Genomic DNA, 115343 nt, shown 5'->3' on the forward strand with positions numbered 1-115343 from the left:
CAAAGAAAAAACAAAAGGGACTATCATAATCCTTTGTTCCCACTATTTGATTATAGTTTTATTTAAGAATACCTTGCCGCATATTTTTTACTCCTTTTTTGGAATGATGCTATTATATCACATTAGTTTTAGGAAAGCAAGTACCTAAAAGAAATTTTTCTTCCCCTTATATGTAACAATCATACCGACTTTCTGGCGTTCAGAATGGTTTCTGCTGTCTGCTGTGGTGTTTGGTTGGAATTGTCCAGCCAAAAGCCGATCCGTGGTGTTGTCTGCATAAATGTATCGTATAAGGTTTCAACCGTAAAGCCGGAATAGCCTGTTTTCTCCCTGTATCGTTCCCTTCCTTTTATTGTTTCCACATCTGGACAAAGAACGACAACCTCAACAGGGTATTTATGCGGCACAAAAAATATGTACATGTAACTAATTCAACACATTTATAATTTGAATAGGGACATTATAGCATTTACTAAATACAAATTCAATGTATACGGAAATAAAGATATAAGGAGTGGGAAGGATTCCGCCGTAGTCGGCATTGTAGGAAAATCCAAAAGTTTAGATTTTCCCACAATGCTTATCTTTTGGTCTTTGGTTCGGAATAGTGTAGTGCTGGCGGTCTATCTCTTGTTTTCGGTTGCTTGCTTCCTTACCGTACATGAGCATTTGCCCCGGGATTATCGTTTCCATATCCTTCGAGAAGATTGATAACTCCCCACACGCCTACACCTGCTCCGATTGCGGTTACTACTGTTTTAAGTCCTGTTACTGATGTTGTAAAAAATCCCATTTGTTTGTCTCCTTTTTCTTGAAAAATGAAATAAAAAAGGGAGATGTTCTGATTTGTGATTTTTCAGAAAAACTCCCATAACAATAGTTCCAATATTTAGTTGTAAAGTCACTTCTGGACATTGTGACCAGAAGTGACTCAGCAATTTCTCCGACATCGCATACCTCATCGACCACATCATTCTGCTTGAACCGCAGCTTGTTAAGGTTTTTAACGTATTTTTCAATGTCAAATTCATTCTTTTTGTCATAATCGGATAACAGCGGGTACTGCTTATGCTTCGTTATATCAAACTTATCTGAGAAAAATGGTCTCACACCTCTAAGCTGCATGATACATTTGCTGCCATCCATGACCGCAATCTCGTCCTGACTTATTAACTCCTTTCCGGTCTTTTGATAATTCAGACCATAGGACTGGCTCGTACCTCTCGTATCTGAGATATTGTAAAGGTCAATCGTTTCTTTTCCAAGGATTTCTGCCAGATCTTTCAGAGTATCTTTCTCTTTTCCTCCCAGAAACAGGGTAGTGTCGCAGTTTCCTTCAATCGTGGAAGCGTTGTCCCGGTACAGAGCCTTGAGCTGTGACTTTGACTGTAAAATAATAGAAGCTGATATTTCCCTGCTACGGATAGTAGCAATCAGCTTCTCAAACTGTGGAATCTGCCCGATGTTCGCAAACTCGTCCAAAAGGCACCGGACGTGAATCGGCAGCCTCCCGTTATATACATCATCTGCCTTGTCACAGAGCAGATTGAATAACTGCGAATACATGATACTTACAATGAAATTGAATGTCGCATCGGTATCTGAGATAATGACAAACAATGCTGTCTTTTTCTCTCCCAGAGTATCAAGCTCCAGTTCATCATAAGAAGTCAGGTCACGCAGCTCCTTAATATCAAATGGTGCCAACCTCGCACCACAGCTAATCAGAATTGATTTTGCTGTCTTTCCCGCCGCCAGCTTGTATTTTTTATACTGTCTGACCGCAAAGTGGTTCGGGTTCTCCTTTTCCAGCTCCTCAAACAGCAAGTCAACCGCATTTTTGAAATTCTCATTATCTTCCCTTGCTTCACTGGCATCCACCAGATCAATCAGCATGGAAAAATTCTGTTCCTCCTCCGGTGCTTCGTACCAGATATATGCGATCAGGGCTGTATAATAGAGCTTTTCCGCTTTCACCCAGAAATCCTCAGAGGCTTGCTGTCCTTCCCCTTTGGTATTTACAATGATTGTGTTTACGAGTTTCAGAATATCCTTTTCGCTACGGATATAAGCGAAAGGATTGTAATGCATTGATTTTGCAAAGTTAATGGTATTCAGCACCTTGATCCGGTAATCATTCTTGGACAGCATTTTGCCACATTCCACGAGGACTGTGCCTTTGGGATCAGTCACAACGTAGGAACTGTGCATCTGCATAAGGTTCGGCTTCACAAAAAATCTGGTCTTGCCGGAACCGGAACCACCGATTACAAGAATATTTTTATTTCTCGCATACTTCGGCTGTTTTGGTCTGCCCGACATCATAAGTCTCTCCGTTGCAGTTAATAGCACGTTGTTCTCAAATACTGGATCAACATACGATTCAATATCTTTGGCAGTTCCCCACCTTGCCGAATCGTACTCCACTCCCTGCCGAAATTTCTTTGCATTTTTCGCTTTATAATAAACTACCATACGAAATCCTATTCCGCATCCCACTCCTACCAGTAAATCCCTCGGCAGAAAACTTGGTAGCGGATTATGGAACGCACCTCCAATCCCATTGATTGTGTCCAACACCTTCTGTAAGGTGTTATCATCTGCCTGCTGTCCATACAGCCATGAAACCTTATTCAGAACATACCCGAAGATCACATAGGGAGCGCATTTCAGGGCAAGCTGCTTTTTATTTACCCCTTTTGTTTTTTCTTTGAGAGTTTTCGGAATTGACTGCAAATCTTTCACAATCCCGTCAATGACCTTGCTTATAAGCTCTGTCCCCTGTCCTTATTTTTCTCTCTGCTGCGCTCCTTATTTTTATTCTGTGCAACAATCTTCTGAAGTCCTTTCAGTTTCTGTCTGAGTGACGGACGCTGCTGTTTTTTCTCATTAACTTTTACAAATTCCTTGAATGCCTGTGCAATCACATCAGCATCTTTGCCCTTGAAAAATACAAGATACCTGGGTGGTTCCGTGGTCTTATCCCTTTTTACTGCGAAATCGACATTGTATTTCCTTGCGACACGCTCAAAGGATTTTATATTGCTATCCGTAACCTCAATGGACTTTGCACCCTCTCCCTGACCGACCAGCTTCTTTACTGGAATCTTTCCATGCGAAGGCTGCTTATGCCTCTGATGCTCCAGATACATCTTCATTGCCTTCTGTAAAACGCTTGCGGTCAGCTTGGAAGTCTTGATTGCAAGAGCAATGGTTTTCTGTGTTGTTTCCTCCTGCACGGTGTACCTCCTTCCTTATCTGCACCGGTCGGATTCAGGGTGGAACAAACAGCCTGTGGAGCTGTGTTTTCATTGCCATACTTACTGCTCCACCCCCTCCTCAAGGTCTTTATCCCACCAGTTCATTTCTTCCTCATAGAAATCATCGAGTGTATCAGCAGGGATATTTTCTTTCTGCTTTTTTGCATTTTTAATGTCTCGTACCACCTTTTCCACAATTAACACAGCAATAGCAGCAAACAGTAATTTCTTCATATTTTTTCTGTTCATTTCTTTTCCTTTCCACTTCTGGACGCTGTGACCAGAAGTTATAAAACAAGCAGATACAAAACTTTTCATTTCATACCTGCTCCTGTTCAGCAAGGAATTCTCTTTCCTGCAAGTTCCATTATGATATTGATTACTTCTCGTATGATTGCAATGATTTTCATTATAAGGACAATCACTCCGATCATGCCGCCTATGACTGCGTCAAGTGCCAACACTCCAATACTCCCTGCAATTCCAAAATTACGAGGTATCAGCAATACAAGCATCTTTTGTATGCCGAAAGGAAAGCCACCCATAATCCAAAACTGAAACCAGTTCATGCCGTTTTCTCCCATACATATCCAGTAACACATATCCAACCAGATCACTATAAATGCCATTGACAAAATCACCTTAAACAATACCCTTTTCATGCCATCCTCCTCCATACATGTCATGCTGCACTTCCTGCTGATAGAAATGATTTATCGTAGACGGTGCATTATAAAGTGCCGTAATCATATACGACTTGATATTGGTTATCTTCGTTGTTGTCTCTTTCATGCAGCCAATCACATACTCAAGATGACTGCTATTCAGTTTCAAAAATCTGGATTTTACGAGTTCATACGGATAGTCCTCCCCTGCAACCCGGATAGATTTTCTCTTTACACATGCCACTTCACAGATTATCCCGAACAATTCGTCATAAAGTTCTTTTTCCCCATAACCATCATACTTCATGTGATGATCATAATTGATATTCTCTCTAATCAGCTCTATGTACCCCTGTGCATCATCCATCGCATCAATCACATCATCTTGTAACTTTTCTGTCACAGATTGATTGATGCGATTGTTATAACTCTCCTCAGTCTGGTTATAATTAGTCTGATTCATATAAGTCTGATTATAGTTAGTATAATTAGGGGCAAATTCTTTTACCTCTTGAGGTTCAATTTTTTTACTTCCAGAGGTAAAATTCTTTTCCTTCTTGAAGTAAAGATTTTTTACTTCTGTGGATTTATCTGCATTTTTGGGCATTTTTTCTTCTTGTGTTTCTGCTATTGTCGAAAAATTTTTCACATAAATTATATCCGGCTTTCCTAATCCTCTGCGTACTTTCTCAATCAGACCAATTCCAGAATCCGAATCCAGTTCCTTTATGATTTTTATGCATGTAGGCTTGGAACAACCCAAGTCATCCATGATATTGTCTATCGTATAAATAATGTATGCCCTGTTCTTATCATCCAGCCAGCCATTCTTCATAGAAAGAGACATTCTATCAAGCATTAAGCCATAGAGGAGCTTAGCATCACTGCTAAGTCCCCTATAACGCTCGTCCTTTATCAGCAGGCGTGGAACACGATAGAATGAGAACTGTTCCGCTTCTATTCCGTAATAATAATCTAGCTGCAAAATTTCTCCCATTCTCGTTTCCTCCTTCCTACTGCGTATTCTTCCAGTTATCCAATAGCTGAAATATTATTTTTTCTATATCTTCTGTGCTATATGTATCCGGAAAATAACTGTTAATGCGGTCATTTTTTATGACAACCTTACGCTCCACAGGCTTTTCTTTCTCTAGAAGCATACGCACCATTGGGAAAGTCAGTTCTCCCCTTTTATCACTTTCCTTTAACATGGCACTCTGCTGTTTGCTTATGACAGCATTGGTGTCCTGTATGGCAACCAATACCCATTGCTGTGCATCCTGGGATAAAAATGAGATGTCCACAGCCTGCATAATACCTATCTTTCCCAAATCCACCATATCAAGCAACGGTTCTGATAATCGTGAAATCCATATATACCTTTGGACAGTCTTTGCACTTTCCCCTACGGTTTCTCCTAGTTCTTCAAGTGTAAGTCCGCCTGTCCTTCTTCCCTGATGCTTCATAGCATCATATTTCATGCGGTATGCCTTTGCTTTTTCGCTTGGAAGAATATCTTCTCTTTGGATATTGCTGTCCACCATAATAATCGTGGCTTCATCATCCGTATAATTACGGATAAACATCGGCATCGTTTCAAGTCCTACCAGTTCACACGCATGTCTCCTGCGATGTCCTGCAATAATTTCATAGCCGCCCTCAGCTCTTGGTCTTGCAATGCCCGGCATCAACACACCATGCTCTCTGACACTCTCCAAAGTTTCCTGCATCTTTTCATCGTCCAGTACCTTAAATGGGTGACCTTTGAACTCATGCAGTTCTGATAATGCAATTTCCTGTACCTGCTCTATTCCTGCCTGTGGCTGTCCATCTCCGAATAAATCATCGAAGCTGTTCAGTTTTACCTTTGCGGCACTTCCTGTTTTATTCATCTGCAAGCACCTCATCTGTCAATGACTGATAGGCACTCGCTACTTTTCCATTTGGATCATGCTCATAAATGCTGACACCTTCAGCAGAAATCTCCGCAGCTCTTACCGACATCGGAATACTGTTTATATTCCTACCTTGCTACCATAATTCTCCACAACCAATGCAATGATGTCTTTTGCATAATTCGTTCTGTTATCAACCATAGTAAGCAGAATACCTTCAATCTCCAATTTTGGATTGATCTGCCTTTTTACCTTTCCTATGGTCTTTATAAGCTGTTCCAGACCTTTTACTGGCAGATATGCTGCCTGCACCGGAATAAGGATGCTGTCGGCACTTGCAAAAGCATTTATGGTAATCATGCCAAGGGAAGGCATACAATCAATCAGAATGTAATCATACCTTTCTTTCTGCTGTTCTATATAAGTCCGAAGCACAAGCTCCCTGCTCATGACATTTACCAGTGATACTTCCAATCCCGACAACTCTATATTGCCGGGCATAAGGTCTACACCCTCGTCGTGCTTTAGGATGCCATAATCCGGCTCCATATCTTCTTCATTGATGATATTCGCCATAATGGTTGCAAGAGATACATCCAGTTTATCCGGCTCCTGAAAGCCTAAACTTGCTGTCAGGCTCCCCTGTGCATCTGCATCAATCAGAAGTACCTTTTTTCCCTTTTTTGCAAGTCCAATACCTAAATTGCTCGTTGTGGTGGTCTTTCCAACTCCACCTTTCTGGTTTCCGATTACTATAACTTTACACATGATGAAATTCCTCCAAATTCTACTATTATTCTTTTACATTGCTCTTTTTTACTTCTACATATGATCTGTAATATTTATCTGTCCCCTTGTTCGGATAGAGGTCTGACATTTCCACAACCTCTACCTTTGGGTGTCTCTGCATGATTTTCTTAAACCATGTAATATCATTCCTTGTTCCCATCAATCGAATCTTTAACATCAATCATTTCCTCCAAACATCGCATACAAGTTTTTATTGTATGTTGCATACTCCGGATACCGAATCTGTATTGCTTGCCAGAAATATGGTGCATAGCAACAGCAAAACAAATCCTCTACTGAATATCTCCGACACTCATCCATCTGCTCCTCTGCATCCTGTTCATCATCCACGCTCGGTGTACCATTGCAATACAGATTAAATGCCATTCTGACAACCTTTGCACTTCCACTGGTCTGCCAGCCCTCATGCAGGCACTCCGTTTTTACACAACCAGTCTTAAAGTTATAAATTTTATCCACATTTCTTCGTGTATCCTCGTTCATTCCAAGGCAATAGCAAAGTGCCTTGTGATATACATCTGCTTCTGTGACTTTCTGAAGTTTTTCATAGTAGAATTTCTCATGTGCTTCACTGATAAAGTTAATGTTTTCTTTTTTTGCTCCTAATGCTGTACTGTTCATGTTTGAATCCTCCTTGTATTAAACTCTGCTTTTTTGCATAACCATAACAACAGAAAAAGGACACTTTCCTTAATTTTGGAAAATGTCCTTTAATAGCATTTAACTATTTAGTTTTGAAAGGTTCAAATCGCTAGAACGTACCTTTTTAGTCCATATTAGTCCACCAAACAATAATAATTTGATGTCAAATTGATGTCATTTTTTGTTTTCAACACCGCAAACCCTTGATTTTACTGGTCTTTTTTATCCAACGACTTCATTGTCGGGAACAATATTACATCACGTATAGAGTAAGAATTCGTAAGAAACATTACAACTCTATCTATTCCTATACCAAGCCCACCTGTAGGAGGCATTCCGTACTCTAATGCGTACATAAAGTCCTCATCAATAGTATAAGCCTCATCGTCTCCAAGCTCTCTGTCCATTTCTTGTTTCAAAAATCTACTTCTTTGAACTATAGGATCGTTTAACTCAGAATAAGCATTACATATTTCACGCCCATATACAAACCCTTCAAACCTCTCTGTAAATTCCTCATTTCCTCTTTTCACCTTAGTCAAAGGAGATATATCTGCCGGATAATCTAAAATAAAGGTAGGCTGGATTAATTTATCTTCAACATATTTTTCAAACATAGCATTTAAAATTTCTCCTTTTGTACAATCCTTTAATTGCTTCTTAAATTCGAGAGCGTGATTGCGAGAAATATTAAATGCATCATCTAAACTCAAATTTCCAAAATCTATTTCCGTATATTCCTTAACAGCATCAATCATAGTTATCCTTTTCCATGGGGGAGTAAAATCAATTTCTGTACCCTGATAATCGATTTTCATACTTCCACACACAACTTTACAAACCTGAGAGATCATATTTTCAGTTAACACCATCATATCATTGTAATCTGAATACGCCTCATAAAGTTCTATCATTGTAAACTCAGGATTATGCTTTATATCAATTCCTTCATTCCTAAAGTTTTTACCAATTTCATAGACTTTATCAAACCCTGCGACAATCAATCTCTTCAAATGTAACTCCGTAGCTATCCTTAAATACATACTTACATCAAGAGTATTATGATGGGTAATGAAAGGCCTAGCGGCAGCACCACCGGCTATAGAGGAAAGTATAGGGGTCTCTACTTCTAAATAATTTCTCTCATCTAAAAATTTTCTTATTTCGGATATTATCCTACTCCTCTTCAGAAAAACATCCCTTACATGTCTATTCATTATGATATCTATTTCCCTATGCCTATATCTTAAGTCAATATCTGTTACACCATGAAACTTCTCCGGCAAGACTCTCAAAGACTTAGAAATAAGATCTATACTTAAAACGCGTACAGTAACTTCGCCAACTTTCGTTTTAAATACCTCACCTTCAATACAAACTATATCTCCAATATCATATGAAAAAACAATCTCTAGCTTTTCTTTACCCAATATATCAACTTTAACAAAAATTTGTATCTGCCCTTTACAGTCTTGAATAGTTAAAAAACCCGCTTTACCTTGACCTCTTTTTGCCATAATCCGACCTGATAATTTTACTTTCTTACCTTCAAACTTTTCAAAATTCTCTATTATGTCCCTAGAATAATCTGTTACACAAACTTTATATATATCAAACGGACTATTCCCTTGGGCTTGAAGATCCTGTAATTTTTTTCTACGAACTAACTCTTGCTCACTAAACCGCCTACAACTTTCATTAAATTCCATAAATAATCTCCTTAAAGTTATCCTTATTTCCTTTGTATATCTACAATTCTATATCTACAATTTCCATCTGGGGTATTGACTGTAAACTCATCATCAACTTTTTTACCTATGAGACCTGCACCAACTGGTGACTCATTTGATATTTTATTTTCAAATGAATCGGCTTCCGTAGAACCAACTATAGTGTATGTAACATTTTCATCGAATTCGAAATCATAAAGTGTAACCGTAGATCCAATTGACACAACATCTGTAGAGATTTCATTTTCATCTATAAGCTCAATATTCTTCAACTTATTTTCAATCTCTGCTATACGTCCTTCTAAAAAAGCTTGCTCATTCTTAGCCTCATCATACTCTGAATTTTCGCTTAAATCACCATATCCCCTAGCTATTTTTATTTTTTCTGTAACTTCTCTTCTTTTAACAGTTTTTAAATACTCAAGCTCTTCTTCCAATTTACGCAAACCATCATTGGTAACCAAGTATTTTTTTTCTCCCATAAAATATTCTTTCTCCTTTAAACATAGAAAATTACTAATAAAAAACTATTTGATAATTATAGAATACACTCAAGTTGTATGTCAATGTAATCTATAAATTTTTATAATCCTCAAGTAAATCTAAGACTTCATCAGGATTAAGCATTGTATATAACCTTCTCTTAATATCGGAAGATCTCTCTAGTCCTCTTATATACCATCCTATATGCTTTCTCATTTCTAAAACACATCTCTGCTCATCATACTCTAAAAATTTTCTATAGTGTTCAATTAAATTATCAACAATAAACCTATGTCCTCTAACTTTTGGTACATAATCTAAGTTTTTTATTTTACATTCTAAGTAAGAATTTAAATCCTCAAATATCCACGGTCTTCCTTGTGCTCCTCTAGCAACAGCTCCAAATTCACATCCAGTATTATCCAAAATATTAAACCCATCATCGAAATTAAATATATCTCCATTTGCAACTATAGGTATAGAGAAACGTTCATTAGCTTCCTTTATTACTTCCCAGTTCGCATTACCCTTATACATTTGCTTTGCAAACCTACCATGTATTGTAACAAAATCAATACCATTATTTTCTAAAATTTCTATAACATCAAAACAATTTATAACATTTTCATAATATCCTATTCTAATTTTTACGGATAGAGGTTTTCTTACAACCTTTCTCATTTCATATGTAATCTTATCAACTTTATTTAAATCGAGAGTTAATGCAGAACCTTCTCTATTTTTTATTATCTTAGAAGCAGGGCATCCCATATTTATATCTAGAACATGTACATATTCTAAATCTGAAATAACTTCTGCAGCATAAACCATATGTTCTACATTATTTCCAAAAATTTGTACTCCAACTTTATCCTCGTATTTACCTTTTTTAAAAATATCTTCTGTTTTAGTACTTTTAAAAAATAATGCTGTTGAACTGACCATTTCAGAAAAATTAATACCATCATGAAATTTTGAACACATTTCACGAAATGCAATATTATTAATACCAGCCATAGGTGATAAAACAAATCTACTTTTAAATTTACGATATAACATATTTATCTCCTAAATTCAATTTAAAATATTAAGAGAGTTTTAGATATTAAAATCTAAAACTCTCTACATCAAGAATTTTTAAATAACTCTTCAAACTCTTCCGAATCAAGCTTTTCCTTTTCCAAAAGAGCACTTGCAACCGCATGAAGCTTTGGCATATTATCAGACAACAATTTTTGAGTAATATTATACGCCTTATCAACTATTCTCTTCACTTCTTTATCAATCCTAGAACCTAACTCCTCTGAAAAATTTCTACTTTTGGTAAAGTCTCTTCCTAAAAATACCTCATTGTCTCCACCAAAAGAAATAGTTCCTATTTCTTCGCTCATTCCATATTCCATAACCATTTTCCTCGCAATACTGCTAACCCTATCTATATCATTTTTTGCTCCCGTACTAATATCTCCTAAAACTAACTTCTCAGCAACTCTGCCACCTAGAAGAGTAACCATATCATTCTCTAAATCAGACTTAGAAATATAATCCTTATCCTCATCTGGCAAATGCATTGTATACCCTCCAGCCATACCTCTAGGTATTATACTAATCTCATGTACTTTATCGTATTTATCAAGTAATCTAGACACCACAGCATGACCTGCCTCATGGTAAGCAGTCAATCTATTAGTTTTTTCCGTCCTCATCTTACTTCTCTTTTCAGGACCAGCTATAACCCTAGTTATAGCCTCTTCCATTTCACCCATAGAAATAAATTTTTTATCTCTCCTAACAGCCAAAAGCGATGCTTCATTAGTCAAATTCTCCAAGTCTGCTCCAGTAAATCCTGGCGTTCTCTTAGCAAGTACATCAAGCTTAACTTCCTCAGACAGTGGCTTATTTTTAACATGTATCTTCAAAATTTCTTCCCTGCCTTTAACATCTGGAGCACCCACTATTATCTCTCTATCAAATCTTCCAGGTCTCAATAATGCTGGATCTAATATATCTGGTCTATTTGTAGCTGCTATTATTATTATACCCTCATTTACTCCAAAACCATCCATTTCAACCAGCAATTGATTAAGTGTTTGCTCTCTCTCATCATGTCCTCCGCCAAGTCCAGCTCCCCTATGCCTTCCTACAGCATCTATCTCATCTATAAAGATAATACATGGAGAATTTTTCTTAGCCTGATCAAACAAATCTCTTACTCTAGAAGCACCCACTCCCACAAACATCTCGACAAAATCTGAACCAGATATACTAAAAAAAGGAACACCCGCTTCACCAGCTACAGCTTTAGCCAACAGAGTTTTACCTGTTCCAGGAGGTCCAAACAGTAGTACACCCTTAGGAATCCTAGCCCCCATTTCTATATATTTCCTTGGATGTCTTAGAAAATCCACAATCTCCTCTAATTCCTCTTTCTCTTCTTTAGCTCCAGCCACATCCTTAAAAGTTACTTTTTTAGTATCCTGAGTAGCCATCCTAGCTCTACTCTTACCAAAACTCATAACCCCTCTTCCGTTTCCTCCACCTTGGGATTGTTGCATAAACAGAAACCATAACCCTAAAGACATAACTATAATTATTAAAGATGGTACAAATTGCAACCAAGCAAAAACATTACTTTGCTCCTTATAAGTCTCAATAACATCCCCATTTTTGGGATACTTATCAAACAATATATTTAATCTATTTTGAGGAACAACCGTTACGAATTGCTCTCTATTTTTTAAAGTTCCTTCTATAGCTAAACTTCCCTCACTTATTGTAACACTTTGTACTTCATTATTTATCCAATACTGTTCGAAACTACTATACGGTATTGTCCTTTCTGTTCTAGTAGACTCAAAGTAGAAAAGTGCGACTATAAAAATCATAACTATGATAACTATCCAAGCTGTTATGTTTGAAAAACTTCTCTTCATTAATATAACCCCCCTCCCTTTACTTAAATAAGTACCATAAGATTTTATCATATCAATTTTTATTAAACAAGCAACTTAACATCATTATTTAATTTTATTTATTCTCAATTAAATTCACTATAAAATATTACCATTTTTAATACTGTCTATACACGCTTTCATTCAAAATACCTATATAAGGTAAATTTCTATATTTTTCTGCATAATCCAATCCATATCCAATTACAAATTCATTTCCTACTTCAAATCCCACATATTTAGCTTCTAGTTCTAATTTTCTCCCTGAAGGTTTATCCAATAAAGTAACAATTTCAATACTTTTAGCATTCTTTCCTCTCAAATAATTACATAAGTAGTTTAACGTTATTCCTGTATCAATTATATCTTCAACAATTAATATATCTCTTCCATCTACAGACATATCTAAATCTTTAAGTATTCTTATACTCCCACTACTAACTACTGAATTTCCATAGGATGAAATACTCATAAACTCAATATCAGACTTTACGTTCACGTACTTCATTAAGTCACCCATGAACATAACTGAGCCTTTTAATATGCATAATAACAATAACTCTCTACCTTTATAATCCAAATTTATTCTACTTGCAAGCTCCTTAACCTTATTTTGTATCTCATCTTCATTTATCAAAATTTTCTTAATATCTATATTCATAATCGAAACCTTTCCTATAAAGAATGCAACTCTATTTTAACTATGAGTTTACTATCTTCCAAGACCCTATAGTCGTCACTATTTCTAAACCCAACTACCCAAGCTATATTATTATCAAAACAAATCAAAGGTATTTCATTCTTATTTCTTGCTTTATTATTTATCAAAAAATCTTTTAACTTCTTATTGTTCTTCATCCCAAACGGTTTAAAAACATCTCCATACCTTCTATTTCTAATACAAACACTATTTTCCACATTATCTAAACTAAAATACTTACTATTAGTTTCTTTATATTTATCTTTGATAAAACCATTTTCAGTAACAATAATTATCTTTAATTTCTTATTTAAAAAATTTATCTCCTTCACAAACTTATCTTGTATCCGATTTTTCAAATCATAAATATCCTTTTCATTCAATAATTCCTGAAAGCAAAACTTAATAATAGTTGCTTCTTGTTCCAAATTCTTCGAAAACAATAAATAATCCTGTTTGTTTATACAAAATAAATCTTTCCTAATTTGTATCCTCTTACCCTGCTTCTTATTTGAAATGCTGCAGATATATTTTATACTTTTTAATCCAATAACATTTGTTCCCCTAATAAGTGGTTGTATAGCTTTTTTAATTACTCTGTAGAGAAGTGCTTCGTGCAAATCAAAGCACTTTTTACAAACAAAAACCTTATCTTCAAAAATTTCAACATATTCTAGAACATATTTGTTAACTAGTCCTTCAAAAAAATCATTATCGTACTTGCACATTTCTTTCAATGATAATACACTACCTACAACATCCATCGAAAACTTTTGATTCATATAAGGCAACACAGATAATCTTACTTTATTTCTTAAATGATAATCATTAAGATTTGACTCATCCAACATAAAGTTTATATTATTACTCTTTAGAAATGGCTCGATTTCTAAAGTTTTCCTCAAAAATAGAATAGGCCTTATGTAAAAATTATCCCTTATCTCCTTAATACCCTCCATTCCCTTTAATCCAGTACCTTTAAAAATTCTCATAATAATAGTCTCTACATCGTCATCTGCATGGTGACCCAAGGAACATTTTGTTATAACTTTATCTTCTTTCAATTTCTTAAAAATTTCATACCTTATCTCTCGACCGGCCATTTCTAAAGAAATTTTATTATCTTTGCTATATTGATTTACATCTTTTCTATAAACCCTGCAATCAATATTAATATTTTTACAAAAGTCTACCACAAAGTTTTCATCTTCATATGATCTCTTACCTCTTAACATATGGTTAACGTGAATTCCAATTATTTTAAAATTCATGTTCTTAGATATTTCATTTAATACAACTGTCATAAAAATTGAATCAGAACCCCCAGATATAGCACAACCAACAATATCGTTTTCTAAAATCAAGTTACCCTGAATTATAAACTTCCTAACTCTATTAAAAATATCATTCATTACAATTCTCCAAAAATATTAATCTAAACTTGATTATCAATTATAATACATTTTGTTAAAATGAAAAAGGTCCTTTTGAAATTAATCAAAAGAACCTTAACTAAGCGAAATTTTTATATACCTTAGAAACAATAACAGTAACATCATCCTGATAACAGCCATTAGTTAAAATTTTAAACTCCTGTATAATATCTTCACATAACTTATCTGGCGATAAAGAATCTATTCTTTTTAAAAAATTATAAAGCCATGCTTTATTAGATAAGTCCCTGAAATGTATAAGACCATCTGTTAAATGCACTATAATATCTCCATATTCTAACTCGAATTCTCCAATTACAAAATCATTATCATCAATACTATCAAATACATACTTTTCATTTTCAAGAATGAAAACATCCTTTCCTCTTTTCACGTATGTAACAACTGAGGAGAATTTTAAATACCTCATCTTCCCTGAATATAGGTTTATACTAGAAAAATCTATGGTAGAAACAGATTCATCTTTAAAAAATTTGAGAGATATGATAGATATTATTTCTCGTATACACGAAGATAAATCCAAACTAGTGTGCATAAATTTATATATTAGATCTACTGTAAATTTACTTTTGTCATGAGCATTAACCCCAGATCCAATGCCATCACTTAAAATTATTACGTAACTATCATTACTATTTTGTATAATCATATAATTATCACCATTTTTATCACTTTTTGATAACTGCAAACAATGGGACACTAGTTTATAATCATACCTTTCAACATAATCTAGAACCATCTCGTTATTAGAATTCATATACTTAGAGTTACCCTCTTGAAACATAACCCCAGTTGGTAGAGAAATGTTTATAATTTCTAATATATCCAACCTGCATTCATCATAAACCTTAATTGGTATTATAACTTTAAGCTTTACTCTACCATTTTCATCGTAACACAAAAAATCAGTATATCTAATTTTAAATTTATTAAAACTACTTATTATACTTTTCTCATAATCGACTTTAACTACTATATCCTTTCTTACTTCTTTTATACCTTGGTCAATCACACTATAAATATTACTGAGTTCGTTAGACAAAATATCTTGAGTATCACGTATTTTTTCTTCATAAACCTCCTGCATATTATGGAATTTAGCTATCTTAGTGAGTTCACTATTTATACCTTCCTTATTTACACACACCTCATCTACATACTCTGTGATTTTCTTATTTCCTTGTATAAAGTTTTCAAGACTCACAAATAATTCATCACTAATTAACTTAAAATTATCTCTCCAACATGTACCTACCCTCTTACAATTTCTGCAAATACTTTCAGCCAAGATTTCAATATATATTTTTTTATCCATTATCTTATATCTAAAGTCAATGTTTGAAACCATCATATCTGACAATTGTTTTATTAAGTCATTAAGATCATTTATCTTCTGTATACGCATATCCAAAGTATTAAATAACCTTTTACGAGTATAAAATTCTCGCTTATAATCCTCATTAAAGCAAATCAAAAACCTATCTAATATTTTTTTGGGCAATATCAAAAACACAACTACAGATGTAAAAAATTCCATCAAAAATCTATTCTCACCAAATGAATTAAAAGTAATCATCGAAAAATTCAACATAAAAATACACACAGAACAGAAAATAGCAATAATAAATCTAGATGATAAATAAAAAAGTGAAGAAATGCAAGAAACAATACTATATATAGCTACGTACTGAGTAAATTCACTATACATCACTCCGATAACACTTCCTGAAAAAACAGCTGCAACAGCTCCTATAGATATGCCATTTATATAAGATATTATAAATACAAAGACTAAGAGTAAAATATTAACTAAATCCAAATTGTATACTTTAATACCATTAAATCCCATTATTGCTAAACAAATCGTTACGATAGAACAAATCACTTCCTCACGTGTGAATATACGATTATTATTAAACAAGTCCATAATTCTTATGAATGTACTAAACACCAAATATAATGCAAATATGATACTAAGCTCGACAAAAAAATAAAATAGAGATGAATAGACGGAAAACTTAACAATAAAGTACTTATAGAAATAAACGCATAAGCCAACTAAAATAAAACTCACAATTTTTCCATTTTTTTTAACACTAAGTAGAGAAAATAAAACTAATATCAAATCTATTATAACGTACAAATCGTACATAATAAACGCGTGCCCTATTGTAAAGTACCCTAATATGCTACAAATACCAACTAATACACTCAGTACTCTATCATTTTTGGAAATAACTGTTATAAAAAACGTAACACCTACAGGAGCCATATATAAAAATAAGTTTACTCGACTAAATAAAAATCCTAACAAACAATAGTATATACACATCTTCATACTCAGGGCTGGAACAATTCTACTACTCTCTATAAAATCATTCCCTATCATTTTACTATTGTAAATCACACGCTCACCTCTATAATAACTTACATTTTTTGTAAGTTATTATAGCACCTATTACATATTTTTTTCTATATTTAACAATAAATTAATATTTTTTTGCAAAAAAAATATAGCCTACAGCTATACAAAATTAAAACACAACAATGGTAGCGGAAATAGGACTCGAACCTACGACACACCGGGTATGAACCGATTGCTCTAGCCAACTGAGCTATTCCGCCAGAAATGGTTGCGGGAGCAGGACTCGAACCTACGACCTTCGGGTTATGAGCCCGACGAGCTGCCAACTGCTCCATCCCGCGACAAATGGTGCTGAAGACCGGAATCGAACCGGTACGGTATTTTAGAGTACCGCAGGATTTTAAGTCCTGTGCGTCTGCCAGTTTCGCCACTTCAGCTCACTTGCTTAGTATAAACTACGTAACCTACCTTGTCAATACATTTTTTAATATTACCCAAACTTTCTCTTACCATTCCTACATCTAAAATCTTGATTCTTTTTAAAATCTTGCATCCTTTCTTCACTATCTTTTAAGTACTTACTTAATATATCTTCAAAATTCAACTCATTCCCTCTAACACCATTACTCAAAGAAACATCTTCTGCCTGTTTAATCGATAAACCAACCCTTCCCCCAGGATCTATAGACAATACTTTAACCTTTACAGTCTTTCTATTTCCTAAATATTCCTTTATATCCTTTACATACTCATTTGAAATCTCTGATATATGAACTAATCCAGTAATACTATTATTTATTTCGACAAATACTCCAAAATTTGTTACATTTACTATTTTCCCTTCATAAACATTTCCTATGATTAAAACCATTCTAATTTTGTTCCTCCTCAAGGTAACTTAGTTATATTTTATAGTATTTATTACAGATTTTTCTCCACCAATCACATATCCTAACTTTTCTCTTACCAAAACCTCCAAATACTCTTTTGTATTTGACAAACTCAATTCATCGCTCAATATCTGAATTTCATGATTTACATCATTCAATCTGTCCTGAAACTTCATAAACTCAATTTCAACATTATATCTATCAAAATCATTTTTTAATAATGTCACCAAACTATAAATTAATATAATTAGAATTACGATATTCCTAACAAAAAAAATCTTTCTTCTACGAATTATCAAAAATAACTCCTCAATTCACTATAAATTCTAAACTCATAGATATTTTAATATATATTTAGTTTTTTTCAATATGTTTATTAAGTTTTTTTACCAATATTTTTGAAAAAATATAATAAATATTCCTGAACATCACCCTTGTATAAACTATTGCAAACTGTACTAATGCACTCAATATATTAAAGTTAATTTTTGAAATTAATCTCAAGTAAAATACAGTCCCAGCAAATATATAAAAATATGTATAAAAAGATAGCACTGCATGCTGCGTACTCAACAAGAAATAAAATATAGCTCCACCAGTAAAAATCCAAAATGTAAGTATAAGCGTAAACTTAATAAATTTTTTATTAATCACTATGAGTAATACCTTGTATATATCAAAACAAAATCCCAAAATGATTCCAGATAGAAGACTATAAATTAAAATTAAAACTTGCTCTCTTAAATCTATCATTACTTCTTACCTAAAAAACTCTTAAGTAACCCTACTTTATCTTTTTTGTTTTTAATACTTCCTAAATACTTACATCCATATATATCTCCCGAAATACTTATTTCTCCATTTTTAAGATCAAGCTTACAAATTTTAAGATTGTCTCCAAGGATTTCAAGCCTTTTTAAAATAGTATCTAGAGAAATTACTTCTTCATTAAATGAAATCACTTCCAAAACTCCAGTAATATTTGCTTTTTTACCATTTTCTAGAAATATGTCACTCTTTTTAGTTAATTCATCATTTCTATAATCCATAATATTCCTCCAATAAACGTGTATATTAGAATAATATGAATATTTAATAAAAAGTATTACATACGCATTATATAATCTTATACATACTCTCTGCATCCTCTTTCTTAATATGTTCTTTTATATTTAAAATTTCAACCTTAAAACTTGAATTTCCAAAATTCATTTCTAAAATATCTCCAACATTAACCTTAGAAGATGGCTTAGATAATTTACCATTTATAAAAACTTTACTCGAATCACAAGCATGCTTTGCAATAGATCTCCTTTTTATAATCCTAGATACCTTTAAGAATTTATCTAATCTCATAACTTCCTCCAAAACTAAAAATAAAGATCCGAAAAAATCTCGGATCTTTACTTATTAACTCTTTCTTTAAACTCTTTCCCCGCCTTGAAAACAGGAACCTTGGCTGCAGGAATCTTTATAGGTTCATTATTCTGTGGATTTCTTCCCTCTCTCTCAGCCCTCTCTCTAATCTCAAAAGTCCCAAAGCCTACTAACTGAACTTTATCTCCATTCTCCAGAGCTTCAAATACACTTTTTATAAATGAATTCAAAGCAAGTTCTGTATCTTTTTTACTAAGTTCACTTTTTTGCGACATACTCGCAACCAATTCAGCTTTATTCAACCTTGTATCCTCCTTAAAATTAATTTATTCAACTGTTCCAAAACCTAAGACATACAGTCAAATAAAACCAAGATTAATCACTAAATTTAATCGACTTAACTAATGTTATCATAAGTAAAAATAATATTCAATAATATTATTTAACAAGTCTAAAATTTATATATAATCTATACTTACATTTATTAAAAATATTATTCACTATTTTTACTTTATAGATAAAAATATGTTACTTATATCCTGTTTTTTTAATATAACTATACTCAATATATACACTGCTATTCCTATAAATAAACACACTCCTAAGCTAAACGTAATACCTCCGAGTATTTTATAAATATAATCAAAACTCATTAACACTACTATTATCATGGAAAGTGAACAAAACAATGGTGTTAATACAACCTCTAATATGCTAACATTCACATTTAATTTGTTTTTTATGTCTCTTAAATTCAAATAACTTGTTAGTATATACGAAAATATAGTAGCTAAAACAGCACCATATATATTAAACCTAGGTGTACCTGTTAAAAATAATGTAATAGATATTTTCAAAATACATCCTATTAAAATGTTAATTACAGGCTTTATGTAATTATTTGTACTTTGTAAAATTGATGTTGATACTTGGGAAAAAACTATAAATGGTATACTAACAGACGCATACCTTAAAATATCAAATCCCTCAGAATTATTTGGAAATACAACATTCATTATAGGTCCTGATAAAAAATACAGTCCTATGAAACATGGAAATGCAATATAGCTTGATAACTTGAAAGATATTAATATTTTATCCTTTAACTCCTGTTTCTTATTCAATATGAATAACTTTGATAAAACGGGTACAATGGATGTACTGAGTGCAACAGATAATGTAAGGGGTATATTTGTAAGTACTGAAACTTTACCCGTTAACTGACCATACAAAATAGTAGATTGCTTATAGCTGTATCCGGCGTTTAAAAGTAGCTGTGGTACCAAAATAGAATCTATTAAAACCATTATTGTAGAAACCGTAGCTCCCAAAGATAAAGGTACAGAAATTTTTAATATTTTACCAAAATATTTATTTTTAATTTCTCTAATATTCACTCCCGCAAAATATCTTTTTTTAAAATTTATATATACTATTATCATGAATATAGACGCTATGAATCCACCAATGGAAGCACCAATTGATGCTCCTCCCGCCGCATACTCAATTCCCTTGGGAAAAAGTAAAAACGCTAGGTAAACACCAAATAATACCCTTGTAATTTGCTCAATTATTTGAGAAATTCCCGTTGGAAACATATTTTCCATACCCTGAAATAATCCTCTAAATACACCAAGCATACAAACACTAATAGGTGCAATAGATACTCCAATTAACGACCAATACACCTTAAAATCCCATTTTAAAAACTCTATTATGTAACTAGATAGAGAAAACAAAGCAATACTTGTTCCTACTCCCAATAAAATCATAATTTTAAATGCAGAATTAACTATAGATAAAACTGATTCTTTATCATTATAGGCTATCCTTTCTGATACAAGCTTAGATACAGTAATAGGCATTCCAGAGACTATTCCTACGAAAAACATGTATAGCGGATAGGTCATTTGATAGTAACCAATTCCCTCATCACCTATTAGCATGACTAACGGCCACCTGAAAAATACTCCTAAAAATTTAGCAAATATACTGCTTAGACTAAGCACAATAGTACATTTTATAATTTTATTCCCCATAGCTCCCCCCAATACAAAACATAATCATATGCTTAAATTCTATTTTTCAATATAAAAAAATATTCTGGATAAAAATAAAAAAAGCTATGAGTTCATAGCTTTATATGTATAGATATCTATTCCATTTGCTTTCCTAAAAACGATGCTGCTGTTTCCGAAAGTTTTTGTTCTACAATTCCAAGCTTTTCTTCCCCTTTTCTAGATAAAATTATTACAGCACCAATAGCATCACCCTCTGCAATAATCGGAGAAATTATCTGCGATGAATACCTATTTTGCAAGTTCTCATCAACACACAAAGGCAATATATCATTTTCTTCAGTTATACAAACTGTTTTTCTATTCTCAAGTATATCTTCTAATTCATGACTTATTTTTCTTTCTAAATATTCCTTTTTAGATATTCCACAAACAGAAATAAACTCGTCTTTATCAGCAATAAGAACTATATTACCTATAGCCTGCTGAAGAGATTCTGCGTACTCCTTAGAAAAATCACTTAATTCTTCTATAGGAGAATATTTTTTGAGAATAACTCCACCATCTCTGTCAGTAAATATTTCAAGAGGATCCCCCTCCCTTATTCTGAGAGTTTTTCTAATTTCTTTAGGTATAACAACTCTACCTAAATCATCTATCCTTCTAACTATACCTGTAGCTTTCATTATTTTTTCCTCCTTAATCCTACACATAACACACTTAACAGTAATATTATCTATCCTTTTTACTATTTTATACATTAATTACAAAAAAAGAGGATTAGTCAACAAAATCAACTGAACTAACCCAAACTATTACAAACTTACTCTTTTTTATCTAAAATATTATCCTTATAAACTTTTACATTGTACTTTTCTCTTGCCTTTTCAATCAAAGAATCTATGACTTTGCTTATTTTCTCTGCCTTTAGTGTTTCCTCTATATTTTTGGAAACTCTATCTAAATCTTCAGTCCATTCTTTAGTGTTTACATTTTCAACTCGTATTATATGATATCCAAACTGAGTTTTTACTGGTCCTCTAACTTCTCCTTCTTTCATATCCTTTACTTCACTCATAAATTCATCAACAAGTTGAGAACTTTCAAATTCTTGATATCCTAGATACCCTCCGACACTTGAGCTTCCATCCTGGCTATAAGTAAGAGCAAGATCAGAAAACTTAGCACCATTATCCAACTCATCTAAAACACTTAATGCTGTCTTCTCATCACTTAAAAATATGTGATAAACATCGGCTCCAGGACCTTTGACAAATTTGTCCGAATTATCATTATAATAAGATTTTATATCAGCATCAGAAATCTTCAAATTTTCAGTTTCCTTAGATATTAACTCTTCTATTATCAATGAAATTTTAAGCTTACTTTTATAATCTTCTTCATCCTTAAACCTACTATTTACAATAGCCGTAACAAAAGCTTCTTCACTTTCAAATACAGATCTCATATTTTCAAACTCTTCATCAACTTTTTTCTGTATATTCGTTTCGTCAAAAACTCCACTATCTTTCGCCAATTGGACTAAACTTTTCTGCTCAACATACTGATTAACAAGATCTAAATAAAGCTGTTTAAAATCGCTAGATTCTTTATAATTTTCACCATACTGTGTTATAAACCCATTTTTAAGACCATCGTAATATTCGTCTACTTCTTCCCTTTTTATAAGTTCCTTTTCAATTTTTGCAACAACTTCAGGATCCTTATGTGAACTCCCTTCTTTAAAACAAGAATATAAAAAAAATACTGTTATTATTGGCAAAACTAATGTAACAATCCTTTTAAGCTTCATTTTATACTTCCTCCATTACCATTTAAAATCCTAAAACTTAGTTTATCTTAAGATTTTTCTCCTTAAATAAGTTATCAGAAAATTCTGATACCAATTTTTGCTTTTTCTCATTTAAAATGGTCTGCTCTATATTAGATTTAACCGAATCAAAATCATCATAAACTGACTCTTCCTTAATATCAGTAACCTTTATTACATGATATCCAAACTGAGTCTTTATAGGATCAGATATCTCTCCCTCTTTAAGATTCCTAGCACCAGCTAAAAAATCTGGATCGTAATTTGTATTATCGTATTCAACAAACCCAAGACTCCCTCCAGTTTGACTAGTAGAATCCGAATTAAGTTCAGCGGCTAAATCTTCATACTTTTCACCTGACTGTATTCTTTCCTTAACTTTTAAAGCTTCCTCCTCCGTACTAACCAAAATATGGTACATTACAGCTCCAGATTTTGTAACATACTTACTATCTTTATTTTCTTCATAATAGTCCTTTATTTCTTCCTCATTAACAGAAACGTCTTTTATTACATCATTAACGAGTTTATCTATTTTCAACCTATCTATCTGCTTCGCTCTATAATCTTCAATATCAGTATAATATGCAGCTTTTAACTCTTTATTTAATTTTTCCTCATTTATCTTATGTCCATGCCCATCATCTAAAGTTCCATTTTCATCATCAATAAATAAATGCTTAGTTTCAGAAATAATATTATCAACTTCTTTATTGATCTCTTCTTCAGTAGCAATTTCTCTATTACTAAATTCTTCTATAAATATAGCATTCTGAGCATAATTTTCGGCAAAAGCCTTAAGTTGCTGATTTATGTACTCTTTATTACTTTTATAGTCCTCACCATACCTTTCCTTAAGTGCGTCTTCGAAACCTTTGTAATAATCTTCTACCTCCCCACGAGTGATTTTTCTTTCACTATAGGTTGCCAAAACTTCTCCTCTTATTGCATCCTCAGTCTTCTGTACTATACTACAAGAGTTCAGCACAAAAATCATCAACAACGTCGTAGAGATACTACCTAATATTCTGTTAAACTTCATATAAAAATATCCTCCAATTTTCTAACATTTATTAAATTTTAAAATACTATTACATTTTATTAAATTTTCTAACAAATTTATAAATTTATCAAGAAGATTTCCCTTTTCTTCATTAAGAATATCATAAGAAAACGAAGGCTTATCTAATGTATTAAATATCACACATTCCGAATAATTATTCAAAATATATTCAAAATTCTTTTTATCAACATATTCTTCACTTTCGTATTCAAACAACACTTTGTTACCAATTTCTTTTATTTGAGAAAAACCCAACTTTTTACCAAGAGACCTTAAATAAGATATTTTCATAAGATATTCGACCTCTTTAGGTACATCTGAAAACCTATCTATAAGTTCTTCTTTTATTGACTTTATATCTTTTTTATCTTCAATACAAGAAATTTTCTTGTAAATTTCAATTTTCTGCATTTCGTCTTCTACATATTCAGATTTTATATACGCATCTACTTTTATATCAACAACCGTATTTACTTCTTCCTTAACCATATCTCCTTTTAATATCTTTATAGAATCTTCCAACATCTTACAATATAAGTCATAACCTATTACACTCATTTGTCCATGTTGAGCCTCTCCAATAAGATTCCCAGAACCTCTTATTTCTAGATCTTTCATAGCTACCTTAAATCCAGATCCCAATTCCGTAAAATCTTTAAGCGTTTTCAGTCTTCTTTCTGCTAATTCAGTAAGTACCCTATCCCTTTTATAAGTCAAATATGCATAAGCAACTTTATTACTCCTTCCAACTCTTCCTCTTAACTGGTAAAGCTGAGATAATCCAAACTTATCTGAATTATAAATAATTATAGTATTAGCATTTTCTATATCAATACCTGTTTCAATTATAGTAGTACATACTAAAAAATCTATTTCTCTATTTATAAATCTTAGTATAATATCCTCGACTTCTCTTTCACTCATTTGTCCATGAACAACTGAAAACCTACATTCAGGTACAATATTTTTTAAATAAATGCTCATTTGTCCGATAGTTTCAATACTATTATAGACAAAAAATCCTTGACCAAGTCTAGATATTTCTTTCATAATTGCATCTCTTATTAACTGGTCGCTATATTCAACAACGTATGTCTGAACTGGATATCTTTCCTCAGGAGGAGTATCTATTATACTTATATCTCTAACTCCAACCATAGACATATGAAGAGTCCTAGGTATTGGCGTAGCACTTAAACTAAGAACATCTATATTTTTTCTCAATTCTTTAATTTTTTCTTTATGCTTTACCCCAAAACGTTGCTCTTCATCTATAACAAGCAATCCTAAATCCTTAAATTCAACATCTTTTGATAAAAGTCTGTGTGTTCCCACAATTATATCAATAACTCCATTTTTCAGTCTCGATAATGTTTCTTTTTGCTGCTTAGATGTTCTAAACCTACTTAAAACATCTATACTAAATGAAAAATCTATAAACCTTCTTTTCATATTATTATAATGTTGATCTGCAAGTATAGTTGTTGGAACTAAAAACACTACCTGCTTTTTATCCATAACTGCCTTAAATACAGCTCTAAGTGCAACTTCTGTTTTACCATAACCGACATCTCCACATAATAGTCTATCCATAGGTTTAGTTGATTCCATATCTTTCTTTATTTCATCTATAGCTAAAATTTGATCTGGGGTTTCATTATATGGAAACTCATCTTCAAATTGACGTTGCCACTGAGTATCTTTTGAAAAGGCATATCCATTTAAAATATTCCTCTCTGCATATAATTTAATTAAGTTCTCAGCAACTTCATTAACAGCTTTCTTTGTTTTTATTTTTGCCTTAGCCCATTCACTTCCACCTAATTTATTTATCTTTGGATCTTTCTCACCAATACCTACATATTTTTGAACTAAATCCAACTGCTCTATCGGAACATATAATTTATCATTTTTTTCATATTCTATATCCAAATAATCCCTATTTATGCCTTGTACAGATATTTGTTTAATTCCTTTATAAATACCTATACCATGATTTACATGAACTATATAATCTCCTGGTTTGAGATCTAAAAAACTCTTTATCTTTGTAAATCCTTTTTTCTTCGATATAAATGAAGATTTAGATTTTTTATTACTAGCATCTCCAAAAACCTCCTTATCAGATATAACATACAATCTTAAATCTTCAAAATCATATCCATCATTTAAAATTCCTTTACTTATCAAAACTTTTCCAAAACTCAAATCTTCAAGACTCTCACTATATGTAGCATTTATACCGTATTCATTTAATAAATCCTTGAGCTTTTCACCTCTTATTTTAGTAGAAGAAAGAATAATAACAGAATACATTTCATGTATTTTGCTCTTTATTTCGTTCAAAATTACTTCTATTTTGCCACTCATTTTTACTGTATTTCTAGTTCTAAAATCCACTGACTTATTATCATTTATAAATTCAAATAAATCAAATATAACATTATATGAACTATATATTTTTTCTAATAAGATCTCCTTATCTAATATCAATTTAACTTGTTTTGGTAAAACCTCACCCCTAAGTAACAATCTCTGAAAATTTTCATCAAATCTTTCATATATAATATCTATAGCTTCAATACAACGTTTAAACTCATCAAATATGACCACACAATTACTCATAAATGTAAAAAAATCTACTAAATAATCTTTAAGATATGGAAGTATAACATTGTACTCATCAAAGAATTTTGTTTCTCTTACCTTTTCTAAAATAAATTCAAATTTCTCTCTAATCTTACTCTTAATTTCTTCCTTTTCAATACATCTTATGTGAGTTAAAAAATCCTCTTTTAAATTATTATATAAAATTTCTTTTTCTTCGTTGGTCAAAATAAATTCTTTACACTGTATGATAGTTATATATTCAAGTTTATTAATGCTTATCTGAGTTGAACTATTGAAATTTTTTATAGTTTCAATATCATCATCAAAAAATTCTATTCTATACGGGTATTTAGAATTTATCGGAAAAATATCTACAATTCCACCTCTAACTGAATATTCTCCCTTTTGTTCAACTTTATAAACTTTTTCATATCCTAAATTATGAATATCTACTAATAACTTATTAAATCCATAACTTTGATTAATATGTAGATTTATCTCTAAATATTTCGTAACTTCCTCACGCATATAAAATGATACTAAGCTCTCTACTGACAAACAAACAATTTTTTTAGAATCCTTACATATCTCATTGAAAGCATTAATTCTATCCCACTTTAAGTCGAGTGAAAAAGCTTCCATATTATAAAAAATATTTTCTTTCCCTTGAAAGTAAATGCAATCATCCGTGTAAAATTTTAAATCTTCATGTAGCCTTTTAGATTCATAATTACTACTACTAATTATAAAGATACTTTTCCTTAAATTTTTATATAATCCATATACAATACTAGGTTTAGCAGAATCCACTAAACCATGAATATTAATTTTTTTATTCTGGTTCAAATTATACAAAACACTTTGAAATTTCTCAGACTCGAATAATCTTTGATTAATTCCCCTTAATTTCATTGAAACACCGCCTAATTAAAGATATTCATTGCTTCCAATATCTTTTCATTTATAATCATCTCTATACACTTAAAAATATCCTCATATTTATTACCTAATTTTCTCAATTCATCTAGTGTAAAATTAGATAATACATAGTTTGATAAACTGATATCTTTATTTTCTCCAATTCCAACTCTAATCCTCTTAAATTTTGATGTGTTTATTTTATCTATAATATCTCTTATACCATTGTGTCCACCATGGGATCCTTTTTCCCGAATACGTATTTTTAAAAAATCTAAACTTATATCATCATAAATAACTAAAATATTATCGATATTTATTTTAAAATATTTTATAGCATCCACCAAAGCATCTCCACTTAAATTCATATAAGTTGTTGGCTTGATAAAAACAACCTGTCTATTTGAAATTTCACTAATACCATAAAAATATTTGCTACGAGTTTTATTCAATGTTATATTAAATTTCTCACAAAATTTATCAAGTATCATAAATCCCACATTATGACGTGTAATCTCGTACTTGATTCCAATATTACCAAGCCCTAAAACCAAAAACATACCAAACATACCTTTCCAATTTTTATATTCTAAAAAATAAAAGTACAACAAAGCCCATTAGACACTAAGTTGCACTCATAATAATCTCATCTACTAATTTCAATATATCCTGAGACGAAATTAAAATAGATAGCCCATCGTCAAAAATGTTGAATCTATCATTAACATTGACGCTATTTATTCCTATAATATCACCATTAATATCAGAAATAGGTCCACCTGTATTAGAGGAATTGATTTTTATATCACTTTTTATTACTTTAATGTTGTCACCCACAATACCAAATCCACTTACGATACCGTGATAAATAGAACATGAATTTAAATTACCAGCTACATTACCTATAGATATCAACTTTAAACCATGAGTAATTCCCGAAATATTCTCTTTAAAGTTTCCTTTTACATATCCACTACCATCTATTTTAAGCAAACATATATCATAATCTTGACTGTAACCGATAATTCTTGCCTCTTTCACAACATTAAGAGTTGTTGGTATTCTAGCATAAACTTTTTCAGCATTATCTAACTCAAAAAAATTCGTGACTATATATCCATCTTCTGAATATAAAACCCCAATCATACTTTTTTGTACTAAATCGTTATCTTTATCCTTTATGTACGCACTCACTTCAACAACAGACTGACTAAGTTTATTCATAACACTTGTCACTCCATAATCATATCCAAGATTAACTCTAGATGCATCTTTTAAATATGAATTACCTTTAGAATATATCCTAACAAAAACACTCGATCCAACGAATCCAAAAATAATAGAAATCAAAATATTAAATAGTATTGTGAAAACCTGACGCTTAAAAATTTTTATATTTTTCTGTCTAAACCTTATATAACCATTATTATTACTAAATTTCAATATGTTATCACCTAAAATCAATAATATAGAACTCCGTTAATTTGCAAGTTGAAGAGTAAAAGTAAAACTCACTCCTTCTTCCTTAATCTTATTCTCAACCCATATCTCCTCCCTGAATTGAGAAATTATATTTCTAACTATAGATAATCCAAGACCTGTACTACCTTTAGCAGTTCTCGATTTATCATTTTTATAAAAACGTGTCCATATATTCTTAAGCTCATCTTCAGTTAAAAACCTAGCCGTATTAAATATACACACTATAGCTTTATTATTTTTTATTCTCGCAGATATATTTATACGTTTTTTATTATCGCAATACTTAATAGCATTCGCTATCAGATTATTAAGAACCTGCACTAATCTATCCTCATCAGCTATAACATTTAATCTATCATGCTCAAAAAAAACATCCATACTTATGTTACTCTCCTTCACCTCTTGTTCAAAATTAGTAACTGTATACCTTATAAGAGAATTGAGTTCCATAACTTTAAACCTTAAGGTAAATTTACCTGATTCCATTGTCGTTAAATCTAATAAATCATTGACAAGCCTTGATAGACGCTTAACCTCATCATAAACAACTTTAAGTTTTTCCATATGATTCTCTTTTGGTATTATTCCATCTAAAATACCACTTAAAAATCCTATAACAGTGGTAAGTGGAGTTCTTAATTCATGTGAAACATTTGATAAAAACTCCCTCCTATTAGCATCAATTTTTTCCAATGATTCTGCCATGTAATTGAAAGAACTAGACAATTCTCCTATTTCATCTTTTGATTTTATCTCTATGCGTCTATAAACATCTCCTAAAGCAAACCCCTTAGCTACATTATTTATGGTAGTAATAGGAGTCACCAATATCTTCTTAGATAAAAAATATAAGACCAACGCTATAGTAACAATACTAAAAATTACAACCAAAATCACATATATATTAAACATAACTGTACTGTTTAATATAGTTCTCCTGTTAAACAACATAGTAATAGAACCCTTATAAATACCAGATTCATATAAAGGTTTCACAAACTCATAAATCTTATCGCCAGAATTATTAAAAGTATTTAATTTATAAATATCTTTATTTACATCTTCACTATCTTCAAAATTTATACCACTATCCTTTTTACCAAGTAAATCCATGTGTGTATCATTAGATACCAAGTACACATATCCAAGGGCATCGCTCAAAATTATATCAACTCTTAGTGAATCACTAACCATCTCAATATAATCAGATAAGTACTTCCCGTACTCTGTTTTAGGAGTGCCTACATATTCAATTATATAACTCGAAATTATATGAGCATGCTCCATTAAACTATTAACTTTTGTATTTACTAAACTGTTTTCATACCAAAAACATATAGAAAAAGCGATCAGTGTAAAAATACAAGTAACTACAGATAAAAAACTTATCAAAATCTTACTTATAATGCTATTTTTTATCACTACTTCACCTCGAACTTATACCCCACACCCCAAACCGTCTCTATTTGCCAATTCATTCCACCATTTAACTTCTCTCTGAGTCTCTTAATATGTACATCTACTGTTCTTGAATCTCCTGGATAATCATAACCCCAAACCTCACACAAAAGGTTCTCTCTTGTAAAAACTTTATTCTTATTTGAAGCCAAATAATGAAGAAGCTCAAACTCCTTTGGTGGCATTTTTATATCATTCCCTTTAAATATCACAGTATAAGAATTTATATCTATAGTTAAATCTGCAAAAACTAAGCTTTCCTTAACTTGGCTATCTGTATTAAACCGTCTCATTACAGCTTTTATTCTAGCCAAAAGTTCCTTAGGCTCAAACGGCTTAACTATATAATCGTCTGCTCCAAGCTCAAGGGCAAGGCATTTATCAAAAAGTTCACCTCTAGCAGTAAGCATTATAACAGGGACACTCGAATCTCTTCTTATCCACTTCAAAACCTCAGTACCATCCAAAATGGGCATCATAATATCTAGTATGACTATATTAGGTTTATAATCAGGAAAAATCTCTTGGACCTCTCTGCCATCACTACACGACCTTATATCATAACCCGAATTACCTAAGTACATTTTTAAAACTTCTAATATATTAACATCGTCATCTACTACCAAAACCCTAACTGCACTTCCGTCCATCTTAACACTCCCTTATTTCATGAACTTGAATTTTATCCAACCAAAACACGTATAATTAACCATATAATACAAGAAACTTTTAATAATGTAAAATTTTTTTTTAATTATTAACTATACGTAAAATTTACCTTCACTCTTATATTTTCCCAAGGTTTAGAAAAAATATACTAGAATACATTTAAAATTTGCCAAATAAAGGACTTAAACTCTTACTATGATGAATTCTTTTTATGGCCTCACCAAATATAGGAGCTACCGATAACATTTTAAATTTAGAGTGCTCTTTCGGCAAATCCACCTTGGATATAGTATTTAAAAATACCAGTTCCTTTATCGGAGATTCGTTTACTTTATGTACCGAAGTGCTTGAAAAAACTCCATGAGTGCAACATGCATATATATCTTTAGTTCCTAACTCCTTTAATTTAATAGCTGCATTCACAATCGTACCTGCAGTATCTATCATATCATCCACCAAGATAGCAGTTTTACCCTTAACCTCACCTATAACAGATAAAACTTCAGATATATTCTGAGCTGGTCTTCTCTTATCAATAATAGCTATCGGAACCTCCATATTTAACTTATCTGCAAATGACCTGGCCCTTTTAACACTTCCAACATCAGGGGATACAACAACAACATCATCATTAATAATCTTTTCATTGTAATAATTTACAAGAACAGGTAATCCAAACAAGTGATCTACCGGAATATCAAAGTAACCTTGAATCTGAGGAGCATGTAAATCCATCGTAAGAACTCTATTAGCTCCTGCAACTGTCACAATATCCGCAACCAATTTAGATGTTATAGGATCTCTAGACTTGGCTTTCCTATCCTGACGTGCATAACCATAATATGGAATGACAGCAGTTATCCTTCCTGCTGAAGCCCTTTTTAAAGCATCTATTATTATTAAAAGCTCCATCAAACTATCATTCACACTAAGATTGTCTGTTTTACATACAGATTGTATAACAAATACATCTTCACCCCTTATGGTTTCGCTTATGTCAACATTTATTTCTCCATCACTAAAATTAGTAACATTGGATTTAACAAGTGATGTATTTAAATTCTTCGCAACACCTTCAGACAATTCAAGATTAGAATTTCCTGCAATTATTTTTATATTGTTTATTTGTTCTAACATCTAATTATATCCCCCACAAAACAATCACTTAAATTTATTAATAACCCAGTTCTCTATATTCTTCTGATAACACCGTCCTATAGCTAAACTGTTCGAGTTCACTCTTTCTGTAACTGTAGTTCCTGCCGCAACATAAGCCCTATCTTCAACAACAACAGGTGCAATTAGATTAGAATTACAACCAATAAAACAATCATCACCTACGAAACTCTCATTTTTTTCCTTACCATCATAATTAACCGTAATGATACCACATCCTAAATTACATCTTTTTCCAATATGTGAATCTCCAACGTAGGATAAATGAGAAATTTTTGTGCAATCGCCAATATCAGAATTTTTAATTTCAACAAAATCTCCTATTTTAACTTTATTCCCAATGACTGAACCAGGTCTTAAATACGCAAATGGTCCAATAGAAGTGCTTTCACCTATAGTTGATTGATAAATTATAGATGACTCAACTTTTGTATTCTTTCCAATCACTGACTCAACTACCTTAGTATTAGAAAAGATTTCACAATCCTCCTCTATTAAGCTTTTTCCAAATACGCATACATTTGGATGAATAACAACATCTCTTCCTATTTTAACATCAATATCAATATAAGTTGAACTCGGATCTAATATAGTGACACCGTTATTCATATGATAATTATTTATTTGATCTCTCATTAACTTGTTTGCGTAAGAAAGTTGTACACGTGAATCAACCCCCACAACTTGATCCTTATCTACAGTAACAGATCCAACTCTTTTATTACGTTGAGTAAATATCTCGACCATATCAGTTAAATAAAATTCATTTTGAACATTGTCATTTCCTATATTTTCTATTTCATCTAACAAGGACTCTATGTCGAAGCAATATACACTGGAATTAACTTCATTTATGAGTAGCTCATCTTGAGTACAATCCTTAGCCTCTCTTATACAACAAATCTTTCCATCTTTCCTTACAATCCTGCCATAACTAAGCCCACTCTCAACAAAAGAAGTAACTACAGTCACAGAATTACAATCCTTAATATGAACATGCATTAAATTTTTGATATTATCTTTACTTAAAAGTGGTGTATCACAAGGAAATATCAACAAATTTCCTTTTCTGCCCCTAAGAAAGTCCATAGAACTCATAACAGCATGACCCGTGCCTAATTGATCTTCTTGCAAAGAATAGCTAACACCTTTACACTTGGTAACATCTATGATGTTATCCCTATGTTCTCCAACAACTAAATTGATATCATTAACTCCACATTCCACAAGTTTATCGATTATAATATTTACCATTTCTTTACCACAAATCTTATGAGTCCCTTTGTGATATTTTGATTGCATTCTCGTTCCTTTGCCTGCAGCCAAAACTACGGCACAAATGTTCATAAAATACACCTCTTATAATTAAATCTAATCTTATTATAATTTAATATAATGAAAGTTTGCAATAAATAAAAAAAGACAGTTAAATCAACTGCCTTTCTTAAAATTCTGCTGACTGAGGTGTTCTATAAAACGGAATCACATCTCTTATATTAGACATACCAGTCATGTACATAATGAGTCTCTCAAGTCCAAGGCCGAATCCTGAATGAACGGTCTCCCCATATTTTCTAAGTTCCAAATACCACCAATAATCATCGAGGGATAGTCCACATTCCTGCATCCTATTTTTCAAAATCGACAATCGCTCTTCTCTTTGGCTCCCACCTACAATTTCACCAACCCCAGGTACTAAGCAATCAAAAGAAGCAACTGTCTTATTATCTTCATTTAATCGCATGTAAAATGCTTTTATATCTTTAGGATAATTATAAATAAATATTGGTTTTTTGAAATAAACCTCTGTTAAATAACGTTCATGTTCAGATTGTAAATCGATTCCCCACTTAACTCTAAATTCAAATTTCTTATCCGAATTTAGAAGTATGTCTATAGCCTGTGTATAGTCTACTCTCTCAAAGTCATTCTCTACAACAATTTTAAGCTTATCAATCAAATTATTGTCAACAAAATTATTTAAAAAGTTTATTTCATCACTACACTCATACAAAACAACATCTATTACATATTTAAGCATTCTTTCAGATAAACTCATAGCATCGAACATATCCAAAAAAGCTGCTTCAGGCTCAATCATCCAAAACTCAGCTGCATGTCTTGAAGTATTAGATTTCTCAGCTCTAAACGTAGGTCCAAATGTATAAACCCTTCCGAGAGCAAGAGCCATAATTTCAGCCTCTAATTGACCACTTACCGTTAAATTAGCAATCTTACCAAAAAAATCCTTAGAAAAATCTATATTCCCATCTTCATCTTTCTCCAAACTGTTAAGATCTAGTGAAGTTACCTTAAACATTTCGCCAGCACCTTCACAGTCACTAGTTGTTAAAATAGGTGAATGTATATACTCATACCCCTCGCCTTTTAAAAAATTATGTATAGCATGAGAAGTAACGCTCCTTATTCTAAATACTGAAAGGAAAGTGTTTGTTCTCGGCCTTAAATGTCCAATAGTCCTCAGATACTCAAAAGTATGCCTTTTTTTTTGAAGTGGGTAATCTTTGGCTGAGCTTCCCTCTAACGAGATATAGGTAGAGAGTATTTCAAAAGACTGCTTATTGTTTGGTGTCAAAACAACCTTTCCCTTAACACAAATAGCTGAAGATATACCGTAAGAACATATTTCCGAGTAATTCTCCATACTACTTTCAAATACTACTTGTATATTTTTAAGCAAACTTCCATCGTTCAACTCAATGAATCCTATATTAGTGTTACTTCTTATGTTCTTAATCCATCCATAAATACATACTTCCTGATTCTTATACTCACCAAACCTCTCGTATAAATTTTTACAAGTAACCCTCATGCAAATGCCTCCTATTTACATAAATCAAATATCATATGAATTTATAAGTATTTCTGGAAATTTCATCATCTTCATATCTTTTTGAATTTTATGGAAAGGATATGAAACATTCATAATTTTAAAATTACAAAATTTATCAGAAATATCTAAAACACCAAAGGTCAGATTACCAGTGGTTCCATTTGGTCTACCTACACTTCCAGGATTTAATACATATTTATCTTTAGAAACTTTACTCTCACTAGCTAGGTGGGTACATCCACACACCAAAACCCCCTCATCCATACATTCATTTCCATTATATGGATTTCTATGTACAAACCTTAATATAAGACTTCCAAACTCAATTTTAAATTCTAAAGGTAATCCAGATAAATAATATAAATTATTTTTTGTAAGCTCGTCTCTAGTAAATTTCAATGAAAAATTATTTATAGTATTTTCACCTATAAAACTAAAATCATTCTCTACAACGGCTAAATCATACATTCCTGCCAAAGATATTATCTTCTTTCTTTTTATGAAGCTTATGACTTCATTTGGATGAGGTCCGTATCCTACAATGTCTCCAATACAGATAACAGTATCCACTTCTTCTCTTTCAAGCTCAGAGTAAGCCCCCATAAGAGAATATAAATTTGAGTGAACATCGCTTATAACTCCTATTTTCATATTTTCACTACCTTCTATAGTTAAAATTAAAAGAGGTTTATTAAAAACCTCTTAAAACCCATTATGGTTTTATAAACATATCACAAAGATATCCAACATTTCCTGCACCTATAGTTAAAAACAAATCTCCATCTTTTATTTTAGTCTTAACATAAGATATAGCATCATCAAAATCTTTAGCATTGTAGCATTTCTTCCCATACGATCTTATTCTATCACCAAGTTTTTTTGAATTAATATTTCCAGGATCCTTTTCTCGTGCTGCATAAATATCGAGAAGTATCAGCTCATCCACACCATCAAAACATTTTGAAAATTCATCAAACAATGCCAGCGTCCTGCTGTAAGTATGCGGCTGAAAAAAACAAAATATATCATTCTTGGTAATAGATCTAGCTGTATTTATAGTAGCCCTTATTTCTGTAGGATGATGTGCATAATCCTCTACGAGCATTATATTATCTTTCTTTCCTTTTATCTCAAATCTCCTTTTAGGTAATTCAAAATTCTTTAGAGCTTCTCTTGTTTTTTCAAAATCTAAATTCATCAAAATGGTAAACGCTATCGCAGAGAGTGCATTCAATATATTATGGTCACCAAGAACGTTTATTTCAACATCTCTATATATTTTATTTCCACACAAGACATCAAAAAACGTGCTACCTAAAGAATCTCTTCTTATATTCAATGCCTTAACATCACCTTGCATCATACCATAGGACAAAACTTTACATTTAGCACAGCTTAAAACGTCACCAATATTTTCATCATCCGCACATACGATCAAAGCACCATCTTCAGGTATATTCTTCACATATTTTCTAAAAGTATTTTTTATGTGCTCTAAATCCCTGTAATAATCCAAATGATCCCTATCTATGTTGAGTATAACACCTATGTTTGTTGAAAATTTTAAAAACGACTCCCTGTACTCACAAGCCTCCATTAACAAATAGTCACTTTGACCTATTCTGAAATTCCCATTTATAATGTGCGATTCTCCTCCTAACAAAATAGTAGGATCAAGTTCATTATAAATCATAACGTAGCTAAATATGGAAGTAGTCGTAGTTTTTCCATGGGTACCAGAAACAGTAACACATTTACTATATTTCCTAGTTAAAATACCCAGAAACTCAGCTCTATTTATAATAGGTATATTTTTACTATTACCCTTTTTTATTTCTTCATTATCCAATTTAACAGCAGCCGTATATACAATAAGTCCTATATCATCACTTATATTTTCACTGTTATGACCTATATTTATTTTGCAACCAAACTCCCTAAGCTTTAGTGTTAAGCTGTTCTCACATGCGTCACTTCCTGAAACTTTGAACCCTTTATCCAAAAGTATTGATGCAATACCACTCATACTAATTCCACCAATACCTATTAAATATATACTTTTACTTTTAATTTTAATATCGTCTATAAGATGATCTTGCAAGAAAAACACTCCTTAATTGCATAGGACTTTTTATAATTATATACATTTTTTAGCAAAAAAAATACATGTTTATTAAATAATAATATATTTTTTTAAAACTTATTATTTTCACGAATATATTTTTTACTTTTTTGCATAGAATAAACCTTATACTATTGAAAAACTTATAGAGGTGAATCTAATGCAAGTTACAGATGTTAAAATCAGAAAAATTACTAATGAGGGCAAAATGAAAGCAATCGTTTCCATAACTTTAGATAATGAATTTGTGGTACACGATATTAAAGTAATAGAAGGAGAGAATGGATTATTTATAGCTATGCCTAGTAGAAAAACCCCAAATGGAGAGTTTAAGGACATAGCTCATCCGATATCCACAGATGTAAGGCAAAAATTTCAAACTGAAATTTTAAAGCATTATAATATAGCCTTGAACGAAAGAGATCAATCCTAAAAATAAACAGGGGAGCAAATTAATGCTCCCCTGTTTATTTTTCACTATTCATTTTACAAAATTTATAAAGAAGCTCTATTAAAGCTCCTGTACCACCTTTCTTTGGAAAGATACTACTAGGTGTATCATTCCATGAAACGTATGCTATATCAATATGAGCCCAAGGTTTTCCTTTGACAAACTCTCCAACAAACAATCCAGCAGTTATAGTACCACCATATCTTCCTCCAAGATTTTTCAAATCCGCAATATCAGATTTTAAAAGCTCCTTATATTCTTCATCTCCTGGAAGTCTCCATATATTATCTACAGTATTTTCAGTTGATTCATAAAGTTGATCAAACAATTCTTCATTATTATCAATAATTGCTGCATATTTTGTACCTAGGGCAATTCCACAAGCACCAGTTAATGTTGCAATATCTATAATAACATCGCTGTTTAGTTTATCTGCGGCATAATAAACACCATCTGCAAGTACTAACCTTCCTTCTGCATCTGTAGAAATAATTTCTATAGTTTTATTAGATAGAGATCCTATTACGTCACCTGGCTTAAGTCCATTTCCATCTATCATATTCTCACAAACTGGGATAACCACATATATATTTATCTTAAGCATCTCCCTTGCAACTAAAGTGATGAGAGAAAGTACAGAAGCAGCACCGCCCATATCACATTTCATTGTAAGCATACCATCGGAGCTTTTTATGGAATAACCTCCCGAATCATAAGTTAGACCCTTTCCCACAAAAGAAATAGATCTGTTACTTTGTTTATTACCAAAATATTTCATAACTATAAACCTAGGCTTATTTGCAGAAGCTTTACCAACTTCATATAAAGCTTTCAATTTATTTTCTTTTATCCAATTTTCATCATAAACATCTATATCAACATCTAATTTTTTTACAACATCACAACATCTTTGTGCAAATTCATGGGGAGTTAAAATATTCGATGGTTCATTAACTAAATTTCTGGTTATGTTTATACAATCCATTATATTAACAATTTCATTTAAATTATTTACGTCAAGTATACTCGATTTGCAATAAAAATCTACATTAATCTCGAAATTCTCCCTTTTCTTTGAAAAATACTTAGAAAATGTATAATTACATGAATTAAGAGATAATACAAATGCCTTTAATACATTATAATAATTTATTTTTTTGCTTTCAAACAAATTTATTAAAATATTTATATTTCTATTAAATTTAAAATCCTTAAAACAAGAAACTATGTGTTTATATAATTTCTCATACGTGATATCTTTTTTAAATCCAAGACCTAAAAATATTATATTTGATAAACTATTTTTTCCACAATCTAAAAAATTATAGCTTGCACCTTCCTTTGACGAAAATAATTTTTTATTTTCTAGATTGCTTAAAATATTTTTAAAATCGTCATTTTTCACATCCAAAAAACAAGGAACTACTAAAACATCATACTGTTTTACCAAATCATTCACTATACCAAATTCCATTTAATAACCCTCCTTTAATATAAAATAAATATCAAACTTAATTTTTATAATACATAAATAAAAATATATTTTGTACAATTCCCCACATACACTAAAATTTACCGTTATTGAAAATATAACGTTGTGTCACAACATAAAATCCACATTATTGAGTAATAACACTCTCATACCGCTAAAATACCACATTCATGAATAAACAACTTATATTTTCATTTAAATTATACAAAAATTTAATATTATTTATAAAAAACCTCTACTAACCTTCCAAAATAACCTTAACTACCACTACTATATATAGCATGTTACAGATAATTCAAATGAAAAAAGGTTATGGTTACTGTAAGTTATGCGATTAAAAGTATTAATAAATTTAAAATCATTTATATTATCGTAATAAATACTCCTAAAGATATCTTTTTAAATGCATCTTACTGCAATATGAAAATATTTTTTAATAGTACTTTAATCTTTAATTTCTAAGTATCATTAAAATTATGCTTAGATGTAAAAAATATCAAATTTACCTATAAGTTATGTAACTTTATATTTTAATATGTGTAACTACTAAGTTAAATATAAAATAATTTTAGAAATGCTTACCAAAATTTAAAATTACACTCTATAATCAAAAATATAAATTAGTTAATCTTGAATGATACCATTATTCTGTTAAGCAAATTTTCATCTATAAATGTATATTTGTAATAAAAATTACTCAATATGTAACCATAAAATAGGTTATTAAAATAACCTATTTTATAACACATTCTTTATAATCATATTCCATTATGTGATATCCTTTGGAAGTGCCATAATCATAAACATACTTATTAAAACCTATTTCCCCATCATATGGAAATTCATTTTCCATATTATTTTTTACCTCCACACCATAAATGAGATGTGGAATTTCATCACATTCATTACAATTTATCCCAATTATAAAATATCCCTTATCTTTAAAGTATGGATACATACAAAGCATAGGATAATATACGACAGCATATTTAACATTATCATACTTCTTAACGTTTTCCATTTCTGAAAACTTAGACACACACACTTTGAATACCCTAAACTCGTTAAAATCTACAGAATCAATTTCCTCATATTCACAAAGTATATTTAAAAAAAATCTATACTCATAGCTTCCTTTAAACTTTTTCGTAATTCTAAATAACTCAGGAAATAAGTTCTTTATCATCTTTTCAATACTCCCGTTATCTTTCTTCAGAAGTTTCTTCAAAGCATCAATATGGTATTTAGCCTGACTACAATTCTCTTTTGATGTATCTATTATTCCTCTTATTATGTTCTCATGCTCATGATAATTATCTTGAAGTTCTCTCATATTATCTTCGGTCAAATCTTTACTGTCAAATGAGTATGCATCCTGATTATCGTATTTGCTATATACATCATGTTCATTATCAACATCATTACTCTCTAAATAAGTCTTAATATGTTTTTTAGGTTCTTCATCTAAAATAATTTTCTTATCATTGTCAACATCATTGGTTAAGTCCTTATCTACATCAATTTCACTTTCCTTTTTTTTTTCAAATGAAACAATTTCTCTCCTAAAAGGTCTATTTTTAATAGCTCTAAACTGATCAACTTTCCAATTAAGTATTCTCTTTTTAGGTAAAAAACCACTAAGAGGAAATTTTAGCATACCTTTAAAATCCTTAACACATACAGCACTTCCACAAACGTTATCTAAAATAGATTCATCAAAATCATATGCAATATCTATCTTGCCATTTTCATCGGTTTTCGCATCCCCAATAGAAATTATTTCTATCTTATCATCATTTTTTAAAATTAAATTAAGAGTATACGTATTTTCAGTATTAAGATTTTGTACATAATAAAATATTTTAAATTTAAAATCTTTATTTTCTATCTTTGTATATCCAGATGATTTTTTACCATTAAATGAAAATCCTTTATCGTCCTCTTGAAGTATTATAAACTTTTTATTATCAGAACCACTCATTTAAATCTCCGAATTTTCTAGATCTTAATTTAATATTATGCATTTCTAATTTAAAATTTACTAAAACATATTAACTTTATAAATCAGCGGAGTTTATGTATTTTATTAAATATGTGCTGCATATCAAAAAGGTCTATATTTTCAATTCTTTGATTAAAATCTATATTCAAATCCAAGGATATTTTTACGAGATCATCCTTATCTACATTAAACCTACTCAATACATTAAATAAGTTCTTTCTTCTCATAGTAAAACACTCTTTTACAAATCGTAAAAATTCAACTTCAATTTTGTGATTTTTAAAAAACCTATCGTGGAGTATATCACATTTCAAAAATATAGAATCAACTTTAGGTTTAGGTATAAAATTACATGCAGAAATTTTCTCTATCATCGAAACTTTTGAATAATAGTTAACAAATACCGTTAGAGACCCGTAATCTTTGGTAGATGGTAAGGCTAAGATTCTATCTCCTACCTCCTTTTGTACCATAACAGCTATAAATTTTATATTTAAGTCGCTTTTAAATAATTTTTCAAGTATAGGAGTTGTTATGTAGTATGGTATATTAGCTACCACTTTTATATCTCTCTTTAGTTCTTCCATATTATTTAATTCTATCTTAAGGAAATCTCCAGATATGATTTTTAAATTTTTATAATTTTTAAATTCCTCATTTAATATCGAAACAATACATTTATCAACTTCAACGCAAATAACATTTCTCGTTCTGCATAATAGCTTTTCAGTCAAGGACCCAAAACCAGGACCTATTTCGAGTACAGTGTCATTAGCAGTGATATCTAGTTTATCAACCATACTTTTGAGTAAATCATCATTATTAAAAAAATTTTGACCTAAGGAAGGTTTAAAATTAAATCCATATTTTTTCTTGATATATTTAATCTTCATAGTAAAAGCTCCGCTTTAAATTTTTTCTACACCATAATTAAATTGCTCCCTAGATATGTTAAAATAATTAAGTCTAGATAAAAACTTCTTACCATTAGCATATCCTATACCTAATAAATTACCTAATGCTTCCCTCCTCTTTGATGACTCTTTAGTGTTAATCAAATCATTTCTAATAAGATCATGAATAGTAAACTCGTTCCTCCTAGAATCAATAATACATTTTGCATTTTTAATAGACTCTAAGATATCTTCAGGAAAAGCATTTTCGACTCCTATATTTCCATTTTTCATACTCTTTTCCCTAGAAATATAGGCATGTTTAACACCTTTTACCTTACTTGAAATGATTTTCCTTATACGTTCACCAGCAGAATCTGAATCCATAAATAGTATCACTCCACACCTTTTCTGAGCACTTTTAATAAGATTTATGGTTTCACTAGATATACCAAATCCAGAAACATGTATAACTTCCGCATCCACAGATTTTTTAATGGCAATTTCATCCTTAATACCTTCAACGACAACTACCTCTTTAATCTTAATCATTCGATCCTCCTATAAAAAACAACTGCAATACTTGGAAACCAAATACCACAGTTAGATTAATAAAACTAATTTAATATATAAATTTTAACATTTTTCTTTCTTCCCCAAGCATATGCTTCGCTCCTACTTGGCATAAACACGTCTATAATATCACCCTTTATAGCACTTCCAGTGTCATGTGCTATCCCAAATCCATAACCGTCAACATACACTCTAGTTCCAAGCGGAATAACCTTAGGGTCAACAGCTATAGTGCTCCACCCTGAAGGATTATATACAGTAGGATTGCCGGTAGCAGTTGTATGATTCCCATTTGATCCACTATTATAAAAAGCTGTAACTTCAACATATTTTACATAACTTATGGAATACTCTTTGCCCAAAAAACTAATTCTGCTACCATTTTCATACGCATTATTAAACAATGCAATTGAATTATCATTGCCAATATAAACAGATTCTCTTATCTTTGTTCCCTTTTCAACTATCTCATCAATAGGATCAACTTCGATTACATCATAAATAATACTGTTACCAACCTCTACACCATTTTCATATTGTCTCTCAATCTCAACCAACCTAATACCATTCTTCCCACGTTGAAGTATAGATTGAGTCCCCTCGTACATATCCTCATTATAAACGAAGCTAGTATTATATTCAACTTCATATTGTACAGTTTCTATCTCTACATCAACATATTTAACTCTTATCTCAAGATCTGGTACAATATTAGCGTAAAGTGAAGGAAGCACTATATCTTCTTCTTCATACTCAATTTCATGCTCCCTTAATAAATCTTCCACAGTTTTAGATGTGGTCATAACTTCATAAGGATCCCTATCACCTAAGTATAAAATAACCGGGACTGGATTGTATAAAACTGTAGTTTCTCCGCTATTTATTTGTGAATATCTAAACGGAAAAACTATTCCTCCATCTTCCAAGACTATACCATTCCCACTCGATATATCTTCCGTCATATTTCCATTAGTACGAGTAGATATCTCAACACCATTTACAATAATTGTTACAGGTTTGTTTATACTCAGAACTAAACAAAACACGGATATAAAAATTACTGAACTAAAGATCAGGAATGCTATAGTCCTAACCGACTTTGATTTTATCATAATTTCCTCCCAATAAAACCTTAATACCATTACAAATTCAAAAATTCTACTGCGTTTCTGTATAAAGTATCTGCAATTTTATAGAAGTCCTCACTCTTAATTTTAGCAATATGTTTTATTATATGCTCAATATTTATAGATTCATTACGTTTACCCCTATGAGGAACTGGAGAAAGATACGGACAATCTGTCTCTGTAACTAGGAATTCAATAGGTACTTCCTTAATGACATCTAATATCTTAACTGCATTTTTAAACGTTACAATTCCAGATATACCTAAATAAAAACCTAATTTAATCCATTCCTTCGCAATCTCTAAGCTTGTAGAAAAACAATGAATAACACCACGAAGCGGCATAAACATCTTCACTATATCTAATACATCTTTATGAGCATCTCTACAGTGTATAACAACAGGTTTATCTAAATATTTGGCAAGTTCCAATTGCTGAATAAATACATCCTTCTGTATATTGACATCTAGATCTTTATAAAAATAATCAAGACCAATTTCACCTACAGCTAAAATTTTCTCACTCTGACTGTGAAATTTATATAAATCATCTATATAGTTTGTTTTATAATAATATTTAGAATAACTTGGATGTATTCCACAAGCCCCGTAAACGAAATCATATTCTTTCACCATACTAATAATTTTTTTACATGATTCTACATCAACAGAACAATTCAAAATATTCTTAACCCCAAAGTTAATTTGCCTATTTAGTACTTCATCCCTATCGCATTCAAATGCCTCATCGTCATAATGACAATGAGTATCAAAAATCTTTACAGACATCTGCTAACTCCTTTCAGTAACTCATGATACATACATACTTCACAGGTGTCAACTTGACAAATTTTGGATTTTATGTTAAACACATTTAAGTATTGGAAAATAAATTTTGAATAACTCTATTGACATATTGTTTCTTATACTGTATAATGACAATTGTATTGTGGCTCGTTGGTCAAGCGGTTAAGACACCACCCTTTCACGGTGGTAACACGGGTTCGATTCCCGTACGAGTCACCATTAGGGCATATAGCTCAGCTGGGAGAGCGTCTGCCTTACAAGCAGGAGGTCACAGGTTCGATCCCTGTTGTGCCCACCATTCTTTTGTGTATAGAAAAATGGCATCTTTCTTATGTAGATAGATGCTATTTTGTATTTAATTGCTTGTAATTTGTTGGGCAAGCTATTAGTACATTGCTCTTTCACGGTAGTAACACGGGATTGACTCCCGTACGACCCATTATAATTAAAGAGGTATACTCATTAAACAATGAGTATACCTCTTATGGCTCATTAACCATCCATCAAAAATTAAGATAACCTATTTAACAGACCTCTACATTCCCTTACTATATCGTCGTAAGTCATGTTGTATTTTTTAAACAAAAAATCCATACTTCCAACTTCACCAAAATGATCATTTACTCCTATAGCCCTAATGGGAACTGGATAACTACTGCTCGAAACCTCCGAAACAGCACTGTACAAACCTCCAATTATATTGTGATTTTCAACAGTTACCGCTCTCTTAGTTTTTAGTATAGAATTTATGATTGTCTCCTTATCGATTGGTTTTATCACAGGTACAGATATAACCTCAACACTTATTCCCTCATCTTCCAAAATTTTAGAGGCAATAATTGATGGGCTCACCATTATTCCGGAGGCAAATACAGTAATATCATTTCCATTTTTAATAATATCAGCCTTCGAAATATTAAATTTAAAATCGTCGCTGTAAACTTTTGGAACTTGTTTTCTTGGAAACCTTATATAAACTACACCTTTAAAATTTACAGTTTCAAACAAAACCTCCCGCAAATGAACTTCATCTACGACATCTATTATTGTTATTTCAGGTATGCTTCTGAGTACTCCTATATCCTCGAAGCTCATATGAGTACCCCCATTCATCTCTGCAGAAACCCCAGCATCTGTTGCAATGATTTTAACATTTTGTTTAGCATAGACTTGAGAAATAGCTATCTGATCACATATCCTTCTTGAAGAAAATGGAGTGAAAGTACATATATACGGTTTAGCTCCATAAGCACTCATTCCTGCTGCCATACTAGCCATATTAGCTTCACTTATTCCAACATCGAAAGCTCTATCCCTAAATATTTCTCTAAGCCTCATAGTGCCATTAGCTTCTGCTAAATCAGCATCCATAAAAATGACATCCTTATCTTTATCCATAATTTGTCTTATTGTCTCAAAAAGAACTTCCCTCATTTCCATCAGAATACCCCCCCTACTAATTTAATTCTAGCATAGAATTCTCAAATTCCTCATCAGTCAATCCCATACTATGATTTTTATATCCCACACGTTCTATAATAGATACTCCCTTGCCCTTTATAGTATTTAATATTATCGCCGTAGGCTTATCCTGTTTTTTACCAGCACATATGGCATTATGCATCTCATTAAAATCATGTCCATTTACCTCCTTAACAAAAAAACCAAAAGAAGCCCATTTACTACCTATATCGCCTATATCAACTATATCCTTCAACTCCCCATCCAATTGCATTTTATTATAATCAACAAATACAATCAAATTATTTAACTTGAACGAAGAAGCTGCCATAGCTGCCTCCCAAACCTGTCCCTCATCACATTCTCCATCGCCAACTATACAATATATATATGCACTATCATTTTTTGTCTTTGATGCCTTAGCCATACCAACTGCACAACTTATCCCCTGCCCTAGAGAACCAGTCGTCATATCAACTCCATTTGTTCTATTCATATCACAATGACTTGGAAGCAAAGTATTTTCCTTATTGAGCGTTAATAAATCGTCTTCTCTTATATATCCCTTATCTGCTAATACAGCATATAGGGCCGGCCCAGCATGACCTTTAGATAAAACGAATCTATCTCTATTCTTCATTTTGGGATTATTAACATCAATGTTCATTTCGTTATTATATAAAAGTACCAATATATCCACTATAGATAAACTTCCTCCATAATGGCCCTTACCAGCACTATGTATTGATTTTAATAATAGTCTTCTAACCTTCCTTGCGGTATTCTCTAAAAACTTCACATCCATAAATAATTCCTCCTTAAAATTCAGACAATAAAACGACCTAAAATATAGGTTTAACAAATCCCCTATACTTTTCATTTATAAACTTAAATGTTTCATAACTATTTAAACCCTGAGCTACTTGCTTTAATTCTACAGATGTTTTCATGCTCTCCGTAGTAACAAAAACATTTACTTTTCCATCATCCTCTGTAAAAGTTTTCTCATAAAAAATTCCGGCTACATAAGGGAATATACCACTTTCTAGAGCTATATTCGTATTCATAATAATAAGATCGGATTGTTCATAAAAAGACGGCAATAAAACAGACACAACCTCATTTATAACTAGATCCTTATTATTTTCAACCACAATGTAATTCTCTTGATTTAGATCTAAAGATATCTTAATAAGACCAGCATCTTGTAACAACTCAAGAGCTCTACTCCTGTTTACGGTATCATTTGGAATGTAAACAACGTCCCCTTGTCTCACATTTTCAATAGATCTATATTCATTGCTATATATAATAAGTGGTTCAATATGTACTAATGCCAATTCAACAAGTTTTGTATCTGAATTTTTATTAAAATTATCCAAATAGTCTCTTGTTTGGAAAAAATTAGCATCAATTTTTCCCAATAAAAGATCCTCATTTAACGTTTCATAGTTTATATAGTTTATGACTTCATAATCCAAATCAAAAATTTTCTTAATATTATTTAATATTTCTCCATGAGGAGACATAGTAACTCCAATTTTTATTCTTTTGTTATTTTTTCCCTCTCCATTTTTAGTAGAACACGCTGTAAAAATAAATAAAGTGCAAACTATACAAATACCTAAAATCCTTCTCATAAAAATCCTCCAGCTACAAAATTCAAGTATTGCCAATTCCAAAACTAATCTTAAATATAGCGTACTTCATTGAAACTTTAATAATATCATTAATTATAACTTCAAAATTTTTCATTACTGAAGTATCACTGGAGTTAAATATACCTTCAACTATGTACTCACTGTTAACTATTTTAGAAAAATCCTTCAAGATATTCACCAAATATTTTTTATTTATACCTACGTAACTATTAGTATTTATACCGTATATCAATTCATCAATACGGTTTCTTACATCAATAAGATTATCTCTCATAAATTTGACAAAATGCCTATTAACAAAGTTACCTCCCATATACCTTTTCTTTTCAGAGTCAAAAGCATTTTTAATATTAGTAACCTTTTCAAATAATTTATTAATTTCCCTTATATAAATATCATCCCCATGATCAGAGTCTCTATTATAAACACTTAAAATACCAAAAAATAAAACTAATATAGATAAAATTAAAAAATATTTATAAATTCTTCTATTCATAATATGTCTCTATTTCTATAAATCCTCCCCTAAGTAAGATTATATCATTTTAAAGTAAATAATAAATCAAAATTAGATTAAATATTTTATAAAAATAGTATTAAGCCATTGAAAATAATCAATGACTTAATATTTTAATATTTCAATTTAGGAATTTCCCCAAATGGAGAATAAGGAATAAATTCTCTTAAACTTTTATTTTGAGAATTAACATACCTCAACTCTGCTATTTCAGTTACAGCAACATAAACATTAGATAAAGCATACCAAGTATCATATTCAACTATTCCAGATACATTTACATTAAAAATTTCTTGAAACCTCCTTACGGAATCTCTAGTTTTAATTCCATATATTCCATCAACTAACACCTTAGGTATTGAAGGATAATTTTCAGAAATGGTATTTAAATACCTTTGTATTTCCACAACTGCTGATCCACTACTACCTACACTTAATGGATATCCCGGATAAGATAATGGAATTCCAATAACCTGACTTGCTCTGACCAAATCTAAATTTGTCCCATAAAAATTTGTCAATATTTCGTATGGAGTATAACCTTCATCTGCTAAATATTTACTTCCCCATTGCGTCATCCATCCTGGACACTTAACCTTTTTTCCATCACAATACTGGGCAAACAGGGGCTGTTTCGCTCCAGGTCTCCTCATATAAGTAGAAAAAATTTCATCTACAATATTCGATATATTCTTAAATATGTTTCTACCATAGTTAAAAGCATGATCATATGCAGTTGAACTAGTTATTGTAAAATCTTTACCTTTTCCTCTGTACCATTCTGTGTAAACTCGATTTAATGTAAAAGATATTATAGCATATATATTAGCTCTAATAGCATTAGAAGGCCATGTCGAGTATATTTCACATGAAGCAACATTTTTTATATAATCCTTGTATGGTACTGTATAGTTTTTAGCGTTTGAATTAGGTGCACCCATATGAACTGTTATAAACTCTGGAATAATAACTTCTGGTAATACAGACTGACCAGTGGTGTTAGGCACTTCTTTATCTTCACTTTCCGGAATTTTCGGTAAATAGTCTCCATACAGTCTATTCGGAAGAATTATTATTTCTTGAGATTGATCATTTGACGGAATATTTTGATTTAATGGTATTAAATCAACAAGTTGAATGGATTGTTCATCTCCAAGCAATTGACATCCTTCAATAAACGTTTGTGAATATCCCTTCTTTTCTACAAGAATATCACAAAGACTATATGGTTGTTCATAAGCATTTTCATCTAAAGAAAATTCTAATGGAGGAGTTTGAATTTCGTCTAACTCAGCAATTCCTGAATCATCTGTATTTAAATTTAAAGTATTTTTAACATTATTATTTGAATCATATAAAGTTACTCTAATTTTCGCATTATTAACTGGAGTTGCAATATTGTTAGTATAAGTTTGAATTTTTAGTGATCCTAGAGCCATTGATATTCTCCAAAAATATTATATAATTAAGAATTTATTCATAAACTAAAATTATGTTACTTATTATTTTTCTTTAAAAATTTTCTTTCCATTTTAAATTCATTAAATAAATCCTTTATTCTCATTTTTAATGAGCTCTCTGTAGTCTTAGCAAATATTATTTTTTTACTAAGTTTAAGTTTCAAAATTTTATAATAAATGTTTAGCTCTTTTAATAGTATTCCATCAAAGATTATAACTTTTTCATCAAAATCAAAATCAGAATCAATTTTAAATTTCCTATTTCTTACGACTTCCTCGAGTTGTACTTCGAAATCGTTATTTTGTATTGTTATGTACTCTATGCTCCTACTCACAAAACTAACAAGTTTTTTCATACTTGAAACCTCATCTAATGTAAAACCATAAATAATAAACCTTTTCAATCTAATTTTCCTCCAGGTCCAGTAAATCATAACATCTAGCAATCTTGCTATCATCTAGTGAATTATATATGTGTACCATTTTTCTATCCTTTAAAGACACTTCATTCATCATTCCCATAATATTAAGTCTTCGCTTAAGTTCCATACTGGTGCCATATATACCGTCAAAAGTTTTTATATTATTTCCAAGAATTTCTTTTAACACATCCTGAACAAAAAAATAATGTGTGCACCCAAGGACAACACAATCAAATACATTATAAAATTTAGCTAATTCTTCATATAGATACTCATATATCTCATCTCTATGCATACCTTCCTCAATCATGTGTGCTAAATCTTTAAGCGCTACATAATTAATTTCAATATTTTTGTAAAAATCTATTAGTTTTTTAAACTTATCTCCATTTATAGTAAATGGAGTAGCCAATACGAGTATCCGTCCACTCAATTTGTTATTTTTTATATACGCTACTGCAGGCTTTATTGCAGGCTCCATAGCTATTATAGGGATATCAGGTTCATATATTTGCCTCAATGCATTAACTGCAGCACTACTAGCCGTGTTACAAGCTAAAACAATTGCCTTACAGTTGTTTTCATATATTAAAAAATCACATATATTTACACACAATTTAGTTACCTCAATCTGAGTTTTACTTCCATATGGTAAATTTTTGGAATCTCCAAAGTATATGAATATCTCATTTTTTAGAAGTCTTATAGCATTTTTTAAAACAGCAATTCCCCCAATACCTGAGTCAAGAAAACCAATATTTTTGTTTTTTAAAACCATATTATAATCCTCTCCAAATCGACAATTAAGTGAATTTAATTATACCATGATTCCACACCCCTAGGTGACTTTCTATAAATAAAAAACTACCAATACATAAAACTCTCATAATTCGATTTAAATACTAATGTTTTTAGTAAAATCAAAAATTACTTTGATGTATTTTCGACCTTCATTTATGAAGAACATAATTTAACTTTCAAAACATATCTGATCATAAAAAAATAATGTAATGCTATTACTAAAAAATTTAAGTATTATAATATTATGTACTTGATTTTAGTTGCTAATCCATGTAAATGAAATTCTCAAACCATATCATGATGTATATTTAACAATTAGTCAAGAATATAAGTACTAATATTAAAAACACAAACTATAAAATCTTATACAAAAGGTTAAGTCATTACAATATTTTTTATATTTTACAAACCTATACTCATGTAATATCTAAATAAACATCAGAACTATTCAAAAGTTCGTACGTAATTTTTAAATATCTCACATTAAGTAAAAAGTTGGGAAAATTTTCTTAATATATCAACTCATACCCTAGTACAAATTTTCTATTTTTACTTAAAGCAGATGTAATAATCTAAATTTCGATATTTAATTCTAAGCTTAATTACACAATATGATTTCAATATACAACTAAACTCAAGTTAATATTTGAATAATAAATAGAAAGGGGAAAATATAAAATACTTAAATGTATTTTGTATATTAAAATGTATGCCTAGTGATTTAATATACACAATAAAAAAAGAGTATATATCTAAGGAGTATTTGTTAGATTTATTCAAGAAACATCCCGAAATTAAATTTGTATCGCTAGTAGGTATAGATTTAGATGGAAATGATACAGATGAAAAAATACCCATAAACATATTTATAAACGATATAGATTTATTTTTGAATGGATGTGCAGTACAAACTGACGGATCATCTGTTATATTGACGGGAATTGCAACACTTAATAACGCAAAAGTTGATATCATAGTAGACAAGAACTGCAATTGGTTTGTGGACTATAATTTCAAAAACATGGATACCAAACTTTATAAACCTACTGGTACTTTAAAAATTCCAAGTTTTTTAGTACACAACAATAAATATATAGATTCAAGATCTATATTAAACAGATCTGTAATATTTTTTAAAAACCAACTCCTAAATCTTATAAAAAATAATCCTCATGTTTTAAATAACATAAATTACAACGATATAAAAGATATAGTTATTAATGTGGCTACTGAGTTAGAATTTTGGGTTAAAACTCCAGAAGAATTGGTAAACATTGAGGATTTAACAACTTCCCAATATTTACATGAACAGTATTGGAATGTAACCAAAGGAATCGTAAGAACAGCCCTTGAAGAATCTCTTACAATGATTAAAAACTACGGTTTAGAACCTGAGATGGGTCACAAAGAAGTCGGAGGAATAAAATCAAAAATTGACGCATTGGGTAAATATCATATACTTGAACAATTAGAGATAGATTGGAAATATTCAACTATTCTTCAAGCTTGTGACAATATTTTGATAGTTAAAAGCATAATAAAGGAAGTTTTTAGAAGTCATGGTCTCGATACAATATTTGACGCTAAACCTATAGAGGACGTATCTGGTAACGGAGCTCATCTTCACTTTAGTGTATTTTTAAAACTTAAAAATGGTAAAAATATAAACCTATTTCATAACAATAAAAATGAGTTTATGAGTTCAATTGGTTATGGAGTTCTTATGGGGATACTTAAAAATTATGATGTTATAAGCCCATTCGTATCTAATACTATTGATTCATTAAATAGGCTAAAACCAGGATTTGAAGCACCAGTTTGTACAGTTGCATCCTTAGGTGTTTCAAAAGATATTCCATCTAGGAATAGATCTATATTAATTGCACTAATACGTGATTTAAAAAATCCATATTCTACAAGATTTGAGTTAAGATCTCCAAATCCTAAAACTAATATTTACCTAACATTAGCTTCCATAAACGTTTGTTCAATAGATGGTATAAAATTTTCAATAAACAAAAATGAAGAATTCTTATTAAAAGAACTATCTAAAGATTATGGTGAGGAATCAGAATATTTAGAAAAATTTAAGATATATAGGAGTGAAGAGAACGTATTTGAAAAATATAACGATGAAAATAGAGATAAATTTTTTCATAAAAGTCCAAAAACAGTGTATGAAAACTTAGAGACTTTAAATGATTGTAATTGTTCTATATTAACTGAAAGTCAAGTATTCACTCTAGATATAATAAATAGTTTTAAACAATCTTCAATGAACAAATATCTAATGGAAATAGAGCATAGAATATTGCAAAAATACAGAAACAATGTAGAAATAATTATTAATAACTACAATAATGATACAAGATTATCTTCTATGATTCTCATAATGTTAAACGAATTAAAATTTAAATTATTTGTAGATACATTTAAGAATTTGAGCCTTTATTCTAAAATTAAGCTCTTTATCAAAGATAAAGATTTCAAAAATGTTTCAAAAACACATTTGGAGATTGAAAATGTATTAAATGTATTCAAAAATATACACTCCATGTAAAATTAAAACAGTCTTAGCGAATATTTGCTAAGGCTGTTTTTTAAATCCATACTTGATTATGTAGAATAAAAATATAAAACTTAAAAATCCAAATATTGGATAAATTATAGATATAAGTTTTGAAAATCCAAATACAGATATGGGTATAGCTATACACAAAATTATGAATAGTGCTCTTGAAAATGTACAATTAATCCTTTGAGATAAACTCCTAGCTAAAGAATAAGTACTCGAAATTTCTGTTGACAACATTTCACACCATATCAAAATCAGTATAATTAATTGAAATACTTTACCAAATATTCTTCCTATATACAAAAGTGGTATATCGTATCGTGAAATATAAGGCATATTATTTAAGATCATATAATTAATTATAATACTTATTAGAATTAAAAAAAAAGCACCCACAATTATCCCATTCCTAAAACTATTCTTTTTATTTTCAATAGCTAAAGGTGCTAAAATTCCAGATGCACTTAAAAGATTAAATCCACTATATAACATACTCGATAAAACTATATTATTGTGAATACTTATCCCATTGTTTAAAGTTTCAGCAAATGATACCTGTATATTAATGGGTGAAAAAAATACTTCAGATAATATAAACATTATAAGTATAACAAATATCATTACTGGAACGGTTATTGCATTAACCCAAAACAATCCTTTCATACTAAATTTTAAAATTAATACTGTAGCAATCACCATAAAAAAAATACCATAAAATTTATGAATCGAAAAAAATTCATTTATTATAGATCCACTAGCTGCAAAAATTATAGATGACGAAAATAGATAATATAAACTCGTAAAAATATTTAATATTCTAGCTGGAAATTTAGGACAAACTTCATTTATGAGTTCGCTATAGGAAGATAAATTTTTCTTATGTGAAATATTGCAAATCATATTTCCAATTACTACATATATTACAAAACACATTATGAGTCCTAAAAAACTCTTTAACCCATATACAGAAAAAAATTGGTAGATTTCTTTTCCTGATGCAAGTCCTGCTCCCACAATGGTACCTATAAATATACATGCTATTCTAAATGTATTTATAAATTGAACACCCAAACCTCTCACCTTTTTATTTTTTATGATATTTAATTTTTATTTTTTTCTATGGTAGAATATGATTCTATTGATTTTTAAAATTTTGTAAAGGAGAGATTGATCTTATGATTTGGGGTGATAAACCTTACTACTCTCTTGATTATTTCTTAAAACAAAAATTTAAAGAAAAAGTTATGAAAATAAGTTTAGATGGTGGATTTACTTGTCCAAATAGGGATGGAACCATATCATTTGGAGGATGCACTTTTTGTAGTTCAAGAGGATCAGGTGAATTTTCTGGTAATAGGTTAAAATCTATAAATGAACAGTTTAATGAACAAAAAACAATGATGAATAAAAAGTGGAAATCAAAAAAATATATTGCGTATTTTCAAGCTTACACAAACACTTACGGTCCAGTTAAATACTTAAAAAAATTGTACGATGAAGCTCTGAATCAAAAAGGAGTAGTTGGATTGTCAATAGCAACAAGACCTGATTGTCTATGTGATGAAATCATAGATCTTTTAGTTCAATATAATGACAAAACATTCTTAAACGTAGAGCTTGGTCTTCAAACATCAAATGATATCACAGGAAAATTAATAAACAGAGGTCATGACTCGGAGTGTTTTAAATACTCAGTCGAAAAATTGCGAAAGAACAACATAAATGTAGTAGCTCACGTAATATTTGGTCTACCTTACGAGACAAAAGATCAAATGATGAATACAGTTAAATTTATTAATCTTCTGGATATACAGGGTATCAAGTATCATTTGCTTTACATAATAAAAAATACAAAACTCTATAACGAATATCTAAAATGTAAATCTATATACACTCTGTCTAGAGAAAGTTATATAGAGATTTTAGGAGAAGCTTTATCCATAACTAATCCAAACATTGTGATACATAGAATTACCGGAGATGCAAAAAGAGAAGATATTATCGAACCATTATGGAGTATTAAAAAATGGGAATTGTTAAATTCAATTCATAAATATTTATTTGAAAATAACATATACCAGGGCAAATTTTTTCATGATTACCCATAAATATTGATTTAACACAGTCCATTGTGTATACTTTCCTTATAGAAATATTTTTTAATTTGGAGGAATGGTAATTGAAAAATTCTTCTGTTATGTCTGTTAGAAATGTAGTTGCAATAGGTATCGGTTCCTCCGTTTTCTTAATTCTAGGGAGGTTTGGTTCCATACCTACTGGAATTCCAAATACAAATCTTGAAATCTCGTATGCGTTTTTAGCATTAATGTCTCTAATATACGGTCCCTATTCTGGGTTGCTGATAGGCTTTGTTGGTCATACTCTCAAGGACATGTTATTTTTCGGAACTCCTTGGTTTAGCTGGATAATAGCTTCGTCAATAATCGGTTTTATAATTGGTATAGGATCAAAATTTATTAAACTTAATAAATTTAATAAGCTTGAAATTTTGAAATTTAATCTTCTTCAAATTATAGCAAATGTTATATCTTGGATGGTATTAGCCCCAACTCTAGACGTGTTAATTTACCCTGAACCGCTAAATAAGGTGTTTATACAAGGTATTTTTGCTTCTATATCAAACATTTTTACAGTGTCCACAGTCGGTACAATTTTTCTAATCATATATTCCAAATCTAAAATAAAAGAAGGTAGTCTGTATAAAGAATTTTAAAAATACCTAGCTTAGAGGTGCTTGTTTGAAATGAAAAAAAGTGTAGTTAAATTTAGGAATTTTAGCTTCAGGTACAATTCACAAAGGGATTACACTCTTAAAAATATTAACCTAGATATTTATGAAGGGGAAAGGGTGCTGATTCTTGGTGCATCTGGATGTGGAAAAAGCACTTTGTGTAGTTCCATAAACGGTATAGTTCCGTTTTTTTACAGCGGACAGATAGAAGGCTATTTAGAAATTAATGGTAAAAAAGTATGCGATTTATCAATTTTTGAAATTTCAAAATCTGTGGGTACAATACTTCAAGATCCTGATAATCAGTTTATAGGTTTAACATCAGCGGAAGATATAGCTTTTAAGCTTGAGAACTTGTGTATAGACCAAAAAGTTATGCATAAAAAAGTTTTAGAAACCTCAAAGATTGTGGAAATGGAACGTTTCTTAAATTACAATCCTCAAAATCTATCTGGTGGGCAAAAGCAGAAAGTAACATTGGGTGGAGTAATAATCGATGACGTTGATATATTGTTGTTTGACGAACCCCTTGCTAATTTAGATCCAAAATCATCAGAAGATATAATTAATCTAATGAGCAGAATTTCTAAAGGAAATAAAACATTAATAGTGGTTGAACATAGACTTGAGGAAATACTAAAATTGGATCTGGATAGAATAATTTTACTCGATGATGGGGAGATAGTGTTTAATGGAACTTCAAGCGAGTTACTATGTGCTAATATTTTAAAAAATTATGGTATAAGAGAACCATTGTATGTAAGTGCACTAAAATACTGCGGAATAAACATTAAGGATTATCTTTACTCCAACGATCCAGACTTTAAGTTCATCAGTGAATCCGTAAATAATTTTTGTAAAAGTATAGAATCTCCTCTCCCAAAACCGATCACTAAACCCCCAATTTTAAGATGTGAAAATATAAGTTTCTCATATGATGAAAATAAAAAAGTCGTAAATAATGTGTCATTTGACTTATTTGATGGTGAGATTTTGTGCATTGTTGGAAAAAATGGGGCTGGTAAGTCAACAATTTCCAAACTCATGTGTGGTTTTATTAAAAGTTCATCTGGAAGTTTCATATTCAAGGGAAAAGATATTAGTAACTACGCTATATATGATCGTTCAAAGATAATAGGATATGTGATGCAAAATCCAAATCAAATGATAAGTCATACAACTGTTTTTGACGAAGTTGCATTTGCATTGAAAAATTTGAAATTAAGTCGTAACGATATAACCAATCGCGTGAGTCATATTATGAAAATATGTGGTGTGTATGAGTTTAGAAATTGGCCGATATCTGCACTTAGCTTTGGACAAAAAAGACGAGTTACTATCTCATCGATTCTAGTAATGAATCCAAAAATAATAATTTTAGATGAACCGACCGCTGGTCAAGATTTTAAAAATTACATCCAAATCATGGAGTTCATTAAGAGTTTGACCCTTAATGGTATAACTGTAGTCATCATAACTCATGACATGTATTTATTAATGGAATATGCAGATAGGTGTATCGTGATGTGCGATGGAATTAAAATAGGAGATGATATTCCTTTAAATATATTATCAAATGCAGAAATTGTAAAAGAATCAAATTTAAAACAAACTTCGTTACACGAACTAGGTAAAACTCTTAATATAGATGACAAATATTTTATAAATAAAATTATAAGCTATGACAGGAGTCTGAGAAAATAGATGAAATTAGTACTTGGGTATATTAAAAAAGAGTCGTTTATACATAATTTAACTGGAGCAACTAAATTACTTTGTTTTACTTTATGGTGTATATCCACCATAATGACTTACGATACAAGAATATTAATGTTAATGATACTATTTGGATTGTATTTATTTAAGGTAGCAAAATTAAAATTGAAAGATGTGTCTTTTGCGATTTTACTCATAATGTTTTTTTTACTCTTAAACAATATATTCATATACATTTTTTCGCCGGATATAGGAAATGAAATTTATGGCTCCAAGACTATCTTACTTCATGTATTTGGTCCATATTCAATCACTCTGGAACAATTGTTCTATCAATTAAATATAACTCTCAAATACTTTAGCGTTATACCTTTGGCTTTGATATTTGTGCTTACAACAAATCCAAGTGAGTTTGCGTCTTCGCTGAACAAAATAGGTGTAAGCTACAAAATATCGTATGCGGTATCATTATCACTTAGATACATACCTGATGTAATGAGTGACTACAAAAACATATCTTTGTCAAAACAAGCTAGAGGAATTGATTTATCCAAAAATGAACGAATACACAAAAAAATTAAAAATTCAATTTTGATCTTGATTCCCATAATTTTTTCAAGTATCGACAAAATAGAAAAGATCTCGTGTGCTATGGAGCTTAGAGCGTTCGGATACTCTAAGAAAAGAACGTGGTATACATATAAAAATTTTAAACTACAAGATATAATATCAATTACAATATTTGTTTTTATCATGCTGATCTCAATAATATTTTTGTTTATAAATAACGGTAGATTCTTTAATCCATTTTTATAAAGTAAAGGGAAGAATTTAATTCTCCCCTTTATCGTACTCATTAATAATTTCATTAATTTTATCCAAACACCTTCGACCTTTACAAGCTCCTCCAGAAGCACCCGTATTTTTTCTTACATCATCTACTGTACGTGCCCCTTCTTTTATACACTCCTTAATAGTATACTTAGTTACTCCTTTACAAAGACACACCTTCATCATCCTGTCACTTATAGTTTCATCTTTACCCATTAAGAAAGTCACCTCCAAAATTTTACAAATATGAGATTGTTCTAAGTAAAACAAATTCATCGATATACTCATTGATGATACATTTTTATATTTCAAAAAGCAATATATTTTTCTTTATTTAACATACATTTCAATGTATAATATCCTTAGCCTTATTTTTGAAGAATGCTTTATATTTTAGAGGTATAGATGTTGATGATTGATCAAATAGAGAATAGCTCTGTTTATAGAAATTACCTTTTATCATACTTATTACTGTGTTTGTTTTTTTCTACATCAATAGAGCTAATACATAAGCCAAATATTTTAGAATTTATAGAATCTTTGTTGTCAACAAACCTATTTACCCTCTTCTATTTGATCGTGTTTTCTATATTTTCAAGTATATACGTTTTTGTATTTAATAAGCCTATAATATTTTGTGTTGTTCATTATAGTTACTGGTGTATACTGGCAATTATAAGTAATGCTACTACTTTTTTTAGACAGACCCCTTTAGTAATTGAAGATTTCACTTTGATTGGTGAAGCAACTGAAGTGGGTATTAAGTACTTAAACAAACATTTTATAATTAACTTTTTCTTACTGTTTTTCTGTATTATTCTCACATTGGCTATTACAATTAAATTTTTTAATAATATTAAAATGTCTATATCAATATTTAAAAATAAATATTTGAATTTGTGTTCTGCTTTACTGTTTCTAGTTGCATTTTTTGTATCAAATGATTGTTTGTTTAGATTTGGAAATTATATAACCAGTACAATAAGTGATTTTGATTTAGTGAACACTTATTATAAAAATGGATTTATTTATTCGTTTTATCAATATACAGACAGTTTTATATCTGGTATTAATAATTTTGGATATGATATTAATAAGATTTCTGAGATTAAAACATTGCTCAACGGTATTGAAAGTAATACTAGTACCACTTTTAGTGATAATATAATTTTGATTCAATTAGAGTCTATGTTCGATCCATTAAAACTCAATGGAGTTAAATTTTCAGAAGATCCTCTTAAAAACCTTCGTATGTTGAGTGAAAATAACTCTCATGGTGAAATCATTGTTCCTGTAGTTGGTGGTGGAACGACACAGACGGAATTTGAAATATTAACTGGAATAAATATTAGGAATTTATTTTCAAAAATGCCTTATTTAAATTTACTTAATCATAATTCTGTAGAAAGCTTTGCAAATATTTTAAAAAACTATGGATACTCAACAACTACAATACATAATTACTTTTCAAATTTTTATAACAGAATCAATGCTTATGCAAACTTGGGTTTTGACACGTTTATACCGTTAGAAACTATATCAGATAGGTCTTTAAATAACAATTTTTGGTATAAAGACGAAATTATAATTAATGAAATTATTTCTAAAATTTTATCCACTAAGGAAAAAGATTTTATATTTGGTGTAACCGTAGAGGCTCATGGTCCTTACAAAGTAGAAATAGATGGAGATATAAGGGTAGAAAGTTCCATATTAACCGAAAGTGAGAAGAAAGAATTAGAAAACTATGTGAACATAATAAAACATACAGATAAATTTATAATCGATCTAATAACTAGCTTGGATAAAATCGATGAAGACTACATTTTAATATTTTATGGCGATCATCTGCCATCCCTAGGTAATCAATTTAGTACATTTTATAAGACCATAGATAATGAGAGTGATTTATTCAAGACTCCATATTTAGTAGTAACATCAGATAAATCCAAAATAATAGATTTAGATAAAAAATTTTTACATTCTTATGAATTTATTGGTAGTATTTTAGATTCTTTAGATTTAAGTACCACCATATATCACAAGTTTAGAACTACTTTTACAAATAATGAAAATATACACGAATATGAAAATCAATTATTGATGGATATTAAATATAAAAATATGTATCATAATAATACTTTTCCTTATAAAAATGGTAATATTAAAATAGGAAATAATCCTCCAATAATAGATGATATAATAATTGATGATGATACAATATACATATTGGGTCAGAATTTTAATCCGAATTTAAAAGTGCTTATAAACAAAGATTTAAGAAATCTCGAGTATATATCAAGTACATGTTTAAATTTATCAAACTACGTGCTTCAACCAAATGATATGGTAAAATTAATCACATTTTCCAACAAAAATTCACCTTTAAATTCAGGCAATTACTTCGAATTCAAAGGTTAAAAGGAAGGGTTAAATTTTATGAATAAAAACACATACTACATAACAACACCCATATATTATGCCTCTGGTAACCTCCACATAGGACATACTTATACAACTATAATGAGCGATTGCATAGCACGGTTTAAGAGAATGCAAGGTTATGATACAATTTTCTTAACTGGCACAGATGAACATGGTTTAAAAATACAACAGAATGCAGAAAAAAATTTAAAGGATCCTAAAACCTATGTTGATGAAATAGTTGACAAAATTAAAGATCTTTGGAGTCTTTTTAATGTAAAATATGATAAATTTATTCGAACAACTGATGATTATCATATAAGGACTGTACAAAAGATATTTGAGAAACTGTATAAAAATGGTGACATATATAAAGGTAACTATAAAGGTCATTATTGTATCCCTTGTGAGTCATTTTTTACAGAATCACAACTAAAGAATGGAAAATGTCCTGACTGTTATCGTGAAGTTGTACTACAAAATGAAGAGGCATATTTTTTCAAAATTAGTAAATATGCTGATAGGTTAGTTAAACATATTGAAGATAATCCAGATTTCATACAACCTGAGTCCAGAAAAAATGAAATGATTAATAATTTTATAAAACCCGGACTTCAGGATTTATGCGTATCTAGAACTAGCTTTAAGTGGGGAGTTCCAGTAAGCTTTGACTCAGATCATGTAGTATACGTTTGGATCGACGCACTATCTAATTATATTTCTGCTCTCGGTTATGAAAATGATGAAGAATGTCTTATGAACAAGTTTTGGCCTGCAGATTTACAAATTGTAGGTAAAGAAATCGTTAGATTTCATGTTATTTATTGGCCAATTTTGTTATTTGCACTAGATCTTCCTTTACCAAAAAAAGTATTTGGTCACGGATGGTTGTTAATCGATGGAAATAAGATGTCAAAATCGCAAGGTAGTGTAATAGATCCTGTTGTATTATCAAAACATTTTTCAGTGGATGCAATAAGATATTTTCTTCTCAGGGAAATTGCATTTGGTAATGACGGTATATTTAATAATAGGTCATTTATTCTAAAAATAAATTCTGATTTATCAAATCTACTTGGAAATTTAGTATCTAGAACAGTCTCCATGGTAGAAAAATACTTTGATTCTTATATTCCACCTAAGGTAACTCTTTTAAATATAGATTTAGAACTAATAAATATTGTTAAAAACATAAAAAATATTGTAATTGAAAATATGAATAATTTAAAAATTTCAATAGCATTGAGTGAAATTTTTAACGTGATTTCTATATCCAATAAGTATATTGATGAAACAAAACCTTGGATTTTAAGTAAGGATGAACGTAGCAAAGAAAGACTCGGTACCATTTTATATAATCTATGTGAAACAATAAGGGTTGTATCTGTACTCTTGTATGCATTCATGCCTGAAACGTCTAGAAAAATAAAATATATGTTAAACTACAGTAGAGATGATTTTAACTCTATTGAAAACTTTGATGGTACAGTTCCTGGAACATTAATAAAAAAAATGGACAATCTATTCCCAAGAATAGATGTTGAAAAAAAATTAAATGAATTAATGGGTAATAATTAAAAATAAAGTAGATAGATTTGTTCTTCTATCTACTTTATTTTTAATATAGTTTTGGATTAATATATATATTTTTTTATTTATTTACATTACTTAATTAAGAATTTTTAAATACTTTTTAAACAATACTACCTATATTAATGCGATGATTTTATATTTTTAATATTCATTAAACCATATATAGGTAAAAGATTTAATAAATCTTGAAAAATAAAAATATTAAAACTAAAATATTAACACTAACATAATTTCATCAAACTTATGGAGGTATTTTTATGAAGGTTATATTAACAAGTGATATTAAGAATATAGGTAAAAAAGATGATTTAGTGGAGGTTTCTAATGGATATGCAAGAAATTTTCTCTTTCCAAGGAATCTTGCAGTTGAGGCCAACGCTTCAAACATAAATATACTAAACTATAAAAAAGAAAAAGAAACACAAATGCATATCGAAAGGATTATTGAGTTTCAAAATATTGCTAAAAGTATACAAAATAAAGAGGTTACAATAAAAACTAAAGTAGGGAATAGTGGAAAACTCTTTGGTACAATCACATCTAAAGATATATGTAATCATATAAACTCGGTATTTAATTTAGATTTAGATAAGAAAAAGATATCGTTTGATAACGTTAAATCTTTGGGTAGCTACCCAATTTCTATAAAATTATGCCCGGAAGTTTCAGTTAACATGGTATTAAGAGTTATTAGTGAGGATGATAATTAAATTTTTTAGTATTTAAGGGGGAGATAATTTGAGATCAGAAGTTACAATAGATGAAATTGAAAACTTATTGCAAAAAAGTAATGATATTGAATTTAGGGTTAAAGTTTTATATGAGATGCTCGAAAAACTTTTCGATAAAAATATTATAAAATCTCGTGCATCAAAATTTAAACTTATAAAGTGTATATCAAGTAAAAATGTAAACGAAAAATTATACTCTATAAATGTAATAGCAAGTGATGGAAAATCCTTAATAGATGTTCCTTCAAATCATCAACTAGAAGAAGCCTACTTAGAAACTCGGAACTTGATAATAGAGGAAATTAGTCGACGATACATACAAAGCAAGATCGAAAGTGATGTTGAAGCAGTATTAAATGAAAAACAGGAAAAATATATTGATGAAATAAAGCTTCAGATAATGAAGAAAAATAAAGGACCCGAAAATACAAAAACATTAAAAAAATATGCTCAGCTTGAAATGTTAACAAAGAGGAAGCTAAACCAAAATATACAAAACATATTGAGGCCCGTATCATTTGAAGAAATAATAGGTCAAAAAACATCTATCAAATCTCTGATATCAAAACTTATTTCTCCATACCCTCAACATATTTTGATTTATGGTCCCCCTGGAGTTGGAAAAACATCTGCTGCCAGAATAGCTTTAGAAGAAGCCAAAAAATTTGAATTTACTCCGTTTAATGATAAATCAAATTTTATAGAAGTAAATGGTACAACTCTGAGATGGGATCCAAGAGAAGTTACAAATCCACTTTTGGGATCTGTGCACGATCCGATTTACCAAGGTAGTAAAAAGGATCTGGCTGAAATTGGAATTCCAGAGCCAAAACCTGGTCTAGTTACCGATGCTCATGGTGGAATTTTATTTATAGATGAGATAGGAGAATTAGATATAATTCTTCAAAGTAAGTTACTAAAAGTTCTAGAAGATAAAAAAGTTGAGTTCTCGTCTGCATATTACGACCCGGATGACGAAAATATCCCTAAATATATTAAGTTTTTATTCGATAATGGAGCTCCTGCAGACTTTATACTAATAGGTGCAACTACTAGAGATCCGAGCGAGATAAACTCAGCATTACGCTCTAGATGTGCTGAAATATACTTCGAGCCTTTAACGTCTAAAGATATTAAAACCATTGTGATAAACTCTTCTAAAAAACTAAACATAGAACTTGAAGATGGTGTAGAAGATATTATAAGTGAACATTGCATAGAAGGTAGAAAAGCAACAAGTATAATAAGCGACTCATATGGATACGCTCTCTACAAAAAGAAAAATCTAGCACCCGAAGAAAAACTAATAGTAACTAAGGAAATTACCAAAGAAGTGTTATCATCGTCTAGAGTATCTCCATTCATGAAAATATCTGAAGATTTTGATAAACAAGTTGGACTAGTAAAAGGACTTGGCGTTTCTGGATTTTTAGGATCTATTTTAGACTTTGAATGTGAAACCTTTAAGGCAAAAAAAATATCAAAGGGAAAATTTAGATTTAATGAAACTGCTGGTTCCATGACAAAAGACTCTGTCTTCAACGCATCGACTGTGATAAGAAAGCTTACAGGTATAGATTTAAGTGATTATGACGTACACTTAAACGCTATAGGTGGAGGAAAAATAGATGGTCCCTCGGCAGGTGCTGCTATAACAGTATGCATCCTAAGTTCAATTCTAGATGAGCCAATAAGACAAGACATTGCAATAACTGGTGAAATATCAATCAAAGGAAAAATCAAACCTGTTGGTGGAATATTTGAAAAAATATACGCAGCTAGAAGAAAAGGATTAAAATATGTTTTAATTCCAAAAGATAATGAAAATGATATTCCAAAAGATATAACTGATATAAACGTAATGTGCATGGAAAAGATCAATGATATAATAAAATTTATATTTAATAATATTCCAAGTCAAATAAAAAATATTTAGGATTAAAAATTTGGCGGAGTACTTATCCACAGGACTTTTGCATCCATATATATCGATGTATTCTCTATGTAATGGTCCATTTTAGGTGAGAAATAAAATAACTATAAAGGTCATTATTGTATCCCTTGTGAGTCATTTTTTACAGAATCACAACTAAAGAATGGAAAATGTCCTGACTGTTATCGTGAAGTTGTACTACAAAATGAAGAGGCATATTTTTTCAAAATTAGTAAATATGCTGATAGGTTAGTTAAACATATTGAAGATAATCCAGATTTCATACAACCTGAGTCCAGAAAAAATGAAATGATTAATAATTTTATAAAACCCGGACTTCAGGATTTATGCGTATCTAGAACTAGCTTTAAGTGGGGAGTTCCAGTAAGCTTTGACTCAGATCATGTAGTATACGTTTGGATCGACGCACTATCTAATTATATTTCTGCTCTCGGTTATGAAAATGATGAAGAATGTCTTATGAACAAGTTTTGGCCTGCAGATTTACAAATTGTAGGTAAAGAAATCGTTAGATTTCATGTTATTTATTGGCCAATTTTGTTATTTGCACTAGATCTTCCTTTACCAAAAAAAGTATTTGGTCACGGATGGTTGTTAATCGATGGAAATAAGATGTCAAAATCGCAAGGTAGTGTAATAGATCCTGTTGTATTATCAAAACATTTTTCAGTGGATGCAATAAGATATTTTCTTCTCAGGGAAATTGCATTTGGTAATGACGGTATATTTAATAATAGGTCATTTATTCTAAAAATAAATTCTGATTTATCAAATCTACTTGGAAATTTAGTATCTAGAACAGTCTCCATGGTAGAAAAATACTTTGATTCTTATATTCCACCTAAGGTAACTCTTTTAAATATAGATTTAGAACTAATAAATATTGTTAAAAACATAAAAAATATTGTAATTGAAAATATGAATAATTTAAAAATTTCAATAGCATTGAGTGAAATTTTTAACGTGATTTCTATATCCAATAAGTATATTGATGAAACAAAACCTTGGATTTTAAGTAAGGATGAACGTAGCAAAGAAAGACTCGGTACCATTTTATATAATCTATGTGAAACAATAAGGGTTGTATCTGTACTCTTGTATGCATTCATGCCTGAAACGTCTAGAAAAATAAAATATATGTTAAACTACAGTAGAGATGATTTTAACTCTATTGAAAACTTTGATGGTACAGTTCCTGGAACATTAATAAAAAAAATGGACAATCTATTCCCAAGAATAGATGTTGAAAAAAAATTAAATGAATTAATGGGTAATAATTAAAAATAAAGTAGATAGATTTGTTCTTCTATCTACTTTATTTTTAATATAGTTTTGGATTAATATATATATTTTTTTATTTATTTACATTACTTAATTAAGAATTTTTAAATACTTTTTAAACAATACTACCTATATTAATGCGATGATTTTATATTTTTAATATTCATTAAACCATATATAGGTAAAAGATTTAATAAATCTTGAAAAATAAAAATATTAAAACTAAAATATTAACACTAACATAATTTCATCAAACTTATGGAGGTATTTTTATGAAGGTTATATTAACAAGTGATATTAAGAATATAGGTAAAAAAGATGATTTAGTGGAGGTTTCTAATGGATATGCAAGAAATTTTCTCTTTCCAAGGAATCTTGCAGTTGAGGCCAACGCTTCAAACATAAATATACTAAACTATAAAAAAGAAAAAGAAACACAAATGCATATCGAAAGGATTATTGAGTTTCAAAATATTGCTAAAAGTATACAAAATAAAGAGGTTACAATAAAAACTAAAGTAGGGAATAGTGGAAAACTCTTTGGTACAATCACATCTAAAGATATATGTAATCATATAAACTCGGTATTTAATTTAGATTTAGATAAGAAAAAGATATCGTTTGATAACGTTAAATCTTTGGGTAGCTACCCAATTTCTATAAAATTATGCCCGGAAGTTTCAGTTAACATGGTATTAAGAGTTATTAGTGAGGATGATAATTAAATTTTTTAGTATTTAAGGGGGAGATAATTTGAGATCAGAAGTTACAATAGATGAAATTGAAAACTTATTGCAAAAAAGTAATGATATTGAATTTAGGGTTAAAGTTTTATATGAGATGCTCGAAAAACTTTTCGATAAAAATATTATAAAATCTCGTGCATCAAAATTTAAACTTATAAAGTGTATATCAAGTAAAAATGTAAACGAAAAATTATACTCTATAAATGTAATAGCAAGTGATGGAAAATCCTTAATAGATGTTCCTTCAAATCATCAACTAGAAGAAGCCTACTTAGAAACTCGGAACTTGATAATAGAGGAAATTAGTCGACGATACATACAAAGCAAGATCGAAAGTGATGTTGAAGCAGTATTAAATGAAAAACAGGAAAAATATATTGATGAAATAAAGCTTCAGATAATGAAGAAAAATAAAGGACCCGAAAATACAAAAACATTAAAAAAATATGCTCAGCTTGAAATGTTAACAAAGAGGAAGCTAAACCAAAATATACAAAACATATTGAGGCCCGTATCATTTGAAGAAATAATAGGTCAAAAAACATCTATCAAATCTCTGATATCAAAACTTATTTCTCCATACCCTCAACATATTTTGATTTATGGTCCCCCTGGAGTTGGAAAAACATCTGCTGCCAGAATAGCTTTAGAAGAAGCCAAAAAATTTGAATTTACTCCGTTTAATGATAAATCAAATTTTATAGAAGTAAATGGTACAACTCTGAGATGGGATCCAAGAGAAGTTACAAATCCACTTTTGGGATCTGTGCACGATCCGATTTACCAAGGTAGTAAAAAGGATCTGGCTGAAATTGGAATTCCAGAGCCAAAACCTGGTCTAGTTACCGATGCTCATGGTGGAATTTTATTTATAGATGAGATAGGAGAATTAGATATAATTCTTCAAAGTAAGTTACTAAAAGTTCTAGAAGATAAAAAAGTTGAGTTCTCGTCTGCATATTACGACCCGGATGACGAAAATATCCCTAAATATATTAAGTTTTTATTCGATAATGGAGCTCCTGCAGACTTTATACTAATAGGTGCAACTACTAGAGATCCGAGCGAGATAAACTCAGCATTACGCTCTAGATGTGCTGAAATATACTTCGAGCCTTTAACGTCTAAAGATATTAAAACCATTGTGATAAACTCTTCTAAAAAACTAAACATAGAACTTGAAGATGGTGTAGAAGATATTATAAGTGAACATTGCATAGAAGGTAGAAAAGCAACAAGTATAATAAGCGACTCATATGGATACGCTCTCTACAAAAAGAAAAATCTAGCACCCGAAGAAAAACTAATAGTAACTAAGGAAATTACCAAAGAAGTGTTATCATCGTCTAGAGTATCTCCATTCATGAAAATATCTGAAGATTTTGATAAACAAGTTGGACTAGTAAAAGGACTTGGCGTTTCTGGATTTTTAGGATCTATTTTAGACTTTGAATGTGAAACCTTTAAGGCAAAAAAAATATCAAAGGGAAAATTTAGATTTAATGAAACTGCTGGTTCCATGACAAAAGACTCTGTCTTCAACGCATCGACTGTGATAAGAAAGCTTACAGGTATAGATTTAAGTGATTATGACGTACACTTAAACGCTATAGGTGGAGGAAAAATAGATGGTCCCTCGGCAGGTGCTGCTATAACAGTATGCATCCTAAGTTCAATTCTAGATGAGCCAATAAGACAAGACATTGCAATAACTGGTGAAATATCAATCAAAGGAAAAATCAAACCTGTTGGTGGAATATTTGAAAAAATATACGCAGCTAGAAGAAAAGGATTAAAATATGTTTTAATTCCAAAAGATAATGAAAATGATATTCCAAAAGATATAACTGATATAAACGTAATGTGCATGGAAAAGATCAATGATATAATAAAATTTATATTTAATAATATTCCAAGTCAAATAAAAAATATTTAGGATTAAAAATTTGGCGGAGTACTTATCCACAGGACTTTTGCATCCATATATATCGATGTATTCTCTATGTAATGGTCCATTTTAGGTGAGAAATAAAAGCACTCTCCCTTTTTTATCCTTATTTTTTTATTACCAAGATTTAAATATATACTTCCCGAAAGAACATATCCAAACTCTTCACCCTCGTGTGGATTTTCCCTTAACGTTTTTCCTCCTTTACCTAAATTTACAATTATGGGTTCCATTTTATTTTTTTGGGAATTTGGAACTATCCACTGTATTGCACTCTTAAGCTCCTCATTATTAGTTATAAAATAGTCCTCATTTCCAAAACATATTTTTTCATCGCTATCCTCACTAAAAAACTCCCTTAAATTAGTTCCTAAACATTCTAATACATCAACCAGTGTTGCAATTGATGGAGAAGTTAAATCCCTTTCAAGTTGAGATATAAATCCTTTAGATAATTCACTCCTATCTGCAAGTTCTTCTTGCGTCAACCCATTTTTTATGCGTAGATACTTTATCTTTTTACCTATCTTCATACAAACAAAATCCCCATAATCAAAAACCTAGAATTTTATAGACAATTATATTTAATATAAAATTGTTTGTCAATTAACACATTTAGTGCAATAGCTCATATAGGTAAACTAATTATAACTTAAAGTACTTGAATTATGAGTATTTTTGTAATCACGAAACTTTTTCTACTCCATCTACTATTTTTAAACGAGAAATGTGTGGGATAATAAGTGTAAAATGAACACTATTAAAGTACGCAACCATAAAAAGTAGACTTAAATAATTACGTCTTATATTGTTTTCGAAAAATCATATACTGAAAATGAATATTATTTGAAAATTTAAATACTTGTATTAAATAATAATTACCTTCCTATATACCCCTAACTGATCAGCTACACCTTCCTGTTAAATATGTATCCAGTTCTCATTTATACTCTAAACCAAAATAATTTAAAAAATTTAATTTTCCTTATAAAATTTTCAAAAATAACTAATATATTTTTCCAACAATCAAAAGAATTTATCTTATAAAATACACAAATGATTTTAAAATCAAGAAATCTTTGAGAGTCTTTCAACGAATAAACAACATATCACTGAGTACTAAAAGAATTTCTCTTTATGGACTACCTGAACCAAACGACACTGGAAAGTCTACAATTTTTAAAATGATTACATTTATTTTAAAATCAACCTATGAAAATCTAAAATAGCTTTTTATAAATTTTGTAAAGATGATGATGGACTCGAAATTCAAAGCACGAGCTACCCAAAATCAAAATACATGAAATTTAAGAGGAAAACATCAAATAAGCCATTTTTCATTTTCCATTAATCCCAACTATCTTTACATAGTTTATTAATTACTCCATAGTTTTCAATATAACACACTTTATTAGTGATGTGTATTTCTACTTATTTTATATTTCCTATCACACAGAAAACCTTATGAAATACCTCTCTGTATTTTCTACACGATAAATCTTTCAAAATTTAAAGCTACTAATAACATTATTCAAATAAATAAAATCAAATATATATGAAAAAACTCCATTTAACTATTTGAATACTACTTATAGAAAATACCCTATAAAAAAATTTTACTAAGATCAATCCTTAATATTTACTATAGTATAGATAAAGCTATAGACAACCGTCTACGTATAATCTTTTTTTGCAACTTAAAGTTTAGAATAAAACGTAGTATTATATCCCTTCCTAATAACCACTAGCTTCCAATTTTTGATATTTTAACCATTTTTATTTTTAGTAAAGATTGACATACTTAAAGTTCTATAGTGAAATTGAACCTTGAATATGGTATAATTGGACGCATACGTGTCAAGTCTCCTCATTCCCATCATATAAAAAATATGGATCACAATGTTAAAAAAGATAACTGTATAATATTTCCATAAGAAATAGATACGCTATTAGAAAAAAGTTCTACCTGATGATAAATTGGACTGTAGATAGATTATACTAATTTCGAAATAAGATAAAGTTATACCTAACAATTTAGGGAGTGTAGAGATGACAAATTTTAAGGAAGGTTCGTTGTGAATGAAAGATAAAACTAGTGCTATCAGCAAAAAAACGCATATTGGTCTATTTAAGAACACAATTATAAAATATGATACAAAATCAATGACTTTTATACTCAATAAAAAATTATCTTTCGTATCCTTTGTGAAACAATATTAATACATATCATAAATATTTCTACGAAATTACCATGCTATTAAAAATAATGTTTTATATTTCCTAATCAAATGATAAAAATATATATTTATTTTTTAAAAGCTAATCAATAAACTCATCAACTCTTAAAATATTCTAAAGTGAATAATTATTACGTTGAAACATCGCAAGTAAAAACATACTTACATCAGATCTATATAAATATAAGAGTTTGTTTATAACATTTAGGTATGATGTAAGAACTACATACAGTACAATGTCAACTATTATCGACAATATTAAATTTAAATTCTATTTCTAACCAAGACATAAAACCAAAGTAACTATAAACTACGGAGAATATATTTTAAGATATTTTGAAAAAATATAACAAAATCTTTGATTAAATTCCTATCAAATTAATACAGTCCTACTCATCTACACATTCTGTAATGATTTATAAAACATGAATATGAAAGTCTAAAAGCATTACAATAAATCATGAAACAATTCAAAAAATAATAAAAGGACGATGCTATGGAAAATAAAATTTCACCAAATAATATAGATTCTGAACAGAACGTTCTTGGATCAATGATACTAAATAAAGAAATTATATACGAGGTTATCGAAGTACTGAATATAGATGATTTTTACAAAGATGCTCATAAAAATATATTTAAAACGATAAAAAAGCTATTTCTGGAAGATATCCATATAGACATGATTTCCTTGATAGAATACTTAAAGAAAGATAATATTCTAGAATCTTCAGGAGGATCTACTTATATAACTGAAATAGCAACCTCTATCACAACAACTGCAAATATACAAACTCATATAAAAATAATAAAAGATAACTCAAAACTTCGTAAATTAATATATTTATCTAACAGTACTTTAGAAAGAGTATATAAAAAAGAAGATCCTAATGATTTGATTGAAGATCTACAAAAAGAAATATTTAATATATCTTTACTTGAAAATAAGTCTGAAATAGAATTCATAGGTAATATTTTAGATAGAACTATTATAAATTTAGAAAATTTATATATAAATAGAGGATCTTTCATAGGAATATTATCTGGATTTTATGATTTAGATATGAAAATTTCAGGATTTCAAAAATCTCAAATGATACTAATAGCTGCACGTCCATCAATGGGTAAAACCACATTTGCTCTAAATATAGCTGAAAATGTAGCAATAAAATATAAGAAAAATGTATTAATTTTTTCTCTCGAGATGAGTAAAGAACAGCTCGCAAATAAATTACTGTCATCAATAACAAAAATAGATATGCAAAAACTCCAAACTGGACTACTTGATGAATTAGATTTAGATAAGATTGCTGAAGCTATAGGAACACTGTCTGATGCAAGAATATTTATTGATGATACACCTAACATATCTATATCAGAAATGAGAGCAAAATGTAGAAAATTGAAATTTTCGAAAGAAATTGATCTAATAATAATAGATTACCTGCAATTGATGAGTGGGAGCTATAAAACAGAAAATAGACAACAAGAGGTATCTGAAATTTCTCGATTTATAAAAGCACTTTCAAAAGAAATGAACTGTCCAATAATAGCACTATCTCAGCTCTCAAGAGCCCCTGAACAAAGATCTGATCATAGACCTATGTTATCAGACTTACGTGAATCTGGATCTATAGAACAAGATTCTGATATAGTAATTTTACTATATAGGGATGAATACTATAACAAGGATACAGAATTTAAAAATATAGCAGAATGTATTATAGCTAAACACAGAAACGGAGAAGTCGGAACGGTCAAACTTGGATGGATCGGTCAATATTCAAAATTTGTGAATTTAGATGATACACATTAATCAAAAAGCTATAAGACAAAAAAGTCTCATAGCTTTACTCTATTTATGATAAGGCTCTCCATTAATTATTTTATAAGCTCTGTAAATTTGCTCTAGGACCATACAATATAAAAAACCACTATATTCTAAATCAACATTACAAAAACATATATCATTCCTATTGCATATATCACTTAAACCAAAAAATACATTCACATTTTTAATTCTACTTATGGCACATCTATCTAAAATATTACTAAATTCTACGGAATCCATATACTTTCCACTTTTACAGATATTTATATTATAATCACCATCATTTAAAACCGATAAACCACTCGCTTCATACACTATGTTAATATTTATATATCTCCTACATCTATTACTATAATCGTACAAACAATCAAGTATATACCTATTTCTTACAAATTTTTTATTTAGAAATATATTTATTTTCATACTTTAATAAAATACCTTTTACGAAAATCATAGCAGTTATTCTAAAAATTTGGTGAGAATAGGTAAAATCACTCAACTTCAGACTCAGATCACAGTATTTTTTCAGACACATATTAACACCGTCGCTTCCCCCGACTATAAATACCATATCTCTTCCATCTAGAAATTTCCCTAATACAACTCCACAAAATTGATTAGCAGGTTTTCCCTTTATATCAAACAATACACAAAATCTATTTTTAAAACCATTTATAAAATTTAGTATTTTCATACTACTATCATCAATATTTTTACCGTCTATAATAACTATCTCAAATCCATACGAATAAACATTCTCTAACTCCTTAAGATAACGTTTTTTTAAATTTCCAATGCATACAAAAACTACTTTCCGCAACATTTTTTATATTTTTTTCCACTACCACAAACACATGGCTCATTTCTACCGACCCTCTTAGAACTCACGGCAATTTTCGAACTTCTCCACGAAGACTTTATACTCTCTATCTTTTCAGGAGATAAAATATTCTCCCATTCATCTAAATTATATAAATAATCAGCCTTAGCATCCAACATATTAAAATATAACTTTTCAACATTGATATCAAAATTAATCTCATCCTCAATAGATAACTTTTCTATATCAATCTCTCTATTTAGACTTTCACTTATCCCATCTAAAAAACCTATAACAAAATCTTCACTTATATCATATTTCTCTGATAACTCAGATATAGTAGAACTAAATAAAAAGTTCTTACTTCCTAATATGTCCTTATATATCTTTAGCTCAACATTTTTATATTCATTCCAAAAAGCAACTTCACCTTTAGTTTTAACAAACTCTGTAACCATACTAGTCCATCTTTCATACATCCCCATAAAAAACACCTCTTTTTCAATATAAAACTCAAATAAACAATTCTTACAACACTGCTCATTAACTAAAAATTAATCAATAATATTTCACGTAAACCTTTTGAATATAGAAAATTTCAAATTTTCATATAATTGCTCGGCAAACTCCTATGAGCAACGGTCAAATTTAGGTCTATTCCAATCTTAAATCCGTTATCTAAAAGAGCATTTTCAACAGTTTTATAAGCCAATTCAGGAAAATTATTAGTACCACTTAAATGACCAAGAATTATATTCTTACGAGAATACCTCACTAAATCTATAACTGCCTTCGCACAATCCTCATTTGACAAATGTCCTAAATTACTTAAAATCCTCTTTTTTAAATAATGGGGATACGGAGAAACTTTAATCATATCCTCATTATAATTACTTTCAATCAATACTACATCTGAATCTCTCAAATTATTAAATACCTCATCAGAAAAATATCCCATATCAGTAGCTACACTTACCTTTTTATTACAATTCATAATACTATAACCAACTGGATCAACAGCATCATGAGGTATTTTAAATACCTTAACATCTAAATCTCCAATAGCAAACTCGCTATCATTGCTAATTATATTAATATCCTTTATATCTAAAAATTTATCATTTAAAACACTATACGTTTTCTCACTCAAATACAACGGAACTTTATATGCTCTCGAAAATATACCAGCACCTCTATAGTGATCTAAATGTTCGTGAGTCAATAATATACCGTCTATAGACTCAGATCTAACTTTTATTAATTTCAATGCATCATTCAACGATTTCTTAGAAATTCCAACATCAATTAAAATTCTAGTCCTACCACTACTTACATAAATACAATTGCCGGAACTTCCACTACTTATAGAACAAAAGTACATATAACCTTACCAAACCAAAAACTATATTATATTTTTAAATTCTTTAGAGTCACTCTCAAACTCTCTATATATCCTAGCACCTAAATTCCTAAATTTCCTTTCTATATCCGGATATCCCCTATCAATGTGGTCAACAGAAATAATTTCTGTCTCTCCTTCAGCAATCAATCCCGCTATCACCATAGCAGCTCCAGCTCTCAAATCCGTAGCTTTTAATTTACAACCCGTTAATTTATGTACTCCCTTTATAATAGCTGCTCTTCCCTCTACTTTCACATCCACTCCCATTTTTTTTAATTCGTCAAAATACTTAAATCTATTCTCAAATATACTCTCGCTTATTATGCTAGTCCCTTCCGAAACACACATAAGCACACCTATAATTTGCTGCACGTCCGTAGGAAAACCAGGATACGGCAAAGTTTTAATGTTAACACATTTCAATTTTTCGTTACTTATTACCCTTATGCTATCATCATATTCAAGTATAGTAACCCCCATCTCTATAAGCTTAGCACTTACAGATTCCAAATGCTTAGGTATAACATTCTTAATAGTGACATCTCCCTTACAAGCTGCAACAGCCATCATATACGTAGAAGCTTCAATTTGATCAGGTATAATGGAATAACTACATCCTGACAACTCACTTACACCAACTATTTTAATGACATCTGTACCTGCACCCTTAACATTAGCTCCCATTAAATTTAAAAAATTAGCAACATCAACAACATGAGGTTCCTTCGCAACATTTTCAAGTATAGTTACTCCCTCTGCAAAACATGCAGCCAACATCACATTGATAGTAGCACCTACACTTACAACATCAAAAAATATACTGTCTCCTACAAGCCTATCAGCCTCCAAAATGACAGCTCCATGCTCTATCTTTATTTTGGCACCCAGCTTCTCCATACCCTTTATGTGCTGATCTATGGGTCTATCACCAATGCTACAGCCCCCAGGAAGACCAACGACAGCTCTTCTAAATCTTCCAAGTAAAGCTCCCATTAAATAATAAGAAGCTCTCATATTTTGAACATCGTAACCATCAGCTATATGACTTCTGACTTTCGCACTATCAACAAATAATGTGCTCTTTATACGCGTAACCTTAGCTCCAATACCTCTGAGTATTCTAACTAACTTACTAACATCTTCTATATCTGGCACATTGTCTATTATGCATCTACCAGAGCCACACATAACAGCTGCTGGTATTATGGCAACTGCTGCATTTTTCGCACCACTAATTTCAACACTCCCATAAAGTGGATTAGATCCCTTTACAATAATCTTTTCCATCTCTTCTCCCTACTTAAATCAAGTTTGAACATGTATAAAAACTATATCATGGATAATATTCCTTAAACTGTTTTAAATTTGCTATTAAATATTCTAATTTCATTGAACTTTATTGTCAACATGATTAATAATTATCTCAACACTTTTATGAACTTTGGTTATTATTATTTCTTTAAATATTATTTTTTATTCATACTAAAAACACAAGGAGCTCCTGCATTAAAACCTTAGAATGCGGAGCACCATAGACTTTAGAAAAATTATTTCATAGACTGAAAACTTGCACAATCTGTAGACTCTATATTCTTTGCAATAGCATCATGTTTTATAACCTTTATTTTTTCCAAAGTACAATACTGATTTTTATCATTAAATTTACATTCTGTAACATTACAGAGTATATTACTATTCCTAATCATAACTTTACCTCTATTCAAAAGAAAACTCTACAAGATTATTATTGATTTTTATTACTTTTTTATTCTACTCTGTGTTATAATTGTGCTATTAATTTTACAGGAGGATTTGGTTTATATAACCAATATTAGAATAAAGCACAATGAAGTACGTTGTACACTGTTATCTTTCCAGAGATTCTTTGAAAGACATAATATACTTTCAAAACAAGATTTTTCAATCACCCAATTTACCTAAACAGAATCAAAAATTTTTTATACCAATATTAAATTTCAACAGTGAATACTACTTTAAGATTAAAGAGAATGTGATGGATGCTATATCAAAATTTAGTAAGTTCAGGGTGAACATTTCATCCATAAAAACTGACGCAAGTAACACGGTATACATGCTAATAGAACAAAAGGGGTTCCTCTCTGGAATACGTAGGATATTTGAAGAGGAATTAACTAACAACGGATTTAAAGATTATGAACTATTAGTCAAATGGAATCATTTTTATGTGGAGTGTAACTACTTAAATAAAATCCATTCTGAACCAGTAAACAATCAAATTTCTCCTAATTTCGTTAAAGTAAATTCAATAAAAATATGCTGCGTTACAGATAAGAAAATTATTAATTCTATAAAATTCAAAAATATATGAGAAAAAATGATCACTTAAGGTTTTTAATTATAATATGATGTAAATATTATCACTGATATTTGGGCGATTTTTATTATGATTAATATCAAAAAAAAATTACATGTAAATTTAATTAATATATTTAAAAGAAATATCCTTTCAGATTATAGACTCATACTTAAAATAAAACCTAATCATAAAAATTTAATAAAAAAGCTTGAAACCTCTGATCAACTTAATATAATTCATATAACAAAAAATCTAGAAATAGCGTGTCTAATATGTACCCACAAATTTTTAAAAAAACTAATTGAATTTCCAGAGGTAGAATATATCTCCCTAGATTTCGAAGTATATTTATGTGGAAATAAAACATTTTCTAATGTCAGCCTATCAAATTTAAGTAGTGTTTCATATAATTCGAATCTAAATGGGAAAGATATATCAATTGGTTTAGTAGACTCTGGCGTGTACCCATTAGAATCTTTAACAAAATTTAAAAACAGAATACCTTTATTCAAAGATTTAATAAATCATATTCCATATCCTTATGACGACAATGGACATGGATCTGCTCTGTGTTCCATAATGGGTGGAACCCTAATTCACAAAAATACTCTTATGAAAAACTCATCCGAATGCAACTTTCATGTAATAAAAGCATTTGATAAGTTTAATAAGTCATATTGCTCACTTATTATTAAAGCTCTAGATATTCTATATGATGAGATAATAGAAAATCCTATAGATATACTTTGCCTTCCATTTGAATTAAATGAATTTGATGAATTCATTTTAAACATCTTTCAAGATTTTTTTGATAAATTCTCAAATAAAAATACTTTAATAGTACTTCCTATAGGAAACAATAAAAGTAGCTATCAATCTCTAAAAGGATTATCATTCCTAAATAATTGCATTACTGTAGGTGGTAGCGACTTAAATTATACATCACGTGGAATGTATAACAACAAAATGATCAAACCCACCATTATATCGATCTCAACTGATCTAAATGTACCAAACATAGACACTGAATATATATCTCAGAAAAATAATCAATATATATACCCTCCGAAAATCAAAAACTCATTTGTAAAGTATTATGGTACATCGTGTTCATGTGCCTATATTTGTGGATTACTAGCATTAGTAAAACAAAAAAATACATGTTTAAACATAAAAGATGCGATATCACTTTTAAAACTCTGCTGTAACAAAATTGAAGACGTACAAAATTCCATTCAGGGTCTTGGTACGATAAATATAAATAAGTTATTAACACAAATTTCTTAAAGCTAATAAGCTACGTAATTTAATGGATTATTTGCTTTACCATTAACCCTAACCTCAAAGTGCAAGTGAGGACCTGTACTCCTACCCGTATTTCCTATTTTACCTATTAACTGCCCCTTTGTAACATAATCCCCTTCTTCAACAAACATGACATCACAGTGACCATAAAGCGTTTCAACTCCCTTCCCATGACTAAGTTTTATATAATTTCCATATACATTATTATAGGAAACCAAATTTGCAAACCCTGACTCTGCTGCAAATATAGGATCTCCTATATTTCCAGCTATGTCAATTCCATGATGTTTTTCACCTCCCCACCTCAAACCAAATGGAGAAGTTATAACAGTACCATTTGATGGATTATTTAAATGAAATAGTTGATTACCTTGAACCTCACTCAAAGAAGGTCGTAAAACCTCAGTCGATATTTTTTTCATTCCTATGTACTTATCATTATTATAAGTAATTTCCTTAACAACTTTGCGATCAAAATTCCTACTATCATACTGATCTTCTTCATTACTACGATTAACTAGTGCCACCACTTGAACTTTATCTCCAGAATTATTTTCTAAATAAGTTTTTGTCGCTACTATTTCGACTGTAGCGAGTATGTTGTTAACTTTGTTATTACTTAAAATAAATTCATAAAGCTCATCCTCTGAGTAAATCTCCTTTGAATTCACAACTGACTTTTTAAATTCTACATATTCTTTAATCTTAGCCCAATTTATTGGTAATGACTCTAACTTATTCACCTTTAAATAATAATCAATAAGTCTGTCTTTTACTTCATAAAACACCTCTTTCGAGTCTATGTTTGCAACTAAATTGCCGTCAAGAATTAATTCATATCCTTCAACATATACATTTACATTTTTATCTAACAACTCGATTGCATAATCGGTATCTAGGCAAATATCTCTACTAAATAGCTCTAACTTAAAATCAACCAGATCGGCATCTACAACATTTCTTGAATCCTCGATAGTATTATGTAATTTTTTATCATAATATTCACTTAATATTTTTTTATTTTTTATGTATCCACAAAATTGACCATTTATCACAAATGAATATCTAATCGTTTTTTGAAATAAAACTAATACAATTACAGTAATAGACAAAAATGCTAGAATTGTACTAATAAACATTTTTTTATTAAATTTATACATATTTTTATTATGTCATCCCCTCCATGCAATAATAGATTCAAATCTATTATTTATCCAAATATGATAAATTATTCCTTTTTTATATTTATTCAAGGAAAAAAATGTTATAATTCTATACAAATATTTACTTTTGAAAGGGAAAACTTAAATGAGTTTATATAAATTAAATAATCCTTTTCTTAATTACACTCTTGTAGATAACATTTTTATAGATACATTTTTACCAAAAGCAAGGGGTGAGTACGTAAAAATTTTCATATTGATTTTGAAATATGCTCATTGTGGTGAAATAGGATTTAATTCAAACTTCATAGCTAAAACTTTAAATTTACTCGAATCCGATATAAAAAACGCTCTCGATTATTGGAACGATGTTGGTGTTATAAAAGTTACAAATATAGATGATACAACTTCAAATATAGAATTTTTACAACTTTCAGAATCATCAACATTAACTTCATCATTAAGTTTAATAAGTGAAATTAGTACAGATAATCTAATAGATTTTTTTAAAGAAATAGAAATAATAATTGGGCGTCCAATTTCCCAAAAAGAAATGGAAAGTTATATATCATGGAAAAAAAATCTAAAATTTTCATATGAGTTAATACTATATTTAATTAGTTATTGCGTTAATAAAAATAAAAAAGACTTTAGATATATAGAAAAAGTTGCATTAAATTGGGCTGATTTAAATATAAAAACTTTAGATGAAGCCATGATATACACAGAAAAAAGAGAAAAACAGTTCATTAATTATAAAAAAATATTAAACTATGTAGGTATGACTGACTACGAAATTGGTAAACCACAAGAAGAACTTTTTAATAAATGGCTCGTTCAGTATAATATGTCCATTGAAGTTATTTTAAAAGCTTGTGATATATGCTTCTCTAAAATTTCAAAAAATGATTTTAATTATATCGATGGAATTTTAAGTAATTTTAAGAATTCTAAAATTTTCACCATAGATGATTATGAAAAATATGAACAAAATAAACTATCTTTTGTGAAAAAAGTTTACAAAGGGAAATCTAAAAATAATTTTTCAAACTTTCCTCAAAGAACATATGATTACGAAAAATTAGAAAAATTACTAATAGAAAACAATACTGAAGGAAATGATTCTAATGATTAAAGGATATGGAGATAAATTAGATAAAATTTACAAAGATATTAGACAAAACAACTTGAAGGAGTATTTAAAACGTAAAAATTATATAGAAAAAGTTCATCCTGAAATATTGGAAATAGATAAGAATATCTCACTTCTTTCTATAGAACTAATTAAACTAAAAAATAAAAACAATTTGAACAATATTAAAGCTAAACTAGATTTTCTCAGAAATAAAAAATTTAAAGCGTTAAACTCAATAAATCTTCCTAATAATTATTTAGATATCAAGTACACATGTTACGAATGTAAGGATACTGGGTATATATTAGATAAAAAATGTACTTGCTTAACAAAGAATCTTTCACATATTTATGCGGAGGAATCTGAGCTTAATACAATAATTAAGAAAAATAATTTTGAAAATTTTGATTTTTCATTCTTTTCTAAGGACAATGTTCATGGTCAAAATCTTACACCAAATGAAAATATTAAAATTATTTACAGGAAAATTTTAAAATACATAAAAAATTTTAATCTCATAAAATACAATTTATTATTTATTGGAGAATGTGGAAGCGGTAAAACTTTTTTAACTCACTGTATAGCTAAAGAACTTTTAGATAAAGGCTACTCGGTAATTTATAAAACTTCTGTTGATTTAATATCAGATCTTTATCAATACTATTTTTCCAAAACTATCGATAACAATAATAAAATTGATGATTTAATTTTATTTGAATGTGACCTTCTTATAATAGATGATTTAGGTACAGAGCCAATTAATAATTTTTCACACTCTTGCTTATTTAATTTTATTAATAAAAAACTTTTATTAAATAAAAGTTTAATAATTTCAACAAACTTCACATTAAAACATCTACAAGAAACCTACTCTGACAGAATATTTTCGAGATTATCTGGAGAATTTTCTATTTTGAATTTTTTTGTTAAAAGTGATATAAGATTACAAAAAAAATTAAGAGCACGGGGTAATTTTTAACCAACCCCGTACCCTTAATCTGTTGTAAAAGGTAACAGAACTATGTTTCTAGCTAATTTTATAGCCCTAGTAACACCTCTTTGATGTTTAGCGCAAGCTCCAGAAATCCTTCTAGGTAATATCTTACCTCTTTCAGTTACAAATTTTTTCAACCTATTAACATCCTTGTAATCTATATGATCCATTTTTTCGGCACAAAACGAACAAACCTTTTTTCTTATCTTTCTTCCTCTAAAGCTATTCTTTGCAAACTTCTGACTTTTATTTGGACTACTATTCAAATTAATACCTCCTACTCCTTAAAATGGCACGTCTTCATCATCTATTAAAACCATTTCATCATTATTAGGTAAATCTCCATAGCTACTATCTGAATTAAAATTACTACTTACATCTGACTGACGTCTCTCACCTTTATTGCCCCACTCAATAAATGATACCTCCTCAGCAACAACCTCTGTAACATATCTTTTGTTGCCATCTCGATCATCATAATTCCTAGTTTGAATTCTACCACAAACCCCAAACTTACAACCTTTAGCTATATAGTTAGCAGTAGACTCTGCTTGTTTTCCCCAAATTACAACTTGAATAAAATCTGTTGATTTTTCTTGACCAGAAGACGAAATCCTCCTATCAACTGCCAAAGTTACTGTAGAAACCGCAACACCACTTGGAGTAAACCTTAATTCTGGATCTCTAGTTAGCCTACCAATCAAAATAACTTTATTCATAAATTCCCTCTAATCTTTTTTTACTATTATATGTTTGATAACAAAATCCATAATTCTAAAATTTCTATCTAACTCTCTAGGAAGATCTTTATTACCTGAAAAATTAATCAAAACAAAGAATCCTTCACTTTTACCACCTACCTCATAAGCCAACCTTTTCTTTCCCCATAAATCTACATTATCTATAACTCCAGATGAATTCTCAATTATTAACTTAACTCTATCAACACTAACATTTACCTGGTCCTCAGACATATCAGAATTAACTATAAAAATAGTCTCATATTTACTCAAAACAATACTCACCTCCCTCTGGAACAACGGCTACATAAGACGTAGTAGAGCAACAACATTCTATATTATAACATTATGTAATTTAAAAATCAAAATTATTTAATTATTTGTTCCTCATAAACATCATATATAGATTTAATCAAAATTTTTCCTTGTTCAATTAATTTATCAACAATATCAATACTTTCATAATCTATTCCTATGCTTATTCCACAACTATTTGCTATATTTGATGGAGTTGGTAATACCATAATATTAATACTTATTTCTGATAATATTTTTTCACATTTCAAAGCATCATGTGTATTTATAAAAATCAATATATATCTCATAAATTTTTCTCCTAAAATGTAAATTTTTATATGTTATAATATATATTGGGGTGTTTACTATGAATTTGTACTTTGACAATGCATCTACGAGTTTTCCTAAACCAAAGATTGTAATAGATTCTGTTAATAACTTTATTTCAAATATAGGAGCTAGTGCAAATAGAGGTCACTATAAACTATCCTTAGAATCGAGTAAAATATTATTTGAATGTAGGGAATCTCTTTGCAACCTATTTAATTATAAGAATTCTAAAAATATAGTATTTACATATAATGCAACCTATGCCTTCAATCTAATTTTAAGTAGTTTGATTACTTCCAAGTTATTTAAAACTATTCCTCACATACTAGTATCAATTTTAGATCATAATTCAACAATAAGACCATTACTTAATCTTAAAAATCAAAAAAAGATACAATTAGAATTTATATCATCTGATAACGACGGATTCATAAGTATCAATGACTTTATAAGTAAGATTAAACATAATACTAAATTCCTTATATTATGCCATATGTCAAATGTATTAGGTACTATACAAAATTTAAACATATTATCGAACGTATGTAAAAATTATGGTATACATTTAATTATAGACGCATCCCAAAGTACTGGCTTAGTTAATATTGATTTAAGCAACGTATATTTTTCAGCATTAATTTTTACAGGTCATAAAAATTTATTTTCTATCCAAGGTATTGGAGGTTTTATAATATCCGACACTTTGCTAAACGAATGTGATAATTATTTTTTAGGTGGTACAGGAAGCGAAAGCTCTCAATTAATAAAAAAAGATAATATGCCTGATTATTTTGAAATTGGAACTCAAAATATCGTAGGTATAGTTTCGATGTTAAATGGATTAAAATTTATTAATTCATACGGCATTACAGATATATTTGAATACAAAAAACAAATTATTAAAAATATTTATAATAAAATCAAAAATATTAATGATATAATAGTGCTTAATAATGTGAACATTAAAAACCAAAATTCTACAATATGTATAAATTTTAAGAATATTTCTCCAGAAAAAGCCGGATTTATATTAGATAAATATTTTAACATCAGTGTCAGGATTGGCTTGCATTGTTCTCCTAATACTCACAAACTTATGAACACGTTTCCTAAAGGATGTATCAGGATAAGTCCGGGAATCTTTAATAAAAAAGAAGATATAGATTTTCTAATTTCTAGTTTAAATATGATAACTAATGGTACATTTTAATCGTTTCACATGGAACTTCCAATACATAAGGTGGTGCACTTTTAAAATTATATGAAGAAAATTTCTATATTTAATCAAAAAGGTGGGGTTGGTAAGACAACCACAAATATAAATCTTTCATGTTATTTAGCCCTAGAGGGATTTAAGATTTTGATAGTTGACATAGATCCTCAAGGTAATACTACCAGTGGTCTTGGTATTGATAAATCAAACCTACATTTTTCTTTATATGACTTATTTGTTGATAATAAAGATATAAATTCACTAATAATAGAAAGTGAAATAATTAAAAATTTATACATAATTCCATCTTCCATAGAATTATCTGCCACTGAAGTAGAATTATCAAATATTCAAAATCGTGAATTTATATTAAAAGATTCTCTAAATAAATTAAATAATAAATTTGATTTTATATTCATAGATTGTCCTCCTTCTCTGGGATTCCTAACTCTTAACGCTCTTGTTGCTAGTGACAGTTTGATAATTCCAATTCAGTGTGAATTTTATGCGTTAGAAGGTCTGGGGCAATTAATTCATACTATAAATTTAATAAATAATTCATTAAATAAAGACCTCTATATTGAAGGTGTCATACTGAACATGCATGATTCTCGAGCAAAGCTAAGTAATGAAGTAGTTTTAGAAATTAGCAATTTTTTTAAAGATAAAGTCTTTAATACTATTATACCTAGAAATATTAAACTAGCAGAATCTCCAAGTTATGGATTGCCTATAATGCTTTACGATGAAAAATGTAAAGGAGCGTTATCATATAGAAATTTAGCTAAAGAATTTATATCAAAACAAAGGAGAAGTGGTCTATGAAAAAAAATGTTCTTGGAAAAGGATTAAGTTCTTTAATACCTAATTACGAAACTAATAAATTCTCTCCTTCAAAATATAATCATGTAGATATTGATATAAATTTGATAAAAGTAAACCTTAATCAACCTAGAAAATTTTTTAACGAGGATAGTATAATAGCTTTAGCAGAATCTATACATGCTTATGGTATAATACAACCTATATTGGTAAGTGAGATTAAGGATAAATATTTAATAATTGCTGGTGAAAGAAGATATAGAGCTGCAAAGCATTTAAATCTATCTAAAGTTCCTTGTATCATAATTGAAAAATCTGATCAAGAAATGCTTGAAATATCATTAATTGAAAATATTCAAAGAGAAGATTTAAATCCAATAGAAGAGGCAAAAGCTTTCAAAAATCTTATAAATAACTTTGGATTAACTCAAGAAGATTTATCAAAAAAATTAGCCATTTCAAGAAGCGTAATAACAAATAAATTAAGATTGCTTAAATTATCTAATGTCGTTCAAGATTATATTATAAATGAAGAAATTTCAGAAGGTCATGCTAAAATTTTAGCTGGTATAAAGGATGAGAAGCTTCAAATAGAGATATCTAATAAAATAATAGATGAATCTTTAAATGTACGACAAGCTGAAAAATTAATACAAGATCTAAATAGCACATACAAAACACATTCTATTACTCAAAATATAAATCCTTATATATTGAATATAAAATCAAAATTAGAAAATTATTTTGGAACTAAAGTTCTGATTATGAATAAAAAAAATAAAGGAAGTATACAAATCGAATATTATTCTAATGAAGATTTAAATAGAATATTAAATTTAATGTACACAGACATTAATTAAAAATACATATTTAAAGCTTTTTTTAAATATGTATTTTCTTCTTCAAAGATATTTAATATTAAATTTAAATATCTTTTTATTTTATTTATATCCTTTCGTTCAATATATATATTTAATCTATTTGCATACTTTCTCTTTTGTCTAATAAATTTACTCTTTTTATATTCATTTATATAAAATTTATACTGATCCTGTTTATTATCTTTATGGACATAATTTATGATTTGTTTTCTGTTATTTATCATTTCCAACCATCTTTTTTTCGAATCCATATCATATAGTTCACATATTCGTAAAAAACATCTATAATCATTAAAATTTACAATTGTATGAGAATTATAAAATTTGAAAATTATTGATACTAAAATTAATATGCACAATATTGCAAAATTTATTTTCATTATATCATTCCTATCTATTTTGATATTACACAAGTATTATTGTATATAATAAACTCATTTATTATTCCTAATTTTTATTCACATAAAATTATCATTCACATATTATAAATATACAGTCTTATTAAGGAGTTTTATATGAAAGTAAATGAAAAATTAGTGAAATATAATTTTTCATCTCGAAATGGATCGATTATTAAGTATATAGTAATACATGATACTGGAAATACATCGAATGGTGCAGATGCAGATGCACATTTTTCTTTTTTTAATTCTGCAGATAGACAATCATCAGCACATTATTTCGTTGATGATAAACAAATTTTAAGAATAATAAGAGATTCCGATAAAGCATGGCATTGTGGTGATGGTAATGGTAAATATGGAATAACTAATGAAAATAGTTTAGGTATAGAATTATGTGTAAATATAAATGGTGACTATAATATTGCACTGGATAAAATGGTGGAATTAACATCATTTCTTATGAAACAATATGATATAAAAATAGATAATGTAGTTAGACACTATGATGCAAGTAGAAAAATATGCCCCTATACAATGAGTAAAAATAATTGGATTTTATGGTACGATTTTTTAGAAAGGGTTGATAATTATTATAAAAATACTACTGAATCAGTTAAATATGGTAATGAATTAATTATTTCTGATAAAATCAGTAATTTTATCGATAATGTTTATATTGTTTTTTTAAATAGAGTTCCTGATTATAATGGTAAAAATTTTTGGTATAATAAAATTAAATCTCAAGAAAGTTCATTAGAAAATTTTGTTAATTCCCTTATGAATAGTAATGAATTTACGGAAATCAAAAACTATTATATATACAAATAACGAAAGCTATAGCTTTCGTTATTCTATTTTTTTATGATTATATTATATTTTCTTGGATAATCGTGAGAAGTCTGATCAATTTTATTTATAATAACTAAATTACTGTTAAATTCTTCTATATATATTATCTTATATAAAATCCCGCCCATTTTTATAATTATATCATCTGATTTTCTTAATTCCTCTTTATAATTACTACCTTTAAATGAAATAAATTTACCATTAATTTTAACTAATGCAAATGATATCTCAAATAATATATTTAATTTTGATACTGCTCTTGATATGACATAATCATATTTTTCTCTATAGTATGTTTCACGTGAAACATACTCTGCCCTATTATTTATAATATTTATTCCTTTAATATCTAATATATTTACTATATGTTCTAAAAATTTACATTTTTTATTAATAGATTCTATAAGATCTATTTTTATATCATTTCTTACTATCTTTATTGGTATGCCTGGAAATCCTCCGCCACTTCCAATATCACACATATTTGAGTTTAACTTTATATTATAATTAAATATTGAAAGTGAATCTAGAAAATGTCTTTTTATAATTTTTTCTTCGGTGTTTATCGATGTTAGATTTATCTTTTTATTATAATTAATTAATTCTCTAGTATAAATTAATATTTTTTCATACATATCTATATCGAACTTTATATTAAGTTTGCTACAAAATTCATTTAACATATTAAAGTATTTCATATTAATTTCTCCTCAATATTTCTAAGTATAATATTAAAACAGATATGTCTGATGGTGATATCCCTGGTATTCTCATTGCTTGACCTAAATTTTCTGGTTTTACTTTATTTAATTTTTGTATTGCTTCTAATTTTAATCCTTTTATATTATCATAATTTATAATTTTAGGAATTAATTTATTCTCCATTTTGTTAAAATTTAAAATGTCTTCTTCTTGCTTCTTTATATATCCTTCATATTTTGCTATTATATCAATTTGATTACATATATCTTTATCAAAATTCTTACGATTTTTATCTAACAATGCTACTTTCAAATAATTTAGTTCTGTTCTTTTTATTAATTCATACAGAGTTATAGGTTTTTTTAGAGGATATGATCCTAAGTTTTTTAAAATTATATTTACCTCTTGTGTATTATTAATAATTAGATTTTTTATTCTATTCAATTCATAATTTATTTTATTTTTTTTATCTATAAAAATATTATACCTTTCTCTACTTACTAAACCTACATTATATCCCCTTTCTGTTAATCTTAGATCTGCATTATCTTGTCTTAATATTAGTCTGTATTCTGCTCTTGAAGTCATTATTCTATAAGGTTCATCTGTTCCCTTATTTATTAAATCATCTATTAAAACTCCTATATAGGCATCGTTTCTACGTAAAATTAGTGGATCCCTATTTAATATATATAAAGAAGCATTTATTCCTGCTAACAATCCCTGAGCTGCGGCTTCTTCATATCCAGAAGTTCCATTTATCTGACCTGCTGAAAATAAACCTTTAATTTTTTTAAACATTAACGTTAATTCTAGTTCTTGAGTATCCAAAACATCATACTCTATAGCATATCCTGTTCTCAAAATATCACAATTTTCAAGTCCATTTATTGAATTAATCATCTTTATTTGAATATCTTCAGGTAATGATGATGACATCCCTTGTAAATACATTTCGTTACTATTTATACCCTCTGGTTCTATAAAAACTTGATGTCTATTCTTATCACCAAATCTCATTATTTTATCTTCAATTGATGGACAATATCTTGGACCTATTCCTTGTATAGTTCCATTATACATAGGAGATTTATTTATATTTTTTCTTATGATATTATGAGTATCTTCATTTGTATAAGTTAAATAACATTCTATTTGTTCTTTCTCTATTTTTGTATTCATAAACGAAAATGGAATTATTTCTGAATCTCCTAGTTGTTTTTCTACTTTTGTAAAATTTATACTTTGTTTTCTTATTCTGGCTGGAGTCCCAGTTTTAAATCTTCTTATATTCATGCCTAAATCTAAGAATGTATGTGTTAAAAATTTAGAATTAGCCAATCCATTTGGTCCACAATCAAATATATTTTCTCCTATTATAACCTTTGAATTTAAATAAACTCCTGTGCATACTATAACAGATTTAGCTTCAAAATATGAACTTGTTGTTAATATTACCCCCTTTATAGTATTATTTTCAATGTGCAATTTTTTTACTTCTCCTTGAACTAGTGTCAAGTTTTCCTGATTTTCTAAGATATTTTTCATAAAAATTTGATATTTTAATTTATCTACTTGAAATCTTAATGAGTGCACAGCTGGACCCTTGGATTCATTTAACATTCTAGCTTGTATAACACACTCATCTGCAGCAATTCCCATTTGTCCACCCAATGCATCTATTTCTTTAACCAAATGCCCTTTTGCCGTTCCTCCAATACTAGGATTGCAGGGCATAAACCCAATGGAGTCTAAATTCAAAGTTATTAATAATGTTCTTATTCCCATACGTGAACATGCCAAAGATGCTTCTATCCCTGCATGTCCTCCACCAATTACTACAACATCAAATTTTCCTCTTATATACACAATTTTACCTACTTTCCTATACAAAACTTAGAAAAAATATTATTTATTATAGTTTCACTTACATCTTCACCCGTAATATTCATTATATATTTTAATGTTCTTTGAATATCTATAGATATAACGTCCAGTGTTATATCTTTTTTTAAAGCATACATAGCATCATTTAATGAACTTAAACACTTATTAAATATTTCAATATATCTCATATTAGTTATTATTATAGAATCAGTATCAAACTCTATATCATTTAACATAAATTTAGACTTTATTAATTTTTCTAATTTATCAAAACCAATATTATTCTTAACTGATATATTAACTAAATTATCTTTGAATATATTAAATTTAGATATCACATCTTCATCGTGTAATTTTCTCACAGTATCACACTTATTTAGTAAAAAAATTATATTTTTTTCTTTAACTAATTCATATATTTCTAAATCTTCTTTTTCCATATCTTTAGTTGAATCTAAAACGAATAATATTAAATTACTTTCATTTATCTTGGATTTGGCCATTTCAATTCCTATATTTTCAATAACATCATCACTTTTCCTAATTCCTGCAGTATCCGATATATTTAAAATTATATCTCCTAAATTTACAGTTTCCTCAACAATATCCCTGGTAGTTCCAGGAATATCTGTAACAATAGCCTTTATATCCTTACAGAAATAATTTAAAAGGGATGATTTTCCAACATTTGGTTTGCCAACTATACATGTTTGTATACCATTTTTTATTAATATACCTTGATCTTTATATTTTAAAATTTCTTGTATATTTGCAACTATATCAGATATATTTTCTTCTATACTTGATTTATAAGATTCACTGATCTCATCTTCAAAATCTATCATCACCTCAATATTAGATAAAATATTTATTAATTTTTCCTTTATTAAAGTTAATCTTCTATACAAATTACCATTTTTTTGGTTTAGTGCACATTTTAATTCAAAATCAGATTTTGCATTTATCAAATCAATTATAGATTCTGCCTTTGTTAAATCAATTTTACCATTTAGAAAAGCTCTCTTTGTAAATTCACCAGGTTCTGCCATTTTAGCTCCTAAGTTTATTAATAAATTCAGTATTCTATTCGTAACAACTATACCTCCATGACAATTTATTTCAATAACATCTTCACCAGTATAACTTCTGGGCGATTTCATAAAACTAACCATAACTTCATCAAACAACTCTCCTTTGTATTTTATAAATCCATGTTTTATCTCATTATTTTTTAAACCATCCTTCGTCTGGAATATTTTGTTTATTATTTTTAAACTTGAATTTCCAGAAAGTCTAATTATATTAATAGCACTATTTGAAATAGCTGTTGATAACCCAACTATTGTATTCATCTTAATTATAACCTCCCTGATAATAAAAAATGGGTTGTCAAACATAACAACCCAAATTCATAATAATCTAATCTTTAAAACAATCATTCACCTTTCAATAATAACTTATTTATAACCAAACTAATCATTATAGATATAACATTGCTAAAAACATAATATATACCTACTGCCGATGAAACTGATATTGTAAAAACTCCAAGCATTACAGATAAAACAATATTCATAACTCTACTCTGCTGAGCCTGATCCTTATTATCACTGGAAACTGGTATACTTAACTTTCCTTGAATAAAACCCGTAACAACTGCCAGAAATGGCAATATAAAATATGGATCTCTTGCTGACAAATCTGGAATCCACAAAAATGAAATAGTATTCTCATGTATACCAGGTAATCTCAAAAATAACTGAAAAAATATTAACAATATCGGTAGTTGTATGAGAGTTGGAAGACACCCTGACAAAGGACTCACTTTATAATCTTTATATAATTGTAACATCTGCTGCTGTTGTTTTTGTGGATCTGACTTATATTTTACTTGAATTTTTTGAAGTTCAGGTTGGATTTTTTGAAGTATTTTAGTTGTTTTAACCTGCTTCATGTACAATGGTAAAGTAATTGCTTTGACAATTACTATAGATAATATAATCGTAAGTCCATACGATAAATTAACATTAGGAATAATTTTAAATACTATCTCGTGCAAACTCTCGAATCCACGAATTAGTACATTTATTATACTATCAAACAAAGTAAATAATCCACCTACCCTCAATTTTATCTATTACTCAATTTCACTCAAAATCAAAAACAACATTCATTTTAAATAATCGATCCCGCCTCCCGAAAAAGGATTACATTTTAGTATCCTTATAATAATTAGTGCTGTAGCTTTAAAAAATCCATACCTTTTGTAAGCTTGTACTGCATACATAGAACATGTAGGATAAAACTTACATCTTGGAGAATAAAGTGGAGAGATATATTTTCTATATAATGTTATAATTGCTATAGGAAGCCTATTCTTCACCATAGAAAACAAACCCCTTTCTTAATAAATCAACTACATTACTCTCAATTTCGATATACTTTCTATTTTTAGCATTAACGCGTGCTATGAATACTATATCATAACCCGTTCTTAATCTATGTAAATTCAATCTATATACCTCATAAACAAGCCTTCTCACTCTATTTCTGATTACACTTTTGCCAACCTTCTTACTTACACTTATTCCTAAACGGTTTTTCTCGAGATTTCTCTTGTTTCTACGGACACACATGACAAACAAATTATTATGAAAAACCTTTCCTTTACCGTATACAATTCTGAAATCATAATTTTTATGTATCTTATGTACCTTCATAATAAAACTAGCTTACTTAGAAAAAACCTTCTCAAACACCCAAAGAGGCACAATAATCAAGAACAATAAAGTGCCTCTACTGAAAAATATGTTAATGAGTCAATCTCTTTCTTCCTTTTAATCTCCTTCTTCTTATAACAGCTCTACCAGAAGCAGTTTTCATTCTCTTCCTAAATCCATGCTCCCTCTTTCTCTGCCTTTTCTTCGGCTGATATGTCATAAACATGCAATCACCTCGTTCTACAAATATTTCTCTCAGTATTAGAAAAATTATATCTTTTTAAGTTCAACATGTCAATATACAAAACTCACACAAATAAAACAATAATCTAATTTTAAAGAAAATAAAATGAGTTGAATATTAAAGTTTTATTATGATATTATGTTCTTAATTTGTTGATAATTTTACTATTTATACACAGAACTATAAACAAAAATTTATGTTGATAATTTTGTGTATAAATTAATCAATCATACTATATTACAGGGATAATATTTCAATCTTAACATGTTTATAATATATTATTGCTTAAGTATTACATACATTAATATTTTTAATAATATCCACACTTAGTATCTGTTTATATTTAATTGTTAATTTATTTATTTTAAATTTTGTATTTTTGGAGGTAGTTATTATGGATTCTAATCATAATGATTTGTGGATTGATATTTTATCTGAATTAAAAAAATCTTTATCCGATATAAGTTTTAATACTTGGTTTTCAGATATTGAGGTGCTTTTTTTATCTGACTCTAAAATCATTATAGGATGCAATAACTCCTTGATACTCGAAACTATAAATTTGAGATATTTAGATATATTGGAAAGAACTATTAAATCAGTTACAAATAAAACTTTAAATATAAATGTAACTCTTAAGGAAAATTTTAAGATACAAAATAAAAATAATTCACTTAAGAAAAATACTTCTCGAAGTGATGCATCTAACATATATCTTAATAATTCAATCACGAGTCTAAATAATAAATATACGTTTGAAACATTTGTTGTGGGTAATAGTAATCGATTTGCTCATGCTGCATCTTTAGCTGTTGCCGACTCTCCATCAAAAGCTTATAATCCACTGTTTATTTATGGTGGCGTTGGACTTGGAAAAACCCATTTAATGCATGCTATAGGGCATTTAATCAATGAAAATAATTCTAATTTGAGAGTGGTTTATGTAACATCTGAAAAGTTTATAAATGAACTTATAAGTGCAATAAAGGATGATAAGAATATTGAATTTCGGAACAAATATAGAAATGTAGACGTTTTATTGATTGATGATGTTCAATTTATTGCGGGTAAAGAACGAACACAAGAAGAATTTTTTCATACATTTAATACACTTCACGAATCTAATAAACAGATAATTCTTTCTAGTGATAGACCTCCAAAAGAAATAAAGACTCTTGAAGAAAGGTTATGCTCTAGATTTGAATGGGGGCTTATAGCAGATATACAACCACCTGATTACGAAACAAGAATAGCCATTCTGAGAAAAAAAGCAGATGTTGATAAATTAAATATTCCAAATGAAATTTTAATATACATAGCAACCAAGATAAAATCAAATATAAGGGAATTAGAAGGAGCCTTACTTAGAGTTGTTGCATACACAAATCTTACCAACAGTGTTGTTACCCTTGACTTAGCAAAAGAAGCTTTAAAAGATTTAATAAATTCTAAGAATCCCAGAAGTATAACCATAGAGTATATTCAAGAAACTATTGCTAACTATTTTGATCTAGACATGGAAACATTAAAGTCTCAAAGGAGAACCAAAAATATAGCATTTCCAAGACAAATAGCTATGTATCTATGTCGTAAATTAACTGATTTGTCTTTACCTAAAATTGGTGAGAACTTCGGTGGAAGGGATCATACCACAGTTATACATGCATATGAAAAAATATTGAATAAGGTAGAATCAGACAAAGAATTTAATAGTATAATCGAGGAACTATCAAACAAAATAATAAATAATAAATAATTTATACTTTTTGTTTATAAGTTTTTTTTTTTTTGTTCATAATATACTTTTCTTTTTTTTTTGAATTTTTACATCATAGTTATCAACATTATTTTAAATTAATGTTGAACATAATTAAATTAAAATAAATCTTATTTGTAGCTTGATTTGTTATTTTTAAACAAAACTAACAACTATTATTACTAATTATTATATTTTTTATTTATTATTTTAAAGGAAGTGTTTAATAATGAAGTTCTATTGCAATAAAAATGATTTAATAGAAAAAATAAATATAGTACAAAGAGCAATAACAAATAAATCAAATTCTCCTATTTTCACTTGTATATTTATTCAAGTATTTGATAATATTTTAACAATGATAGGTATGGATACTGATTTGTCAATAGAAACAAAACTTTATACTGATGTGATTAATGAAGGAAACTTAATATTAGATTCAAGATTATTTGGAGAGATAATAAAGAGATTGCCTAATAATAAAGTTGAAATAAAAAATGACAAGAACAATAACAATAATGTAATTATATCGAGTGGTAACGTGGAATTTAATCTAGTTAATTTGAATTCTGAAGAACAACCTAAAATACCAAGCTTAAATCTAGACAATAAGATATCTATAAAACAAAATATTTTAAAAAATATGATAAAAAGTACTACTTTTTCAGCTTCTTTTGATGAATCTAAAGGAATTATTACTGGAGTATTAATCAATATAAAGAACAATATTTTAACTTTTGTAGCTTTGGATGGATTTAGATTAGCGCTAAAAAGTGAAATTATAGATAGTGTTTTAAATATAAACATAGTAGTTCCAGCTAAAATTTTGAATGAAGTAAACAAAATACTAAAAGAAAATGATGAAATGATAGATATGTACATTACTAATAATTTTATGATGTTAAAAATAGGCGAAGATAAGATAGTATTAAGACTTCTTCAGGGAGATTTTATAAAATATGAATCTATAATTCCCAAAAATAACAAATTATCAGTAATTTTGTCTAAATATGATTTCATAAATGGATTAGAAAGGTCGACTCTTTTAACTAGGGATAAAAACACCAATTTGGTAAAGTTGGAAATTTTAAATGAAAAAATTATTTTAAAATCTAATTCTCAATTTGGACAATTAAGAGAAGAAATAAGTATAAAAAAGGATGGTATTGATTTAGATATAGCTTTTAATTCAAGATATCTTATGGATGCAATAAAAGCTATTGAAGATGAAAAAATAAGACTAGAATTTAATAATAATATAACACCTTGTATAATAAAAGGTAATAAAAATGTTAACTCAAAGTATATGATACTACCAGTGAGATTCATTATTTAATAATCTAAATAATAATTATTATTAATGTTATTATATTTCTAATCTATTTTAATACTTTGAAATTTATTATTGAGGAATTTATGTATTTACAAAAATTAAGTTTAAAAAATTTTAGAAATTATGAGTCCTTAGATGTAAGTTTTAACAAAAGCGTAAATGTTTTTATTGGGAAAAATGGTCAAGGTAAAACCAACATACTTGAAAGTATATACTTTTTATCATTTTTAAAATCACATAGAACAAATAAAAATATAGATTTAATAACATTTAATAAAGATAATACTAATATAAATGCTAGCCTGATTTTGGAAAATAGTAAAAATTTAAATGTAGGAGTATTTATAGATACTATTAATAAAAAAAGAATTTTTGTTAATAGTATGAAAGTTTTAAAAATATCAGAATTTTTAGGATATGTTAAATCTATAATGTTTTCTCCGGAAGATTTAAAATTAATAAAAGAGTCTCCCCCAATTAGAAGAAAGTTTTTAGATATGAGTATTTCCCAGATTAATAATAAGTATTTAAGATACATAATTAGTTATAATAAATTACTCAATATGAAAAATTCTTTACTAAAGAAACATCCTATAGATGAGACACTTTTAGATATTTATGATGAAAAAATTTCCATTTACAGTAGTTTTATAATATGTAGAAGGATTGAATACATAAATATCCTGAAAGATATATCTTATAAGTTACATGAAAGAATATCTAATTTTAGGGAAAAACTTAATATAGAATATATAAACTTCTTGCACGGAAGCTTAAAAAGTTTTTGTAATGATTGTAATATAACTGACATTATTCTTGATATACTTAGAAAAAATAGAAAAATTGATAAAGTAAAAAAATTTTCTACCATAGGAATACATAGGGATGATTTTAAAGTGTACCTAAATGGTAAGCAAATGTACAATTATTCATCTCAAGGACAACAGCGTAGTGCGGTTATTTCAATAAAATTTGCAGTAATTGAAATAATTAAAAAGTTAACTAATAACCATCCTATACTGTTATTGGATGATATATTATCTGAACTAGATAAAAGTAGAAGAGATTTTATATTAAATTCTGTTGATAATACTCAAACATTTATAACGTGTACTGAATTACAGGAAAAAATACTTAATTCATTTAAAATATTTGATGTAGAAGATGGAAAAATTTTATAGGGAGGTTTTTGAAATGTATTTGCAATTAAGTTTTGATACGAGTGTTAGGACTAAGGATATAATAGGTATATTTTCTATTAATACTACTTTATGTTGTGTAGATAGTAGGGATTTTTTAAGAATATCTGATGAAGATGGTTTTGTGTCTGATCTATGTGACAATTTGAGAAAATCTATGATATTAACTGAAATTGACAAGAACAGTAAAATATTTTTATCTCCGATTTCATCTAATACTTTGATAAAGAGGATTTATGAATTTTAAAATTAAAGTATGTAATATGGAGGGATTTTGATTGGGAAGTAATAATTACGATGAAAGTCAAATAGAGGTTCTTGAAGGTCTTGAAGCTGTAAGAAAGAGACCTGGAATGTACATAGGTAATACATCGAAAAAGGGATTGCATCATTTAGTTTATGAAATTGTAGATAACAGTATAGATGAATCTTTAGCTGGTTTTTGTACCGAAGTTGATATTGTTATAAATGAGGACAATTCTGTTTCAGTGTGCGATAATGGAAGAGGTATTCCAGTTGGACGGCATCCAAAACTAAAAAAATCAACTCTTGAAGTTATTATGACAGTACTACATGCTGGTGGAAAATTTGATGGAAATGGATATAAAATCTCGGGAGGATTACATGGGGTTGGTGCATCTGTAGTAAATGCGTTATCAAGAAGATGCTATGTTAAGGTGAAAAGAGATGGTTTCATATATCTTCAAGAATATGAAAGAGGAAAACCTATAAAAGATGTGGAGAAAGTAGGTAAATCTACTGATACGGGTACTGAGACGTATTTTTTACCAGATGATGAGATTTTTAAAGATACCTTAGAATTCGATTTTGAAGTTTTAGGTCAAAGATTTAGAGAATTGGCTTTTTTAAATGCAGGTATCAAAATCAAATTAATGGATAAAAAAAACGAAAGAGAAGAGGAATTTTATTACAGAGGAGGAATAGGTGAATTTGTAAAACACATAAGTAAAAGCAAGCAGGTTCTATTTGATGAAATTATATATTTTGAGATGAACAAGAACGATATTAATATCCAAATAGCTATACAATATACTGATGCTTATAATGAAAATATTTTGACATATGTAAATAATATTTTTACTCAAGAGGGAGGTACTCATTTAATAGGTTTTAAAACTGCAATGACTAGATGTATTAATGATTATGCAAAAAGATTTAGCTACGTAAAAGAAGGAAAAGATGATATAAAAAACTTAACAGGGGAGGATGTAAGAGAAGGTATAGTATGTGTGCTGTCTGTTAAAATGCCAAATCCTCAATTTGAAGGTCAAACAAAAACCAAACTAGGAAATACTGAAGTAAGGGGTATAGTAGATAACTTATTTTTTAAATATTTTTCAGAGTTTTTAAATGAGAATCCCAATATAGGTAAAATAATCTGTGATAAGGCAATTCTAGCTTATAAAGCCCGTGAAGCTGCGAGAAAAGCACGTGAAATTACAAGAAAATCAGTTTTAGATAGAACATCTTTACCAGGAAAGCTTGCTGATTGTTCTTCCAAAAATCCTGAAGAGTGTGAAATATATATAGTTGAGGGAGATTCAGCTGGTGGATCGGCAAAACAGGGAAGAGATAGGAGATTTCAAGCTATTCTTCCCTTAAAGGGTAAGATAATGAATGTTGAGAAACAAAGAATATACAAAATACTTGGATCTGATACCATAAAATGCATGATAACAGCTCTTGGATGTGGTATTGGAGATGATTTTGATTTGGAAAAAATAAGGTATAATAGAATAATAATAATGACAGATGCTGATGTAGATGGTTCCCACATAAGAACTTTACTTTTAACATTTTTGTATAGATATGTACCTAAAGTAATAGAAAATGGATTTGTATATATTGCAAGACCACCTCTATATAAAATAACAAGTGGTAAAAATATGTATTATTGTTATTTAGAAGAAGAGCTTAATAAAAAATTGTTAGAAATAGGAAAAGAAAATGTTATTGTTCAAAGGTACAAGGGACTAGGTGAAATGAATCCAGATCAACTATGGGATACTACTATGAATCCCAAAACGAGAACTTTACTCAAAGTAACTATTGAGCATGCAAATTATGCAGATGAAATATTTTCAATTTTAATGGGAGATAGGGTAGAACCAAGAAGAGATTTTATCCAAAATAATGCCAAAAGTGTCATAAACTTAGATATATGATTAGGAGATTGTTATGGAAAATAATCAAGGAAAGATAATACCTGTAGATATAGGCAGTGAGATGAAAAAGTGCTATATGGAATATTCTATGAGTGTAATAGTTGGGAGGGCTCTACCTGATATTAGAGATGGGTTGAAACCTGTACACAGAAGAATATTGTACTCAATGCATAGTTTATCTTTATATCCAGATAAACAATACAGGAAGAGTGCTAAGATTGTAGGAGACGTTTTGGCTAATTTTCATCCTCATGGTGATGCTTCTGTTTATGATGCCCTTGTACGTATGGCACAAAATTTTTCCATGAGAAATCCTCTTGTAGATGGCCATGGTAATTTTGGATCTGTAGATGGAGATTCTGCTGCCGCAATGCGTTACACAGAAGCTAGAATAGGTCCTATTACTGTTGAAATGATAGGTGATATAAACAAGGATACAGTAGACTTTATGGATAACTATGATGGATCTGAGAAGGAACCTGTAGTTTTACCAAGTAGATTTCCAAATTTATTAGTTAATGGATCATCTGGTATAGCTGTTGGAATGGCTACTAATATACCTCCACACAATTTGATAGAGGTAATAAATAGCATTGTATACATAATAGATAATGGGATCGATAATGTAAACATACAAGATTTAATGAAATATGTGAAGGGACCTGATTTTCCTCTAGGGGGAGTTATAGTAGGGAATTCTGGAATAAGAGATGCCTATGAAACTGGAAGAGGAAAGATAATAGTCAGATCTAAGGTTTTGATAGATGAGGTTAACGGCAAGAACGCCATCATTGTAACAGAATTGCCTTATCAAGTCAATAAGGCTAAGTTAATAGAGCATATAGCAGATTTAATAAGAGATAAAAAAATATTAGGTATAAGTGATTTAAGAGATGAGTCAGATAGAGATGGTATGAGAATAGTAATAGAACTTAAAAAAGATTCAAATCCCCAAATTTTATTGAATCAGCTCTATAAATTAACAAAGCTCCAGGATACTTTTGGGGTAATAATGTTAGCACTTGTTGAAAATGAGCCTAAAGTTTTAAATTTAAAAGAGATTTTAAATTTCTATCTAATTCATCAAAAGGATGTAGTTACTAGGAGAACTACATATGATCTTAGTAAAGCTGAGCATAGAAAACACATACTTGAAGGATATAAAATTGCTCTGGACAACATAAATGAAATAATTTCCATAATAAAATCTTCTGAAACTACAGAAATTGCTAGGAATAGTCTTAAGGATAAGTTTAATTTAACCGATATTCAAGCTAATTCGATATTAGAAATGAGGTTAAGGAGGCTTACGGCTCTTGAAAGAGATAAAATAGATGAAGAACTATCCGAGAAAATTAATTTAATTTATGAATTAAGGGATATATTGGACAATGAAAATGTTTTATTAGATTTAATAAAACGAGAATTAATATATATAAGAGATAAATATGGTGATGATAGAAGAACTACCATAGATGCACTGTCTTCAGAAGTGTGTATGGAAAAGGATGATTTAATTCAAAAAGAAGATATAGTAATAACTTTGACTCATGATGGTTACATAAAAAGGATGTCTTCAAATACATACTCTAGTCAGAGAAGAGGAGGTAGAGGAATGCAAACTATGACTATGAAAGAAAATGACTTCATAAAAAATATTTTTTATACCTCCACTCATCATAATTTACTATTTTTTACAAACTTAGGACGTGTGTATAGCATAAAGGCTTACGAAATACCTGATGCTTCCAGAATTGCAAAGGGAATAAATATAGTTAATTTGATACAGCTTGGTGGAAATGAAAAAGTACAGGTTGTGTTATGTTTAGAAACATTGGATCAAGATGGATATGTTTTAATGTCCACAAAGTTTGGGTTAATAAAGAAGACTAAATCATCTGAATTTTCAAAGATAAGAAAAAATGGATTAATTGCAATAGGAATTAAGGATGGAGATGAATTCTTAAATGCAAAGATGACAAAGGGAGATGCTAATATTGTTATGGTCACCAGTGCAGGATATGCTGTCATATTTAGTGAAAAAAACATACGATCTATGGGGAGAACTGCTACTGGAGTTAAGGCAATTACACTGAGAAGTAATGATTCTTTGGTTGCTATGGACATTGCAACTGAGGGTGAAGATTTGATGATTATAAGTGAAAATGGGTATGGTAAAAGAACTAATCTAAAATTCTACCCCATTCAAAATAGAGGTGGTAAGGGTATAAAGACATATAAAGTTACCGAAAAAACTGGTAGAGTATCGTGTGCTACAGTTGTAAACGAATGTAATGATATAATGCTGGTTAACTCGAATGGAGTAGGTATAAGAATAAAGGCTGAAGATGTATCTAAAATTGGTAGAAGTTCACTTGGTGTTAAATTAATGAAAACTGGTAATAATGAAAAAGTGATAGCGGTAGGTAAGATAAAATATTAAAATACTATTGACAACTTACATTTAATGTATTATAATTGACACTGTAGGTTGTTTATTATTTGGATCTTTAGCTCAGTTGGTTAGAGCAACCGGCTCATAACCGGTCGGTCCGGGGTTCGAGTCCCTGAAGATCCACCATGGGGGTATAGCTCAGTTGGGAGAGCATCTGCCTTGCACGCAGGGGGTCAAGGGTTCGAGTCCCTTTATCTCCACCACATTGTAGGGGTATGTGTTTTGAGACATATGCCCCTTGTGTTTTGGAATTATTAAAGTTTGGTTATACACGAATATTAGTTTGTGTTTGTAAGGTAGAGTGAGTATTTGTATAGGATAAAACAATTTTTTATATATATGTTAAGCTTTTTTAGAAGAGTTGATGTGGATTTTATTGGAAGTTATTTAAACGATAGAGAGCTGTTGTGTTTTAACGAGCTTTTGAAGACAGAAAAGCAACATTCAATAAGGGTAGCGAAAAAGTGTCTTGAAGTGTTTAAAGATTTTAATATATGTAATGATGAGCTAGAAATTGCAGTTAAAATGTGTTTGCTACACGATATTGGAAAGAGTTTTTCTAAGATAAATATGTTTGTAAAACCTATCGTTGTGTTAATTTCTCGTAAAAAGTTGTTTAGAAAAGTTGTGTTTTTTATAAATAGAGAAAGGATAGTTAAATATTTTAATCATTCTAGGTATAGTTTTGATATGCTTAGGGAGTTTGATTATTCTTTTGAAGTTTTGAATTCTATAAAGTATCATCATTCGGAGAGATGTATTGTAAATAACAAATATATTAGACTTTTGAAATATTGTGATGATATATGTTAAAAGTTAGGTCAGTGGCATAATGAATAATTAAAGATACTAGATTTTGTTAATCTAGTATCTTTTGATGTATTGCATAAATAATACGTTATTGTATGTTCCATAAAATATCATGTTATGTATAAATTTATGCTATAAAGTGTAGATTATTTAGTAGTATATTTTTGTAAAATAATTAATTGTATACACATTTAAGTAGTGGGTTTTATTCATTGGTGGTTTTTAAATTTACTTAGATTTACACTTTGAATGGATAATTCAATGCTATTAGCAAATATATTAGGTGGTATTTAAAAAAAATATTTAACTTAAGTGGAGGTAGTTTATATGTTAGATTTGAAATTTATTTTATTTAATAAGGAATTGGTCAAAAAAAAATTAACGAATAGAGGAGAAGACTTTTCTTTAAAAATGATTGATGATTTAGTTAACCTTTATAATGCTAAAAAAGAGATGATCTTGGAAGTCGAAACTCTCAAAAAAGAAAGGAACGAAACATCAGCTTTAATACCTTCTCTTAAAAAGAATAATGAAGATGTTGAGCATTTATTAAAAAAAATGAGGGATGTTGGAGAAAAAATTAAAAACATAGATAATGAAATTTATGGTTTAGATGAAAAAATTGATTACATAATGTTAAGGATACCTAATTTGCCTCATGAGGATGTTCCAGAGGGTAATGATGATGATTTTAATGTAGAAATAAGAAAATGGGGGAATATAAAAGAATTTAATTTTGAGGTCAGACCACATTGGGATATTGCTAAAAATTTAGATATTTTAGATTTTGAGAGGAGTTCTAAGGTTACTGGTTCCAGGTTTGTATTTTATAAAGGATTGGGTGCTAGGCTTGAAAGGTCGCTTATAAATTATTTTTTAGATAAACACACCCAAGAAAACGGATATACTGAAATTTTTCCTCCGTTTTTAGCAAATAGAGAAAGCTTTACGGGTACTGCACAGTTACCAAAATTTGAAAATGATGCTTTCTCAATTAAGGGAAGTAATTATTTACTGATACCAACAGCTGAAATTCCAATAACTAATTTTTATAGAAATGAAATAATAAATTTTGGGAAAGATAGCAAAGTTTTAAAATTTGTGGCTTATAGTGCATGTTTTAGGTCCGAGGCTGGATCAGCTGGACGGGATACTAGAGGACTTATAAGGCAACATCAATTTAATAAAGTGGAGTTAGTAAAGTTTTGTACGGAGGAAAACTCATATTTGGAATTAGAAAAATTATTAAATGATGCGGAGGGTTTATTAAGAGATTTAAATATACCATATAGAGTTGTTAAGGTATGTAAAGGAGATTTGGGATTTTCTCAGGCATTTAAATACGATATAGAAGTTTGGATGCCAAGTTATGGAAGATATGTTGAGATATCTAGTTGTAGCAATTTTGAGAGTTTCCAAGGAAGAAGATGTAATATAAGGTATAGAAGTGACGTCGATTCTTCACTTAAATTTGTACATACATTGAATGGATCAGGGCTTGCTGTTGGTAGGACATTTGCGGCTATACTTGAAAATTTCCAAAGAGAGGATGGAAGTGTAGTTTTGCCACAGGTTTTAAGGAATTATTTTGGAGGATTAGAAATTTTGAGACCTAATGCCAAATAATTTTTCGTATATTTGTGGAGGGTTAACATCAGATGAAGGCTTCTTTAAAAAATGTTTTTATAATTATTGCTATACCTATTTTATTTATTGTTATATCGATTTTTTATAATTTTGAAAATCTTACAAAAAGAGTTTATTCGTATGATAAAGGTATAATAAGAGTTGGAGATGATAGGTACATAAAAGTTTATAATGATGATTTCAGTTTTAATGATATAGATACAAGTAATTATGAAAACATTGCGTTTTTAAATAGAAATAATTATTTTAAGGACAATATAAATATTTATAGTATAGATAAAGATAGGCTAATTTATATAGATCAGTTTCAGGAATATCAAAATCCCGAAGAGGTGTACATATATGGTGGATTGTATGTGAGAGAAGATTATTTTGATGGATTTCTAGGTACGTTTAAATTTGATACTTATGTTAAGGAAATGTCCACTAATGGTCTTGAGGCTAAGGAAATTAATTTATCAGATAATGAAATGTCAATTATTAAGGACATAGTTTTAAATACGAATTTAGATAGTAGAATTTATAACGGTATAAAGCATGATTTATCAGAGTTTGCATATGAGATGAGATTAGTAAATAAGAACTATGAAGATATTTACTTAAAGGTTAGAGTATATAGGACTAAGGCTAATGATTTTGTTATTAAGTTTAGAGACGAGATATACTATGCAAATGAATTCAATGAAAATGATTATTTAATTTCTAATGTTTCTTACTACACTTACAAAGGTGATGATTATGGATATTTGTACAACAGTATAAAAAATGAGGAAGAATTGATTGATTTTGCTTTTCATGATTATATACTTCAAGAGATATCTGGAGATCTATATAGACAGTATGTTAAAGAAGTTTTTAATATATTAGATAATCATAAATTCTCTATAAAGGATAAGATTATTTGTTTAAAACAGATACTATATTCTAAATACAAGCCTACTTTGAGGGAGGATTTCGCTTTAAGAATAGAGAGAGTAAAAAATTTAAATATTGTGGGAGATAATAGGAAAACGTACAGAATAAAACATGACTTTTTATTTAGGAAATTTAATTATCCAGCCGATTTGTATGCACTTGCATTTTATGAAGATGATTTGCTTTATAATATACCTGAGAGATATAAAGATGTTTATGAAGAATTGGTCAATACCATAATTGAGGATCATAACATTGATTATATAAAGAAAAATGATATGATAGTTGAATTGCAGAATCATTTTGTAGTTGTAGATGAGTTGCAATTGGAAAAAATGAGAAATACTTATGGTGAGATTGAGATTATTGATGAAAGTAATGAAAGGATAAAATATTCACCAGGGTATTATGGATTTTTATATGATGAAATAAATGACTTGGATTCTTTGAGGAAATTCGCTTTAAATCAAGAGGTATTAGATAATATTTTTAGTGATTATTTTAGAGGGGTGTATACTAATTTAGTTAATGATATTTTAAATAGTGGAAGTTCTACATTAAAAGATAGATTTGTAGATATTGTTACCTACCAGCTTAAATTTTCACTAATATCAATAGAAAAACAGAAATATTACAGAAGTCAATATAGAGATAATTTTTTCAAGGAGAGCTATATATCTAAGATAAAAAGTTTGATTAATAATGAATAAAAAAATTGACAAGTATGCATAATATTGATATAATTCTTGATGTAGATGCGGAGAGATGGTCGAGTGGTTTAAGGCACCGGTCTTGAAAACCGGCGTGCGTTGATAGCGTACCGTGGGTTCGAATCCCACTCTCTCCGCCATTGTTTGTATTGAAATTTTGGAGAAATACTCAAGTGGTTGAAGAGGCGCCCCTGCTAAGGGCGTAGGTCGGGAAACCGATGCGAGGGTTCAAATCCCTCTTTCTCCGCCACGTTAGTACCTAGTTACTTTGATAGCTAGGTGCTTTTTTTATGATTTAAAGGAGAATATAAAATTGAAGTTTAGGTTTATTCACTCAAAAAAAGGGTATGGGAAAACAAATTATATTTTTGATGATATTAAAAATAGTATTCAAAGTAATATTGTAATTTTTGTGCCAAGTCATAGTACTTTTGATATTGAGAATAGATTAATTAACTATTTTGGAGAACAAATATTCTTAAGAGTTGAGATTATGGATTTTAAGAAATTAACTTCTAAGATATTGAATAAATATAAGAAATTTAAATTACAAAGAATATCTGATATTGGAAAAAATTTATTAATAAATTACGTGCTTAAAAGTGTTGAAAAAGAGTTGGTTTATTTTAAATCGAAAAATTGGATGAATCTTTCTGATGACATATTATCTGTTTTAATAGATTTTAAAAGTTTTAATGTTAAATACTCAGATATTGAAAAGATATTATGTAGGTTAGATAAGAATAATGAATTTTATAGAAAGCTTAAAGATTTTATTACTATAAATGATAGATATGAGAGTTTTATCAACCAAAAATATTTAGATCCTCTTGATGATATGACTATAGCTAATTCCATAATAAAAAATAATAAGGAAATATTCAATGGTTATAAATTTTACATAGATGGATTTGAAATTTTAACATACCATCAATATGAGTTTTTAAAAATAATTTTAAATAGAGCAAGTGAAGTGAATTTATCTCTGACTTTTGATAATAGCAATAATTTAATATATTCTCATACTAGAAATATAAAAAATAAAGTTTTAAATATACTATTTGAAAAAGGATGCTTTGATATAGAAGATATTTTTTTAGATAATTCAGCTAAAAATATTGAATTAAAACATTTAGATGATAATTATCTTAAATATAAATATCAAGTTTATAATAAACCTTGTATAAATATATGTATAAATAAATGTATAAATAATTTTCATGAAGTCGAAGAGCTTTGTAAAGAAATAAGAAATCTTATTTTGGAGAAGGGGTATAGATATAGAGAAATTGGAGTTATATGCAGGGATATTGAATACTATGAAAGTTTTATAAAAGTTTATTTTGAGGAATTTAAAATTCCATATTTTATTGACAAAAAAAATGATATTAGATCTAATATTTTTGTAATATTTTTAACTTCAATATTTGATATATTTAATTACAACTTTTCTTATGGCTCTTTATTTAAATATATGAAAAGTGGCTTAGTAAATATTGATAAAGAAGATATTTTTCTTCTTGAAAACTTTGCAATAGAAAATGGTATAAATGGATATAAATGGACAAAAAAATTTACTGAAAGTAGTAAGATAAAATATGCTATGTCAGGTAGAAGAAATAATTTAAATATTGATATCGAATATATTGAAGAATTGAGAATTAAGATAGTTGTTCCTTTGATTAAACTGTTTTCTTATGTTAAAGAAGATCATAGCGTGAGTTACTTCATAGTTAAAATTTGTGAATTTCTTGATGAAAATTCTGTACTTGAAAAAATTAAAGATATTTGTAACGATTTTAGAAATGAGGGTCATTTTGCATATGTGGATCAGATAAACCAGACTGTAAATGCCATATTTACTATTTTTGATGAAATGAATGATATTTTTAAAGATGAAATTATAAGTTTTTCAGATTTTGGAGAAATTTTAACCAGTTCTTTTTTAAAGATTGAAATATCACAGGTTCCGATGAGATTGGATGAGGTAATTATAGGAGATGTTACGCGTTTGATGGTTGGAAGGTATAAGGCTTTATTTGTCATATGTTGTACATCAACAAATTTCCCCAAAATTCATAAAACGGAAGGGCTATTAAGCGACTTCGAAAAACAGTATTTTAATTATATAGGGTTAGAGTTACCAGGTACTAACATGGATAAAAACTCGTCTGAAAGATATTTAACTTATTCATCTCTTAATATTCCAACTGAATTTTTGTATATTAGTTATCCAATTTCAAGTATGGATGGGACTTCTCTCAGTCCATCTATAATAATTTCTAGAATAAAGAAAATATTTCCCCAAATTATTGAAAAAAATAATAGTAATATCTTTAGGGAGTTTAGTTTAAATGATATATCTTCTGAAAGAGAGACTTTGAATAATATATTTTTAAAAATGAGGGATAATCTAGAATTTAATGAAATCTTTTTAGATGTATGTAAATTTTATGGTAATGATAAAAAATACAGAAAATATATAAATTTATTTTTAAAAAAAATAAATGAAACAAATTACTGTACAAATTTAAGTCAGAATGTAGTTGATTATGTATATAAAAATATGAAATTTTCCATTTCAGCAATAGAAACATATTCCAAATGTCCATTTAAATATTTTATTGATTATTTAATTAAGGCAAATAAAAGAAAGATTTATTCATTTGATGTTATGGATTGTGGTAATCTTGTACATTTTTTAATGGAGAAGATATGTAAAAGTATAAGTACCTCATACGATTTTAAAAATATATGTGATTTAGATATAATAGAAATTATAGATTCATATTTTAAAAAGAATATTTTTTGTGATAACAATTTAAATTATATAGTAAACAGTAGTTTGAAATTTAGGGTTTTTGGAAATAAAATTAAAAAAATAGTTAGTAACTCTATAATTTTTGTTGCTAAACATAGTAGCGAATCTGAATTTTTTCATAAATTTTATGAATTTGAGATTGGAAATGAGAATTCAAAAATTGAAATAAAGATTTCTGAAAATAGAAAAGTACAGTTTTCAGGTAAAATAGATAGAGTTGATTTTTGTAAGGTAAAAAACAATATATTTATAAATATAGTTGACTATAAGTCAGGTGTTAAGATATTTGATTATGGAAAAGTATATCAAAATTTAAATATACAGACTATAGCTTACATGAAGTACATAATGAAAATTTGTAATGATTTTTATGATGAAAATATTATTCCATGTGGTATATTTTATTTTACACTACATAGCCGGAATATAAAGGATAAGGACGAATTAGATTTGTTAAAAGAAGTTTGTAAAAATTATAGATATGAAGGTATTTTTACAAGTGATATAAAAGTATTATCCTTAATTGATAAAAATTTACTTAGAAATTTATCATCTAATATTTTACCTATTAAGTTAAAAAAAGATAGATCATTTTATAAAAATGATTCTTCAGATAGATTGTTAAATGAAAGTGAATTTAATGATATTTTAAATTTTGTGGATTATTCTATAAAATGTAAATTAAGGGAGATTTTTCAAGGAAATATAGATGTTTATCCTGTTCTTGATAACAAATTTTCTAATAAATGCCTAAATTGTGACTATATTGGAGTATGTAAATTTTCAAAAGATATTAATAAGTTTAGGGTAGTAATTGACCTGCGTAAGGATGAGTTTTTCAATTTAATAAAAAGGGGATCAAGTTGTGAAATGGAGTTTGAGTCAAAATAACGTTATTAATCTTGTTAGAGGTAATTTATTGGTATCAGCTTCTGCAGGTTCTGGAAAAACCGCTGTATTGACTGAAAGAATAGTAAACTTGATATTGAATTATAATGTTTCTATCGATGAGCTTTTAATTATTACATTTACAAATGCTGCTGCTTCAGAGATGACTGAAAGAATTTTAAAAGCTATCGAGTTGAAGATGAATGATGAAAATAAAGACTATTTAGAGCAACAGATTTTTTTATCTTCGTGTTCTAATATTCAAACTTTTCACTCGTTTTGTTACGATATACTTAAAAATAATTATTATAGGCTAGATTTGGATCAAAATTTAAAAATCTTGAAAGATAGTCAGAGAAAAATTATAATCAACGAAGTTATCGAAGATGTATTTATGAACTATTATAATGAAAATAATCAGGAGTTTATATCCATAGTAAATAAGTATGGTGGTAAATATTTTGATGATGGATTAAGAGAAATTATAATTCAAATTTACAATTTTATTCTGAATAAACCAAATATAGATAAATTTAAAGAGCATATATTGGGTATTTATACACTTGATATTGGTAATGAAATATTTAATACTGAATGGGGATCATATTTAAGGAAAGAATACATATTTGAATCTCTGAATATAAAGGAATCTATAATTAATTTTAAATCTAGAGTTGTTTTGGATATCATAGAAGATGAGATTATATTGAACGATTTAGAGGTTTTAGAAAAGTTTATTTATACTTTAAAAGATGGATATGAGCAGTGTAGAAAATTCCTAAATGCGTTTAAATTTTTAAGATTTCCTAAAAATACTAGTAAAGATTTTGAAAAATATAAAATTATTAGAGGAAAATTTAAAAAATTTTTAGATGATCTCAAAAAGAAGGTGTTTTTCAAAACACAGGAAGAAGTAATAGAAAATATTAGAAATTTGCATCCAACTATAAATATCTTGTTGGATGTTGTTTTCAAGTTTAAAGATAGATTTGATTTGGTAAAACGAAGTCAAAATTTAATAGATTTTAACGATATGGAACATCTTGCTTTAAAATTACTTGAAGATGAATTTGTATGTAAAAAGTTAAAGAAAAAGTTTAAATATATTTTTATAGATGAATACCAAGATACTAATTATATACAGGAATGTTTGGTGAGCAAGATAAAGAGAGAAGATTCTCCTAATGTATTTATGGTTGGAGATATTAAACAGAGTATATATTCTTTTAGAGGTACTAAGATTGATTTATTTTATGAAAAATATAAATTATATAATACTGTTACATCATTAGATAAGGTGGATAAATTTGAAAATAAGATACTTCTATATGACAATTATAGGAGTAAGAAACAGATAATAGATTTTATAAATTTCATTTTTAAGAATATTATGGTATCTGAAGTATCAAATTTAGTATATACAAGTGATGAATATTTAAGTTATATGGGGAATAGTGAATTTGAGGATATGTATCCTGGAGAAATAAGAATAGGAATTATTGATAAAAATTCTAAATGTGCTGATGAAAGTGAAGAGAACTTGGAATTAGATGAAAGTGAATGTAACCTAATTGTGAATTATATAAAAAAAATGGTAAATTGTAATAGTGGAAATATACATAAAATCTTCGATAAAGAGTTGAATCAATACAGGCAGATTGATTATAGGGACATTGTCATTCTAATGAGAAATGTTAGGGCTTCCGATAAATCCTTAGTTTTAGAGAAAATTTTGACAAAGAATAATATACCAGTTTATTTTGATGGTGGCGATACATTTTTTGATTCCATAGAAGTGATTGTTGTTATAAGTCTACTTAAGATAATCGATAATCCTCTAGATGACATTGATATTTTGACTGTTTTAAGAAGTGATATATTTGATTTTTCTGATAATGACCTTGCATATCTAAGAATTACAGGTAAGGATGAGTATTTATACAATAATATTAAAAGAGTATGTGCAATAACTAACTTGGATGATAACAATAAAGATGTGTATTTAAATGAGGATTTTTATTTGAATATTGATGAGTTTAATAAATTTAGTAGTAAATGTAAAGATTTTTTAGAAAAGTTAGATTTGTATAGGAAAAAGTCTATTTTTATGAAAATTGATGATTTTATTTGGTTTCTATATAGTAGCACGAACTATTATTTCTGCGTTTCTACTATGGATGATGGAGCAAAGAGGCAGAATAATTTAATGTTTATATTTGATAAAGCCAAGGAATTTAGATTATCTAATTTTTCAGGATTGTTTAATTTTATAGAATATCTAAAAAATTCTAAAAAATCCGGAGATGATATTTTGGTTCCTAAGAATATATCAAAAAATGATAATGTTGTTAGAATTATGAGTATTCATAAAAGTAAGGGACTTGAATTTCCAGTTGTGATTTTATGCAATACCTCAGGAGCATTTAATATGAGAAACATAAATTCATCAATTGTACTAGATGATGATTTTGGAATAGGTATAAACCATATAGATTATGATAAAAACTTAGAGACTCAAAGTTTGATAAAGGTTGCCATAAAGAAAAAGATTAGGAAACATATTATTTCGGAGGAATTGAGAATTTTGTATGTTGCTCTTACCAGAGCTAAGGATAAATTATTCATAATTGGAATTTGTAAAGATAGGAAATTCTTTGAAAGGATTTCGGATATTACCAAGTGTAGGAGCTATTTGGATTTTATAGGTAATTGTTTAATGAGGCACGTTGACGGTGAATATTTTAGAAATAATTGTGATAATTATGATATCAATAATATTGTAACAACTGATGAATGTAGTTTGTATATTGATATTTTTAATTACAATGATCTTGTTGATAAGCAAGATGGTAAACATAATGGAAAACATATAAATGACCTAGAGAAAATTCTAAATACTGGTAGATATATAGATTATATAGATAAAATTATAAATTTTAATTATAAGTTTAAGGATAGTATAGATGTACCTAATAATATTTCAGTTTCAAAGATTTTAATTTATAATAATACAGGTGATGATAAAATAATATTTAAAAAACCTGATTTATTAAGCGAAAATAAAAATAAGATTTACAGTAGATTAGATATTGGAAATTTATATCATTCATTTATGCAGAATATAGAATTAAATTTTAATATAGACATTGATTATATAGATAAAGAGATACATAGAATGTTGAAATTAAATATCTTAGAGGTTGAAGATCTCAATCACTTAAGCAAATATAAGATATTAGAGTTTTTTAACAGCAGTATTGGGACTAAGGTTTTAAGAGCTGTTAGTCGAAGGGAGAAAATTTATAGAGAATTTGAATTTTTGATTAAACATAAAGTAAGTAAAATATGTGACCATGAAAGTATAAGGATACAAGGAATAATAGATTTGTTTTTTTTCGAAAATAATAAAATTATATTAGTTGATTATAAAACAGATAAAATGTCATTTACTGATAGTGATAATGTTTTAAAAAAATACAAAGAACAACTTTATTATTACAAAGTTGCTCTTGAGAAAATATTTAATATCAAAGTTAGTGAAAAGTATGTATATTCTTTCGATTTATCGGAAGGAATTAGAGTTTAAATTTAGTTTTTATCAAGTGTAATAATATGCGTTTTCTATTTAGTTTAGGGTTTATATGTAAAATTGTTACTAAGTATTTGTTGTACTTAGTAATATTTTTTTTGTTTTCTAGAGATTTACCCAGAGTTATATTTAAATGAGAAATTTTAATTGGCTCATATGACCATTTAATTTTAAAAAATTTACGTAAAATATTTTTGAACGAGGGTCCATAATAAACATTAAGTATGTTTAAAACTGTAAATGATAAATCGTATCCATAATTGAAAATTAGGTTTTTGATAAATACGTTTGAATTATTAAAATTATTTATATACAAAATTTTAAAGATTGATTTTATTTCACGAAGTTCAGATCTATTAAAATTCAATTTATCTTTTAATAAATCAGGTATTATAGTTTTTTCAACATTTGAGTGAAAGTATAACATGCAAAAGAGTTTTATATGGAATTTATTTGATAATGTTAGAGCAGTATTAAAATTATAAATTTTAAAATCCCTGTGAAATATTATTTGAAATCCATTTAATAATTGGAAAAATTTAATACATTTATGAGAATATCTATTTTCAAAAATTTTATTTAACTCAGAGTGTAATCTATATTTGCTTAGGTATTTTATCATGTGAAAGTTATTTTTTAATGAAATAAGAGTAGAAAATTCTATTTTGAAGTTAAATTTAGATTTAAAATTTAAACACCTAAGAATTCTTAATGGATCTTCATAAAATTTTGAATGTTTATTACCTATTAGTCTTAAAAGTTTTTTATTTATATCTTCTATTCCATTTAACGGATCCAATAGTGAAACTCCATTTGAGTATATAGAATTAATTGTGAAATCCCTTCTCATTGCATCGATTTTATAGCTATCTACGAATTTTACAAACTCTGGATGTCTGAAGTTCTTATAGTCACTTTCAACTCTAAAAGTCGTTACTTCAAACCAAGTATCCTCGAAAAATATTTTTATACATCCAAGATGAGTTTGCTCATCCCTAAAAATTTTAAATATATGTTTAATATCTGTTGTAAGAGCATTTGTGCATATATCGAATTCGTTTGGAATAATTCCCATTATAA

Annotated in this window: 102 protein-coding genes, 9 tRNA genes and 4 pseudogenes (1 of these 115 running past the window's edge); 39 read left to right on the forward strand and 76 right to left on the reverse strand. The window is 28.9% G+C overall.

From position 1 onward, the window contains the following. Positions 1-664 precede the first annotated feature (664 nt). The 40 genes and pseudogenes from AALI31_RS07200 to murC form a co-directional block, all read right to left on the reverse strand. Positions 665-793 (reverse strand): annotated as a pseudogene (locus AALI31_RS07200) (Maff2 family mobile element protein); the annotation flags it as partial. 143 nt (positions 794-936) lie between these two features. Next, positions 937-2736, reverse strand: a pseudogene (locus AALI31_RS07205) (VirD4-like conjugal transfer protein, CD1115 family); the annotation flags it as partial. A 29-nt stretch (positions 2737-2765) separates the two neighbouring features. Next, positions 2766-3239: a PcfB family protein gene (locus tag AALI31_RS07210; protein WP_489885858.1), complete on the reverse strand. Its 474-nt coding sequence runs from the start codon at positions 3237-3239 to the stop codon at positions 2766-2768. A gap of 81 nt (positions 3240-3320) precedes the next feature. Further along, positions 3321-3578: a hypothetical protein gene (locus AALI31_RS07215; RefSeq protein WP_489885859.1), complete on the reverse strand. Its 258-nt coding sequence runs from the start codon at positions 3576-3578 to the stop codon at positions 3321-3323. A 17-nt stretch (positions 3579-3595) separates the two neighbouring features. Next, positions 3596-3922: a DUF6050 family protein gene (locus AALI31_RS07220; protein ID WP_489885860.1), complete on the reverse strand. Its 327-nt coding sequence runs from the start codon at positions 3920-3922 to the stop codon at positions 3596-3598. Continuing rightward, positions 3903-4922, reverse strand: coding sequence for a DUF6017 domain-containing protein (locus AALI31_RS07225; RefSeq protein WP_489885861.1), 1020 nt, complete (start codon positions 4920-4922; stop codon positions 3903-3905). The genes AALI31_RS07220 and AALI31_RS07225 overlap by 20 nt, the downstream gene beginning before the upstream one ends. A 16-nt stretch (positions 4923-4938) precedes the next feature. Next, positions 4939-5817, reverse strand: a complete 879-nt coding sequence (locus tag AALI31_RS07230; RefSeq protein WP_489885862.1) for a ParB/RepB/Spo0J family partition protein — start codon at positions 5815-5817, stop codon at positions 4939-4941. Further along, positions 5810-6588, reverse strand: a pseudogene (locus AALI31_RS07235) (ParA family protein). The gene AALI31_RS07230 and the pseudogene AALI31_RS07235 overlap by 8 nt, the downstream one beginning before the upstream one ends. A gap of 25 nt (positions 6589-6613) precedes the next feature. After that, positions 6614-6787, reverse strand: coding sequence for a hypothetical protein (locus AALI31_RS07240; protein ID WP_489885863.1), 174 nt, complete (start codon positions 6785-6787; stop codon positions 6614-6616). Beyond that, on the reverse strand, positions 6787-7251 hold the full coding sequence (locus AALI31_RS07245) for a DUF6075 family protein (protein ID WP_489885864.1): 465 nt from the start codon (positions 7249-7251) through the stop codon (positions 6787-6789). The genes AALI31_RS07240 and AALI31_RS07245 overlap by 1 nt, the downstream gene beginning before the upstream one ends. A gap of 230 nt (positions 7252-7481) precedes the next feature. Continuing rightward, the gene (lysS, locus tag AALI31_RS07250; protein ID WP_489885865.1) at positions 7482-8981 is read right to left on the reverse strand and encodes a lysine--tRNA ligase; all 1500 of its coding nucleotides are present in this window, start codon (positions 8979-8981) and stop codon (positions 7482-7484) included. A gap of 23 nt (positions 8982-9004) precedes the next feature. Next, a complete protein-coding gene (gene greA, locus AALI31_RS07255; RefSeq protein ID WP_489885866.1) occupies positions 9005-9484 on the reverse strand; it encodes a transcription elongation factor GreA in 480 nt (159 codons plus the stop codon). A gap of 91 nt (positions 9485-9575) precedes the next feature. Then, positions 9576-10544 carry a tRNA dihydrouridine synthase gene (locus AALI31_RS07260; protein WP_489885867.1) on the reverse strand — a complete coding sequence of 323 codons (969 nt, stop codon included), beginning with the start codon at positions 10542-10544 and terminating at the stop codon, positions 9576-9578. Positions 10545-10612: 68 nt separating this feature from the next. Further along, positions 10613-12418: an ATP-dependent zinc metalloprotease FtsH gene (gene ftsH, locus AALI31_RS07265; RefSeq protein ID WP_489885868.1), complete on the reverse strand. Its 1806-nt coding sequence runs from the start codon at positions 12416-12418 to the stop codon at positions 10613-10615. 136 nt (positions 12419-12554) lie between these two features. After that, complete coding sequence (gene hpt, locus AALI31_RS07270; RefSeq protein WP_489885869.1) at positions 12555-13097, reverse strand: hypoxanthine phosphoribosyltransferase; 543 nt, start codon at positions 13095-13097, stop codon at positions 12555-12557. Positions 13098-13111: 14 nt separating this feature from the next. Further along, positions 13112-14548: a tRNA lysidine(34) synthetase TilS gene (gene tilS / locus AALI31_RS07275; protein WP_489885870.1), complete on the reverse strand. Its 1437-nt coding sequence runs from the start codon at positions 14546-14548 to the stop codon at positions 13112-13114. A 100-nt stretch (positions 14549-14648) separates the two neighbouring features. Next, entirely contained in the window at positions 14649-16997 is a 2349-nt protein-coding gene (locus tag AALI31_RS07280; protein ID WP_489885871.1) for a SpoIIE family protein phosphatase, read from the reverse strand. Positions 16998-17138: 141 nt separating this feature from the next. Beyond that, positions 17139-17215: transfer RNA gene (locus AALI31_RS07285), tRNA-Met, on the reverse strand. Between the two features lie 5 nt (positions 17216-17220). Further along, a tRNA-Met gene (locus tag AALI31_RS07290) sits at positions 17221-17296 on the reverse strand. A gap of 5 nt (positions 17297-17301) precedes the next feature. Further along, positions 17302-17392: transfer RNA gene (locus AALI31_RS07295), tRNA-Leu, on the reverse strand. Between the two features lie 53 nt (positions 17393-17445). Further along, positions 17446-17826, reverse strand: coding sequence for a S1 RNA-binding domain-containing protein (locus AALI31_RS07300; protein ID WP_489885872.1), 381 nt, complete (start codon positions 17824-17826; stop codon positions 17446-17448). A gap of 27 nt (positions 17827-17853) precedes the next feature. Beyond that, positions 17854-18144 carry a septum formation initiator family protein gene (locus AALI31_RS07305; protein ID WP_489885873.1) on the reverse strand — a complete coding sequence of 97 codons (291 nt, stop codon included), beginning with the start codon at positions 18142-18144 and terminating at the stop codon, positions 17854-17856. Between the two features lie 55 nt (positions 18145-18199). Continuing rightward, positions 18200-18598, reverse strand: a complete 399-nt coding sequence (gene yabQ, locus AALI31_RS07310; RefSeq protein ID WP_489885874.1) for a spore cortex biosynthesis protein YabQ — start codon at positions 18596-18598, stop codon at positions 18200-18202. Then, positions 18598-18894 carry a YabP/YqfC family sporulation protein gene (locus AALI31_RS07315; protein ID WP_489885875.1) on the reverse strand — a complete coding sequence of 99 codons (297 nt, stop codon included), beginning with the start codon at positions 18892-18894 and terminating at the stop codon, positions 18598-18600. The genes yabQ and AALI31_RS07315 overlap by 1 nt, the downstream gene beginning before the upstream one ends. A 67-nt stretch (positions 18895-18961) precedes the next feature. Continuing rightward, positions 18962-19201, reverse strand: a complete 240-nt coding sequence (locus AALI31_RS07320) for an RNA-binding S4 domain-containing protein (RefSeq protein WP_489885876.1) — start codon at positions 19199-19201, stop codon at positions 18962-18964. A 47-nt stretch (positions 19202-19248) separates the two neighbouring features. Continuing rightward, complete coding sequence (locus AALI31_RS07325; RefSeq protein ID WP_489885877.1) at positions 19249-19524, reverse strand: HU family DNA-binding protein; 276 nt, start codon at positions 19522-19524, stop codon at positions 19249-19251. Positions 19525-19728: 204 nt separating this feature from the next. Beyond that, the gene (locus AALI31_RS07330) at positions 19729-21261 is read right to left on the reverse strand and encodes a putative polysaccharide biosynthesis protein (RefSeq protein WP_489885878.1); all 1533 of its coding nucleotides are present in this window, start codon (positions 21259-21261) and stop codon (positions 19729-19731) included. A gap of 116 nt (positions 21262-21377) precedes the next feature. Continuing rightward, positions 21378-21926 carry a stage V sporulation protein T gene (gene spoVT, locus AALI31_RS07335; protein ID WP_489885879.1) on the reverse strand — a complete coding sequence of 183 codons (549 nt, stop codon included), beginning with the start codon at positions 21924-21926 and terminating at the stop codon, positions 21378-21380. Positions 21927-22063: 137 nt separating this feature from the next. Then, a complete protein-coding gene (locus AALI31_RS07340) occupies positions 22064-23053 on the reverse strand; it encodes a peptidyl-prolyl cis-trans isomerase (protein WP_489885880.1) in 990 nt (329 codons plus the stop codon). 37 nt (positions 23054-23090) lie between these two features. Continuing rightward, positions 23091-24113: a peptidyl-prolyl cis-trans isomerase gene (locus AALI31_RS07345; RefSeq protein ID WP_489885881.1), complete on the reverse strand. Its 1023-nt coding sequence runs from the start codon at positions 24111-24113 to the stop codon at positions 23091-23093. A gap of 21 nt (positions 24114-24134) precedes the next feature. Continuing rightward, complete coding sequence (gene mfd / locus AALI31_RS07350; protein ID WP_489885882.1) at positions 24135-27656, reverse strand: transcription-repair coupling factor; 3522 nt, start codon at positions 27654-27656, stop codon at positions 24135-24137. A gap of 11 nt (positions 27657-27667) precedes the next feature. Beyond that, positions 27668-28222, reverse strand: coding sequence for an aminoacyl-tRNA hydrolase (gene pth, locus AALI31_RS07355; protein WP_489885970.1), 555 nt, complete (start codon positions 28220-28222; stop codon positions 27668-27670). Positions 28223-28286: 64 nt separating this feature from the next. After that, positions 28287-29105, reverse strand: a complete 819-nt coding sequence (locus tag AALI31_RS07360) for a trypsin-like peptidase domain-containing protein (protein WP_489885883.1) — start codon at positions 29103-29105, stop codon at positions 28287-28289. Positions 29106-29141: 36 nt separating this feature from the next. Continuing rightward, the gene (locus tag AALI31_RS07365; protein WP_489885884.1) at positions 29142-30566 is read right to left on the reverse strand and encodes a sensor histidine kinase; all 1425 of its coding nucleotides are present in this window, start codon (positions 30564-30566) and stop codon (positions 29142-29144) included. Beyond that, positions 30566-31252 carry a response regulator gene (locus AALI31_RS07370; RefSeq protein ID WP_489885885.1) on the reverse strand — a complete coding sequence of 229 codons (687 nt, stop codon included), beginning with the start codon at positions 31250-31252 and terminating at the stop codon, positions 30566-30568. The genes AALI31_RS07365 and AALI31_RS07370 overlap by 1 nt, the downstream gene beginning before the upstream one ends. A gap of 178 nt (positions 31253-31430) precedes the next feature. Then, positions 31431-32408 carry a ribose-phosphate pyrophosphokinase gene (locus AALI31_RS07375; RefSeq protein ID WP_489885886.1) on the reverse strand — a complete coding sequence of 326 codons (978 nt, stop codon included), beginning with the start codon at positions 32406-32408 and terminating at the stop codon, positions 31431-31433. Positions 32409-32432: 24 nt separating this feature from the next. Further along, positions 32433-33794, reverse strand: a complete 1362-nt coding sequence (gene glmU / locus AALI31_RS07380) for a bifunctional UDP-N-acetylglucosamine diphosphorylase/glucosamine-1-phosphate N-acetyltransferase GlmU (RefSeq protein ID WP_489885887.1) — start codon at positions 33792-33794, stop codon at positions 32433-32435. A gap of 97 nt (positions 33795-33891) precedes the next feature. Next, positions 33892-35280: an asparagine--tRNA ligase gene (gene asnS / locus AALI31_RS07385; protein WP_489885888.1), complete on the reverse strand. Its 1389-nt coding sequence runs from the start codon at positions 35278-35280 to the stop codon at positions 33892-33894. Positions 35281-35304: 24 nt separating this feature from the next. Beyond that, positions 35305-35952 (reverse strand): metallophosphoesterase family protein, encoded by a 648-nt coding sequence (locus AALI31_RS07390; RefSeq protein WP_489885889.1) that lies wholly within the window; start codon positions 35950-35952, stop codon positions 35305-35307. A 61-nt stretch (positions 35953-36013) separates the two neighbouring features. Continuing rightward, the gene (murC, locus tag AALI31_RS07395) at positions 36014-37402 is read right to left on the reverse strand and encodes a UDP-N-acetylmuramate--L-alanine ligase (protein WP_489885890.1); all 1389 of its coding nucleotides are present in this window, start codon (positions 37400-37402) and stop codon (positions 36014-36016) included. 181 nt (positions 37403-37583) lie between these two features. Between murC and spoVG the strand changes: the two genes are divergently transcribed. Next, on the forward strand, positions 37584-37856 hold the full coding sequence (gene spoVG / locus AALI31_RS07400; RefSeq protein ID WP_489885891.1) for a septation regulator SpoVG: 273 nt from the start codon (positions 37584-37586) through the stop codon (positions 37854-37856). 34 nt (positions 37857-37890) lie between these two features. On the opposite strand, the gene AALI31_RS07405 is transcribed toward spoVG, so the two are convergent. The 6 genes from AALI31_RS07405 to AALI31_RS07430 form a co-directional block, all read right to left on the reverse strand. Beyond that, entirely contained in the window at positions 37891-39348 is a 1458-nt protein-coding gene (locus tag AALI31_RS07405) for a leucyl aminopeptidase (protein ID WP_489885892.1), read from the reverse strand. A 751-nt stretch (positions 39349-40099) separates the two neighbouring features. Further along, the gene (locus AALI31_RS07410) at positions 40100-41347 is read right to left on the reverse strand and encodes a hypothetical protein (RefSeq protein ID WP_489885893.1); all 1248 of its coding nucleotides are present in this window, start codon (positions 41345-41347) and stop codon (positions 40100-40102) included. Between the two features lie 83 nt (positions 41348-41430). Next, on the reverse strand, positions 41431-42261 hold the full coding sequence (gene rsmA / locus AALI31_RS07415; RefSeq protein WP_489885894.1) for a 16S rRNA (adenine(1518)-N(6)/adenine(1519)-N(6))-dimethyltransferase RsmA: 831 nt from the start codon (positions 42259-42261) through the stop codon (positions 41431-41433). 15 nt (positions 42262-42276) lie between these two features. Further along, the gene (rnmV, locus tag AALI31_RS07420) at positions 42277-42813 is read right to left on the reverse strand and encodes a ribonuclease M5 (protein WP_489885895.1); all 537 of its coding nucleotides are present in this window, start codon (positions 42811-42813) and stop codon (positions 42277-42279) included. A gap of 65 nt (positions 42814-42878) precedes the next feature. Further along, on the reverse strand, positions 42879-43946 hold the full coding sequence (locus AALI31_RS07425; RefSeq protein WP_489885896.1) for a resuscitation-promoting factor: 1068 nt from the start codon (positions 43944-43946) through the stop codon (positions 42879-42881). Positions 43947-43975: 29 nt separating this feature from the next. Then, entirely contained in the window at positions 43976-44749 is a 774-nt protein-coding gene (locus AALI31_RS07430; protein ID WP_489885897.1) for a TatD family hydrolase, read from the reverse strand. Positions 44750-44911: 162 nt separating this feature from the next. Here AALI31_RS07430 and AALI31_RS07435 point away from each other — a divergent pair. Next, positions 44912-44986, forward strand: a tRNA-Glu gene (locus AALI31_RS07435). A 3-nt stretch (positions 44987-44989) separates the two neighbouring features. Further along, positions 44990-45065 (forward strand) — tRNA-Val (locus tag AALI31_RS07440). Between the two features lie 212 nt (positions 45066-45277). Here the strand turns inward: AALI31_RS07440 and AALI31_RS07445 are convergent. From AALI31_RS07445 to murI, 7 genes are all read right to left on the reverse strand, one after another. Then, positions 45278-46207, reverse strand: coding sequence for a transketolase family protein (locus tag AALI31_RS07445; RefSeq protein WP_489885898.1), 930 nt, complete (start codon positions 46205-46207; stop codon positions 45278-45280). A gap of 16 nt (positions 46208-46223) precedes the next feature. Next, complete coding sequence (locus tag AALI31_RS07450) at positions 46224-47033, reverse strand: transketolase (protein ID WP_489885899.1); 810 nt, start codon at positions 47031-47033, stop codon at positions 46224-46226. A 37-nt stretch (positions 47034-47070) separates the two neighbouring features. Beyond that, entirely contained in the window at positions 47071-47868 is a 798-nt protein-coding gene (locus tag AALI31_RS07455) for a MetQ/NlpA family ABC transporter substrate-binding protein (protein ID WP_489885900.1), read from the reverse strand. 22 nt (positions 47869-47890) lie between these two features. Continuing rightward, the gene (locus AALI31_RS07460; RefSeq protein ID WP_489885901.1) at positions 47891-48385 is read right to left on the reverse strand and encodes a hypothetical protein; all 495 of its coding nucleotides are present in this window, start codon (positions 48383-48385) and stop codon (positions 47891-47893) included. A gap of 134 nt (positions 48386-48519) precedes the next feature. Further along, positions 48520-49845, reverse strand: coding sequence for a peptidoglycan-binding domain-containing protein (locus AALI31_RS07465; RefSeq protein WP_489885902.1), 1326 nt, complete (start codon positions 49843-49845; stop codon positions 48520-48522). Positions 49846-49901: 56 nt separating this feature from the next. After that, entirely contained in the window at positions 49902-50270 is a 369-nt protein-coding gene (locus AALI31_RS07470) for a DUF3783 domain-containing protein (protein ID WP_489885903.1), read from the reverse strand. A gap of 1 nt (position 50271) precedes the next feature. After that, the gene (gene murI, locus AALI31_RS07475; RefSeq protein WP_489885904.1) at positions 50272-51066 is read right to left on the reverse strand and encodes a glutamate racemase; all 795 of its coding nucleotides are present in this window, start codon (positions 51064-51066) and stop codon (positions 50272-50274) included. A 732-nt stretch (positions 51067-51798) separates the two neighbouring features. Here murI and AALI31_RS07480 point away from each other — a divergent pair. Continuing rightward, positions 51799-53649 (forward strand): glutamine synthetase, encoded by a 1851-nt coding sequence (locus AALI31_RS07480; protein WP_489885905.1) that lies wholly within the window; start codon positions 51799-51801, stop codon positions 53647-53649. A 27-nt stretch (positions 53650-53676) separates the two neighbouring features. On the opposite strand, the gene AALI31_RS07485 is transcribed toward AALI31_RS07480, so the two are convergent. Beyond that, positions 53677-54735, reverse strand: coding sequence for a YkvI family membrane protein (locus AALI31_RS07485; RefSeq protein ID WP_489885906.1), 1059 nt, complete (start codon positions 54733-54735; stop codon positions 53677-53679). 104 nt (positions 54736-54839) lie between these two features. On the opposite strand from AALI31_RS07485, the gene mnmL reads away from it, so the two are divergent. The 4 genes from mnmL (at position 54840) to AALI31_RS07505 (ending at position 58948) form a co-directional block, all read left to right on the forward strand. After that, on the forward strand, positions 54840-55772 hold the full coding sequence (gene mnmL, locus AALI31_RS07490; RefSeq protein ID WP_489885907.1) for a tRNA modification radical SAM protein MnmL/YtqA: 933 nt from the start codon (positions 54840-54842) through the stop codon (positions 55770-55772). Positions 55773-55861: 89 nt separating this feature from the next. Then, positions 55862-56398, forward strand: a complete 537-nt coding sequence (locus AALI31_RS07495; protein WP_489885971.1) for an ECF-type riboflavin transporter substrate-binding protein — start codon at positions 55862-55864, stop codon at positions 56396-56398. A 30-nt stretch (positions 56399-56428) separates the two neighbouring features. After that, positions 56429-58120 carry an ABC transporter ATP-binding protein gene (locus AALI31_RS07500; protein WP_489885908.1) on the forward strand — a complete coding sequence of 564 codons (1692 nt, stop codon included), beginning with the start codon at positions 56429-56431 and terminating at the stop codon, positions 58118-58120. Beyond that, positions 58121-58948 carry an energy-coupling factor transporter transmembrane component T family protein gene (locus AALI31_RS07505; RefSeq protein ID WP_489885909.1) on the forward strand — a complete coding sequence of 276 codons (828 nt, stop codon included), beginning with the start codon at positions 58121-58123 and terminating at the stop codon, positions 58946-58948. It begins immediately after the preceding gene. Between the two features lie 15 nt (positions 58949-58963). Here the strand turns inward: AALI31_RS07505 and AALI31_RS07510 are convergent, their stop codons facing one another. After that, positions 58964-59179: a (2Fe-2S)-binding protein gene (locus AALI31_RS07510; RefSeq protein WP_489885910.1), complete on the reverse strand. Its 216-nt coding sequence runs from the start codon at positions 59177-59179 to the stop codon at positions 58964-58966. A gap of 645 nt (positions 59180-59824) precedes the next feature. Between AALI31_RS07510 and AALI31_RS07515 the strand changes: the two genes are divergently transcribed. The 7 genes and pseudogenes from AALI31_RS07515 (at position 59825) to lonC (AALI31_RS07545) (ending at position 69628) form a co-directional block, all read left to right on the forward strand. After that, positions 59825-61384 carry an LTA synthase family protein gene (locus AALI31_RS07515; protein WP_489885911.1) on the forward strand — a complete coding sequence of 520 codons (1560 nt, stop codon included), beginning with the start codon at positions 59825-59827 and terminating at the stop codon, positions 61382-61384. Between the two features lie 18 nt (positions 61385-61402). Next, on the forward strand, positions 61403-62965 hold the full coding sequence (gene metG / locus AALI31_RS07520; protein ID WP_489885912.1) for a methionine--tRNA ligase: 1563 nt from the start codon (positions 61403-61405) through the stop codon (positions 62963-62965). A 272-nt stretch (positions 62966-63237) separates the two neighbouring features. Next, a complete protein-coding gene (gene rplI / locus AALI31_RS07525; RefSeq protein WP_489885913.1) occupies positions 63238-63690 on the forward strand; it encodes a 50S ribosomal protein L9 in 453 nt (150 codons plus the stop codon). 28 nt (positions 63691-63718) lie between these two features. Next, on the forward strand, positions 63719-65647 hold the full coding sequence (lonC, locus tag AALI31_RS07530) for a Lon family ATP-dependent protease (RefSeq protein ID WP_489885914.1): 1929 nt from the start codon (positions 63719-63721) through the stop codon (positions 65645-65647). A 102-nt stretch (positions 65648-65749) separates the two neighbouring features. Further along, a pseudogene (gene metG / locus AALI31_RS07535) lies at positions 65750-66946 on the forward strand (methionine--tRNA ligase); the annotation flags it as partial. 272 nt (positions 66947-67218) lie between these two features. Beyond that, positions 67219-67671 (forward strand): 50S ribosomal protein L9, encoded by a 453-nt coding sequence (gene rplI, locus AALI31_RS07540; protein ID WP_489885913.1) that lies wholly within the window; start codon positions 67219-67221, stop codon positions 67669-67671. Positions 67672-67699: 28 nt separating this feature from the next. Continuing rightward, on the forward strand, positions 67700-69628 hold the full coding sequence (gene lonC / locus AALI31_RS07545) for a Lon family ATP-dependent protease (RefSeq protein ID WP_489885914.1): 1929 nt from the start codon (positions 67700-67702) through the stop codon (positions 69626-69628). A gap of 2 nt (positions 69629-69630) precedes the next feature. On the opposite strand, the gene AALI31_RS07550 is transcribed toward lonC (AALI31_RS07545), so the two are convergent. Next, the gene (locus AALI31_RS07550; RefSeq protein WP_489885915.1) at positions 69631-70173 is read right to left on the reverse strand and encodes a helix-turn-helix domain-containing protein; all 543 of its coding nucleotides are present in this window, start codon (positions 70171-70173) and stop codon (positions 69631-69633) included. Between the two features lie 2200 nt (positions 70174-72373). Between AALI31_RS07550 and dnaB the strand changes: the two genes are divergently transcribed. After that, a complete protein-coding gene (gene dnaB, locus AALI31_RS07555) occupies positions 72374-73693 on the forward strand; it encodes a replicative DNA helicase (RefSeq protein ID WP_489885916.1) in 1320 nt (439 codons plus the stop codon). Positions 73694-73732: 39 nt separating this feature from the next. Here dnaB and AALI31_RS07560 read toward each other — a convergent pair whose 3' ends face one another. The 6 genes from AALI31_RS07560 to AALI31_RS07585 form a co-directional block, all read right to left on the reverse strand. Continuing rightward, positions 73733-74131 carry a 23S rRNA (pseudouridine(1915)-N(3))-methyltransferase RlmH gene (locus AALI31_RS07560; RefSeq protein ID WP_489885917.1) on the reverse strand — a complete coding sequence of 133 codons (399 nt, stop codon included), beginning with the start codon at positions 74129-74131 and terminating at the stop codon, positions 73733-73735. Beyond that, positions 74106-74531: a 23S rRNA (pseudouridine(1915)-N(3))-methyltransferase RlmH gene (locus AALI31_RS07565; protein ID WP_489885918.1), complete on the reverse strand. Its 426-nt coding sequence runs from the start codon at positions 74529-74531 to the stop codon at positions 74106-74108. The genes AALI31_RS07560 and AALI31_RS07565 overlap by 26 nt, the downstream gene beginning before the upstream one ends. Beyond that, positions 74516-75013, reverse strand: a complete 498-nt coding sequence (locus AALI31_RS07570) for an SEC-C metal-binding domain-containing protein (RefSeq protein WP_489885919.1) — start codon at positions 75011-75013, stop codon at positions 74516-74518. Before AALI31_RS07570 ends, AALI31_RS07565 begins: the two co-directional genes overlap by 16 nt. A gap of 113 nt (positions 75014-75126) precedes the next feature. Beyond that, the gene (locus tag AALI31_RS07575) at positions 75127-75909 is read right to left on the reverse strand and encodes an MBL fold metallo-hydrolase (RefSeq protein WP_489885920.1); all 783 of its coding nucleotides are present in this window, start codon (positions 75907-75909) and stop codon (positions 75127-75129) included. A gap of 21 nt (positions 75910-75930) precedes the next feature. Beyond that, positions 75931-77217, reverse strand: coding sequence for a UDP-N-acetylglucosamine 1-carboxyvinyltransferase (gene murA, locus AALI31_RS07580; protein WP_489885921.1), 1287 nt, complete (start codon positions 77215-77217; stop codon positions 75931-75933). 260 nt (positions 77218-77477) lie between these two features. Beyond that, positions 77478-77636: a DUF1540 domain-containing protein gene (locus AALI31_RS07585; RefSeq protein WP_489885922.1), complete on the reverse strand. Its 159-nt coding sequence runs from the start codon at positions 77634-77636 to the stop codon at positions 77478-77480. 140 nt (positions 77637-77776) lie between these two features. On the opposite strand from AALI31_RS07585, the gene AALI31_RS07590 reads away from it, so the two are divergent. Both AALI31_RS07590 and AALI31_RS07595 read left to right on the forward strand, forming a co-directional pair. Next, on the forward strand, positions 77777-78280 hold the full coding sequence (locus tag AALI31_RS07590; RefSeq protein ID WP_489885923.1) for a hypothetical protein: 504 nt from the start codon (positions 77777-77779) through the stop codon (positions 78278-78280). Between the two features lie 75 nt (positions 78281-78355). Then, positions 78356-79555, forward strand: coding sequence for a S8/S53 family peptidase (locus AALI31_RS07595; protein WP_489885924.1), 1200 nt, complete (start codon positions 78356-78358; stop codon positions 79553-79555). 2 nt (positions 79556-79557) lie between these two features. Here the strand turns inward: AALI31_RS07595 and AALI31_RS07600 are convergent, their stop codons facing one another. Next, the gene (locus AALI31_RS07600; protein ID WP_489885925.1) at positions 79558-80733 is read right to left on the reverse strand and encodes a M23 family metallopeptidase; all 1176 of its coding nucleotides are present in this window, start codon (positions 80731-80733) and stop codon (positions 79558-79560) included. A 148-nt stretch (positions 80734-80881) separates the two neighbouring features. Here AALI31_RS07600 and AALI31_RS07605 point away from each other — a divergent pair, with 148 nt between their 5' ends. Together AALI31_RS07605 and AALI31_RS07610 are read left to right on the forward strand one after the other, a co-directional pair. Beyond that, on the forward strand, positions 80882-81871 hold the full coding sequence (locus AALI31_RS07605) for a DnaD domain protein (protein ID WP_489885926.1): 990 nt from the start codon (positions 80882-80884) through the stop codon (positions 81869-81871). Then, positions 81864-82850 (forward strand): ATP-binding protein, encoded by a 987-nt coding sequence (locus AALI31_RS07610; RefSeq protein WP_489885927.1) that lies wholly within the window; start codon positions 81864-81866, stop codon positions 82848-82850. Before AALI31_RS07605 ends, AALI31_RS07610 begins: the two co-directional genes overlap by 8 nt. Positions 82851-82864: 14 nt before the next feature. On the opposite strand, the gene rpsR is transcribed toward AALI31_RS07610, so the two are convergent. From rpsR to AALI31_RS07630, 4 genes are all read right to left on the reverse strand, one after another. Next, positions 82865-83131 carry a 30S ribosomal protein S18 gene (gene rpsR / locus AALI31_RS07615; RefSeq protein WP_489885928.1) on the reverse strand — a complete coding sequence of 89 codons (267 nt, stop codon included), beginning with the start codon at positions 83129-83131 and terminating at the stop codon, positions 82865-82867. Between the two features lie 18 nt (positions 83132-83149). Continuing rightward, a complete protein-coding gene (locus AALI31_RS07620) occupies positions 83150-83584 on the reverse strand; it encodes a single-stranded DNA-binding protein (RefSeq protein ID WP_489885929.1) in 435 nt (144 codons plus the stop codon). Between the two features lie 9 nt (positions 83585-83593). Continuing rightward, the gene (rpsF, locus tag AALI31_RS07625) at positions 83594-83878 is read right to left on the reverse strand and encodes a 30S ribosomal protein S6 (RefSeq protein ID WP_489885930.1); all 285 of its coding nucleotides are present in this window, start codon (positions 83876-83878) and stop codon (positions 83594-83596) included. Between the two features lie 95 nt (positions 83879-83973). Further along, on the reverse strand, positions 83974-84210 hold the full coding sequence (locus AALI31_RS07630) for a putative Se/S carrier protein (protein WP_489885931.1): 237 nt from the start codon (positions 84208-84210) through the stop codon (positions 83974-83976). A gap of 59 nt (positions 84211-84269) precedes the next feature. Here AALI31_RS07630 and AALI31_RS07635 point away from each other — a divergent pair, with 59 nt between their 5' ends. Genes AALI31_RS07635 through AALI31_RS07645 form a run of 3 tightly spaced genes read left to right on the forward strand, consistent with a single transcriptional unit; the run spans position 84270 to position 87127 of the window. Further along, on the forward strand, positions 84270-85442 hold the full coding sequence (locus AALI31_RS07635) for an aminotransferase class V-fold PLP-dependent enzyme (RefSeq protein ID WP_489885932.1): 1173 nt from the start codon (positions 84270-84272) through the stop codon (positions 85440-85442). A 51-nt stretch (positions 85443-85493) separates the two neighbouring features. Further along, positions 85494-86270: a ParA family protein gene (locus AALI31_RS07640; protein ID WP_489885933.1), complete on the forward strand. Its 777-nt coding sequence runs from the start codon at positions 85494-85496 to the stop codon at positions 86268-86270. Next, positions 86267-87127: a ParB/RepB/Spo0J family partition protein gene (locus AALI31_RS07645; protein WP_489885934.1), complete on the forward strand. Its 861-nt coding sequence runs from the start codon at positions 86267-86269 to the stop codon at positions 87125-87127. The genes AALI31_RS07640 and AALI31_RS07645 overlap by 4 nt, the downstream gene beginning before the upstream one ends. Here the strand turns inward: AALI31_RS07645 and AALI31_RS07650 are convergent. Further along, complete coding sequence (locus tag AALI31_RS07650; RefSeq protein WP_489885935.1) at positions 87124-87528, reverse strand: hypothetical protein; 405 nt, start codon at positions 87526-87528, stop codon at positions 87124-87126. The two genes, AALI31_RS07645 and AALI31_RS07650, sit on opposite strands and share 4 nt — an antisense overlap. A gap of 135 nt (positions 87529-87663) precedes the next feature. Here AALI31_RS07650 and AALI31_RS07655 point away from each other — a divergent pair, with 135 nt between their 5' ends. Beyond that, positions 87664-88380: an N-acetylmuramoyl-L-alanine amidase gene (locus AALI31_RS07655; protein WP_489885936.1), complete on the forward strand. Its 717-nt coding sequence runs from the start codon at positions 87664-87666 to the stop codon at positions 88378-88380. A gap of 23 nt (positions 88381-88403) precedes the next feature. Here AALI31_RS07655 and rsmG read toward each other — a convergent pair whose 3' ends face one another. From rsmG to rpmH, 7 genes are all read right to left on the reverse strand, one after another. Continuing rightward, on the reverse strand, positions 88404-89099 hold the full coding sequence (gene rsmG, locus AALI31_RS07660; protein WP_489885937.1) for a 16S rRNA (guanine(527)-N(7))-methyltransferase RsmG: 696 nt from the start codon (positions 89097-89099) through the stop codon (positions 88404-88406). 1 nt (position 89100) lies between these two features. After that, positions 89101-90975, reverse strand: coding sequence for a tRNA uridine-5-carboxymethylaminomethyl(34) synthesis enzyme MnmG (mnmG, locus tag AALI31_RS07665; protein ID WP_489885972.1), 1875 nt, complete (start codon positions 90973-90975; stop codon positions 89101-89103). 5 nt (positions 90976-90980) lie between these two features. After that, positions 90981-92342, reverse strand: a complete 1362-nt coding sequence (gene mnmE, locus AALI31_RS07670; protein ID WP_489885938.1) for a tRNA uridine-5-carboxymethylaminomethyl(34) synthesis GTPase MnmE — start codon at positions 92340-92342, stop codon at positions 90981-90983. An 83-nt stretch (positions 92343-92425) separates the two neighbouring features. After that, positions 92426-93094 (reverse strand): membrane protein insertase YidC, encoded by a 669-nt coding sequence (yidC, locus tag AALI31_RS07675; protein WP_489885939.1) that lies wholly within the window; start codon positions 93092-93094, stop codon positions 92426-92428. A gap of 66 nt (positions 93095-93160) precedes the next feature. Continuing rightward, positions 93161-93376, reverse strand: coding sequence for a membrane protein insertion efficiency factor YidD (gene yidD, locus AALI31_RS07680; RefSeq protein WP_489885940.1), 216 nt, complete (start codon positions 93374-93376; stop codon positions 93161-93163). Continuing rightward, complete coding sequence (gene rnpA / locus AALI31_RS07685; RefSeq protein ID WP_489885941.1) at positions 93363-93710, reverse strand: ribonuclease P protein component; 348 nt, start codon at positions 93708-93710, stop codon at positions 93363-93365. The genes yidD and rnpA overlap by 14 nt, the downstream gene beginning before the upstream one ends. A gap of 91 nt (positions 93711-93801) precedes the next feature. Beyond that, the gene (gene rpmH, locus AALI31_RS07690; protein WP_489885942.1) at positions 93802-93936 is read right to left on the reverse strand and encodes a 50S ribosomal protein L34; all 135 of its coding nucleotides are present in this window, start codon (positions 93934-93936) and stop codon (positions 93802-93804) included. Positions 93937-94348: 412 nt separating this feature from the next. Between rpmH and dnaA the strand changes: the two genes are divergently transcribed. From dnaA to addA, 15 genes are all read left to right on the forward strand, one after another. Then, on the forward strand, positions 94349-95710 hold the full coding sequence (gene dnaA / locus AALI31_RS07695) for a chromosomal replication initiator protein DnaA (protein WP_489885943.1): 1362 nt from the start codon (positions 94349-94351) through the stop codon (positions 95708-95710). Between the two features lie 229 nt (positions 95711-95939). Further along, positions 95940-97046, forward strand: coding sequence for a DNA polymerase III subunit beta (gene dnaN / locus AALI31_RS07700; protein ID WP_489885944.1), 1107 nt, complete (start codon positions 95940-95942; stop codon positions 97044-97046). 56 nt (positions 97047-97102) lie between these two features. Beyond that, positions 97103-98224: a DNA replication/repair protein RecF gene (gene recF, locus AALI31_RS07705; RefSeq protein ID WP_489885945.1), complete on the forward strand. Its 1122-nt coding sequence runs from the start codon at positions 97103-97105 to the stop codon at positions 98222-98224. A gap of 13 nt (positions 98225-98237) precedes the next feature. Further along, positions 98238-98489: an extracellular matrix regulator RemB gene (remB, locus tag AALI31_RS07710; protein WP_489885946.1), complete on the forward strand. Its 252-nt coding sequence runs from the start codon at positions 98238-98240 to the stop codon at positions 98487-98489. Between the two features lie 31 nt (positions 98490-98520). Next, positions 98521-100428 carry a DNA topoisomerase (ATP-hydrolyzing) subunit B gene (gene gyrB, locus AALI31_RS07715; RefSeq protein WP_489885947.1) on the forward strand — a complete coding sequence of 636 codons (1908 nt, stop codon included), beginning with the start codon at positions 98521-98523 and terminating at the stop codon, positions 100426-100428. Between the two features lie 13 nt (positions 100429-100441). Further along, positions 100442-102871, forward strand: coding sequence for a DNA gyrase subunit A (gene gyrA / locus AALI31_RS07720; RefSeq protein ID WP_489885948.1), 2430 nt, complete (start codon positions 100442-100444; stop codon positions 102869-102871). A gap of 61 nt (positions 102872-102932) precedes the next feature. Continuing rightward, a tRNA-Ile gene (locus AALI31_RS07725) sits at positions 102933-103009 on the forward strand. Between the two features lies 1 nt (position 103010). Further along, positions 103011-103086 (forward strand) — tRNA-Ala (locus AALI31_RS07730). 136 nt (positions 103087-103222) lie between these two features. Further along, positions 103223-103696, forward strand: coding sequence for an HD domain-containing protein (locus AALI31_RS07735; protein ID WP_489885949.1), 474 nt, complete (start codon positions 103223-103225; stop codon positions 103694-103696). A gap of 324 nt (positions 103697-104020) precedes the next feature. Next, entirely contained in the window at positions 104021-105319 is a 1299-nt protein-coding gene (gene serS / locus AALI31_RS07740; RefSeq protein ID WP_489885950.1) for a serine--tRNA ligase, read from the forward strand. Between the two features lie 32 nt (positions 105320-105351). Beyond that, a complete protein-coding gene (locus AALI31_RS07745) occupies positions 105352-106965 on the forward strand; it encodes a hypothetical protein (RefSeq protein WP_489885951.1) in 1614 nt (537 codons plus the stop codon). A gap of 49 nt (positions 106966-107014) precedes the next feature. Beyond that, positions 107015-107105, forward strand: a tRNA-Ser gene (locus tag AALI31_RS07750). Between the two features lie 19 nt (positions 107106-107124). Continuing rightward, a tRNA-Ser gene (locus AALI31_RS07755) sits at positions 107125-107215 on the forward strand. A 63-nt stretch (positions 107216-107278) separates the two neighbouring features. Then, entirely contained in the window at positions 107279-110677 is a 3399-nt protein-coding gene (locus tag AALI31_RS07760; protein ID WP_489885952.1) for a PD-(D/E)XK nuclease family protein, read from the forward strand. After that, a complete protein-coding gene (gene addA / locus AALI31_RS07765) occupies positions 110652-114260 on the forward strand; it encodes a helicase-exonuclease AddAB subunit AddA (protein WP_489885953.1) in 3609 nt (1202 codons plus the stop codon). Before AALI31_RS07760 ends, addA begins: the two co-directional genes overlap by 26 nt. Here the strand turns inward: addA and AALI31_RS07770 are convergent. Then, positions 114250-115343: the 3' portion of a CCA tRNA nucleotidyltransferase gene (locus AALI31_RS07770; protein ID WP_489885954.1), read on the reverse strand. Its footprint extends 64 nt past the window's final position; only the last 1094 of its 1158 coding nucleotides appear in the window; the start codon falls outside the window, past its right edge — the gene reads right to left on this strand; its stop codon occupies positions 114250-114252. The genes addA and AALI31_RS07770 overlap by 11 nt on opposite strands.

This window comes from Anisomitus miae (SeqCode), assembly GCF_054906395.1.

Excerpts from the sequence above, each read along its gene's own strand:
- AALI31_RS07215 (WP_489885859.1), bottom strand. The coding sequence starts at position 3,578 with ATGAAAAGTTTTGTATCTGCTTGTTTTATAACTTCTGGTCACAGCGTC.
- AALI31_RS07220 (WP_489885860.1), bottom strand. The coding sequence starts at position 3,922 with ATGAAAAGGGTATTGTTTAAGGTGATTTTGTCAATGGCATTTATAGTG.
- AALI31_RS07225 (WP_489885861.1), bottom strand. The coding sequence starts at position 4,922 with ATGGGAGAAATTTTGCAGCTAGATTATTATTACGGAATAGAAGCGGAA.
- AALI31_RS07230 (WP_489885862.1), bottom strand. The coding sequence starts at position 5,817 with ATGAATAAAACAGGAAGTGCCGCAAAGGTAAAACTGAACAGCTTCGAT.
- AALI31_RS07240 (WP_489885863.1), bottom strand. The coding sequence starts at position 6,787 with ATGTTAAAGATTCGATTGATGGGAACAAGGAATGATATTACATGGTTT.
- AALI31_RS07245 (WP_489885864.1), bottom strand. The coding sequence starts at position 7,251 with ATGAACAGTACAGCATTAGGAGCAAAAAAAGAAAACATTAACTTTATC.
- lysS (WP_489885865.1), bottom strand. The coding sequence starts at position 8,981 with ATGGAATTTAATGAAAGTTGTAGGCGGTTTAGTGAGCAAGAGTTAGTT.
- greA (WP_489885866.1), bottom strand. The coding sequence starts at position 9,484 with ATGGGAGAAAAAAAATACTTGGTTACCAATGATGGTTTGCGTAAATTG.
- AALI31_RS07260 (WP_489885867.1), bottom strand. The coding sequence starts at position 10,544 with ATGTTATATCGTAAATTTAAAAGTAGATTTGTTTTATCACCTATGGCT.
- ftsH (WP_489885868.1), bottom strand. The coding sequence starts at position 12,418 with ATGAAGAGAAGTTTTTCAAACATAACAGCTTGGATAGTTATCATAGTT.
- hpt (WP_489885869.1), bottom strand. The coding sequence starts at position 13,097 with ATGAATATAGATATTAAGAAAATTTTGATAAATGAAGATGAGATACAA.
- tilS (WP_489885870.1), bottom strand. The coding sequence starts at position 14,548 with ATGAATGATATTTTTAATAGAGTTAGGAAGTTTATAATTCAGGGTAAC.
- AALI31_RS07300 (WP_489885872.1), bottom strand. The coding sequence starts at position 17,826 with ATGGTTTTAATCATAGGAAATGTTTATGAAGGGAAAATAGTAAATGTA.
- yabQ (WP_489885874.1), bottom strand. The coding sequence starts at position 18,598 with ATGATAGATTTAAGAGAGCAAGTTTTAATTTTAATTTATAGTCTTCTA.
- AALI31_RS07315 (WP_489885875.1), bottom strand. The coding sequence starts at position 18,894 with ATGGATTATAGAAATGATGAATTAACTAAAAAGAGTGACATATTTCTA.
- AALI31_RS07320 (WP_489885876.1), bottom strand. The coding sequence starts at position 19,201 with ATGAGATTAGATAAATTCTTAAAGGTATCTAGGATTATAAAAAGGAGA.
- AALI31_RS07330 (WP_489885878.1), bottom strand. The coding sequence starts at position 21,261 with ATGGGGAATAAAATTATAAAATGTACTATTGTGCTTAGTCTAAGCAGT.
- spoVT (WP_489885879.1), bottom strand. The coding sequence starts at position 21,926 with ATGAAAGCTACAGGTATAGTTAGAAGGATAGATGATTTAGGTAGAGTT.
- AALI31_RS07340 (WP_489885880.1), bottom strand. The coding sequence starts at position 23,053 with ATGAAGCTTAAAAGGATTGTTACATTAGTTTTGCCAATAATAACAGTA.
- AALI31_RS07345 (WP_489885881.1), bottom strand. The coding sequence starts at position 24,113 with ATGAAGTTTAACAGAATATTAGGTAGTATCTCTACGACGTTGTTGATG.
- mfd (WP_489885882.1), bottom strand. The coding sequence starts at position 27,656 with ATGAAATTAAGGGGAATTAATCAAAGATTATTCGAGTCTGAGAAATTT.
- pth (WP_489885970.1), bottom strand. The coding sequence starts at position 28,222 with ATGTTTTTGGTTTTAGGGCTTGGTAATATTGGAATCAAGTACGAGATT.
- AALI31_RS07370 (WP_489885885.1), bottom strand. The coding sequence starts at position 31,252 with ATGGACGGAAGTGCAGTTAGGGTTTTGGTAGTAGATGACGATGTTAAT.
- AALI31_RS07375 (WP_489885886.1), bottom strand. The coding sequence starts at position 32,408 with ATGTTAGAACAAATAAACAATATAAAAATAATTGCAGGAAATTCTAAT.
- glmU (WP_489885887.1), bottom strand. The coding sequence starts at position 33,794 with ATGAACATTTGTGCCGTAGTTTTGGCTGCAGGCAAAGGAACGAGAATG.
- asnS (WP_489885888.1), bottom strand. The coding sequence starts at position 35,280 with ATGAGGGTTACTTGTAAAAATTTATACGAGAGGTTTGGTGAGTATAAG.
- AALI31_RS07390 (WP_489885889.1), bottom strand. The coding sequence starts at position 35,952 with ATGAAAATAGGAGTTATAAGCGATGTTCACTCAAATTTATATTCTCTT.
- spoVG (WP_489885891.1), top strand. The coding sequence starts at position 37,584 with ATGCAAGTTACAGATGTTAAAATCAGAAAAATTACTAATGAGGGCAAA.
- AALI31_RS07405 (WP_489885892.1), bottom strand. The coding sequence starts at position 39,348 with ATGGAATTTGGTATAGTGAATGATTTGGTAAAACAGTATGATGTTTTA.
- AALI31_RS07410 (WP_489885893.1), bottom strand. The coding sequence starts at position 41,347 with ATGAGTGGTTCTGATAATAAAAAGTTTATAATACTTCAAGAGGACGAT.
- rsmA (WP_489885894.1), bottom strand. The coding sequence starts at position 42,261 with ATGAAGATTAAATATATCAAGAAAAAATATGGATTTAATTTTAAACCT.
- rnmV (WP_489885895.1), bottom strand. The coding sequence starts at position 42,813 with ATGATTAAGATTAAAGAGGTAGTTGTCGTTGAAGGTATTAAGGATGAA.
- AALI31_RS07425 (WP_489885896.1), bottom strand. The coding sequence starts at position 43,946 with ATGATAAAATCAAAGTCGGTTAGGACTATAGCATTCCTGATCTTTAGT.
- AALI31_RS07430 (WP_489885897.1), bottom strand. The coding sequence starts at position 44,749 with ATGTCTGTAAAGATTTTTGATACTCATTGTCATTATGACGATGAGGCA.
- AALI31_RS07445 (WP_489885898.1), bottom strand. The coding sequence starts at position 46,207 with ATGGAAATGAGGGAAGTTCTTTTTGAGACAATAAGACAAATTATGGAT.
- AALI31_RS07450 (WP_489885899.1), bottom strand. The coding sequence starts at position 47,033 with ATGGATGTGAAGTTTTTAGAGAATACCGCAAGGAAGGTTAGAAGACTA.
- AALI31_RS07455 (WP_489885900.1), bottom strand. The coding sequence starts at position 47,868 with ATGAGAAGGATTTTAGGTATTTGTATAGTTTGCACTTTATTTATTTTT.
- AALI31_RS07460 (WP_489885901.1), bottom strand. The coding sequence starts at position 48,385 with ATGAATAGAAGAATTTATAAATATTTTTTAATTTTATCTATATTAGTT.
- AALI31_RS07465 (WP_489885902.1), bottom strand. The coding sequence starts at position 49,845 with ATGGCTCTAGGATCACTAAAAATTCAAACTTATACTAACAATATTGCA.
- murI (WP_489885904.1), bottom strand. The coding sequence starts at position 51,066 with ATGGTTTTAAAAAACAAAAATATTGGTTTTCTTGACTCAGGTATTGGG.
- AALI31_RS07480 (WP_489885905.1), top strand. The coding sequence starts at position 51,799 with ATGCCTAGTGATTTAATATACACAATAAAAAAAGAGTATATATCTAAG.
- mnmL (WP_489885907.1), top strand. The coding sequence starts at position 54,840 with ATGATTTGGGGTGATAAACCTTACTACTCTCTTGATTATTTCTTAAAA.
- AALI31_RS07495 (WP_489885971.1), top strand. The coding sequence starts at position 55,862 with ATGTCTGTTAGAAATGTAGTTGCAATAGGTATCGGTTCCTCCGTTTTC.
- AALI31_RS07500 (WP_489885908.1), top strand. The coding sequence starts at position 56,429 with ATGAAAAAAAGTGTAGTTAAATTTAGGAATTTTAGCTTCAGGTACAAT.
- AALI31_RS07505 (WP_489885909.1), top strand. The coding sequence starts at position 58,121 with ATGAAATTAGTACTTGGGTATATTAAAAAAGAGTCGTTTATACATAAT.
- AALI31_RS07510 (WP_489885910.1), bottom strand. The coding sequence starts at position 59,179 with ATGGGTAAAGATGAAACTATAAGTGACAGGATGATGAAGGTGTGTCTT.
- AALI31_RS07515 (WP_489885911.1), top strand. The coding sequence starts at position 59,825 with ATGTCTATATCAATATTTAAAAATAAATATTTGAATTTGTGTTCTGCT.
- metG (WP_489885912.1), top strand. The coding sequence starts at position 61,403 with ATGAATAAAAACACATACTACATAACAACACCCATATATTATGCCTCT.
- rplI (WP_489885913.1), top strand. The coding sequence starts at position 63,238 with ATGAAGGTTATATTAACAAGTGATATTAAGAATATAGGTAAAAAAGAT.
- rplI (WP_489885913.1), top strand. The coding sequence starts at position 67,219 with ATGAAGGTTATATTAACAAGTGATATTAAGAATATAGGTAAAAAAGAT.
- AALI31_RS07550 (WP_489885915.1), bottom strand. The coding sequence starts at position 70,173 with ATGAAGATAGGTAAAAAGATAAAGTATCTACGCATAAAAAATGGGTTG.
- dnaB (WP_489885916.1), top strand. The coding sequence starts at position 72,374 with ATGGAAAATAAAATTTCACCAAATAATATAGATTCTGAACAGAACGTT.
- AALI31_RS07560 (WP_489885917.1), bottom strand. The coding sequence starts at position 74,131 with ATGAAAATAAATATATTTCTAAATAAAAAATTTGTAAGAAATAGGTAT.
- AALI31_RS07565 (WP_489885918.1), bottom strand. The coding sequence starts at position 74,531 with ATGTTGCGGAAAGTAGTTTTTGTATGCATTGGAAATTTAAAAAAACGT.
- AALI31_RS07570 (WP_489885919.1), bottom strand. The coding sequence starts at position 75,013 with ATGGGGATGTATGAAAGATGGACTAGTATGGTTACAGAGTTTGTTAAA.
- AALI31_RS07575 (WP_489885920.1), bottom strand. The coding sequence starts at position 75,909 with ATGTACTTTTGTTCTATAAGTAGTGGAAGTTCCGGCAATTGTATTTAT.
- murA (WP_489885921.1), bottom strand. The coding sequence starts at position 77,217 with ATGGAAAAGATTATTGTAAAGGGATCTAATCCACTTTATGGGAGTGTT.
- AALI31_RS07585 (WP_489885922.1), bottom strand. The coding sequence starts at position 77,636 with ATGATTAGGAATAGTAATATACTCTGTAATGTTACAGAATGTAAATTT.
- AALI31_RS07590 (WP_489885923.1), top strand. The coding sequence starts at position 77,777 with ATGAAGTACGTTGTACACTGTTATCTTTCCAGAGATTCTTTGAAAGAC.
- AALI31_RS07595 (WP_489885924.1), top strand. The coding sequence starts at position 78,356 with ATGATTAATATCAAAAAAAAATTACATGTAAATTTAATTAATATATTT.
- AALI31_RS07600 (WP_489885925.1), bottom strand. The coding sequence starts at position 80,733 with ATGTATAAATTTAATAAAAAAATGTTTATTAGTACAATTCTAGCATTT.
- AALI31_RS07605 (WP_489885926.1), top strand. The coding sequence starts at position 80,882 with ATGAGTTTATATAAATTAAATAATCCTTTTCTTAATTACACTCTTGTA.
- AALI31_RS07610 (WP_489885927.1), top strand. The coding sequence starts at position 81,864 with ATGATTAAAGGATATGGAGATAAATTAGATAAAATTTACAAAGATATT.
- AALI31_RS07620 (WP_489885929.1), bottom strand. The coding sequence starts at position 83,584 with ATGAATAAAGTTATTTTGATTGGTAGGCTAACTAGAGATCCAGAATTA.
- AALI31_RS07630 (WP_489885931.1), bottom strand. The coding sequence starts at position 84,210 with ATGAGATATATATTGATTTTTATAAATACACATGATGCTTTGAAATGT.
- AALI31_RS07635 (WP_489885932.1), top strand. The coding sequence starts at position 84,270 with ATGAATTTGTACTTTGACAATGCATCTACGAGTTTTCCTAAACCAAAG.
- AALI31_RS07640 (WP_489885933.1), top strand. The coding sequence starts at position 85,494 with ATGAAGAAAATTTCTATATTTAATCAAAAAGGTGGGGTTGGTAAGACA.
- AALI31_RS07645 (WP_489885934.1), top strand. The coding sequence starts at position 86,267 with ATGAAAAAAAATGTTCTTGGAAAAGGATTAAGTTCTTTAATACCTAAT.
- AALI31_RS07650 (WP_489885935.1), bottom strand. The coding sequence starts at position 87,528 with ATGAAAATAAATTTTGCAATATTGTGCATATTAATTTTAGTATCAATA.
- AALI31_RS07655 (WP_489885936.1), top strand. The coding sequence starts at position 87,664 with ATGAAAGTAAATGAAAAATTAGTGAAATATAATTTTTCATCTCGAAAT.
- rsmG (WP_489885937.1), bottom strand. The coding sequence starts at position 89,099 with ATGAAATACTTTAATATGTTAAATGAATTTTGTAGCAAACTTAATATA.
- mnmE (WP_489885938.1), bottom strand. The coding sequence starts at position 92,342 with ATGAATACAATAGTTGGGTTATCAACAGCTATTTCAAATAGTGCTATT.
- yidD (WP_489885940.1), bottom strand. The coding sequence starts at position 93,376 with ATGGTGAAGAATAGGCTTCCTATAGCAATTATAACATTATATAGAAAA.
- rnpA (WP_489885941.1), bottom strand. The coding sequence starts at position 93,710 with ATGAAGGTACATAAGATACATAAAAATTATGATTTCAGAATTGTATAC.
- rpmH (WP_489885942.1), bottom strand. The coding sequence starts at position 93,936 with ATGTTTATGACATATCAGCCGAAGAAAAGGCAGAGAAAGAGGGAGCAT.
- dnaA (WP_489885943.1), top strand. The coding sequence starts at position 94,349 with ATGGATTCTAATCATAATGATTTGTGGATTGATATTTTATCTGAATTA.
- dnaN (WP_489885944.1), top strand. The coding sequence starts at position 95,940 with ATGAAGTTCTATTGCAATAAAAATGATTTAATAGAAAAAATAAATATA.
- remB (WP_489885946.1), top strand. The coding sequence starts at position 98,238 with ATGTATTTGCAATTAAGTTTTGATACGAGTGTTAGGACTAAGGATATA.
- gyrA (WP_489885948.1), top strand. The coding sequence starts at position 100,442 with ATGGAAAATAATCAAGGAAAGATAATACCTGTAGATATAGGCAGTGAG.
- AALI31_RS07735 (WP_489885949.1), top strand. The coding sequence starts at position 103,223 with ATGTTAAGCTTTTTTAGAAGAGTTGATGTGGATTTTATTGGAAGTTAT.
- serS (WP_489885950.1), top strand. The coding sequence starts at position 104,021 with ATGTTAGATTTGAAATTTATTTTATTTAATAAGGAATTGGTCAAAAAA.
- AALI31_RS07745 (WP_489885951.1), top strand. The coding sequence starts at position 105,352 with ATGAAGGCTTCTTTAAAAAATGTTTTTATAATTATTGCTATACCTATT.